117 protein-coding genes and 5 tRNA genes (1 of these 122 cut by a window edge) are annotated in these 113,620 nt (G+C 58.9%); 71 read left to right on the forward strand and 51 right to left on the reverse strand.

What is annotated here, in order from left to right:
- Positions 1 to 120: 120 nt before the first annotated feature.
- Complete coding sequence (locus tag JS82_00005; protein QHK16616.1) at positions 121 to 1,356, forward strand: ORC1-type DNA replication protein; 1,236 nt, start codon at positions 121 to 123, stop codon at positions 1,354 to 1,356.
- Positions 1,357 to 1,628: 272 nt separating this feature from the next.
- On the opposite strand, the gene JS82_00010 is transcribed toward JS82_00005, so the two are convergent.
- A complete protein-coding gene (locus JS82_00010; GenBank protein QHK16617.1) occupies positions 1,629 to 2,768 on the reverse strand; it encodes a transposase in 1,140 nt (379 codons plus the stop codon).
- A gap of 144 nt (positions 2,769 to 2,912) precedes the next feature.
- Positions 2,913 to 3,764 carry a S26 family signal peptidase gene (locus JS82_00015; protein QHK16618.1) on the reverse strand — a complete coding sequence of 284 codons (852 nt, stop codon included), beginning with the start codon at positions 3,762 to 3,764 and terminating at the stop codon, positions 2,913 to 2,915.
- A gap of 87 nt (positions 3,765 to 3,851) precedes the next feature.
- Between JS82_00015 and JS82_00020 the strand changes: the two genes are divergently transcribed.
- The 10 genes from JS82_00020 to JS82_00065 all read left to right on the forward strand — a co-directional run bounded on the left by JS82_00020 (position 3,852) and on the right by JS82_00065 (position 12,759).
- Entirely contained in the window at positions 3,852 to 4,310 is a 459-nt protein-coding gene (locus JS82_00020) for a cytidine deaminase (protein ID QHK16619.1), read from the forward strand.
- Positions 4,311 to 4,422: 112 nt separating this feature from the next.
- On the forward strand, positions 4,423 to 4,755 hold the full coding sequence (locus JS82_00025) for a hypothetical protein (GenBank protein ID QHK16620.1): 333 nt from the start codon (positions 4,423 to 4,425) through the stop codon (positions 4,753 to 4,755).
- Between the two features lie 22 nt (positions 4,756 to 4,777).
- Positions 4,778 to 6,823 carry a V-type ATP synthase subunit I gene (locus JS82_00030; GenBank protein QHK16621.1) on the forward strand — a complete coding sequence of 682 codons (2,046 nt, stop codon included), beginning with the start codon at positions 4,778 to 4,780 and terminating at the stop codon, positions 6,821 to 6,823.
- A 2-nt stretch (positions 6,824 to 6,825) separates the two neighbouring features.
- Entirely contained in the window at positions 6,826 to 7,059 is a 234-nt protein-coding gene (locus JS82_00035) for an ATPase (GenBank protein ID QHK16622.1), read from the forward strand.
- 19 nt (positions 7,060 to 7,078) lie between these two features.
- Complete coding sequence (locus tag JS82_00040) at positions 7,079 to 7,636, forward strand: hypothetical protein (GenBank protein QHK16623.1); 558 nt, start codon at positions 7,079 to 7,081, stop codon at positions 7,634 to 7,636.
- A 5-nt stretch (positions 7,637 to 7,641) separates the two neighbouring features.
- Positions 7,642 to 8,697, forward strand: a complete 1,056-nt coding sequence (ahaC, locus tag JS82_00045; protein QHK16624.1) for an ATP synthase A1 subunit C — start codon at positions 7,642 to 7,644, stop codon at positions 8,695 to 8,697.
- Positions 8,697 to 9,002, forward strand: a complete 306-nt coding sequence (locus JS82_00050) for a V-type ATP synthase subunit F (GenBank protein ID QHK16625.1) — start codon at positions 8,697 to 8,699, stop codon at positions 9,000 to 9,002. Before ahaC ends, JS82_00050 begins: the two co-directional genes overlap by 1 nt.
- A complete protein-coding gene (locus JS82_00055; GenBank protein ID QHK16626.1) occupies positions 9,003 to 10,733 on the forward strand; it encodes a V-type ATP synthase subunit A in 1,731 nt (576 codons plus the stop codon).
- A gap of 5 nt (positions 10,734 to 10,738) precedes the next feature.
- The gene (locus JS82_00060) at positions 10,739 to 12,118 is read left to right on the forward strand and encodes a V-type ATP synthase subunit B (protein QHK16627.1); all 1,380 of its coding nucleotides are present in this window, start codon (positions 10,739 to 10,741) and stop codon (positions 12,116 to 12,118) included.
- On the forward strand, positions 12,115 to 12,759 hold the full coding sequence (locus JS82_00065) for a V-type ATP synthase subunit D (protein ID QHK16628.1): 645 nt from the start codon (positions 12,115 to 12,117) through the stop codon (positions 12,757 to 12,759). Before JS82_00060 ends, JS82_00065 begins: the two co-directional genes overlap by 4 nt.
- A 260-nt stretch (positions 12,760 to 13,019) precedes the next feature.
- Here JS82_00065 and JS82_00070 read toward each other — a convergent pair whose 3' ends face one another.
- The gene (locus JS82_00070) at positions 13,020 to 14,453 is read right to left on the reverse strand and encodes a DNA-directed DNA polymerase II small subunit (GenBank protein ID QHK16629.1); all 1,434 of its coding nucleotides are present in this window, start codon (positions 14,451 to 14,453) and stop codon (positions 13,020 to 13,022) included.
- A gap of 134 nt (positions 14,454 to 14,587) precedes the next feature.
- On the opposite strand from JS82_00070, the gene JS82_00075 reads away from it, so the two are divergent.
- Both JS82_00075 and JS82_00080 read left to right on the forward strand, forming a co-directional pair.
- Positions 14,588 to 14,977: a hypothetical protein gene (locus JS82_00075; protein QHK16630.1), complete on the forward strand. Its 390-nt coding sequence runs from the start codon at positions 14,588 to 14,590 to the stop codon at positions 14,975 to 14,977.
- The gene (locus JS82_00080) at positions 14,974 to 15,732 is read left to right on the forward strand and encodes a TIM barrel protein (GenBank protein QHK16631.1); all 759 of its coding nucleotides are present in this window, start codon (positions 14,974 to 14,976) and stop codon (positions 15,730 to 15,732) included. Before JS82_00075 ends, JS82_00080 begins: the two co-directional genes overlap by 4 nt.
- On the opposite strand, the gene JS82_00085 is transcribed toward JS82_00080, so the two are convergent.
- The 6 genes from JS82_00085 to JS82_00110 form a co-directional block, all read right to left on the reverse strand.
- The gene (locus JS82_00085; GenBank protein QHK16632.1) at positions 15,702 to 16,811 is read right to left on the reverse strand and encodes a CPBP family intramembrane metalloprotease; all 1,110 of its coding nucleotides are present in this window, start codon (positions 16,809 to 16,811) and stop codon (positions 15,702 to 15,704) included. The two genes, JS82_00080 and JS82_00085, sit on opposite strands and share 31 nt — an antisense overlap.
- Before the next feature lie 6 nt (positions 16,812 to 16,817).
- Complete coding sequence (locus JS82_00090) at positions 16,818 to 17,429, reverse strand: hypothetical protein (protein QHK16633.1); 612 nt, start codon at positions 17,427 to 17,429, stop codon at positions 16,818 to 16,820.
- Positions 17,426 to 18,370 carry a transcriptional regulator gene (locus tag JS82_00095; protein QHK16634.1) on the reverse strand — a complete coding sequence of 315 codons (945 nt, stop codon included), beginning with the start codon at positions 18,368 to 18,370 and terminating at the stop codon, positions 17,426 to 17,428. The genes JS82_00090 and JS82_00095 overlap by 4 nt, the downstream gene beginning before the upstream one ends.
- A 100-nt stretch (positions 18,371 to 18,470) precedes the next feature.
- Entirely contained in the window at positions 18,471 to 18,959 is a 489-nt protein-coding gene (locus JS82_00100) for an Hsp20 family protein (GenBank protein QHK16635.1), read from the reverse strand.
- 94 nt (positions 18,960 to 19,053) lie between these two features.
- Complete coding sequence (locus JS82_00105) at positions 19,054 to 21,216, reverse strand: CDC48 family AAA ATPase (GenBank protein QHK16636.1); 2,163 nt, start codon at positions 21,214 to 21,216, stop codon at positions 19,054 to 19,056.
- Positions 21,213 to 21,719: a helix-turn-helix domain-containing protein gene (locus JS82_00110; protein QHK16637.1), complete on the reverse strand. Its 507-nt coding sequence runs from the start codon at positions 21,717 to 21,719 to the stop codon at positions 21,213 to 21,215. Before JS82_00110 ends, JS82_00105 begins: the two co-directional genes overlap by 4 nt.
- Before the next feature lie 207 nt (positions 21,720 to 21,926).
- Here JS82_00110 and JS82_00115 point away from each other — a divergent pair, with 207 nt between their 5' ends.
- Positions 21,927 to 23,258, forward strand: a complete 1,332-nt coding sequence (locus JS82_00115) for a TrpB-like pyridoxal phosphate-dependent enzyme (GenBank protein QHK16638.1) — start codon at positions 21,927 to 21,929, stop codon at positions 23,256 to 23,258.
- Between the two features lie 43 nt (positions 23,259 to 23,301).
- On the opposite strand, the gene JS82_00120 is transcribed toward JS82_00115, so the two are convergent.
- Both JS82_00120 and JS82_00125 read right to left on the reverse strand, forming a co-directional pair.
- Positions 23,302 to 23,961 carry a nitroreductase gene (locus tag JS82_00120; protein ID QHK16639.1) on the reverse strand — a complete coding sequence of 220 codons (660 nt, stop codon included), beginning with the start codon at positions 23,959 to 23,961 and terminating at the stop codon, positions 23,302 to 23,304.
- Between the two features lies 1 nt (position 23,962).
- A complete protein-coding gene (locus JS82_00125; protein ID QHK16640.1) occupies positions 23,963 to 24,334 on the reverse strand; it encodes a metalloregulator ArsR/SmtB family transcription factor in 372 nt (123 codons plus the stop codon).
- A 108-nt stretch (positions 24,335 to 24,442) separates the two neighbouring features.
- Here JS82_00125 and endA point away from each other — a divergent pair, with 108 nt between their 5' ends.
- On the forward strand, positions 24,443 to 25,495 hold the full coding sequence (gene endA / locus JS82_00130) for a tRNA-intron lyase (GenBank protein QHK16641.1): 1,053 nt from the start codon (positions 24,443 to 24,445) through the stop codon (positions 25,493 to 25,495).
- Here endA and JS82_00135 read toward each other — a convergent pair.
- The 3 genes from JS82_00135 to JS82_00145 form a co-directional block, all read right to left on the reverse strand.
- Positions 25,485 to 25,826: a hypothetical protein gene (locus tag JS82_00135; GenBank protein QHK16642.1), complete on the reverse strand. Its 342-nt coding sequence runs from the start codon at positions 25,824 to 25,826 to the stop codon at positions 25,485 to 25,487. The two genes, endA and JS82_00135, sit on opposite strands and share 11 nt — an antisense overlap.
- A 101-nt stretch (positions 25,827 to 25,927) precedes the next feature.
- On the reverse strand, positions 25,928 to 26,860 hold the full coding sequence (locus JS82_00140; GenBank protein ID QHK16643.1) for a transcription initiation factor IIB: 933 nt from the start codon (positions 26,858 to 26,860) through the stop codon (positions 25,928 to 25,930).
- Positions 26,826 to 27,041, reverse strand: coding sequence for an H/ACA RNA-protein complex protein Gar1 (locus JS82_00145; GenBank protein ID QHK18330.1), 216 nt, complete (start codon positions 27,039 to 27,041; stop codon positions 26,826 to 26,828). The genes JS82_00140 and JS82_00145 overlap by 35 nt, the downstream gene beginning before the upstream one ends.
- 442 nt (positions 27,042 to 27,483) lie before the next feature.
- Between JS82_00145 and JS82_00150 the strand changes: the two genes are divergently transcribed.
- From JS82_00150 to guaA (JS82_00165), 4 genes are all read left to right on the forward strand, one after another.
- Positions 27,484 to 27,792 (forward strand): hypothetical protein, encoded by a 309-nt coding sequence (locus JS82_00150; GenBank protein QHK16644.1) that lies wholly within the window; start codon positions 27,484 to 27,486, stop codon positions 27,790 to 27,792.
- Between the two features lie 88 nt (positions 27,793 to 27,880).
- Complete coding sequence (gene purE / locus JS82_00155) at positions 27,881 to 28,360, forward strand: 5-(carboxyamino)imidazole ribonucleotide mutase (GenBank protein QHK16645.1); 480 nt, start codon at positions 27,881 to 27,883, stop codon at positions 28,358 to 28,360.
- Positions 28,347 to 29,294 carry a glutamine-hydrolyzing GMP synthase subunit GuaA gene (guaA, locus tag JS82_00160; GenBank protein QHK16646.1) on the forward strand — a complete coding sequence of 316 codons (948 nt, stop codon included), beginning with the start codon at positions 28,347 to 28,349 and terminating at the stop codon, positions 29,292 to 29,294. Before purE ends, guaA (JS82_00160) begins: the two co-directional genes overlap by 14 nt.
- 92 nt (positions 29,295 to 29,386) lie before the next feature.
- Positions 29,387 to 30,373: a glutamine-hydrolyzing GMP synthase gene (gene guaA, locus JS82_00165; GenBank protein ID QHK16647.1), complete on the forward strand. Its 987-nt coding sequence runs from the start codon at positions 29,387 to 29,389 to the stop codon at positions 30,371 to 30,373.
- A 69-nt stretch (positions 30,374 to 30,442) separates the two neighbouring features.
- On the opposite strand, the gene JS82_00170 is transcribed toward guaA (JS82_00165), so the two are convergent.
- Complete coding sequence (locus JS82_00170; GenBank protein ID QHK16648.1) at positions 30,443 to 30,820, reverse strand: PH domain-containing protein; 378 nt, start codon at positions 30,818 to 30,820, stop codon at positions 30,443 to 30,445.
- Positions 30,821 to 30,927: 107 nt separating this feature from the next.
- Here JS82_00170 and JS82_00175 point away from each other — a divergent pair, with 107 nt between their 5' ends.
- Together JS82_00175 and JS82_00180 are read left to right on the forward strand one after the other, a co-directional pair.
- Positions 30,928 to 32,409, forward strand: coding sequence for an aldehyde dehydrogenase family protein (locus JS82_00175; GenBank protein ID QHK16649.1), 1,482 nt, complete (start codon positions 30,928 to 30,930; stop codon positions 32,407 to 32,409).
- A gap of 72 nt (positions 32,410 to 32,481) precedes the next feature.
- The gene (locus JS82_00180) at positions 32,482 to 33,057 is read left to right on the forward strand and encodes a GMP synthase subunit A (GenBank protein ID QHK16650.1); all 576 of its coding nucleotides are present in this window, start codon (positions 32,482 to 32,484) and stop codon (positions 33,055 to 33,057) included.
- A 38-nt stretch (positions 33,058 to 33,095) separates the two neighbouring features.
- Here JS82_00180 and JS82_00185 read toward each other — a convergent pair whose 3' ends face one another.
- On the reverse strand, positions 33,096 to 33,353 hold the full coding sequence (locus JS82_00185) for a hypothetical protein (GenBank protein QHK16651.1): 258 nt from the start codon (positions 33,351 to 33,353) through the stop codon (positions 33,096 to 33,098).
- Between the two features lie 464 nt (positions 33,354 to 33,817).
- Between JS82_00185 and JS82_00190 the strand changes: the two genes are divergently transcribed.
- From JS82_00190 to JS82_00200, 3 genes are read left to right on the forward strand one after another with little or no spacing between them, the layout of a single operon-like run.
- A complete protein-coding gene (locus JS82_00190) occupies positions 33,818 to 34,042 on the forward strand; it encodes a protein translocase SEC61 complex subunit gamma (GenBank protein ID QHK16652.1) in 225 nt (74 codons plus the stop codon).
- A 12-nt stretch (positions 34,043 to 34,054) separates the two neighbouring features.
- Positions 34,055 to 34,867: a transcription elongation factor Spt5 gene (locus tag JS82_00195; protein ID QHK16653.1), complete on the forward strand. Its 813-nt coding sequence runs from the start codon at positions 34,055 to 34,057 to the stop codon at positions 34,865 to 34,867.
- 3 nt (positions 34,868 to 34,870) lie between these two features.
- Complete coding sequence (locus tag JS82_00200) at positions 34,871 to 35,341, forward strand: 50S ribosomal protein L11 (protein ID QHK16654.1); 471 nt, start codon at positions 34,871 to 34,873, stop codon at positions 35,339 to 35,341.
- A gap of 37 nt (positions 35,342 to 35,378) precedes the next feature.
- On the opposite strand, the gene JS82_00205 is transcribed toward JS82_00200, so the two are convergent.
- The gene (locus tag JS82_00205) at positions 35,379 to 36,242 is read right to left on the reverse strand and encodes a hypothetical protein (protein ID QHK16655.1); all 864 of its coding nucleotides are present in this window, start codon (positions 36,240 to 36,242) and stop codon (positions 35,379 to 35,381) included.
- Positions 36,239 to 36,805 (reverse strand): hypothetical protein, encoded by a 567-nt coding sequence (locus JS82_00210; protein ID QHK16656.1) that lies wholly within the window; start codon positions 36,803 to 36,805, stop codon positions 36,239 to 36,241. The genes JS82_00205 and JS82_00210 overlap by 4 nt, the downstream gene beginning before the upstream one ends.
- A 226-nt stretch (positions 36,806 to 37,031) precedes the next feature.
- Here JS82_00210 and JS82_00215 point away from each other — a divergent pair, with 226 nt between their 5' ends.
- From JS82_00215 to JS82_00235, 5 genes are all read left to right on the forward strand, one after another.
- Complete coding sequence (locus JS82_00215; GenBank protein QHK16657.1) at positions 37,032 to 37,670, forward strand: 50S ribosomal protein L1; 639 nt, start codon at positions 37,032 to 37,034, stop codon at positions 37,668 to 37,670.
- A 12-nt stretch (positions 37,671 to 37,682) separates the two neighbouring features.
- A complete protein-coding gene (locus JS82_00220) occupies positions 37,683 to 38,690 on the forward strand; it encodes a 50S ribosomal protein L10 (GenBank protein QHK16658.1) in 1,008 nt (335 codons plus the stop codon).
- A gap of 19 nt (positions 38,691 to 38,709) precedes the next feature.
- Positions 38,710 to 39,027: a 50S ribosomal protein P1 gene (rpl12p, locus tag JS82_00225; GenBank protein ID QHK16659.1), complete on the forward strand. Its 318-nt coding sequence runs from the start codon at positions 38,710 to 38,712 to the stop codon at positions 39,025 to 39,027.
- Positions 39,028 to 39,100: 73 nt separating this feature from the next.
- On the forward strand, positions 39,101 to 39,400 hold the full coding sequence (locus JS82_00230) for a hypothetical protein (GenBank protein QHK16660.1): 300 nt from the start codon (positions 39,101 to 39,103) through the stop codon (positions 39,398 to 39,400).
- On the forward strand, positions 39,388 to 40,206 hold the full coding sequence (locus JS82_00235) for a hypothetical protein (protein ID QHK16661.1): 819 nt from the start codon (positions 39,388 to 39,390) through the stop codon (positions 40,204 to 40,206). Before JS82_00230 ends, JS82_00235 begins: the two co-directional genes overlap by 13 nt.
- Here the strand turns inward: JS82_00235 and JS82_00240 are convergent.
- On the reverse strand, positions 40,194 to 40,925 hold the full coding sequence (locus JS82_00240) for a TrmJ/YjtD family RNA methyltransferase (protein ID QHK16662.1): 732 nt from the start codon (positions 40,923 to 40,925) through the stop codon (positions 40,194 to 40,196). The genes JS82_00235 and JS82_00240 overlap by 13 nt on opposite strands.
- A gap of 82 nt (positions 40,926 to 41,007) precedes the next feature.
- Here JS82_00240 and JS82_00245 point away from each other — a divergent pair, with 82 nt between their 5' ends.
- From JS82_00245 to JS82_00265, 5 genes are read left to right on the forward strand one after another with little or no spacing between them, the layout of a single operon-like run.
- Positions 41,008 to 41,766 carry a phosphopantothenate/pantothenate synthetase gene (locus tag JS82_00245; protein QHK16663.1) on the forward strand — a complete coding sequence of 253 codons (759 nt, stop codon included), beginning with the start codon at positions 41,008 to 41,010 and terminating at the stop codon, positions 41,764 to 41,766.
- A complete protein-coding gene (locus JS82_00250; GenBank protein QHK16664.1) occupies positions 41,767 to 43,005 on the forward strand; it encodes an adenosylhomocysteinase in 1,239 nt (412 codons plus the stop codon). It begins immediately after the preceding gene.
- Positions 43,002 to 43,922, forward strand: a complete 921-nt coding sequence (locus JS82_00255) for a carbohydrate kinase (GenBank protein QHK18331.1) — start codon at positions 43,002 to 43,004, stop codon at positions 43,920 to 43,922. The genes JS82_00250 and JS82_00255 overlap by 4 nt, the downstream gene beginning before the upstream one ends.
- Entirely contained in the window at positions 43,919 to 44,452 is a 534-nt protein-coding gene (locus JS82_00260; GenBank protein QHK16665.1) for an AAA family ATPase, read from the forward strand. Before JS82_00255 ends, JS82_00260 begins: the two co-directional genes overlap by 4 nt.
- A complete protein-coding gene (locus JS82_00265; protein QHK16666.1) occupies positions 44,443 to 45,117 on the forward strand; it encodes a CDP-alcohol phosphatidyltransferase family protein in 675 nt (224 codons plus the stop codon). Before JS82_00260 ends, JS82_00265 begins: the two co-directional genes overlap by 10 nt.
- Before the next feature lie 69 nt (positions 45,118 to 45,186).
- On the opposite strand, the gene JS82_00270 is transcribed toward JS82_00265, so the two are convergent.
- The gene (locus JS82_00270; GenBank protein ID QHK16667.1) at positions 45,187 to 46,284 is read right to left on the reverse strand and encodes a DNA primase; all 1,098 of its coding nucleotides are present in this window, start codon (positions 46,282 to 46,284) and stop codon (positions 45,187 to 45,189) included.
- A 126-nt stretch (positions 46,285 to 46,410) separates the two neighbouring features.
- Between JS82_00270 and JS82_00275 the strand changes: the two genes are divergently transcribed.
- A complete protein-coding gene (locus JS82_00275; protein ID QHK16668.1) occupies positions 46,411 to 46,893 on the forward strand; it encodes a hypothetical protein in 483 nt (160 codons plus the stop codon).
- Positions 46,890 to 47,459 (forward strand): DUF367 family protein, encoded by a 570-nt coding sequence (locus JS82_00280; protein QHK16669.1) that lies wholly within the window; start codon positions 46,890 to 46,892, stop codon positions 47,457 to 47,459. Before JS82_00275 ends, JS82_00280 begins: the two co-directional genes overlap by 4 nt.
- 55 nt (positions 47,460 to 47,514) lie before the next feature.
- On the opposite strand, the gene JS82_00285 is transcribed toward JS82_00280, so the two are convergent.
- Positions 47,515 to 47,679, reverse strand: a complete 165-nt coding sequence (locus JS82_00285; protein ID QHK16670.1) for a 4Fe-4S dicluster domain-containing protein — start codon at positions 47,677 to 47,679, stop codon at positions 47,515 to 47,517.
- Positions 47,680 to 47,949: 270 nt separating this feature from the next.
- On the opposite strand from JS82_00285, the gene JS82_00290 reads away from it, so the two are divergent.
- The 8 genes from JS82_00290 to JS82_00325 all read left to right on the forward strand — a co-directional run bounded on the left by JS82_00290 (position 47,950) and on the right by JS82_00325 (position 61,926).
- Entirely contained in the window at positions 47,950 to 48,183 is a 234-nt protein-coding gene (locus tag JS82_00290) for a hypothetical protein (GenBank protein ID QHK16671.1), read from the forward strand.
- On the forward strand, positions 48,138 to 50,279 hold the full coding sequence (locus JS82_00295; protein ID QHK16672.1) for an AAA domain-containing protein: 2,142 nt from the start codon (positions 48,138 to 48,140) through the stop codon (positions 50,277 to 50,279). The genes JS82_00290 and JS82_00295 overlap by 46 nt, the downstream gene beginning before the upstream one ends.
- 4 nt (positions 50,280 to 50,283) lie before the next feature.
- On the forward strand, positions 50,284 to 50,574 hold the full coding sequence (locus JS82_00300; protein QHK16673.1) for a DUF424 family protein: 291 nt from the start codon (positions 50,284 to 50,286) through the stop codon (positions 50,572 to 50,574).
- Positions 50,571 to 51,599: a hypothetical protein gene (locus tag JS82_00305; GenBank protein ID QHK16674.1), complete on the forward strand. Its 1,029-nt coding sequence runs from the start codon at positions 50,571 to 50,573 to the stop codon at positions 51,597 to 51,599. The genes JS82_00300 and JS82_00305 overlap by 4 nt, the downstream gene beginning before the upstream one ends.
- 306 nt (positions 51,600 to 51,905) lie before the next feature.
- Positions 51,906 to 60,107 (forward strand): hypothetical protein, encoded by an 8,202-nt coding sequence (locus JS82_00310; GenBank protein QHK16675.1) that lies wholly within the window; start codon positions 51,906 to 51,908, stop codon positions 60,105 to 60,107.
- A complete protein-coding gene (locus JS82_00315; protein ID QHK16676.1) occupies positions 60,104 to 60,406 on the forward strand; it encodes a hypothetical protein in 303 nt (100 codons plus the stop codon). The genes JS82_00310 and JS82_00315 overlap by 4 nt, the downstream gene beginning before the upstream one ends.
- A 78-nt stretch (positions 60,407 to 60,484) precedes the next feature.
- Complete coding sequence (locus JS82_00320; protein ID QHK16677.1) at positions 60,485 to 61,360, forward strand: fumarate hydratase; 876 nt, start codon at positions 60,485 to 60,487, stop codon at positions 61,358 to 61,360.
- Positions 61,357 to 61,926: a fumarate hydratase gene (locus JS82_00325; protein ID QHK16678.1), complete on the forward strand. Its 570-nt coding sequence runs from the start codon at positions 61,357 to 61,359 to the stop codon at positions 61,924 to 61,926. Before JS82_00320 ends, JS82_00325 begins: the two co-directional genes overlap by 4 nt.
- Here JS82_00325 and JS82_00330 read toward each other — a convergent pair.
- A complete protein-coding gene (locus tag JS82_00330; GenBank protein QHK16679.1) occupies positions 61,913 to 62,854 on the reverse strand; it encodes a hypothetical protein in 942 nt (313 codons plus the stop codon). The two genes, JS82_00325 and JS82_00330, sit on opposite strands and share 14 nt — an antisense overlap.
- 132 nt (positions 62,855 to 62,986) lie before the next feature.
- Between JS82_00330 and JS82_00335 the strand changes: the two genes are divergently transcribed.
- The gene (locus JS82_00335) at positions 62,987 to 68,353 is read left to right on the forward strand and encodes an ATP-dependent helicase (protein QHK18332.1); all 5,367 of its coding nucleotides are present in this window, start codon (positions 62,987 to 62,989) and stop codon (positions 68,351 to 68,353) included.
- Between the two features lie 57 nt (positions 68,354 to 68,410).
- Positions 68,411 to 68,794 (forward strand): transcriptional regulator, encoded by a 384-nt coding sequence (locus JS82_00340; protein QHK16680.1) that lies wholly within the window; start codon positions 68,411 to 68,413, stop codon positions 68,792 to 68,794.
- A 2-nt stretch (positions 68,795 to 68,796) separates the two neighbouring features.
- On the opposite strand, the gene JS82_00345 is transcribed toward JS82_00340, so the two are convergent.
- Positions 68,797 to 69,594 carry an 8-oxoguanine DNA glycosylase gene (locus JS82_00345; GenBank protein ID QHK16681.1) on the reverse strand — a complete coding sequence of 266 codons (798 nt, stop codon included), beginning with the start codon at positions 69,592 to 69,594 and terminating at the stop codon, positions 68,797 to 68,799.
- 103 nt (positions 69,595 to 69,697) lie between these two features.
- On the opposite strand from JS82_00345, the gene JS82_00350 reads away from it, so the two are divergent.
- The 3 genes from JS82_00350 to JS82_00360 all read left to right on the forward strand — a co-directional run bounded on the left by JS82_00350 (position 69,698) and on the right by JS82_00360 (position 71,625).
- On the forward strand, positions 69,698 to 70,507 hold the full coding sequence (locus JS82_00350; protein ID QHK16682.1) for a TIM barrel protein: 810 nt from the start codon (positions 69,698 to 69,700) through the stop codon (positions 70,505 to 70,507).
- Positions 70,508 to 70,541: 34 nt separating this feature from the next.
- Positions 70,542 to 71,501, forward strand: coding sequence for a hypothetical protein (locus tag JS82_00355; GenBank protein QHK16683.1), 960 nt, complete (start codon positions 70,542 to 70,544; stop codon positions 71,499 to 71,501).
- A gap of 49 nt (positions 71,502 to 71,550) precedes the next feature.
- Positions 71,551 to 71,625: transfer RNA gene (locus tag JS82_00360), tRNA-Thr, on the forward strand.
- A 25-nt stretch (positions 71,626 to 71,650) separates the two neighbouring features.
- Here the strand turns inward: JS82_00360 and JS82_00365 are convergent.
- The 5 genes from JS82_00365 to thiC form a co-directional block, all read right to left on the reverse strand.
- Positions 71,651 to 72,703 (reverse strand): hypothetical protein, encoded by a 1,053-nt coding sequence (locus JS82_00365; protein ID QHK16684.1) that lies wholly within the window; start codon positions 72,701 to 72,703, stop codon positions 71,651 to 71,653.
- Between the two features lie 3 nt (positions 72,704 to 72,706).
- A complete protein-coding gene (locus JS82_00370; protein QHK16685.1) occupies positions 72,707 to 73,483 on the reverse strand; it encodes an ATP-binding cassette domain-containing protein in 777 nt (258 codons plus the stop codon).
- Positions 73,480 to 74,466 carry an iron chelate uptake ABC transporter family permease subunit gene (locus tag JS82_00375; protein QHK18333.1) on the reverse strand — a complete coding sequence of 329 codons (987 nt, stop codon included), beginning with the start codon at positions 74,464 to 74,466 and terminating at the stop codon, positions 73,480 to 73,482. Before JS82_00375 ends, JS82_00370 begins: the two co-directional genes overlap by 4 nt.
- Before the next feature lie 145 nt (positions 74,467 to 74,611).
- On the reverse strand, positions 74,612 to 75,850 hold the full coding sequence (locus tag JS82_00380; GenBank protein QHK16686.1) for a hypothetical protein: 1,239 nt from the start codon (positions 75,848 to 75,850) through the stop codon (positions 74,612 to 74,614).
- Positions 75,851 to 76,073: 223 nt separating this feature from the next.
- Complete coding sequence (thiC, locus tag JS82_00385; protein QHK16687.1) at positions 76,074 to 77,372, reverse strand: phosphomethylpyrimidine synthase ThiC; 1,299 nt, start codon at positions 77,370 to 77,372, stop codon at positions 76,074 to 76,076.
- 176 nt (positions 77,373 to 77,548) lie between these two features.
- Here thiC and gyrB point away from each other — a divergent pair, with 176 nt between their 5' ends.
- From gyrB to JS82_00410, 5 genes are all read left to right on the forward strand, one after another.
- Complete coding sequence (gene gyrB / locus JS82_00390) at positions 77,549 to 79,444, forward strand: DNA topoisomerase (ATP-hydrolyzing) subunit B (GenBank protein ID QHK18334.1); 1,896 nt, start codon at positions 77,549 to 77,551, stop codon at positions 79,442 to 79,444.
- Positions 79,445 to 79,448: 4 nt separating this feature from the next.
- Positions 79,449 to 81,920, forward strand: coding sequence for a DNA gyrase subunit A (gene gyrA / locus JS82_00395; GenBank protein ID QHK16688.1), 2,472 nt, complete (start codon positions 79,449 to 79,451; stop codon positions 81,918 to 81,920).
- Between the two features lie 70 nt (positions 81,921 to 81,990).
- Positions 81,991 to 82,066 (forward strand) — tRNA-Phe (locus JS82_00400).
- A 35-nt stretch (positions 82,067 to 82,101) separates the two neighbouring features.
- Positions 82,102 to 82,263, forward strand: coding sequence for a hypothetical protein (locus JS82_00405; protein QHK16689.1), 162 nt, complete (start codon positions 82,102 to 82,104; stop codon positions 82,261 to 82,263).
- Positions 82,264 to 82,267: 4 nt separating this feature from the next.
- Positions 82,268 to 82,813, forward strand: a complete 546-nt coding sequence (locus tag JS82_00410) for a DUF531 domain-containing protein (GenBank protein ID QHK16690.1) — start codon at positions 82,268 to 82,270, stop codon at positions 82,811 to 82,813.
- On the opposite strand, the gene JS82_00415 is transcribed toward JS82_00410, so the two are convergent.
- Positions 82,802 to 83,677, reverse strand: a complete 876-nt coding sequence (locus JS82_00415; GenBank protein ID QHK18335.1) for a CtkA family protein — start codon at positions 83,675 to 83,677, stop codon at positions 82,802 to 82,804. The two genes, JS82_00410 and JS82_00415, sit on opposite strands and share 12 nt — an antisense overlap.
- Positions 83,670 to 84,113 carry a helix-turn-helix domain-containing protein gene (locus tag JS82_00420; GenBank protein QHK16691.1) on the reverse strand — a complete coding sequence of 148 codons (444 nt, stop codon included), beginning with the start codon at positions 84,111 to 84,113 and terminating at the stop codon, positions 83,670 to 83,672. Before JS82_00420 ends, JS82_00415 begins: the two co-directional genes overlap by 8 nt.
- A gap of 80 nt (positions 84,114 to 84,193) precedes the next feature.
- On the opposite strand from JS82_00420, the gene JS82_00425 reads away from it, so the two are divergent.
- Positions 84,194 to 84,472, forward strand: coding sequence for a peptidylprolyl isomerase (locus JS82_00425; protein QHK16692.1), 279 nt, complete (start codon positions 84,194 to 84,196; stop codon positions 84,470 to 84,472).
- A 26-nt stretch (positions 84,473 to 84,498) separates the two neighbouring features.
- Here the strand turns inward: JS82_00425 and JS82_00430 are convergent, their stop codons facing one another.
- The 5 genes from JS82_00430 to JS82_00450 are packed head-to-tail and all read right to left on the reverse strand — an operon-like array spanning position 84,499 to position 88,139.
- Positions 84,499 to 85,395 carry a CtkA family protein gene (locus tag JS82_00430; GenBank protein ID QHK16693.1) on the reverse strand — a complete coding sequence of 299 codons (897 nt, stop codon included), beginning with the start codon at positions 85,393 to 85,395 and terminating at the stop codon, positions 84,499 to 84,501.
- Positions 85,358 to 85,645: a hypothetical protein gene (locus JS82_00435; protein ID QHK16694.1), complete on the reverse strand. Its 288-nt coding sequence runs from the start codon at positions 85,643 to 85,645 to the stop codon at positions 85,358 to 85,360. The genes JS82_00430 and JS82_00435 overlap by 38 nt, the downstream gene beginning before the upstream one ends.
- Entirely contained in the window at positions 85,632 to 86,648 is a 1,017-nt protein-coding gene (locus JS82_00440; GenBank protein ID QHK16695.1) for a phosphoribosylformylglycinamidine cyclo-ligase, read from the reverse strand. Before JS82_00440 ends, JS82_00435 begins: the two co-directional genes overlap by 14 nt.
- Positions 86,649 to 86,685: 37 nt before the next feature.
- Positions 86,686 to 87,543 carry a hypothetical protein gene (locus JS82_00445; GenBank protein ID QHK16696.1) on the reverse strand — a complete coding sequence of 286 codons (858 nt, stop codon included), beginning with the start codon at positions 87,541 to 87,543 and terminating at the stop codon, positions 86,686 to 86,688.
- Positions 87,540 to 88,139, reverse strand: a complete 600-nt coding sequence (locus JS82_00450; GenBank protein ID QHK16697.1) for an abortive phage infection protein — start codon at positions 88,137 to 88,139, stop codon at positions 87,540 to 87,542. Before JS82_00450 ends, JS82_00445 begins: the two co-directional genes overlap by 4 nt.
- A gap of 245 nt (positions 88,140 to 88,384) precedes the next feature.
- Between JS82_00450 and JS82_00455 the strand changes: the two genes are divergently transcribed.
- A complete protein-coding gene (locus JS82_00455; protein QHK16698.1) occupies positions 88,385 to 89,218 on the forward strand; it encodes a nucleotidyltransferase domain-containing protein in 834 nt (277 codons plus the stop codon).
- On the opposite strand, the gene JS82_00460 is transcribed toward JS82_00455, so the two are convergent.
- Both JS82_00460 and JS82_00465 read right to left on the reverse strand, forming a co-directional pair.
- A complete protein-coding gene (locus JS82_00460; GenBank protein ID QHK16699.1) occupies positions 89,067 to 90,386 on the reverse strand; it encodes an AAA family ATPase in 1,320 nt (439 codons plus the stop codon). The genes JS82_00455 and JS82_00460 overlap by 152 nt on opposite strands.
- Positions 90,387 to 90,424: 38 nt before the next feature.
- Positions 90,425 to 90,604 carry a hypothetical protein gene (locus JS82_00465; protein QHK16700.1) on the reverse strand — a complete coding sequence of 60 codons (180 nt, stop codon included), beginning with the start codon at positions 90,602 to 90,604 and terminating at the stop codon, positions 90,425 to 90,427.
- A 237-nt stretch (positions 90,605 to 90,841) separates the two neighbouring features.
- On the opposite strand from JS82_00465, the gene JS82_00470 reads away from it, so the two are divergent.
- Complete coding sequence (locus tag JS82_00470) at positions 90,842 to 91,528, forward strand: 23S rRNA (uridine(2552)-2'-O)-methyltransferase (protein ID QHK16701.1); 687 nt, start codon at positions 90,842 to 90,844, stop codon at positions 91,526 to 91,528.
- Here JS82_00470 and JS82_00475 read toward each other — a convergent pair.
- Entirely contained in the window at positions 91,521 to 92,987 is a 1,467-nt protein-coding gene (locus tag JS82_00475; protein QHK16702.1) for an AAA family ATPase, read from the reverse strand. The genes JS82_00470 and JS82_00475 overlap by 8 nt on opposite strands.
- Positions 92,988 to 93,200: 213 nt before the next feature.
- Here JS82_00475 and JS82_00480 point away from each other — a divergent pair, with 213 nt between their 5' ends.
- Complete coding sequence (locus tag JS82_00480) at positions 93,201 to 93,827, forward strand: acylpyruvase (protein QHK16703.1); 627 nt, start codon at positions 93,201 to 93,203, stop codon at positions 93,825 to 93,827.
- A gap of 30 nt (positions 93,828 to 93,857) precedes the next feature.
- Here the strand turns inward: JS82_00480 and JS82_00485 are convergent, their stop codons facing one another.
- Complete coding sequence (locus JS82_00485) at positions 93,858 to 96,602, reverse strand: DEAD/DEAH box helicase (GenBank protein QHK16704.1); 2,745 nt, start codon at positions 96,600 to 96,602, stop codon at positions 93,858 to 93,860.
- 42 nt (positions 96,603 to 96,644) lie between these two features.
- Complete coding sequence (locus tag JS82_00490; protein ID QHK16705.1) at positions 96,645 to 97,865, reverse strand: 4Fe-4S dicluster domain-containing protein; 1,221 nt, start codon at positions 97,863 to 97,865, stop codon at positions 96,645 to 96,647.
- Between the two features lie 168 nt (positions 97,866 to 98,033).
- Between JS82_00490 and JS82_00495 the strand changes: the two genes are divergently transcribed.
- Together JS82_00495 and JS82_00500 are read left to right on the forward strand one after the other, a co-directional pair.
- Positions 98,034 to 99,986, forward strand: coding sequence for a hypothetical protein (locus JS82_00495; protein ID QHK16706.1), 1,953 nt, complete (start codon positions 98,034 to 98,036; stop codon positions 99,984 to 99,986).
- 26 nt (positions 99,987 to 100,012) lie between these two features.
- Complete coding sequence (locus tag JS82_00500) at positions 100,013 to 101,026, forward strand: hypothetical protein (GenBank protein QHK16707.1); 1,014 nt, start codon at positions 100,013 to 100,015, stop codon at positions 101,024 to 101,026.
- 27 nt (positions 101,027 to 101,053) lie between these two features.
- Here the strand turns inward: JS82_00500 and JS82_00505 are convergent.
- The 3 genes from JS82_00505 to JS82_00515 all read right to left on the reverse strand — a co-directional run bounded on the left by JS82_00505 (position 101,054) and on the right by JS82_00515 (position 101,697).
- Positions 101,054 to 101,127 (reverse strand) — tRNA-Ile (locus JS82_00505).
- Between the two features lie 55 nt (positions 101,128 to 101,182).
- A tRNA-Asn gene (locus JS82_00510) sits at positions 101,183 to 101,258 on the reverse strand.
- 94 nt (positions 101,259 to 101,352) lie between these two features.
- On the reverse strand, positions 101,353 to 101,697 hold the full coding sequence (locus JS82_00515) for a hypothetical protein (protein QHK16708.1): 345 nt from the start codon (positions 101,695 to 101,697) through the stop codon (positions 101,353 to 101,355).
- Between the two features lie 151 nt (positions 101,698 to 101,848).
- On the opposite strand from JS82_00515, the gene larA reads away from it, so the two are divergent.
- From larA to folP, 3 genes are read left to right on the forward strand one after another with little or no spacing between them, the layout of a single operon-like run.
- Positions 101,849 to 103,090, forward strand: a complete 1,242-nt coding sequence (gene larA, locus JS82_00520; GenBank protein QHK16709.1) for a nickel-dependent lactate racemase — start codon at positions 101,849 to 101,851, stop codon at positions 103,088 to 103,090.
- Positions 103,087 to 104,187, forward strand: coding sequence for a 4Fe-4S dicluster domain-containing protein (locus tag JS82_00525; GenBank protein ID QHK16710.1), 1,101 nt, complete (start codon positions 103,087 to 103,089; stop codon positions 104,185 to 104,187). Before larA ends, JS82_00525 begins: the two co-directional genes overlap by 4 nt.
- A 56-nt stretch (positions 104,188 to 104,243) precedes the next feature.
- Entirely contained in the window at positions 104,244 to 105,026 is a 783-nt protein-coding gene (gene folP, locus JS82_00530) for a dihydropteroate synthase (protein ID QHK18336.1), read from the forward strand.
- Here folP and JS82_00535 read toward each other — a convergent pair.
- Positions 104,995 to 105,201: a DUF2116 family Zn-ribbon domain-containing protein gene (locus JS82_00535; protein ID QHK16711.1), complete on the reverse strand. Its 207-nt coding sequence runs from the start codon at positions 105,199 to 105,201 to the stop codon at positions 104,995 to 104,997. The two genes, folP and JS82_00535, sit on opposite strands and share 32 nt — an antisense overlap.
- Positions 105,202 to 105,302: 101 nt before the next feature.
- Between JS82_00535 and JS82_00540 the strand changes: the two genes are divergently transcribed.
- The gene (locus JS82_00540; protein ID QHK16712.1) at positions 105,303 to 105,548 is read left to right on the forward strand and encodes a hypothetical protein; all 246 of its coding nucleotides are present in this window, start codon (positions 105,303 to 105,305) and stop codon (positions 105,546 to 105,548) included.
- Positions 105,549 to 105,553: 5 nt separating this feature from the next.
- The gene (locus JS82_00545; protein ID QHK16713.1) at positions 105,554 to 105,901 is read left to right on the forward strand and encodes a hypothetical protein; all 348 of its coding nucleotides are present in this window, start codon (positions 105,554 to 105,556) and stop codon (positions 105,899 to 105,901) included.
- A gap of 1 nt (position 105,902) precedes the next feature.
- Here the strand turns inward: JS82_00545 and JS82_00550 are convergent, their stop codons facing one another.
- Both JS82_00550 and JS82_00555 read right to left on the reverse strand, forming a co-directional pair.
- Positions 105,903 to 106,430, reverse strand: a complete 528-nt coding sequence (locus JS82_00550) for an SIS domain-containing protein (GenBank protein QHK18337.1) — start codon at positions 106,428 to 106,430, stop codon at positions 105,903 to 105,905.
- A gap of 13 nt (positions 106,431 to 106,443) precedes the next feature.
- A complete protein-coding gene (locus tag JS82_00555) occupies positions 106,444 to 107,490 on the reverse strand; it encodes a TIM barrel protein (GenBank protein ID QHK16714.1) in 1,047 nt (348 codons plus the stop codon).
- 272 nt (positions 107,491 to 107,762) lie between these two features.
- Between JS82_00555 and JS82_00560 the strand changes: the two genes are divergently transcribed.
- The 5 genes from JS82_00560 (at position 107,763) to JS82_00580 (ending at position 109,311) form a co-directional block, all read left to right on the forward strand.
- Complete coding sequence (locus tag JS82_00560; GenBank protein QHK16715.1) at positions 107,763 to 108,122, forward strand: 50S ribosomal protein L18e; 360 nt, start codon at positions 107,763 to 107,765, stop codon at positions 108,120 to 108,122.
- A 5-nt stretch (positions 108,123 to 108,127) separates the two neighbouring features.
- Positions 108,128 to 108,553: a 50S ribosomal protein L13 gene (gene rplM, locus JS82_00565; GenBank protein QHK16716.1), complete on the forward strand. Its 426-nt coding sequence runs from the start codon at positions 108,128 to 108,130 to the stop codon at positions 108,551 to 108,553.
- 4 nt (positions 108,554 to 108,557) lie between these two features.
- Positions 108,558 to 108,959, forward strand: a complete 402-nt coding sequence (locus JS82_00570) for a 30S ribosomal protein S9 (protein ID QHK16717.1) — start codon at positions 108,558 to 108,560, stop codon at positions 108,957 to 108,959.
- Positions 108,960 to 108,968: 9 nt separating this feature from the next.
- On the forward strand, positions 108,969 to 109,160 hold the full coding sequence (locus tag JS82_00575) for a DNA-directed RNA polymerase subunit N (GenBank protein QHK16718.1): 192 nt from the start codon (positions 108,969 to 108,971) through the stop codon (positions 109,158 to 109,160).
- A gap of 78 nt (positions 109,161 to 109,238) precedes the next feature.
- Positions 109,239 to 109,311 (forward strand) — tRNA-Pro (locus JS82_00580).
- Between the two features lie 267 nt (positions 109,312 to 109,578).
- On the opposite strand, the gene JS82_00585 is transcribed toward JS82_00580, so the two are convergent.
- From JS82_00585 to JS82_00605, 5 genes are all read right to left on the reverse strand, one after another.
- Positions 109,579 to 109,944, reverse strand: coding sequence for a hypothetical protein (locus JS82_00585; protein QHK16719.1), 366 nt, complete (start codon positions 109,942 to 109,944; stop codon positions 109,579 to 109,581).
- A gap of 40 nt (positions 109,945 to 109,984) precedes the next feature.
- On the reverse strand, positions 109,985 to 110,968 hold the full coding sequence (locus tag JS82_00590; protein ID QHK16720.1) for a tyrosine-type recombinase/integrase: 984 nt from the start codon (positions 110,966 to 110,968) through the stop codon (positions 109,985 to 109,987).
- Positions 110,969 to 111,086: 118 nt separating this feature from the next.
- Positions 111,087 to 112,706, reverse strand: a complete 1,620-nt coding sequence (locus JS82_00595; GenBank protein ID QHK16721.1) for a hypothetical protein — start codon at positions 112,704 to 112,706, stop codon at positions 111,087 to 111,089.
- Between the two features lie 107 nt (positions 112,707 to 112,813).
- The gene (locus JS82_00600) at positions 112,814 to 113,176 is read right to left on the reverse strand and encodes a hypothetical protein (GenBank protein ID QHK16722.1); all 363 of its coding nucleotides are present in this window, start codon (positions 113,174 to 113,176) and stop codon (positions 112,814 to 112,816) included.
- Positions 113,177 to 113,236: 60 nt separating this feature from the next.
- Positions 113,237 to 113,386: a ribbon-helix-helix protein, CopG family gene (locus JS82_00605; GenBank protein QHK16723.1), complete on the reverse strand. Its 150-nt coding sequence runs from the start codon at positions 113,384 to 113,386 to the stop codon at positions 113,237 to 113,239.
- Between the two features lie 100 nt (positions 113,387 to 113,486).
- Between JS82_00605 and JS82_00610 the strand changes: the two genes are divergently transcribed.
- Positions 113,487 to 113,620: the 5' portion of a hypothetical protein gene (locus JS82_00610; protein ID QHK16724.1), read on the forward strand. The gene runs 412 nt beyond the window's last position; only the first 134 of its 546 coding nucleotides appear in the window; its start codon is at positions 113,487 to 113,489; its stop codon lies beyond the right edge, outside the window.

Consider the following 113,620-nt stretch of genomic DNA (forward strand, 5'->3'; position numbering starts at 1 on the left):
AAAGATCAGAAGACAGCGGTATCCGATGGTTCGAGACCTTCTCGAAACACTTATAATCAGGTCCTCGTTACACAGGAAAGAAATTCGGAAAGCGGTATTTTCCGATGAAAAGGGATCGGGATGACGGAGAACAATATCTTCACACAGTACATGCAAAAAAGGAATGTCATAGTGAAGAACAAGAAGATTCTTCAGTCGTCCTACACTCCAGAGAACCTTCCCCACAGGATGGACAAGATCAAGGAGATAGTCGAAATCATAGCGCCTGCCCTGAACAAGGACAAGCCATCCAACATCCTGATCTTCGGGAAGACCGGAACAGGGAAGACCGCGGTCATGAACTTCGTCGGGAAGGAACTGAAGAAAGCCGATGAAGTGCAGCAGAACTGCTGTTTCATCTATGTGAACTGTGAAGTCGTCGACACGACGTACGGGATACTGTACAACATCTCCAATCAAATTATCACGGATCCGAGCAAGAGAATACCCTTCACCGGATGGAGTCTTGACAAGATCCTCGCCGAACTCACGGACTACATCGACAAGCAGGACAAAGTGTTCATAATCGTTCTCGATGAGATCGACAGATCCTTCCAGAAAAACGGGGATGACATATTCTATTACATGACGACAATCAACGAGGTCCTTCAGAACTCGAAGGTCTCCATTGTCGGTATAACAAACAATGCAAACTTCACAGAACTTCTGGGACAGAGAGTGAAGAGCAGACTCGGTGAGGAAAAAATCATATTCCCTCCATACAACGTCGAACAACTGCAGGACATTCTGTATGACAGGGCTAAAAACGCCTTTGACGAAGGTGTCCTCGATGATGATGTGATCCCATACTGCGCCGCACTGTCCGCCCAGGAGATGGGCGATGCGAGAAGGGCTCTGGATCTTCTGAGAATGGCTGCCGATTTTGCAGAGAGGAACGGTGACACAAAGGTCACCGGAGCCCATGTGCGTTATGCCAAGAACAAGATCGAGCTCGATGCCGTCTCCGAAGTCGTGAAGACTCTCACGATTCAGTCCAAGATCGTTCTGATGAGCATAATCAGGAACACGGACGAGGGTATGACCACCATGACGACCGGTGATGTCTACGCGACATACAAGTTCATCTCGGAGGCGATCGGTCAATCCGTTCTCACACAGAGAAGGATCGCTGGTCTAATCTCAGAGCTAGATATGCTGGGTATAATCCACGCCAGGGTGAAATCCTTCGGAAGAGCCGGTCGTACCAAGGAAATTGAGCTTAGCACACCTAAGGAAATAATCTCGATGATCAAGAACGATGAGATCTTCAAGGGATTTGAAGCTGTCAAGCCCAAGAAGCAGACGACTCTGATGTGATTCCATCGTTTTCATAGGAAATCCATCTCGTTTCATTAGGTTCCGTTCGTTCCGAATGGAAACGCATCTGATTCGTTCATTTTTTCATCGATTTTCATCGTTTTTACATGAGGTTTGGGATTTTTTGCGCCCTTTCAGGCATTTTTGACGAGGATGCGGAATGACCCCATACCTTTTTCCCGTTTCCAGTGGAAATGTAGGGGTGGGGGGCTTCATCTTTTGGTTCTTCGGGATTGAGGGTAGATAGCCACCCGATCCCATGTCGTCCGGTGTCACCCGGACGGTTCTGCGGATCCCCGCAGGGTTCCCATGCCGGAACCCAGGATGTTCAGCGCCGCGTTATGGTCGCGGTCCATCTCGAGCCCGCAACGCGGGCACGAGAACACCCTCCGAGTCAGAGGCATTTTCTCACCCACTAGCCCGCAGCACGAGCATGTGCGTGTGGTGTACGCCGGGTCGACCTTGACCAGGGGGATGCAAGCTCTTTCAGCCTTCGCCTCCACCTTCCTCACAAGGATTCCCAGAGCGGCCTCCGTGAACAGTTTCCTTCTCGGAGCGGGACAGTCGTCCCGCTCCATCATCCTCCTAAGCCTGAGGTCCTCCAGGATCACGGCCGAGTGGCCGGACACCATGCGGTTGGCGACCCCATCGAGGTATCCGTCGCGTCTGCGACGGATCCTCTCGTGCAGTGCGGAGAGGCGTCTCTGCTTCTTCCTGCGCTTCGGTCCGTCCTCCATCGACTCGATCTGCCTCTGGAGCCTGGCGATCTCGTTCTCGCACTCGGCGTAGAAGTCGGGGGCCTCGATCTTCTCCCCTTTGGAATCGGTGATGATGTCGCAGAGACCGAGGTCGAAGGCCTCGGGCTGCGCGGGTTCTGACAGGTCGATCTCGCTGCGGTATCTTTTGTCGGCCTCGAAGGTGATGTGCACATACCACCTGCCGCTCCTCCTGCGGACGATCCTGGCAGTCACGACCTTTCCACCCTTCGGCCGGTGGAGCATGCGCCTCCCGTCGAACCTAACGCCCCTCGGATCGATGGCCAGGGAACGGTATCTGGACTCGGACTTGAAGCGGGGGAGCCGCAGCTCCCCCGACCTCGCAGACAGCTTCGCGAACCTCGTCATGGCCGCATGCACTCTCAGGGGCGCGTCCCTGAGGGTGAACACGGCCACCGACCTCAGTTCTTCATCCTGGCCCCTCATAACGGTGATCCCCTTGTTCATCTCCCTCGGGGTCGGGAACCTGCCCCCCTCCATGACGTCGGTGATGCATTCCGCGAGGAGATGGTTGTAAAGGTCGCGGACGACGTCGAGCGTCCTCAGGAGCTCGCGCTCCTGAGCGCCGTTCGGGTATGCAGGGTACACTACTGTGACGTGCCCCTTCTCTGCGGATCCCCCCTCCATTTCTTCCATGATATCCCGACCGACCATCCGGCTTATAAGCCTCACAAGGGGAGGTCTCCGAACAAGGTCCCCTCTCCAGGGACGCCTGGCTATGCCTGTTGAGGGCCGAATACACCTCCGGTATGGGGTCATCTACCCTCAATCCCGAAGAGCTCATCTTTTCCACTGGCCGATCTTGTCCAGTCTTTCCCTGATGCTCCTCTCGTTCCTGAACATGCTGAATGCGTCCACCAGTATCAGGAGACCGAATATCGTGAGGAAGAACATCACGAACGAGGGCAGGCTGTTCGGGACGTACTCGAGGTTGTTCCCGCCATTAACCAGGATTTTCAGCGTTCCGAGCCAGGGTATCTCCATCACCGGGACGGACCTGATGTCTTCATACGAGATCGTATGATCCACGATGTTCGGCTGATCGAAGTTGGGATTGGTCTCGCTGTTGTCACCCATCGTCAGGAACCCGCTGCTCTTCTCGAGAGTGTCCAGGTCTATGCTCACGTCCTTCTGGGATACCGTTATGTCCTCGAAGTAGAGGGTCCCGCGGATGTTGTTGAAATCCGTCTCGTTCCTCACGGGTTGGCCGTTCTCGTCGTAGTATATCGAGTACCATCTGCCGTCGTAGTTCTCGAGACTCGGAGCGCTCCATGTGTCGCTCTCCTCGTTGTATTCCAGCCACACGATCGCGCGGTGAATGACCGGGTTCTGGTTGTCACCCCTGTTGTAGATGATGACGGACCCGTAGTCACCGAATGTGCTGTACCCGTTTTGGGTGCCCTCGACATAGCTCTGGATATCCACCTTGTCGGGTTCCCTGACTATGACGATGTCCCCGGTGTCTATGCTGCCGATGGTGGACTGATCCGGATCGTGCTGCATGCTCTGGGACATGACTATGCTGAACGGGGATGTCATGCCTGTGTAGACGACCAGGCTGGCGTAACCTCCTACGAAAACTATCACGATGACCCCGATGGAGATCAGGAGGTTCCTGTCGGCCTTGTTCACGACCGGGGATGGTCTACTCTATTAAAGTTAATTTCGGGCTTCCTTATGTACGAAGGGTTGAATAATCGGTCATGTATTCGACATGACATGGAAAGACCCAGCACTGACGAGTACTTCATGGAGATGGCACGTCTAGTCTCGACGAGATCCACATGTCTCAGGAGGAGGGTCGGAGCCGTCATCGTCAAGGACAAGAGGGTCCTGTCCACCGGGTACAACGGGTCCCCCCGCGGAACCAGGCACTGCGAGGAGCTCGGATGCATAAGGGAGCAGATGCATGTGCCATCCGGAACCAGGCACGAGCTGTGCAGGGGTGTCCATGCGGAGCAGAACGCGGTGACCCAGGCAGCCTACTTCGGGGTAAGCGTCAACGGTGCCACGATCTACACGACGACGTTCCCGTGCTCGATGTGCGCCAAGATCCTGATCAATGCCGGGATAAAGGAGATCGTGTACGACGAGGGCTATGTGGATGACCTTTCCAAGAGCCTTCTCGACGAAACCGAGATAGTCGTCCGCGAATTCCATCCAGAAAAGGAGTTCTGACTGCGGAATCCAGTGTTCCATCCTATCTATTATTTTAGTTTTCTTTATATACAAAGGCATTAGAGTTAAGTACCACTCCCAGGATACGATAGCAGGGTCGGGGAGTGTTAATTTGAGCCGAACTGACATACTTTCGGAAATAAAGAAAGCGGAGGCGGACGCTGATGCCAAGGTCGCACAGGCCGAGGCAGACAAGAAGGCCGCCATCGCTGAGGCTCGCAGGAATTCTGTGAAGAAGATTCAGGACGCTGAGGCTCAGATGCGCAGCTCTTACGAATCCGCGGTGGCCAAGGAATCCGAGGTCCTCGCTGCCAAGCGTGACGAGATGCTTGCCGAAGGCAAGAAGATCGCCGCCGACATCGAGGCCAGGTCCGAGGCAAGAATGCAGGAAGTTAGAGACTATCTCAACAAAGAAATAGAGAGGACCCTAAATGTCACTTCCTGAGTCGATGAGTAGGATTGTGATCGTGGGTACCAAAACTCACATCGATGAGGCCATCGAGGCAATCTACGATGCGAAGGCTATCCACCTGATCGATCATACCGTCGGCGCGGATGAAGGTTTTACCCTGGGGACTCCCCGTCCGTACTCATCCAAAGCATCCGAGAGGCTGCTGAAGGTGCGTGCGATGACAAAAGGATTGGGAATCACGCCTAAAACGAAATCCAATCCCGTCCCCGAGGATGAAATCAAGAGCCAGATATCATCTGACAGCGTCGAGCTTGTCGAGAAGGAGGTCAACTCCATCTTCGACAAGAGGAATGATCTCAATCAGAGAATCACCGAGTTAAACGCTAAGAAGAAGAATCTTGAGCTTCTATCCGCAATTCCGGTCGACATGGAGATGTACTCCGGTTACAGGACCATCTTCTCCGTCGTCGGAACCGTTGTTGACGACCCGTCGGCTTCCCTCCAGGGAATCGACTGCGAAGTCTTCACCTCCTTCCAGAAGAAGGGGGACAACGTCGTCGCTGTGTTCGCCAAAGTCGCTGACAGGGACAAGGTCTCTTCGGCGCTCGCCGAGCACGGTTTCTCCGAGATCCAGGTGCCTGAGGGCATGACGGGATCCGCAGCCAACGCCCTTGCGGTTGTTGACCGTGAGATCTCCGCCGCTCAGACGGAACTCGAGAGCGCGGACAAAGAAATCGAGCTTCTTTTTGTCAAACACAAGGACTTCCTTGAGGCATCCGAGGAAGAGCTTTCCATCCAGGTCGAGAAGGGAGAGATCCCTGTAAGGATCGCGACCAGCGAGTACACCTTCGTGATCGACGCGTGGGTACCCGAGAAGAAGGCGGAATCGGTCAAAGAAATGATCGAGTCCAAGGTCGAGGGAACCTATGTGGAGATCCAGGAGACACGCAGCAGGTCGCTGGAGGGCTCCGAGGAGATCGAGGCAAGGTTCAGAGAGCCTCCGACAAAGATGAACAACGGAAAGATTGCGAAGGAATTCGAGTACCCCACCAAGCTCGTGGCGGTTCCCAAGTATCAGGAGATTGACCCTTCCGTCCTGATCGCGATTTTCTTCCCTCTCTTCTTCGGATTCATGGTCGGAGACGTGGGATACGCTATCCCGTTCATCATCCTGGGTGCGTACGGACTCAAAGTCACGCACAACAAGGACTGGCGTGCTATCGCCACCGTGTTCTTCTTCGGAGGAATCTGGGCATTCATATTCGGATTCCTGTTCTTCGGAGAGTTCCTGGGTATGCACTTCGTGGGCATGCCCGAAGAGGGAGCGGTCACGCACACATGGCAACAGATGTTCGAGGTCTACTTCGGAATCTCCGGAGCCGGTCTCGAGGAGTTCTTCGGCGGAATCCTGCCTGCAGGACACGGTGTCGGTAAGATCGACGCCGAGTGGATCGGCTTCCTCATGAAGCTGACCGTCTACATCGGTATCGTCCACCTGCTTCTGGGATACATCTGTTCTATCTACAACAAGACAATCCAGCACGGTTTCAAGCACGCGTTCCTGGAGAAGGGCGGATGGCTGTTCGCCTTCCTGGGAATCGTCATCATGTGTTACGGATTGGCCAACTATCTGATCTACGGAATACCCACCGGTGCGGCCATCAGCACTATCGAGATGGCCTGTCTCATCGTGGGTGTGGTCCTGATCGTAGTCGGAACCGTCCTGAACCGTCACGAGGGGGCGCAGGCCATCCTGGAGCTTCCCGGAATTGTCGGAAACGTACTTTCGTATGCCCGTCTGGCAGCTATCGGAATGTCCAAGGCCGGTATGGCTCTGGCGTTCAACTACATCGCCATCGACATGTTCTACGGATCTGTCGGCGGCATCGGAGGAGTCATCCTCGCTATTGTCATGATGGCTTTCGGGCATCTGATGATATGGGTACTTGCCATCATCTCCGCGGGTCTGCACGGACTCAGGTTGCAGTATGTGGAGTTCATGGCCAAGTTCTTCGAGGGAGGCGGAGTCGAATTCGAGCCTCTCAAAATCAAACGCAAGAAAACCATTTCAAATGCAAAAAATGCAACAAGTGAGGTATAAAAATGGCACTTGAAGGAGATGTTGGAGCAGGACTTGTAGCAATCGGAGCTGGACTCGCCGTCGGTCTCGCCGGTATCGGATCCGGTATGGCTGAGAAAGACATCGGAGCTGCCGCCGTCGGAGCTATCACCGAGGACATGTCCCTTTTCGGAAAGGCACTGATGTTCACGGTTCTGCCCGAGACTATCGTCATCTTCGGTCTGGTTATCTCTATCCTCTGTATCTTCGTGATGTGAGCCGTCGAGAGGTATTCTCATGGCACTAGCGAACGTAACTCTGGAGATCCTCAGGGACGCCGACGACAAGGCTGCCGCCCTCAAGGCGGAGGCCGATGCCGAGATCGTCAAGATCAACGCCGACGCGGACGTGAAGATCGCCGAGTTGAAAGAGAAAGAGGAAAAGAGGCTCAAAGAGGCAATTGAGCGTCTCGACCGCCAGGAGATGTCCAGCGCAGAGCTGGAGAGCAAGAAGGTCGTCCTGGCCAAGAAGAAGGAGGTCCTCGCTGAGGCCTTCAACAGTGCACTCGAGGGTCTTGAGAAGGCTCCCAGCGATGTCAAGCTGAGGCAGTACAAGGCCATGGTCGAGAGCGCCAAGAAGATCATCGAGAACCCCACCGCCCTCATGTCCCAGAACGACAAGTTCACCGCTGAGGACCTCGGCGTCAGGGCCGTCAAGACCGACAGCAGGATCTCGTCCGGACTCATCCTCCAGAACGAGGATGGGACCATCGAGGTCGACATGCAGTACGAGACCCTCCTCCAGACCATCTGGGACCGCGACGTGAAGGCTGTGTCCGACATTCTGTTCGGGTGAGACCCATGTTCAACCGCAGCGGAAGAACAGGAAACTACGCGTACACCGTGTCCAGGGTGAAGGCCAAGAAGGCCCAGCTCCTTAAGGAAGAGGACTACAACAAGATGTTGCAGCTGAGCGTCCCCGAGATCTCCCGTTACATCAGTGAGACCGGCTACCAGAAGGAGGTCGTCGATCTCGCCTCGAGGTACGAGGGAATCAACCTCGTGGAGCACGCGACGTATGCCAACATGGCTAAGGTGTTCGGCAGTATCCTTGGGTCATCACAGGGTGAGCTCAAGACGATGGTGGCAGCATATCTCGAGAGATGGGATATCTGGAACCTCAAAGTCATCCTCCGCGGTAAATCCTACGGTCTTGACGTCGAATCCATCAAGGACGACCTCGTCCCTGCTGGAAGTCTCAAGATGGAAGATCTGGATAAGCTGGTCTCCCTCGACTCCAACGAAGACCTGCTCTCGAACTACGCCCGCATGGTCGGTATCCCACAGCATGACATCGTCAATGCTTTCAAGAGCACCGACAACGGCGTCGGAGAGGTTGAGGACTTCCTCGACAAGTACTACTACATCAGGCTACTGTCGAGCATCAACCCCACATCCAGGCCCGGACGTATGTTCCAGGATTATGTCAGGATGGAGATCGATGCGAAGAACCTCGAGACCATCCTCAAGCTGAAGGCTGAGGGGGTCTACGGTGAGATCGTGATGAAGTACATGATCCCCGGAGGCAAAGAGATCGACAAGAGGGTGGCGACACAGCTCGCCAACTCGGAGACTATTGCGGCCGTCGTCAACGATTCGGCCCAGCTGCAGTTCTCGGAATTCGTCAAACCCCTCGTCGAGGACGACAGGGTCCTGATCAGGGACGTCGTCCACGAGATGAAGAAGTACGAGATCGCACAGGCGAAGAAGTTCGCTCACATGTACCCCCTGTCCGTCGTGCCTGTTATCGACTACATGATCCACAAGGAGATTGAGGTCAACAACATCAGGACGGTCGCCCGGGGAATCGAGAGCGGACTGGACAAAGACATCATAAAAGGACTGCTGGTGATCTGATGGAAATCGCAGTGATTGGAAGCGACGAGTTCACGCTCGGGTTCAGGCTAGCCGGAATCAGGCGTGTGTTCGTGGCGAACTCAGAAAACTACCAGGAGAAGATACTGGAAGCACTTTCCCAGTCCACAATTGGTATCCTCGCAGTGGATGCGAAGGATCTCGACAATCTCTCTTACACAGTCAGGAACAGGGTAATGGACTCCATCCAGCCTGTGGTCGTGCCCGTTGGTGGTGACGAGAGCGACCTTCGTGAGAAGGTCAAGAGAGTGATTGGCGTTGACTTATACAAATCAGAGGATGAATAAATGAGCACTGAAGGTGTAATTTACAGGGTCGCCGGACCCGTGGTGACTGCCACCGGTATCTCGCCCAAAATGTACGACGTCGTGCATGTTGGAAACGAGCAGCTGATGGGAGAGGTCATCAAGATCGTCGGCGACTATTCCATCATCCAGGTTTACGAGGACACCTCGGGAATCAAACCCGGGGAGCCGGTCACAAACACCGGTAAGCCTCTCTCCGTTGAGCTCGGACCCGGTCTCCTCACCTCCGTTTACGACGGAATCCAGAGGCCCCTTCCCGTCCTCAGGGAGAAGATGGGAGACTTCATCTACCGCGGAGTCTCCGCGCCTGGACTGGATCACGCGAAGAAATGGGATTTCACCCCCGTAGTCAAAGTGGGGGACACTGTCACCGCAGGACAGGTCCTCGGTACCGTCCAGGAGGGCCCCATGGTCCACAAGATCATGGTCCCCGTCAGCATCGAGAAAGGAAAGGTCGAGTCCATCCTCCCCGGTTCCTTCACAGTCGACGAGACCATCGCCCTGATCGACGGAAAAGAGGTCTCCATGATCCAGTACTGGCCCGTCCGTGTGCCCAGGCCCGTCGCCGAGAAGTACCAGCCCGACGTCCCCCTGATCACCGGACTCAGGGTCCTCGACACCATGTTCCCCCTCGCCAAGGGAGGAGCCGCGGCCATCCCCGGTGCGTTCGGTACCGGAAAGACCGTCACTCAGCAGTCCCTGGCCAAGTTCTCCGATGCGGACATCGTCGTCTACATCGGATGCGGAGAGCGTGGAAACGAGATGACCGAGGTTCTCACAGAGTTCCCCGAGCTGGACGACCCCAGGACCGGAGAGAAGCTCATGAAGAGGACCGTCCTGATCGCCAACACATCCAACATGCCTGTGGCCGCTCGTGAGGCTTCCGTCTACACCGGAATGACCATCGCCGAGTACTTCAGGGACATGGGATACAACGTGGCTCTCATGGCCGACTCCACCTCCAGGTGGGCCGAGGCCATGCGTGAGATCTCCTCCAGGCTCGAAGAGATGCCCGGAGAAGAGGGATACCCCGCGTACCTGGCCGGACGTCTGTCCGAGTTCTACGAGCGTGCCTGCCGTGCCAAAGCGCTGTGCGGCGACGACGGATCCATCTCCGTCATCGGAGCCGTCTCTCCTCCCGGAGGAGACCTGTCCGAGCCCGTCACGCAGAACACCCTCCGTATCGTCCGTGTCTTCTGGGCGCTGGACACCAAGCTGAGGGAGAGGAGGCACTTCCCCACCATCAACTGGCTGACCTCGTACACCATGTACGACAAACAGCTGCTCCAGTGGTACAAGGACAACGTCTCCGAGGACTTCCCCGCACTGAGGGCCTGGGCCATGGGAATCCTGCAGAAGGAGTCCGAGCTCCAGGAGGTCGTGCAGATGGTCGGATCCGACTCCCTGCCCGACGAGCAGAAGGTCACTCTCGAGGTCGCCAAGATGATCCGTGAGATCTTCCTGCAGCAGAACGCGTACGATGAGGTCGATATGTACTGCCCCATCCAGAGGCAGTACGTCATGATGAGCCTCATCAGGAAGTACTCCGACCTGGCCGACAAGGCCCTCGCAGCCGGAGTGCAGGTCGACAAGATCGCCACCCTCCCCGTCAAGACCAGGTTCAACCAGGCCAAGTACGAGAAGACGATCGACGAGGAACTGAAGGCCGTGTCCGAGGACATGGACAAGCAGTTCGCCGAGCTTGGAGTGTGATTCGAATGGCAGACATTACCAAAGAGTACAAGACGATCTCCCAGATCGCCGGACCTCTCGTCTACGTCAAGAACACCGACCCCGTTGGATACAAGGAGATGGTCAACGTCAGGCTGTCCGATGGATCCATCAGGAGGGGACAGGTTCTGGACACATCCGACGACATCGTCGTCATCCAGGTGTTCGAGGGAACCACCGGTATCGACAGGGACGCATCCGTGCGCTTCCTGGGCGACACCATGAAGATGCCCGTCTCCAGGGACATGATCGGAAGGATCCTGTCCGGATCCGGAGAGCCCCTCGACGGAGGAGCCAGGATCGTTCCCGAGAAGGAGCTGGACATCGAGGGAGGAGCCATCAACCCCTGGGCAAGGGACAGTCCTTCCGATTTCATCCAGACCGGAATCTCCACCATCGACGGAATGAACACCCTGGTCAGGGGTCAGAAGCTGCCTATCTTCTCCCAGTCGGGACTTCCCCACAACGAGATGGCTCTTCAGATCGCCAGGCAGGCCAAGGTCCGCGGTGAGAACGAGGAGTTCGCTGTGGTGTTCATCGCCATGGGTATCACCAACGAAGAGAAGCAGATGTTCATGAAGGAGTTCGAGAGGACCGGTGCCCTGAAGAGCGCCGTGGTCTTCCTGAACCTGGCTGACGACCCCGCAGTCGAGAGGACCCTGACTCCCCGTCTCGGTCTGACCACCGCGGAGTACATGGCCTTCGACCTCGGAATGCAGGTGCTGGTCATCATGACCGATGTCACCAACTACTGCGAGGCCCTCCGTCAGATCGGAGCCGCCCGTGATGAGGTGCCCGGAAGGCGTGGATACCCCGGTTACATGTACACCGACCTCGCTCAGCTGTACGAGCGTGCCGGAAGGATCAAGGGCAAGAAGGGTTCCATCACCCAGATCCCCATCCTGACCATGCCCAGCGGTGACATCACCCACCCGATCCCCGACCTCTCCGGTTACATCACCGAGGGTCAGATCGTTCTGTCCATGGAGCTCCACAGGGCCGGAATCTACCCGCCCGTGAACGTCTCCTCGTCCCTCAGCAGGCTGATGGGAGGAGGAACCGGAGCCGGCAAGACCCGTGAGGACCACAAGAACGTGTCCGATCAGCTCTACGCGTCCTACGCCGAGGGTAAGGATCTCCGCGGTCTCGTGGCCATCGTCGGAAAGGACTCCCTCTCCGCCAAGGACAGGAAGCTCCTCGACTTCGCCGACATCTTCGAGGACAGGATCGTCCGTCAGGGAATCGACGAGGACCGTTCCATCGAGGAGACCCTGGACATCGCCTGGGAGATCTTCACCGAGCTCGACCTCGACCAGCTGACAAGGATCAGCCGCAAGTACCTCGAGAAGTACCTGCCCAAGAAGTGATTGCCATGGCTGCACACGATGTCACCCCCAACCGCTCGGTCCTCCTGGACCTGAAGAGAAGGATCAAGCTCACCAAGAGCGGATACAAGATCCTGAAGATGAAGAGAGATGGTCTCATCATCGAGTTCTTCGAGGTCCTGGAGAAGGCCAGGAAGATGCGTGAAGGAGTCTCCGCCGACTACGATGTCGCGATGGAGAAGATCACCATCGCCAGGGCTGTCGAGGGAGAGATCGCCGTGAGAAGCGCGGCATACGCCCTGAAGGCAGACCCGCAGGTGAAGCTCAGCAGCAAGAGCATCATGGGAATGATGGTTCCCAAGGTCGAGGCAGACTGGGTGCACACGAACATGACCGAGAAGGGATACGGAGTCATCTCCACATCCCCCTACATCGAGGGTGCCTCGAACGCGTTCGAGAAGCTCCTCGACACGATCATCCGTGCCGCCGAGGTCGAGACCACGATGAAGAAGCTGCTGGATGAGATCGAGAAGACCAAGAGGCGTGTCAACGCCCTTGAGTACAAGATCATCCCCGAGCTGCAGGAGGCAGAGAGGTTCGTCAAGTTCAGTCTCGAAGAGATGGACAGGGAGAACACCACCCGCCTCAAGCACCTGAAGAGCAAAGGAGCCGCGGAAGAGTGAAATCCATCGAAGAGCGTCTGGAGGAGATACAGGAGGACCCTGTCAAGCTGAAGAGGTCCTTCAACCTAATCTGGATCGTCTCTTACGGGATGCTCTTGCTCGGTGCCTTCATCATCATCGCGGTGCTGATCCAGGATCGTCTCTAAACCCCTTAAGAAACTCCATTTCAACACCGGGCCTTTGGGCCCGGTTACTTTTTTTAAACATTCTGTCGTCGGATCCCGTTCGAGAACAGTGTCAAAATTAGGATTGATTGCAGGTCACTCGTGGAAGTTGTGCATCCTGATCTGGCCGTTGCCAAGGTCGACCACGGGCATGATTCCCGGGTCCGGGTTGAAGTTGTGCTGTCTCTGGTACTCCGTCTGCGACTGCCAGGTGGAGGCGTTGATCATCCTGACTCCGTTGTAGATCTCCTCGCCGACTCCGTGGACGTGTCCGGTGACGAAGATGTCCGGCACGTACTCCATGGCCATGTAGTCCTTCTTCTCAGGGGCCAGGGCGTTCCTCTGACCGTAGATCGGTGCAAGGTGTCTCCTCACGCACATCTGCTTCATGGTGTCGAGGGGGTTCTCGTACGTCAGGTACTGGACGGCCGCGATCCAGTCGTCGAGGCTCTTCCCGTGGTAGGTGAGCACCGTGCGCCCCTCCACGCTGAGGTACACTGGGTTGCCGACCATGATTATGTTCGAGTCGAAGTTCTTGGTGAACCTCAGGTTGAGTGCGGGCTGCGGTTCCGCAAGGCGTGCGGCATCGTGGTTGCCGGGGTGCACGACCATCTTGATGTGATCGGGGATCTCTTTGAGGTTCTCCGCCAGTGTCTCGTACTGCTGGTCGATGTCCTTGATGTTGAGCTCCTTGTCCTGATCGGGGAACACGCCGATCCCGTCTACGACATCGCCCGGGAACACGAGGTAGTTTATGCATTCCGCTTCTGCATTGTGTTTCAGCCACTCGATCATCCTGCGCCAATCGTTTTCAAGGAACGTTGCGCTTCCGACATGCACATCGGAAAGGAAGGCGATTTTGGACGGGGTGTCGGAGACCTCCCACGTGTGGTTGCGGGGGATGTCGGGACGGTATATCTTCTCGGGGATGATCATGGACCTCTGGACGTTCGGCCTTCCGAGGACTCCGATCACCTCGTCGTTGACGAAGGTCTCGGAGCTCAGGGGGGAGTCCTTGGAGATGAACACCTTTGCCGTCCCGGTGTCATCCTCTATGGTGAGCATCGTGTGCCCGTTCTTGGTGGTCGAGCAGTCGTAGACGATGCCTGTGACCTTGACGTCCCTGTCGAGGGTCATCGCCCTGGAGATGTCCATCGCCCTGCCGAAGTCGTTGCGCTTCTCCACGAGCCTCTTGAGCGTGAAGAAGCGGCTCCGGAAGTAGTTGGCGAAGTCGTTGATCTTGCCCTCGCAGGTGGACTCGCCGGTGATGTCGGTCCCCTTCATGACTGTGAGGTCCGAAGTGAACCTGTTCTTCGGCTTGACCTCCTTGGGGGCCTGGAACAGGGTCTTGTCCCCCGCTATGCAGTCCATGATGTCCTGCTTGTTCACGAACATCATGTTCGACGAGAGGTGGGCGAACACCGTGTTGGTGAACGCCATCGGGTCGTTGTTCGAGAGGATCATCTCCATGGCGTCCGGAGAGAAGAAAATCTTTCTCTTCGCAGCTGCAGACAGGATCTCCTCCTTCATGTCCGAAGGGATGTTGCACTAGGCTATATTCGTTTGCGCCCCACTTCGAAACGCGCGGGAACATGCATCCGCATTGGTATTCACACAGGCTCCTCTTATCCAGTTTATATATCATCAGATGTCTAGAGAACCGCATGACCTCTGTTACAATCTCCTGTCCGGTCAATCCGAGCGAGGACCCCGACAAGGTGCGTTCGGCAGTCCTGGCTATATTCCCCGATGCGGAGCTCGAACCGGTCGAAGGCGGTTTCGAGGGCATCGTGCCCTCCCTCGACAGCTTCGGGAAGCTGATCCGCAGGCAGAGGATCCTCGATGCGGCCCGTGCCGTCCTCATCTCCAATATGCGCGGCCACAGGACCAGGATGAGCCTGAACAAGCAGGTGGCGACCGTCGGGAAGATCTCTTTCGCCGACAGGAACCCTGTGCTGGGGGCCATCGAGATCTCAGTCGAGGACGACGACCTCGTCGCATTGATCGACAGGGTGGCACCCATGACGGTCGACGGCGAGGAGGTCAAGCAATGATCGGGATGTCCTGCACCCACTTCAGCAACAGTCCGCTGTCGGACTGGGTCGACCCTGTCTCGGAGACCTTCCGTCACTGGGAGATCTTCTCGGAGATAGACCATTCCGTCATCAACAGGGAGGCGGAGATCGAGGACCTCGTGTCAGCCGCCGGCATATCGTGCTCGGTGCACGCACCGATATGCGATTTGAACGTGGCCTCATTCTCCGACAGGCTCCGGGATGCGTCGGTCGCCGAGACCTGCGCGGTCATAGCCTCGTCGGCGGAGATCGGCGCGAAGACCGTCACCGTCCACCCGGGTCTGGCATCCATGTCGGTCCACGGTACGGCGGAACGCGCCGCCGAGAGGGCTAAGAGGTCCATGCGTGTTTTCGAAATGATGCAGAGGGAGTACGGCGTCCCCGTGGCGATAGAGAACATGCCCGACGTCCCGATATTCCTGGGCATATCCGCCTCCGCTCTGGCCGACATCGTGGACGGCACGGATCTCGGGATATGCTTCGACATCGGTCATGCCAACACGTCGGGACAGATCGATGCGATGATCGACACGTTCGGGGACAGGATCGTCAACATCCACATCCACGACAACAACGGGCAGAGGGACGAGCATCTGACGATCGGCGACGGGAACATAGACTTCCCGAAGGTGCTGTCGCGCCTCTCCCGCTACGGCGGCAACTTCATCATAGAGGCCAAGAGCCTCGAGTCCGCCAGGGCCTCTCAGTCACGCCTGGAGAAGATGCTCTCCTGATCCGGCGGGACGATGTTGGGCATTCCCTTCACAGCCTCCGGGGTACGGAGCAGCTTCCTGGCTATCTCGATGAGCGACGGGATTCCCGATATTATGATGACCATCAGGATAGCGGACACCAGCAGCGCCGTGGAACCGCTTGCGAGGACGGCCATGTAGTCCACGATGAAGTGGAACACTATGGATGCGTGAACCCCGAAGCGGACGTACAGGTACCCCATCGCCAGACCGGAGATTAACGTGGGGACCACCTTCCACAGACCCCATCCGGACAGATGGCCGAACCCGAATATGACGGATGAGATCACGATCAGGACCAACGCCGCACGGCTCATCCCGAATCCCCCGACGAGGTACTTCAGGGCGTCCTTCTTCTTGCACAGCAGTCCGAGCACTGCCATCGGCACACCGATCCACACGATGCGGGTGATGACCTCCTCCCAGACAGCCGCATTGGCGTAGGCGTACAGGGCCTCGGGGATGAATCCGATGTCGGAGTCCGTCGGCAGGTTGACCTCGTCGATCTGTATCACGACGCAGACCACGTTCAGGAACAGCGCAGCTCCGAGCAGCATCGCGACCCAGTACAGCGGGGTCTTCGAGAACTCCTCCGCCACCTTCTCCCTGGGAGTCTTCAGTGCGGGTAGGGTCTGGTAGAGGACGAGGGCCACCGAGGCCACTATGGCCGCCACGATGACTATCCAGAACAGCTGCAGCCCGGTTCCGCCGAGGGCGCCGATCGATACCAGCTTGGGTACGAGCAGCAGGACATCGTAGGATGCGCCCGACGCCCAGTTCCAGACAGCCTCTATGCCCAGGAGCATGGCGCAGAACTCAGCGAGCAGCAGGACGGCCACCAGCACGGAGGTGCCGATGATGACGCTCCTGAGGACGTTCCATTGGGAGGATGTCCGTGGCTCGGCCTGAACCGTATGCAGCGGCCTTCCGCAGGAGGCGCAGTACGCGTACCCCGCCTCCCTGGATTCCTCGCAGTGCGGGCAGGAGTCGAGCGGCTCTCCGCAGTGGATGCAGTAAGTGTATCCGTTCTCGCGGCATTCCTCGCATTTGTCGCATGACATGATGGCTCACCTCAGGAGTCTGGCTATGTTCTCGGCACGTTCGACCTCGATCACGGCGAGCAGGCTCCTCTTGTACCTGGCGACGTCCCTTATCTGGTCGGCTATGTACGCCTCCCTCTTCTCGGAGACCTGCCTGTATCCCTTGACCTCGTGGATGAAGGAGTCCCATTCTACGGCGAACGACGCAGGGTCGGTCGACTTGAATCTGTGTTTCATGCCCTTCTTGGCGAGGCGGTGCTCCTTCACGAAGTCCCATGCCTTCACGGTGTCGCAGTACATCTCCGTGAAGTCCGCGTCGTTCATGTCAAGGGCGATGGCGTTCTTGCCCTCCTTGGAGCAGAGGTCCACCAGCACGCACATGGCGGGGGACGGGATCTCGACCTGCTCCCCCGTGAGCTGCTCCATCCTCTGGGCGTATGCTATGTCGAGTTCGCTCACCTCGAAGTCGTCCTGGAGCTGAACGCGGTTCTTGATGGCCTGGATGCCCTCGATCCCGAGGGAGACGCCGTAGGCCTCGAACCCGCCGTATGCTGCCTCGACCTTCGCGGTCTCGGACAGGATGCCGTTCACGACGGGCAGTATGCAAACCCTGCAGTCTCCGACCGGGAGCTCGATCATTTCCTGGTCCCCCTGGAGGCCACGAGGTCCGTGAGGTCCTCCGGGGCGTCGATCTTCTTCAGCTCGTCGTTGGAGACGACGGCGGTGGAGTCGATGTTGTCGCGGTCGTGCTTGCACTCCACTATCAGGACGGAGAAACGGTCCATGATGCGGGCTATGTCGGAGGCGACGACCGCCTTCTGGATGAGTTTGGCGTCATCCGTGCCGAGTCCGGTGAGCATCAGCGCCTTGCTGTTGTGGCTCACGGCCTCGAACGGGCTCTTGATCACGGGGGTGACGGAGAAGCCGAGGTTGCAGAGCTGGTTGACCGCGAACGTGTCTATCGGCTCGCGTCCCGTGCGCTCCTCCCTGCTGCGCTCCTCGCTCTTGAACTCGAACGGGTCTATCGGCTCTATGACTGGGAGTCCGAGGTACTCCTCGATGCGGAGCGCCGCGTCTATCATGGCGCCCATGCCCGACTCGTACATCTGTATGGTCCTGCGGGAGACCCCAGCGGTCTCCGCCAGGGCGCCGAGGCTGATGCCGCGGTCCTCCCTGATGGACTTCAGGAGGTCGCCGTCCAGCTTGACGTACAGGCCGCCGGGCGCCGCGAAGATGAACGGTGGCGCCTCCTCCAGCAGGAGGTCGGCCAGCGTCTCGTTGGAGACGATGGATATGTTGAATCTGGAGTAGACGATGCCGGGTTCGAGCGCTCCCGAACTGGAACGCTCGCCCACGACCATGGGCGTCGCGCTCAGCGCCTCCGCGAGGACCTTCATCTCCTCGGCGTTCTCCTTGGAGAACGCGTCGATGTTGCTGAGGACCTTGATGATCAGGACCTTCTGGTCCAGCCTCGCGACCACGTCGAAGCACACGCCTCTGATCGTCAGGGCGGAAGACACGTCGAACCCCGCCTTCGCTAGGATGGCTCTGGTGGTGTTGATTAGGTCGTTCCTGCCCATGTTTGACAAAGTGTCAGACCTTCTATATAAAAGGGTGCCAGACTCTCCCAGAATGGTTGGAAGGGCCCGGTGAGGGGGCGGGATCCCGCCCCCGGTGCGATCAGGCGATGCTGATCGTCTTTCCCTCGTGGGACGGCGACACCTTGTTAAGTGTCACCTCCAGGAGGCCGTTGTTGTACTCCGCCTTGGCGGAGTCCACGTCGACGTCGCAGGGCAGGGCGAGGTCCTTCTCGAACCTCCTGCCCGGGGTGTCGACCTTGATGGAGAGCATGTTCCCGGTGCATCTGAGGGTGATGTCCTCTTTGGCGACCCCGGGGATCTCGGCAACCGCCCTGACCACGGAGTCCTCCTCGGTCACGTCGGTGAAGAACTCCCTGGTGTCGCCGGAGCTCAGCGCGTTCAGCCTGCTGCCGGAGTTGCCGAACTCCTTGACGTGCCTCACGCCGTCGGGTCCCTGGTACATGGTGTATCCGTACGTCTTCACGTCGGGACCGGTCATGTCCATCTGCGAGAACATGTCCTCGATCCTTCTGTTCAGGCTCTCGAAACCTCCGAAGAGGTCGTTCCAGATGTCATCTGCTGCGCTCATAGTCAATTCCTCCCTTGTCGATTTTCCTTGATTCCAGTGTTCTGGCTTTTTCTCTTTCTCATGTTTTCGTTAAAGTGTTTGAGGAGGGGAGGGATCACTCCTTCCCGTACTCCTTCAGCTCCTCCCTGGCCTTGGGTCCGAACTTCTCGAGTGCCTTCTCGAAGTCCTCCCTGTCGACCTTGCAGGCGGCGATGTCGTCGTCGCTGGGGTTCGGGTTCGTCGAGACCAGCTTCCTCACCGCGTTCATGACCGCCTCGTTGCAGATGGCGGCGATGTCCGCTCCGGTGCACCCGTCGGTCCTCTCGGAGAGGTCGTCGAGGTCCACGTCGTCCGCCAGCGGGCGGCCCTTGGTGTGGATGCCGAAGATCGACTTCCTGGACTCCTTGTCCGGAGGTCCGATGAAGATCGACTTGTCGAATCTCCCGGGCCTGAGCAGGGCGGGGTCCATGATGTCCGGGCGGTTCGTCGCCGCGATGACCACGACGTTGTTCAGGCTCTCGAGGCCGTCCATCTCGGTCAGCATCTGGGATATGACCCTCTCGGTGACGTTGCTGTCCCCGTTTCCGGATCCCCTCTCCGGTGCGATCGAGTCGATCTCGTCCATGAAGATGACGCAGGGCGATGCCTGCCTCGCCTTCCTGAACGTCTCCCTCACGGCCTTCTCGGACTCTCCGACCCATTTGTTGAGGAACTCCGGGCCCTTGACCGCGATGAAGTTCGCCTCCGACTCTGTCGCCACCGCCTTGGCCAGCATGGTCTTTCCGGTGCCGGGCGGTCCGTAGAGCAGGATCCCCTTTGGGGGCTTGGCGTTCATGTGGTCGAAGACCTTGCCGAACTTCAGGGGCCACTCCACAGCCTCCTTCAGCTCCTGCTTGGCGTCCTCGAGGGCTCCGATGTCCTCCCATCTGACGTTGGGCTTCTCGATCAGGACCTCCCTCATGGTCGAGGGCTGCATGTCCTTCAGGGCGTTCTTGAAGTCGTCCTTCGTGACGCTGATGGAGTTCAGCACCTCCCTGGGGATCTCCTCGGCCTCGAGGTCCACGTCCGGCAGCACCCTCCTGAGCGCGGCCATGGCGGCCTCCTTGGTGAGAGCCGACAGGTCGGCTCCGGAGTATCCGTGGGTCCTGTCCGCGAGCCACTTCAGGTCGACGTCCTCCGCGAGGGGCATGCCCCTGGTGTGGATCTCCAGGATCTCGAGCCTTCCGTCCCTGTCCGGGATTCCGATCTCGATCTCCCTGTCGAACCTGCCGGGCCTCCTAAGTGCCTCGTCGATGGAGTTGGGCCTGTTCGTGGCTCCGATGACCACGACCTTTCCCCTGGAGTTCAGGCCGTCCATCAGCGACAGGAGCTGGGCGACGATACGCCTCTCCTCCTCGCCGTTGACCTCCTCCCTCTTGGGGGCGATCGAGTCGATCTCATCGATGAAGATGATGCTCGGCGCGTTCTCCTCGGCCTCCTTGAAGATCTCCCTCAGCTTGCCCTCGGACTCACCGTAGAACTTGCTGACGATCTCCGGGCCGCCGATGGAGATGAAGTTGCTGCTCGTCTCCCCTGCGACCGCTTTGGCCAGCATGGTCTTCCCTGTTCCTGGTGGTCCGTGGAGCAGCACCCCCTTGGGAGCCTCCACGCCCAGCCTCTTGAAGAGTTCGGGGTGCCTGAGCGGCAGCTCGACCATCTCACGGATCTTCCTGACCGCGTCCCCCAGACCTCCGATGTCGTCGTACGAGACCTTCGGGACGTCGCCGTTGTTCGCGGCGGGCTTGTCGGAGACCTTCACCTCGGTGGTGTTGGCCATCAGCACGGCCTCTCCCGACGGAGCGAAGGACGTGACTACCAGGTCGATCTTGTTGCCCATCACGTTCAGCGTGATGGTGTCGCCTTTGGCGAGGGCCCTTCCCTCGAGGACCTGCCTGAGGTACTCCTCGCCTCCCTGCAGCCTCAGCTGCTCGGTCGGTGCGAACGTTATCTTCTCGGCGTTCTTCGCGGCCACCTTCTTGACCGCGACCCTCTCGTCGAGGGAGACCCCCGCGTTGCGCCTGGTCGATCCGTCGATCCTTATGATCCCGCGGTTCGCGTCCTCGGGAGCGCCCCTGAGGACCTTCGCGACGGTCTTCCTGTTACCGTCTATCTGCACTATGTCGCCGACTTTGATTCCGAGGATGTCCATCAGCTCGGGGTCGAGTCTGGCTATTCCCCTGCCAGTCTCGCCGGGCTTCAACTCGGCGACCTTGATCGCTTTCTCGTTTACCATACTCATACCTCCCTTTCGATTGTCATCTGTTCGATGTTCCCATCCGTGCCCTGTTCCTCCGTCTCGGATTCCGCGAACGCCTCAGCGATCGCGTTCCTCTCCGAGACCAGAGCGGCGCGCTCCTTGTCGAGCTCCTTAATCCTTGAGTCTATCTCTTGGATGCGTTCGGACGCCTCCTCCGCGGTCATTCCGGTCGGGGTGTCGACGATGACTCTCTCGGACCCGATGACCTTGGCGGAGAACATGCTCCTGTGCATCTCCACGACCAGAGTGAACTCCGTGTTTGGGGTGTAGACGATCCTCATGGGACCCATGGAGCTGTCGACGCGGCTGCTGACCACGAGGCCGTTCTGCTCCATCAGTGCCAGATTCTTCATCACGGCCTGCTGGCTCACCCCCAGCTCCTTGGACAGGCGCAGGGGATAGCTCGGCTCGCGTACCAGCGATTCCAGTATGCGTCTCCGGGTGGGGTTCTCCACCATGGAGAGCAGGATGTCGATGTCGTCCATGTTATCCCTCGGTTGTCAACCCTTAGTTCACTACCACAGTATATGCAAGAACTTCTATAAAAAACTATCTTAAATGCATCGATACGGGGCCTTTCACCACTCTGTACGCTGATGAACAATAACATTCGTTCAGAATCAAATATATTGTATAATAAAGTACATTCTCTAACCATTATGTACATATATATCCAATGATTAGCATAACTCATGGCAATACCGAAAGACGCACGCATCACACTCGACCCCGAGGAGATTCCCAAGAGATGGTACAACCTCGCGGCCGACCTTCCCGAGCCTCTGGCTCCGCCACTCAACCCCGTCACCAAGGAGCCCGCCAAGCCTGAGGACTTCGCCGCCATATTCTGCAAGCCCATCATCCAGCAGGAGGGCTCCACCGAGAGGTACATCGACATCCCCGAGGAGGTCCGTGACGCCCTGGTCAATCTGAACAGGCCCTCCCCCCTGCAGAGGGCATACCGCCTGGAGAGGTATCTCAAGACCCCTGCAAAGATCTACTTCAAGAGGGAGGACATGAGCCCTCTCGGAAGCCACAAGGGGAACACGGCTCTGGCACAGGCGTACTACAACGCGGAGTCCGGAATCCACACCCTCACCACAGAGACCGGCGCCGGCCAGTGGGGGACAGCCCTGGCCATGGTGTCGAATCTGTTCGATATCGACACCACCGTGTTCATGGTCAAGGGCAGCTACAACCAGAAGCCCTTCAGGAAGACCCTGATGAACATGTACGGTGCGAAGGTGTACGCCTCCCCGTCCGAGTACACGGAGTTCGGGAAGAAGATCCTCAAGGAGCATCCGGACACGACCGGGTCCCTGGGCATCGCGATCTCCGAGGCATGCGAGCTCGCGGTCAAGGACGAGGGAACATGCTACGCACTCGGCAGTGTCCTGAACCATGTGATGCTGCATCAGACCGTCATCGGGGAGGAAGCCATGCTCCAGATGCAGAAGGCCGAAATCGAACCGGATTACATGGTCGCGTGCGTCGGCGGAGGCTCCAACTTCGCGGGATTCACCTTCCCGATGATGGCGGAGAAGATCAAGGGCAAGAGCGAGACCGAGATCATCGCGGTAGAACCCAAGGCCGCACCGTCCCTCACAGAGGGGGAGTTCAGGTACGATTACGGCGACACGGGCGGAATCACGCCCCTCATCATGATGTACACGCTCGGGTCCGAGTTCGTGCCCAAGAGCATCCACGCAGGAGGCCTCAGGTACCACGGCATGGCGCCGCTGGTCTCCGCCGCCTACGACCAGAACCTGCTGAAGGCGGTGGCATACGACCAGACCGAGACCTTCGAGGCGGGTGTGACCTTCGCCAAGACGGAGGGCATCGTCGCCGCTCCCGAGTCGTGCCATGCCATCAAGGGCGCGATCGACAAGGCCCTGGAGTGCAAGGCAAACAACGAGGAGAAGACCATCGTGTTCTGCCTCTCCGGTCACGGGTTCCTCGACCTGTACGGATACGAGCAGTACATGGAGGGCACCCTCCAGTCGTCCTCCCTCGACAACTACTGAACAGCCAAAAACCCTCCCCGCATCTCGCGGGGAGGGACCGGGCTCACGCCCACCTGAAGTTTTCCTTTCCGGCGCCGATCTCGAAGTGCAGCTTGGCTATTCCGAGGTCGACCGTCGCGTACGGCCCCTTGCCGGTCTCGGCCCTGACGCTTCCGTCGTCGTTGAGGGTGAATCTGAACTTCTGCTGGTTCATGGCGGTCGGTGCCAGCATCGCGGATTCCATCCCGTTCCTGAACCACTCGGGCATCTCCCCCGGGCAGACGCACAGGTCCCCCATGTCCTTGCTCTTGTGCGCCGTCCCCTGGTCGGAGCCGTACCCGAGGGCCAGGACGCAAACGAGCTTCTCATCGTCCTTGATCTGCACGTCGAGCTTCCTCTTCTTGTAAGTGAGTCCCACCCAGCATGTGTTGAGGCCCAGCATCTGCGCCTCGAGGACGACCTTCTCCCCGTAGTAGCCGACCTTCTCGTCGCTGTCCTCCTTCTTCCGGATCAGGGCAACGTAGTTCCCCACGTTGTCGAAGCCTCTGGCCATTATCCCCTCGAAGACTCCGGGGGCGTCCGTCACCAGCTGGAAATGGAGATGGCCCTCCGCGTTGCAGGTGTCGATCATGTTCTGAAGCTCTCTTCTGGTAGGCTCGTCGATCCTTCTGTCGGTGTACTTCCTCACAGAGTTGCGTGTTTTCACTGCCTCAATGATGTCCATGTCATCTCTCCTCGGGTACGATCGGGAATCCGTTGGCTCTGATCCTGTCTATCACCGCGCACACCTCACCGGTTATGTCGTGGAGGCGGTGCCAGACATCGGACTGTATGTCCAGGCAGTACAGGTTCGAGGTCCCTCTGCGGTGCATGGTCACGATCCCCGCCTGCCTCAGCGTCTTCAGATGGTAGGACACTGCCGGTCTCGAGAGGCCGACGCACTCGGTGATCTCCTGGACGCTCAGCCCGTAGCACCTGTTCTCCAGCAGGAGCAGGATTATCCTCTGCCTGTGGGGGTCTCCCAGCACGGTCAGGCTCTCGCAGCTCTTTCTGAAGTCCTCCGTCAGCCTCTCCCGGGCTTCCTCGTACTCGTCCATAATGGTTCATTCGTTTAAACATTTAAACATATTTGCAGGACCTTCCGCCAGGGCCGAAGCGATGGCGCCCCTGCCTCCGTTATATACATGGACAATCTACTCGGCACGATGGCAGGCCAACTAGTCGACGACATCGTTGAGGTCAGGGACCAGAGCGAGGGAAGCAGGCTTTACACCAGGGGCAACTTCGGATACCCGCGCAGCGGGGGCGGGGTCGACCTGGACCTCGTAGAGGCCACGTACCTCGTCGAGTGCAGGAGGCTTGAGGTGGAGGGTCCGGAGGGCCCGATGCCATACGACGATCTGTTCCGCCATTCCGCCAAGGTCGTCGAGGGCTTCGACATCAAGTATCTCGTCTACCGCGATCTCAGGCAGCGCGGTTTCATCGCCAAGTACGAGACCGGCGACTACGACATCTCCGTGTTCCCCAGAGGGAAGACCATGAGTAACTCCAGGCCCGAGTTCCTGGTGCGCGCCGTGTCGGAGAGGAACGCCATCGACGTAGCCACACTGATCAGGGAGACGTCCGAGACCAAGGACAGGAAGAAGAAGCTCCTGTACGGTGTCGTCGACGAGGAGGGGGATCTGACATACTACATCATGTCGATCCGCGACCCCGCGGGAAAGGTCTTCCCGGAGCCCATCGGCAGGAAGCCGGTCGGAAGGCTGATCCGCGACAGGGTCTTCGTCTTCGACAGGGACGACGCCGAGGCGCTGAGGGCCTACGGCTACTACGGGAAGTCCATCGTGGACGCGCTCCAGCTCTCGCTCATCGAGAGCTGTCATCTCGTGGGGAAGGGCAGGCTGACAGTCCTGGACCAGGACGACAACATCCTCTCGTTCGACGACCTGCTGGACTTCGGCAACTCCATGCAGGACGAGTTCCGCGTCAGATACCTCGTGTTCTCGGATCTGCGCGAAAGGGGTCTGGTCGTCAAGACCGGGTTCAAGTACGGCACCCATTTCAGGGTGTACCAGTCGTCGCCCGACGAGTGCCACGCGAGGTACCTGGTCCATGCGATGACCGATGACGGGCTCAGGATGTGGCCCGAGATCTCCAGGACCGTGAGGCTGTCAGGCGGTGTGAAGAAGGAGATTCTCTTCGGACGCGTCAGGAAGAACGACATCACGTATCTGGAGTTCAAGTGGTTCAAGCCTTGATCAGGCTCTCCAGGAAGCGTGCGAGGTCCCTGAACCTGCCGGCGTTGAGGAAGTAGACGTGGTCGGGGCCATCCCTGCGCGACGAGATCAGTCCCGCCTCCTTCATCTTCCTGATGGCCGCGTTCGTCCGGGGGCCGTCCATGCCGAACAGTCCGTCCGGGAACGGGGAGCGCGCCTCCTCTCTCGCCAGCCCTCTGACCAGCGTGAGCACGTCCTTGTCCGCAAGGGCGGACAGCATGTCGAACTCGGGGTCGTCCGAGATGCCGAGTGCGTGCCTGTTGGTCAGGCAGATGTGCTTGCTCGCCTTCTGCACGGGCTGTTCGTCGCTCATGGAGCAGGTTAAGTCACTCCTAAATCTTATAGGTTGTCACATCTGGGTAAATTTGAAAAGAATGGAAACTGGGGCGCCTTCCGGCACCCCGAATCGGTTTGTCAGAGCTGGATCTCGATTCCGAGTTTCTCGGTGAGCTCCTTGTAGCGGTTCCTGATGGTGACCTCGGTCACTCCCGCCACATCGGCCACCTCCCTCTGGGTCCTGCGCTCGTTGCACAGGATCGAGGAGATGTAGATTGCCGCGGCGGCGACGCCGGTGGGTCCCCTTCCGGAGGTGAGCTCCTTCTCGGACGCGTCCTTGAGGATCTCGGCCGCCTTGCTCTGTACCTCTCCGCTCAGCTTCAGCTCGGAGCAGAACCTCTGGACGTAGTCCTGGGGCTTCGTGGGCATGAGCTTGAGCTTCAGCTCACGGGTCATGAACCTGTACGTCCTTCCGATCTCCTTCCTTCCGACGCGGCTGGAGTTGGCGACCTCGTCGAGCGTCCTGGGCACACCGCACTGCCTGCACGCTGCGTAGAGCGACGCTGCCACGACGCCCTCAATGGACCTTCCTCTGATGAGGTTCTTGTTGACGGCCTTCCTGTAGATCATGGCCGCGGTCTCCCTCACGTTTCTGGGGAGTCCCATTGCCGATGCCATCCTGTCGAGCTCCGAGAGTGCGAATGCCAGGTTCCTCTCGGTAGCGTTGGATACACGGATCCTCCTCTGCCACTTCCTCAGCCTGTACAGCTGGGCCCTGTTCCTGGTGGGGATGCTCTTGCCGTAGCTGTCCTTGTTCTTCCAGGAGATCTCGGTGGACAGCCCCTTGTCGTGGATGGTGTACGTCATCGGGGCACCGGTACGGGCGCGCTTCTCGCCCTGCTCCACGTCGAACGCCCTCCACTCGGGCCCCTGGTCGATGAACTGGTCGTCCAGGACGAGTCCGCAGTCCTCGCACAGGAGCTCTCCGCGCTCGTAGTCGCGGACGAGGTGGTGGCTGCCGCACTCAGGACACACCTCAATCTCTTCTGTTCCTTCTCTTACCTTTGGCATTCTGCTTGTTCCCCCTTATGTAAGTTTGAGTGCCGATCCTCGCCGGCCCACCCTCCGGTGTAACGGATGCGTAAGGTCCGTCGACGGGGCCGAAAACCCTGCCGACCGTGCCGAGCTTCTTCTGTTTCTCGTCGAAAACAGGCGTCCCGATGTCGGGAAGTTCGTCACAGCGAACGATCATCCTCCCATCGCAGGTGACTTCTTCAACGATACCCAGAACGTCCATCAGCTCGAATCACTCCAACGTGAAGATGATGTTCACGGAATGACTGTCCCAATATTTAAAAAATTGCATATACTTTATAAACAATGACTGTTCACGCCGTTTTCTAGAATATAAACGGTTCGGCTATGTAACCTATGGATGGATACCATCTCCATCATAGGGGTCGTGACCGTTTCCGATCGCCAGGAGGCGAATCGGGACACATCGCAGGCCCTGGCCGGAACCCCGGGGGAGCGCCCCTGTGTCTGGGGTTGCAGCCCACCCACATGTGCCGTCCCGGGGAGGGGCCTGTCGGGTGGGACAGACGTCCGCACAGCCAGCACAAGATTAAATAATAGTCAAAGGGTTCCTGTGCACAACAGCCCGCACCTGCGGGTATCAAAAACGGAGGCTAAAAATGGATATTACAATCATGTCCTTTCTGACCCTCGTGGTGTTCGCGTTTGCCCTCGTCATGCTCGTGGCGGGCATCTTCGCGGCGTACTTCGGCTCTGGAAAGAGCAAAGCCGCCGGCGGCGCGATGGCCATCATCGGTCTTATCGTGGGAATCGTCTGGGCATATCTCGTCGGATTCAGCGACATCTCGCCCTTCTGTGACGTCAACACATGGGACACAGTCTACGTCGCCATCATCAGCCTGATCGGAATCCTGATCGGTGCTCTTGTCGCCGTGGGCATCTTCCTCGTCGTCGTTCTCAAGAGCTGAACGACAAGGAAAAAACCCCTTCCAAACCCCAACCCCTTCACGCACCTTCTCGATATCCTTTTTAAGAGAATGCACTCTCGTACCATCAATGTCAAGGGTCTCCATCATTTTGGGAAGCAAGAGCGACATGCCCGTGGCCGAGAAGGCCATCACGATCCTGAAGAAGTTCAACATCGAGTACGACATCGCCGTGGCGTCGGCCCACAGGACCCCCGCCAGGGTAGAGGAGCTCGTCACCGGAAGCAAATCCGATGTCTTCATAGCCATCGCGGGACTCTCCGCGGCTCTGCCCGGCTCCGTTGCCGCGCTGACCGTCAAGCCCGTCATCGGCGTGCCCGTGAGCGGTGCCCTCAATCTGGACGCCATCCTGTCCATCGTGCAGCTGCCCCCGGGCATCCCCGTGGCCGCAGTCGGTCTCGACCGCGGAGACAACGCCGCCATCCTGGCCGCAGAGATCCTCGCGGTCACCGATGCCACTGTCAGGGAGGCCCTCCTGAACTACAGGCAGGCGCAGGCCGCCAAGGTGATCGCAGACTCCGAGAAGGTGGTTGCCGATGCTGGGTGTTGAGGACTTCATAGACGAGGCCGTCGAGGACATCAGGCAGAGGATCCCCGGCAAGGCCATCATCGCCTGCTCCGGCGGCGTCGACAGCATGGTCGCCGCCACCCTTGCCAGCAGGGCCATCGGCGACAGGCTTCTCGCCGTGTACGTCGACAACGGGCTCATGAGGAAGGGCGAGACCGAGGAGGTCGAGGGGATGCTCAAGGAGATGGGCATCAACTACAGGATCGCCGATGCGGGCGCCGAGTTCTTCGAGGCGCTCAAGGGGGTCACGGAGCCCGAGCAGAAGAGGAAGATCATCGGCGAGAAGTTCATCCGCGTGTTCGAGAGGATCGCCAGGGAGTTCGGGGCGGAGTGCCTCGTCCAGGGTACAATCGCCCCCGACTGGATCGAGTCCGGGGACGGGGTGAGGGACACGATCAAGTCCCACCACAACGTCGGAGGCCTCCCCAAGGACCTCGGGATGACCCTCGTCGAGCCCCTGAGGGACCTGTACAAGGACGAGGTCCGCGATGTCGCCAGGACACTGGGCGTCAGGGCGTCCGAGAGGCAGCCATTCCCCGGACCCGCGCTCGCGGTCAGGTGCCTGGGCGAGGTCAACCCCGAGAGCATCGCCATCGTCCGCGAGGCCTGCCACATCGTCGAGGACGAGATCCAGAAGGCGGCCGCGGCAGGGAAGATGGAGCTTCCCTGGCAGTACTTCGCGGTCCTGCTGCCGTCCAAGTCCGTCGGCGTGCAGGGAGACAGGAGGGCGTACGGCAGGACCATCGCAATCAGGGCGGTTGCGTCCGTCGACGGCATGACAGCCACCTACGCGAGGATCCCCCTCGAAGTGCTGGACGCCATGTCCACGCGCATCACCAACACCATGAAGGACTCTGTGAACCGCGTGGTCTACGACATCACCAACAAACCCCCGGCGACGATCGAGTGGGAGTGAGCCCTCTCCGACCGTCTTCCAATCCAAACCGGGGTCCGGGGCCTTCTCCCGGACCCCCTCCAGTTAAACGTGATGACCGCGTAACACCATCCATGAACGCTAACGGAAACAAACGTCCGGACGACATGGTGAGGATCACCACCCCCGAGCTCGCCAATGCCTTCATCGACGAGAAGGTCGCGGAGATCAGGGCCCAGGTCGGCGACGGGAAGGTGCTGCTGGCACTCAGCGGAGGGGTGGACTCCTCCGTGGTCGCCGCCCTGCTCATACGCGCCATAGGGAAGAACCTGGTGTGCGTGCACGTCAACCACGGGCTCCTCAGGAAGGGGGAGCCGGAGCAGGTGGTGGAGGTGTTCCGTAACCAGATGGACGCCAACCTCGTGTACGTCGACGCCGTCGACCGCTTCCTCTCGAAGCTGGAGGGCGTCGCCGAGCCCGAGCAGAAGAGGAAGATCATCGGAGCGGAGTTCATCCGCGTGTTCGAGGAGGAGGCCAGGAAACAGGAGGGTGTCGACTTCCTCGCACAGGGGACCATCTACCCCGACATCCTCGAGAGCGGCACCGTGAAGGCTCACCACAACGTCGGAGGCCTCCCGGAGGATCTGAAATTCGAGCTCGTGGAGCCGGTGAAGCTCCTCTTCAAGGATGAGGTCCGTGTGGTCGGGAAGGCCCTCGGTCTGCCCGACTCGATGGTCTACCGCCAGCCGTTCCCCGGCCCCGGACTGGGCGTCCGCTGTCTCGGAGCGATCACCCGCGACAGGCTCGAGATGGTCAGGGAGTCCGATGCGATCCTCCGCGAGGAGTTCGCCGCCAACGGGCTCGAGGGCAAGGTCTGGCAGTACTTCACCATCGTCCCCGACTTCAGGTCCGTCGGTGTCCGCGACGGCAAGCGCACATTCGAGAGGCCGGTCATCATACGCGCGGTCAACACCACCGATGCCATGACGGCGGAGGTCGAGGAGGTCCCGTACCCCCTGCTCAAGAGGATCGCCGCCCGCATCACCGCCGAGGTGCCCGGAGTGAACCGTGTGGTCTACGACCTCACCGCGAAGCCGCCGGGAACCATCGAGTGGGAGTGACAGGAGACAGAAGAAAACGGTCCGGGGGTTTCTCCCCGGACCAATCATTTTGTTCGTTTTTATCCAGAATCAGTCCAGGATGCACTCGCTGATGCACCTGCAGATCTTGCTCACGTCGGTCCTGCACGTGAACTCGAACTTGACCTGACCCATGCCGCTGAACCAGAGGTACAGTTCGCTGTCCAGGTCGATGACGCCGGCGGTCTCCACGGAGAACGCCTGGACCCTGTCGTAGGGGAGGATGGTGATCGTCTTCTTCTTCCCGGTTATGCCCTGTATGTTGATCGCGATCAGGCGCCTGTTGGTGAAGACCAGTCCGTCGCGGACGCTCTTGTACGTGTGGATGATGCTCTCGCCGCTCACCAGGATGCCGTTGATGAGGTCGGCGTACTCGTCGTTGTCCGACTCCTTCAGCTTCAGGTACTCCTTGTTCTCGAAGTCGATCATAAGGCGCGAATGGCGTTCCGTATTTAACATACAATCCGTCCAACCGATTTCGGAGTTCCTTAAAGCTTTATCAACCCAAAACCAGATTCTCAAGCAGGAGGCTTATCTTGGCAATCACACTCGATAAAGAATACGGCCTGTACATCGACGGAAAATGGGTTCCCGCTTCCGACGGCGGGAAGTTCGCGGTCTACGATCCTGCCAACGGAGAGCAGATCGCGGAGTGTGCCGAGGCGACCAAAGAGGACGTGGACGCAGCCGTGAATGCGGCATGGAAGGCGTTCCCGGCATGGAAGGCCGTCGACCCGTCCGTGAGGTCGAAGATCCTTCTGGACATCGCGGACGCCATCGAGGCCAACGCGGAGCGTCTGGCCACCGTGGAGTCTATGGACAACGGGAAGCCCATCCGCGAGACCATGAGCATCGACGTCCCCCTAGCCGTGGACCACTTCCGCTATTTCGCCGGCGTCCTCCGCTCGGAGGAGGGCAGCGCGACCGTGCTCGACGGCGACCTGCTGAGCATCATCCTGCGCGAGCCCATAGGCGTCGTGGGGATGATCGTCCCATGGAACTTCCCGTTCCTGATGGTCGCATGGAAGCTCGCCCCCGCCCTCGCCGCAGGGGACTGCATAGTTCTGAAGAGCTCCTCGTCCACACCTCTGAGCGCGTTCGAGCTCATGAAGGTCATCGGGGACCTCCTGCCGCCCGGAGTCGTCAACATCCTCACGGGAAAGGGCTCCAAGTCCGGACAGTACATGCTGGACCACCCCGGCTTCCGCAAGCTCGCCTTCACCGGATCCACTGAGGTGGGACTCAGCGTCAGCCGCGCCGCCGCGGACAAGCTCATCCCGGCGACCCTCGAGCTCGGAGGGAAGAGCGCCAACATCTACTTCGAGGACTGCCAGTGGGACAAGGCCATCGACGGCCTGCAGCTCGGCATCCTGTTCAACCAGGGACAGGTCTGCTGCGCCGGGTCCCGTGTGTTCGTACAGGACACGATCTACGACAAGTTCGTCGAGGCGGCCGTCGAGGCGTTCAAGAAGGTGAAGGTCGGCGACCCGCTGGACCCCGCCACCCAGATGGGCGCGCTGGTCAACGAGCACCAGCTCAAGATCGTCCAGAGCTACGTGGACATCGGCGTGCAGGAGGGTGCCAAGCTCGCCTGCGGGGGAAAGCGCAAGACCGACGGCGACTGCGCCAAGGGAGTGTTCTACGAGCCCACGCTGCTGGTGGACGTGACGAACGACATGCGTGTGGCGCAGGAGGAGATATTCGGACCCGTCGCGGTGGTCATCAAGTTCCACTCCGAGGAGGAGGTCATCGCCATGGCCAACGACTCCGTGTACGGACTCGGAGGCGCCGTCTGGACCAGGGACATCAACAGGGCCATCCGCGTCGCACGCGGCGTCGAGACCGGGCGCATGTGGGTCAACTGCTACAACCAGCTGCCCGCGGGAATGCCCTTCGGCGGATACAAGCAGTCCGGAATCGGCCGTGAGACCCACAAGGTCATCATGTCCGCGTACACCCAGCAGAAGAACATCGTCATCGACCTCAAGGAGACCCCCTCGGGATTCTACCCCCAGTGACGAACGTCAAAACGGGGGCCTCATCGGCCCCCTTCCCAATGTTTTTATCATGTCGCGGACTACGACCGTCCGATGAAAGTCTACGTCGTTGACAACGGGGGCCAGTGGACCCATCGCGAGTGGCGCGTTCTGAGATACCTCAAAGTGGAGACCAAGATCATTCCCAACACGACCCCGTTCGACGAGATCAAGGACGTCGACGGCCTCATCCTGTCCGGAGGGGCCCCCAGCGTCGCCACGGATGCGGGACGCATGGGCAACAACGGCGAGTACCTGGACAAGGCGGACTTCCCCATCTTCGGAATCTGCGCGGGAATGCAGTTCCTGTGCGAGCACTTCGGCGGCAAGCTCGGCCCTGGCTCCACCCCCGAGTTCGGAGGCGTCACGCTCAGGGTCAACTCCCACGACGATCTGTTCAAGGGGCTCCCCGACGAGTTCCAGGTCTGGGCGTCCCACAACGACGAGGTCAAGACGATCCCCGCCGGATTCGAGGTCACGGCGTCCTCTGAGACCTGCCCCCACGAGGCGGTGAGGTGCATCGACAGGCCGATCTTCGGGGTGCAGTTCCATCCCGAGGTCGAGAACACCGAGCACGGGCCGGAGATATTCCAGAACTTCCTTGACATTGTGGCGGAGCAGCGCCGTTGACCGGCGCCGCTCCTAAAACAGGAAAAAGTGATTATTGATCAGTTCTGCTGGCTGAGGACCTCGAGCTGGCTGATGACGTTCCAGATGATGGTCCTTCCGTGCAGAGGGATGTTGGGGTCGTTGGCGAGGTCGTCGAGGATGACGATGGCGCCGGTGGCGCGGACGTCCATGGCCTCCTTGGTGTCGAGGAGCCTGGCCTTCGCGTCTGTCGCACCCTTCCTGATGTTGCGGGGGATCGAGGTGTCCTCGGCGAGCATGTCGAGGACGTCGGTAATCTGCTTGATCTTGTCTGCCATGGGAATCACTCCGATCAGAGGGTCTCGAACTCTTCCTGAAGATCCTGCACGAGCTGCTCGAGGACCTCCTCGAAGCTGGTGGACCTGTACTCCCTGACTCCGCCCAGGTCGCTCTGGATCTTGATGACAAAATCGTTGTTCTCTTTGACGAGCTCTACGTTGCAAAGCACTTCTTCCATTCTAAATTACCCCCTAAAAGGTTCTATGCAAAACGGTACCCGCATCTCATATAAAGCCGTTCTGTTATGTCGGAAGTTTGACAGCACTGTCGTCCAACACGGTCCGTTCCGCCCGTTGCGGACATAGCCAGACATTCTTCCGGGCGTCTGGCGGCATGTCGCCTTTTTGTCGCGAATCGACGAAAGCTTTAAAATAGGAACATGATTAAGGGGCATTCCCTGCGTTATTATATCAGTGGTAACGAGGGAACTGGTCCGCGGCCCCCGCGGATGGAGAACGATACAATGGCTGAAGAAGAGTCCATGGCCTACGAGCTCCAGGACGAGTTCGAATCCAAGGCCCGCGGTTTCGGAAAGGGAAAGTACGGCAGGATCCTCAAGATGGCACGCACCCCCAGCAGGGAGGAGTACGTGAAGACGCTGTACATCACCGGTCTCGGAATCATCATCATCGGTGCCGCAGGCTTCGTCATCTGGTGGCTTATGACCATTCTCCCCACCTATTTCTGAGGAGGAACAGCGATGAGTCCCAGCATTTCCGGCGAGAACAACCTGCAGAGGGTGCATGCCGGCGGCAAGGTAGAATGGCCGTTCAGCGTCTCCGCTGAAGCGTCTGAGGTGAAGATCTCGTTCTCCATCATCACAGGCCCCGACGCGGACAACGCTCCCGAGTGGAACGTCACACTGTACGACAACGCCAACGGGGAGCTCTGGAGCAACTACCGCAGCAGGACCGAGATCTCTGTCGACCTGCCCGGAAGGAACCCCAAGGAGTTCGTCCTCGAGGTCATCTGCCCCAAGGGTGCCAGGTACGGCGACACCGTCGAGACCGAGGTCATCGCCGACGACGGCACATCGACGAACTCGATGCGCTTCAAGGCCGTTGCAACACAGTCCATTATGGTCCTCAAGACCCAGATCGACCAGGAGAGGAGCGTCGCAGACTCTCTCGCCTCCAAGGCCACTTCCGGTGAGAAGGACATATATGCGATCCTGAGCCCCTCCGGACTCAGGGGATACGTGTTCGTGGAAGGCATGAACACGGACCGTCTCCGTGAGAAGACCCGCGACATCAAGAAAGCGAGGTCCTTCATAGACGGAGAGACCAACATCGATGAGATCGGACCCTACCTCATCCCGATGTCCGCCGTTGTCGGTATCGTCGAGGGCGACATAGTCGAACTCGTCAACGGACCGTTCAAGGGCGAGAAAGCAAGGGTCCAGCAGATAGACCAGGCCAAGGAGGAGATCACAGTCGAACTCATCGAGGCCATGGTCCCCATACCCGTCACCGTCAAAGGAGACAGCGTGAGGGTTATCGAAAAGGAGAGATGAACAATGGTAGATACTGTTGAGGCATTGGTTGATGGAGGCAGGGCCTCCGCAGGTCCGCCCCTTGGACCCGCTCTGGGACCCAAAGGTGTCAACATCGGACAGGTCATCGCTAAGATCAACGAGAAGACAAAGGCGTTCGAGGGAATGAAGGTCCCCGTCAAGGTCCTTATCAACGACGACAAGACCTTCGACATCAAGGTCGGAACCCCTCCGATGTCCGCTCTGATCAAGGGAGAGCTCGGAGTCGAGTCCGGAGCCCACAACGCCAAGACCGAGAAGGTCGGAAACCTGACTCTCGAGCAGGCCAAGAAGATCGCCACCATGAAGCAGGACGATCTCCTCGGAGCCGACCTGAAGGCGAAGGTCCTGGAGGTCGCAGGAAACTGCGTGTCCGTCGGAGTCACCATCGACGGAAAGAACCCCAAGGACTTCACCAAGGCGGTCAAGGCCGGCGAGTACGACGGCCAGTTCTGATCAAACTTCACAGGGGAGGGAAACCTCCCCTTCATTCTCATTTTTCAAGCACTGAAATCCTGTCGGCCAGGGCCTTGAACGGTTCCGGTCCCCACTCACCGAGTTGCGACGGATCGATGAAGTTTATCACATCGCTTTTGGCAGATTCCCAGTCGAGAGTGTCGAATCTCTTCTTCAGTATGGTGACCAGTGTTTCGCGGTCGAGTCCCGTGGTGGGTTCGCACTTCTTGTCCAGTTGGGATTCGAGGCACCTTATGTCGATGGGGATGCCGTGCTCGATGTACCATCTGAAGTCGTAGAAATCCCTGCCCTTCACGCGGTTGCCCCAGTGGCGACAGAGGACCGCCGCCGTCTTCCCCGCGAACAGGACGGGGAGTGGTTCGGTCCGTACGGAATAGCACAGTGGGGAAGTCTTGCTGATAATCTCGCTTCTGGAGTACGGCGCCGGGTCCAGATCCACATCCAGCTTCACGGTCACCAACTCCTGCGAGTGGGCATCTTCGACAACATTTTCAGAGAATCCCGCTGTTCTCAGTGCGTTCCGGAGGTTCATCTTGATCTTGGCGGAGTACACCATCATCTCCCCTTTTGGTGGGCGGGTCTTGTACGACGGTTCGAAACCGAGGTCCTCTAGGTTCGAGCAGGTCCTCTCCAGATGCGGTCCGAAGTCGAAGCCGTAGTCCTTCTGGACAAGAGAGAAATCGAGATCCTCCGAGAATCTGTCAAGGCCGTACAGGATGCGCAGACAGGTTCCCCCGTGGAAGACCGCACAATCCGAGAAACCGCTCTCAGCCAGACCTGACAGGATCAGTTCCTGGAGTCCTTCTCTGAGCAGGTTCACGGCGGTGTCGAGGTCTTTCACACCGACGGGACAAAACAGTTCGGACGTATCTGGCTTCATGAATGCTCCTGTAGGTAATGTCCGAGGGTTCTCAGGGTTGTGCAGTGGTAGAGTGAGGCGTAGTCCAGGATTGTACGTGCATCGAGTTCAAGTATGGCGTCCTCATCGAAGCGGAGGTCCTCGAACATCAGCGCTTCCAATCCTGTGTAGGATCTCGTCGGGGGCATCTTGGACAGCTTGTCGCATACAGCCTTCGCCGCCGATGCAATCGGGTAGCTGCGGTCTCCGTCTCCCCAGTATTCGATGCCGACAGGAAAGGCATTCTCCGGAATGTCGTAGTATACGAAATTGCCGAGTGCGTTACTGTACCTCTTGGTTTTGCGCTTGCCATATGTCGCGCTGGTGATCCAGACCACGCGCTCCGGGATTATGCTGTGTCTCATCAGTGCGTACTCGAACGAGATGTACGATGGCTCGCAGATGTGACTAGCCACAAGGTATGGCGGGGTTTCCGGATCCGTCTCATAAAGGTCGCGTCTCAGTCTGACAACCTCTCCGTTCTCGACCATGCGTCCGAGCTTGCAGGCCGGGCTCGAGTACGAGTCCGACAGTGAGTCGATCATCAATTCCCCTTTGACAATCATAATTGCTCAACACAATTTAATGATTTAAAATTGATGGAGCAATTACACAGGCATAATCACAATCATAGTATTCATGGCAGTGTAGGAACGACGGCCGAGAGCCTCATGGTCGCCGAGGTGTTACCTTTAAATACTACCCCCTTATTAGCCATCCTTACTTGTAGGAGAGTCGCAAGACTCGCATGAACTACGAGGAGGAATTGTATTGGCAGAAAAACCAACCGTAATGGCTGTGCAGAAGGCACTCGAGAGTGCGAAGAAGCGCAATTTTACTGAGACGGTTGAGTTGGCCATCAATCTCAAAGATGTCGATCTGACCATCCCGAAGAACCGTATCACCGAGGACATCATCCTCCCGAGCGGACGCGGGAAGGCAGTGAAGATCTGCGTGATTGGTGGTGGCGAACTAGCCTTGAAAGCCAAAGACGTGGCCGACATCGTGATCACCCCCGAGGAACTCGGAGCGATCGCAGATGACAAGAAACAGGCAAAGAAGATCGCGAACAGCACCGACTACTTCATCGCCGAGGCGCCCCTCATGGCCGTCGTCGGTAAGAGACTCGGTACCGTTCTCGGTCCCCGCGGAAAGATGCCGAAGCCCATCGCCCCCGGAGCAGATCCGGCCGCGATGATCGACAGCCTCCGCAAGTCTGTGACCATCAGGACGAAAGACAGGAAGACCTTCCACGCCCCCGTCGGGACCGTGGATATGACCGCTGAGGAGATCGCCGAGAACGTCGATCTCATCCTCAAGCGTGTCGAGTCCCACCTGGAGAAGGGGAAGCACAACATCGCTTCCGCGTACGTCAAGACCACCATGGGCCCCTCGGAGAGGGTGTTGTAAGGAGGTTAAAAGATGGCACACGTCGCAGCTTGGAAGAAGGACATGGTAAGCGAGCTGGTACAGGACATGCGCGAGTACCCCGTCGTCGCAGTTGTCGACATGGCGGGCATTCCCGGTCAGCAGGTCCAGTCTATGAGGGCCGGACTCAGGGCTCACGCCAAACTCAAGATGACCAAGAACAACCTCATGCTCCTGGCCATCGAGGAGGCGGCGAAAGAGAAACCCGAGATCATCGGACTCAAAGACTCGATTCACGGACAGTGTGCGATTGTCACCACGGACATCGACCCCTTCAAGCTCTTCAAGAAGCTCGAGGCGACGATGACCCCCGCCCCCGCTAAGGAGGGACAGCTCGCACCGTTCGACATCGTCGTACCCAAGGGACCGACCCCGTTCGGACCCGGCCCGATTATCGGTGAACTTCAGAAAATTGGGCTCCCTGCCGCCATCGAGGCAGGGAAGATTGTAGTCAAGAAGGACACGACGCTCGTGAAGGAGGGGGAGCCGATCCCCGGACCCGTCGCAGCGATGCTGCCCAAGCTCGAGATTCTCCCCATGGTCGTAGGAATGGACCTCAGGGCCGCCTACGAGGACGGAGTGATCTACAGCAAGGATGTCCTGGACATCCCGGAGGACTACTACTCTACTATGTTCGCTACGGCCGCATACAACGCTCTGGCACTCGGTGTCTCGATTGCGTTCCCGACTAAGGAGACAATCGTCCCGCTCATCGCCAAGGCGTTCAGGGAGACTATGAACCTCTCTGTTGAGGCCGCGATACCGACCAAAGAGAACATCGACATCCTCCTGGCGAAGGCCGACGCCCAGATGCTGGCCCTCGCATCCGCAAGCGGATACACCAGCGACGAGATCGCGGCGAGGCTCAGCTCCGCCGCCGCTGCAGCCACCGTTGCAGCCCCCGCCGCCGAGGCCGCCCCTGCTCAGGAGACCGTCGAAGAGGAAGAAGAAGAGGTCAGCGAGGAAGAAGCAGCCGCTGGCCTTAGTGCATTATTCGGCTAAATTAAAGGAGTTGAATCAGATGGAGTATATCTACAGCGCTATGGTGCTCTACTCTGCCGGCAAAGACATCACCGAGGACGCTATCAACGCTATCCTCACCGCCGCCGGAGTCGAGGCTGACGCAGCTAAGATCAAAGCACTGGTCGCTTCTCTCGAGGGAGTTGACATCAAGGAGGCCATCGCAAGCGCCGCTATCTCTGCCGCGCCTGCTGCCGCCGCAGCCCCCGCAGCCGCCGCAGCTGCCGCAGACGCCCCTGCCGCAGCCGCCGACGAGCCCGAAGAGGAAGCTGTCAGTGAGGAAGAGGCCGCTGCCGGTCTCTCCGCTCTGTTCGGATGAACGGTTGGTCTTAAGCTGACAACACAAACCTTTTACCCAACCCCTTTCCTTTTCGTGACAGGACGGTTTTCAGATGGATTCGGACCAAAAGGTCATCGTGAGGCTCTCTTCCGAGACCGTGGGCGTTCTCCGCGCACTCGTCGACGAGGGGGAGTTCCGCTCGCTCTCCGACGCTGTCCGCTCCGTCCTGGACGGCTATGCGTCCGAGCGTCTGGCACAGGGTGTGAGGCCCGCGCCGGAGCACGGGGACGACGCGCTCAGCATCGAGGACCTCACCATCGACGGGTCCACGCTGGACGACGCGGTCAGGTCCGCTGCACGCGACTACGTCCGCCAGAGGACGAACCCAGGGGAGCGCCCATGGGGGATGTGACCCTCTTCGTATGCGGAGGCGGCGCGAGGGCGATCCTGTCCGACGCGACCGAGGCCCCCGGCGTCCCGACGGTCTTCATGAACTCCAACAGCAGCAGCACCATATCCATGGTGCCGGAGGACATGCCAGGCGCCTACGGGGACCCGTTCCTGGCCTACAGCCTGACCCTGGACAACAGCGACGAGATCCGCGAGAGGCTGCAGGGTGTCCGCGTCGTGATTCTCTTCTCCATACTCGGCGGCGGTTCCGGCATCGGCATGCCGCTGGGGATATCGGAGATAGCCCACGAGATGGGGTGCAGGGTCGTGTCCGTGATCGGACTCCCCATGGCCTTCGAGCTGGAGCGTCGCAAGAGGGCGATGGCGGTGCTGCCCCAGGTCCTGGACTACTCCGACCGCGTATTCATCCTCGACATGGGGTCCATAAACAGGATCTACCCGGATGTGAAGTTCATCCACATCCTCAGGATGGCCTCACGCTCGATCGTGTTCGCAGTGGACAATCTGGCACATATGATGGAGGGGCCGTTCTTCAGCACCTTCCCCAAGAAGATCTACACGTTCGCCTACACCAACGACCTGGACCCGTCGAAGGCGGTCACCAGGGCGATGGACTCCACGATGTTCGAGACCAGCCCCGACTTCGGGAAGATGATAGTGCTCGTCAGCTCAGGCTTCGGCACCGCGCAGACCGAGTCGATCTACTACACCATCGTGAGTATGACCGGCATCGTCCCGGACATCGTCAAGAGGGATGACAGGGAGGACACGAAGGTCCTGGTCTTCCTGCCGGTTCACGGGCTCTGACCCTTCTTCTCCCAGGGCTTGCCGTACCTCACGATCTTGGCCGCGTCGCCGAAGACCCCCATGATCGTGTTGTACTCGTACTTGGTCGGGAGCGCGCGCCCCATCATGCGCCTGAACATGACGGTGGTCATCTCCCTCCTGTTCGGCGGGTACTCGATGCCGTCCATGAGGTCGCCGAAGAACTCGAACATCAGCTCCTTCTCGTGCCTGTCCGCCGGCTCCGACCTCCTGGGCGTGTGCTCGGCCTGGAAGAACTCGTACATCACTATGTTGGCCGCGTGGGACAGGTTGAGGATTGGGTACTCCTCGCCGGCGGGGATCGTGATGAGGACGTCGCACAGGTTCAGCTCGTCCTGCAGGAGCCCGATGTCCTCGCGTCCGAACAGGATCGCGATCTTCTCGGGGTATCCGCGGCAGTGCTCGGCGAACTCGCGCACGGGCACGGGTATGCGGGTGTAGTTCCTGTCGCCCTTGGTCGTCACGCCGCTGGTCCCGACCACCAGGAAGACGCCTTCCAGCGCCTCCTCCAGCGTGTCGACGATGTGGACGTCGTCAAGGAGCCCGGAGCCGTGCTTGGCTCTGCGGTAGGCGTCGTCACCGAGCTCGCAGGGGTTGACCAGGTAGAGCTCGCTGACGTCGAAGTTGGCCATCGAACGGGCGATGGCGCCCACGTTACCCTCGTATTTCGGACCGACGACGACGATGCGGATGTCAGGCATGCCCATGGCATCGGACTCAACTACTTGGTTCTGTGGGTCAGGATGGCAATCTATTAGGGGAGCGTCCGCAATCGCAGCGGACGTGGACATTCCTAAGAGTCATCCAAGATACAAATCGCTCATGACCAGGGAGCGTCTGGCCGAGATGGTCCAGGCGGGCCTGGTCACCCCGACCGGCCTGATCTCCCACGGCAGGGGCGAGGCCTACGACTACCTGATGGGGGAGAGGAGCACCGAGGCGGCGCTGGAGGCCGAGAGGGCCGCTGCCGCATATCTCCTGAACGCCGAGAACCCGGTCATCTGCGTCAACGGCAACGCCGCCGCACTGGACCCGGAGGGCATAATCGCACTGGCGAAGCAGGTCCCGGCGAAGATCGAGGTCAACCTGTTCCACCGCACACCCGAGCGCATGGAGGGCCTGATATCCTACCTGGAGTCCAAGGGCGCCGAGGGCGTCCTCGGCAGGGACCCCGACAGCAGGATCCAGGGTCTGGAGCACGACCGCGCCCTGTGCACCTCCGAGGGCATCTACGGTAGCGACGTCATCCTGGTCCCGATCGAGGACGGGGACCGCGCCGAGGCCCTGGTCGCCATGGGGAAGAAGGTCATCTCCATAGACCTCAACCCGCTCTCGCGCACATCCAAGGCCGCGACAGTGCCCGTATGCGACGAGATCTCCCGCGCCATAGAGAACATCTCGCGCTTCGTGGAGGAGCTCCGCGGGGACCGTGAAACAATAATTAAGACGTTGGACGACTTCTCCAACCAGGAGAACCGCCGCCGCACCGTCGAGAGGATCTGCAGGTTCCTGATGGACGGGCTGGACGGAGGAGATGATTGAATGGACGAACTTGTCAAGAAAGGGTCCCTGAGGCTGCACTGGGTCGAGACCCACATGCCCGTCCTCATGGACATCCGCAGGCGCTTCATCGACGAGCAGCCCCTCGCCGGGCTGAAGATCGGCATGGCCCTGCACACCGAGGCGAAGACCGGGATGCTGGCGGTCACACTTGCCGACGCCGGCGCCAAGATCCGCCTCGCGAGCTGCAACCCCCTCTCCACCGACGACTCCGTCGCCGCAGCGCTAAGGGAGGAGTACGGGCTCGACGTGTACGCGAAGAAATGGGAGTCATCCCAGGAATACTACAACAACCTCAACACCGTCCTGAACATGGCGCCTGACTTCCTCATCGACGACGGGGCCGACCTCATCGCCATGGCGCACACGTCCAGGAAGGACATCCTGCCCAACATCAAGGCCGCCAACGAGGAGACGACCACCGGTGTCGTCAGGCTCAGGGCCATGGCCAAGGACAAGGCGCTGAAGTTCCCCGTCCTGGACGTCAACGACGCCAAGATGAAGTTCCTGTTCGACAACAGGTACGGGACCGGCCAGTCCGCCTTCGACGGCTGGATGAACGCCACCAACCTGATCGTCGCCGGGAAGAGGCTCGTGGTCGCAGGCTACGGTTGGTGCGGGAAGGGCGTCGCCATGAGGGCCAAGGGTCTGGGCGCGTCCGTCATCGTGACGGAGGTAGACCCCGTCAAGGCCATCGAGGCCAAGATGGACGGGTACGAGGTCATGAGGATGATCGACGCCGTGAAGGTCGCGGACATCATCATCACAGTCACTGGATGCAAGGACATCATCACCGCCGACCATCTGGCCGTGATGAAGGACGGATGCATCATGGGCAACGTCGGTCACTTCGACAACGAGATCAACAAGAACGCCCTGGACGAGATGTCGGACTCCAAGGTCAGGGTCCGCGACTTCATCGACGAGTACAGGATGAAGGACGGCAGGTCCCTGTATCTCATCGCGGAGGGCAGGCTGATGAACCTGGCCGCCGGTCAGGGGCACCCCGCGGAGATCATGGACATGAGCTTCGCCACCCAGGCGCTGGGAATCGTCCACATGACCCGCAACTACGACAGGATGGACAACGAGGTCTACGCCGTCCCGGCGGAGATCGACATGCAGATCGCCACCCTCAAGCTGAAGTCCATGGGCGTCACCATCGACACCCTGACGGACGAGCAGGTAAAGTACGTCACCGGCTGGGAGGAAGGCACCTGAGCGACCCCTTTCTGTCGGTCTACGGCCACGTGACCGTCGACCAGATCCTGTCCATCGACAGGTTCCTGGACCCGGGGATCACCGCCGACGCGCTGTCCAAGAAGACGACGCTCGGCGGCACCGGCCCCAACATCGCCGTCTCGGCGGCGAGGCTGGGGTGCCCCACTGCGCTCTGCGCTTTCGTGGGCCCGGACTTCCCCGCCAAGTACATGGAGTTCATGGAGTCCTCGGGGCTCATCATGGACGAGGTCGTCACCCTCGACGGCGAGGAGACCTCGACCTGCGTCATCATCAACGACCGCGACCTGGTCACCAGGGTCTTCTTCTACCAGGGACCCCAGGGCCACGCGGACAGGACCGGCGTGAGGCTGGACCGGATGGCCAGGGCCTCCGCCAACGTGCACTTCTGCACGGGCCAGCCCTCCTACTACATCTCCCTGATGGAGGATCTGAGGGGCGGCAGGAGGATCGCCCTGGATCCGGCGCAGGAGGTCCACCGCGTGTGGAACGCGGATCTCGTGGGGCAGGCGCTCCCTCTGTCGGACGCGCTCTTCTGCAACGACCTCGAGGCGGCGACGATCTGCAGGTACCTTCAGCTCGACGACGTCATGGAGGTCGACCTGCCGCTGGTCGTCCGCACCGAGGGGGACAAGGGCAGCACGGCCAAGGTCGGCGACGAGGTCATGCACATACCGGCCGTGAAGGCGGACAGGGTCGTTGACGTCACCGGCGCCGGCGACAACTACCGTGCGGGCTTCTACGCTGCGACCTACAGGGGCGTGGACGTGCCCGAGGCGCTGGTCATCGCATCGGCGGTCTCGTCCTTCGCGGTCGAGGAGGTCGGGGCCCTCAACAACATCCCGACTTGGGACGCCGTCCTGGAGAGGGCCGAGCCCTATCTCGGGATGATCTCATGACGCTCTACGCGCTGACCGGCACACCCGGCACAGGGAAGTCCTCCGTGTCGGAGGAGCTCCGCACCCGCGGATACGACGTCGTCGACGGGAAGCGCTTCATAATCGAGCACGGCCTGATGGGCGAGCTGGACGAGGAGAGGGACACCCACGAGGTGGATCTGGACCTCCTGAACGACGCGCTGGAGCCCTTCAGGGCCTCGGAGGGGCTGGTCATACTGGACAGCCACCTGTCGCACTTCATGGACTCCCATGGGATAATCGTCCTCCGCTGCGCGCCGGACGTCCTCGCCGGACGTCTGGAAGCCAGGGGCTACGGCCCGGAGAAGGTGAGGGAGAACGTGCAGGCTGAGGTCCTGGACGTGATTCTCTGCGAGGCCACGGAATCCGACATCCCGGTGTACGAGGTGGACTGCACATCGTGCACCGTGTCCGAGTCCGCGGACGCCGTGGAGAAAATCGTAAAAGGGGATGGTGCGGATTACCTCCCCGGAAAGACCGACTGGTCAGGGGAGATGGACAGATGGTTCTAGACGGACAGAGAGCGAGGGTCGATTTCGCGCTGACCCCGGTCGCGAGAAAGCTGATAAACGTGAATCCCAACACGATCTCCTGGATCGGGCTGATCCTGGCGCTTGTGTGCGGTGCGATCTTCTACTTCAGCGGCTACGAAGGATACGACTGGCTCCTGATAGTCGGGGCCGTGATGGTCATCGTGTCGGGCTACTTCGACGCCCTCGACGGGAAGGTGGCCAAGCTGTCCGGCAAGGCGGGCCCCAAGGGCGACTACCTGGACCACGTCTTCGACAGGTACGCCGACGTCTTCATGATCGGCGGGATCGCGTTCTGCGCCACCTGGTGCAACCCGTACCTCGGCATGCTCGCCCTCGTCGGTGTCTTGCTCACTTCCTACATGGGCACACAGGCCCAGGCCATCGGCGCCCCGCGCCTCTACGCCGGGCTCCTCGGGAGGGCCGACAGGGTCGTCCTGTCCACGCTGTTCCCAATCATCCAGTACGTCATGATCCAGGTCGGCTACGGGTCGTTCCAGGTCGGCGGTATCGACATCTGCTGGATGGAGATCATGATGCTGTGGTTCGCCGTCGTCGGCAACGCCACCGCCATCCAGAGGGCGATCATCACCTGGAGGAACCTGGGCAAGATGTACCCCGAATCCGACGAGGGGAAGGAGGACTGAGGTCCCCTCCCCCTTTCAAATCATTTTCACACTCTGGCACTTTCGACCGTTGGCCTTTTTTGGACGGTTTCATTGGTCGTTTTTCGGCCGGTTTCCGGACTGCCCCTGTGGCTGCGCCTGCTGCTGGGCGGCCTGCCCGCTCCTCTTCTCGGCGTCGCGCATCTTGACCCTGTAGTACGAGAGGGGATGGTTCATCCACTCCTGCTGGCACAGAGTGTCCGGGTTGTGGCAGAGGCCGTTCGTCTTCATGGTCTTGCACTCCGGCGGGCTGTACCCCTCCGTCCCGCTGAGCTCCCCGGTGATGTGCTTGATCTGGTATCCGGCGATCTCCTCGTTGAAGTCCGGGGACTCGGAGAAAACCCTGATGATCCCGTCGTAGTCGAGGCCGAGGGCGTGCAGGAACGTGACCAGGGCGAACCTGGCGCTGTGGGGCAGGTTCATGCCGCGTCTGGACATGTCCAGGATGTGCACTAGGCACGGCGGGAGGAACTCGTTCTTCATCCCCTCGCCCCCCGTGGGGCTGTACCTGGCCTTGGCCTCCTCGAGGGCCATGGACACCTTGTCGACCGCGCCGCGGAGATACCTCCTGTACTCCTCGGGGGTCATCAGCGGGAGCTCCGACTCGATCTTGTCCTGCAGGGCGTTCTGCATCAGACGGCTGAACTTCTCCTGCGGAAGGTACACCAGGCCGGAGTGGATGTCGCAGTTGATCAGCTTCCAGTCGACGCTCTTGAGCCTGTTGGCCAGCCTGAGGTAGTCGGGGAACCCCATGCGGATGATGCCGTCCGCGTCCACCGTCGATGTCACGCCGAGCTCCTCCGAGACCACCAGGAGGGTCTCCCTGTCCTCCCCCGTGAGGATCTTGTTCATCCTGACGGCCTCCGCCAGGGCGTACCTCTTGGTCAGGAAGCGGTCCCCGACCATCGACACGATCATCCTGGCGTACGGGTAGGACATGACCTCGATGAGCCTGTCGTAGTCGTTCATCAGGGGCTTGTAGGTAACCTCTGAGTTCTCCAGGGCGTCCATCACCCTGGCGACACCGCGCTCGCGGGCGGGCTCGAAGGACGGCGACGTTATCAGGGCCTCCAGGTCTGCGTTGTTCTGCTCCGCGAACTCTGCGGACTCCTTCAGAAACGGGAACTTGGCCGCGCGTCCTGTGTCCATGTCCCACCGTAGGGCGCGGGGATTGAAAAAGAAGAGGTTAAGGTCGCAACACCTCAGGCTTCCCGGGGAATCCGGTAATCGATAGTATATACGTGGGGGTCATCCCCTCACTCAAGAGGTCCGAACATGTCCGTTTTCAAGAAGAAGGAGAACAGGGTCCGCGTGCTGTTCGTGGACGAGAAGAACGACTTCGCCTCACAGATGGCCGAGTACTTCACGATGAAGTTCTACCCGGACCAGTACGAGGCGTTCAGCGCCGGTCCGGAGCCCGACATCATCGACTGCGAGCTCATCTCCGCGATGTACCAGAACGGGGAGGACATGAGGAGGCAGGTCTCCAAGAACTTCGAGAACGAGGACTACCTGCCCAAGGACAAGACCTATGATTACGTGGTCTACACCGAGAAGGACGTCTTCGACAGGCTCTCGGGCAATCCCGAGTGGAAGGGGAAGCAGATCCTGGCCCCCATGAGGTCCAGGCTGGACTACGCCGCCACCGACGACCTGGAGCTCTACCAGGAGTACGTCCGTTCGATGGAGGAGGTCAGGGAGTGGGTGAAGGAGAACATGGCCGACCCCTCCAAGCTGGCCTCGATGGTATCCGCATGATCCCGGTCATCATCTACGACAAGTGCCAGTGCGACCCGAAGAAGTGCACCGCCAAGCGGATGCTGAAGTTCGGTCTCGGCAGGGAGGCCAAGACCCTGGGCGCGATCCCGTCCGGGTCCATCGTCCTCTCCCCCTTCTCGGACAGGGCTCTGTCGCCGGCCGACATCGGCCACGCGCACAAGGGTTTGGTCGTGATGGACCTGACCTGGACCAACATCGACGAGTTCCCAAGGCTCAGGAGGGTGGAGGAGAGGGCGCTGCCCTACCTCCTGGCGTCGAACCCCATCAACTGGGGCAGGCCGATGGAGCTGAACAGCGCCGAGGCCGTCATGGCCGCCCTGATCATCCTCGGTCAGAGGGAGCAGGCCGAGACGTTCATGGGCAGGTTCAACTGGGCTCCGGAGTTCATGAGGCTCAACGGCGCGATGCTCGACGACTACTCGAAGGCGAAGGACAGCACCGAGGTCGTCAGGATCCAGAACGAGTACATCGAGTCCGTGACCGGCGGGAACAGCGGATCGGACGACAGTAGCGATCGAGAATCGCGTCAGAGCAGCAGTTCTTGAGAAAATCAAAAGGGAAATGGTTTCCAGGCCGTCTTCCGACGGCTCAGGGACGGCATCACTCGGTGATGGCGCTGGAGGGGCACTCGTCGATGCAGGCGCCGCAGTCGATGCATTTGCCGGCATCGATGACCGCGATGTCCTCGCAGGTGATAGCGCCCTCGGGGCAGACGTCCACGCATGCACCGCATGCGACACACTCGGAAGCGTTGACTGTAACCATCTTGATTACCTCTGAGGGGGAAAACCCGCAAAGGTGTATAAAAAGGTGAGTAAACAGCGTTTAGGAGTGGTTAAAAATTAGTGTCCGCAATTCGGCGCGCCTCACAATCCGCAACCCCAGGTTTCGGACATCTGGCACTGTCGTCTCCCTTCGGTTCCGCACCCGGTTCGGTCCTCATCGGCATGGAGGAGGTCCTAAACAGGGGCGCACTCCGACGCACGCGTGCGCGCAGGCACGATGTTTAAATCATGGTCGGCGATGGTCGGGGCGATGACCTCAGACGACCTTCTTCCGATGATATGGGACGCGCTAGGCGCCGACCGCCTCACCACGCTCGAGGCGACAGACAGGCTGGAGGACCTCTTCAAGTACAGGTGCCCCGACGACCTGGCGAAGACCCTGATGAAGTTCAGGAAGGCCGGACTGATCAAGGGGGAGATCTCCATGGACCGCGGCGGATGGGTCTGGTGGGTCGACGACGAGTGCCGCTCGAAGGGGGTCTGACATTGGCGGTGAACTTCCAGGACAGCGAGATCCAGGCCGCCTGGAACGACGTGTTCTCCAGGGACAAGTACCGCATCATGATCTCGTGCATCGCGGACAACTTCCCCCAGAAGAAGAGCCTCATGGTGGACTACGCCGACATCAACACCTACAACGTGGACTTCGCCATGTACGTCCTCGACAACCCGGACAAGTGCTTCGAGATCGCCAGGAAGACCGTCATGTCCCTGGTGCCCAACATCAGCCGTCCGGGGGAGAACATCAACGTCAGGATATTCAACCTCCCGAGGGATGCGAAGGTGGACATCCGCAACCTGCGCGCCGACCACCTCAGGAGGCTCATCGCGGTGGAGGGCCTGGCCAGGAAGGTCACCACCGTCAAGCCCCGCATGACCGTGGCGCTTTTCAGGTGCGCCAGGTGCGGCACCGAGATGTGGGTGGACCAGCCCGGGATGATCCTCAAGGAGCCGATGATGTGCTCCAACCCCGAGGGCAGCTGCAACAAGCAGGCCACCCGCTTCATCCTGGACGACAAGGCGTCCGTCTTCATCGACACGCAGAAGATCGAGATCCAGGAGAGCCCCGAGGGGCTCAGGGGAGGCGCACAGCCGGAGAGGCTCACCGGATACGTGGAGGACGACATCGCCGGTGAGGTCACCGCGGGCAACAGGATCACCCTGAACGGGGTGCTCAGGTCCGTGGAGAAGTCCGACAGGGACAAGTCGACGGTGTTCGAGACCTTCCTCGACGTCATCTCCGTGGAGTTCGAGCAGCACGAGTACGACGAGATCCAGATCACCGAGGAGGACGAGAAGGAGATCCTCCGCATGTCCAAGGACCCGGACCTCTTCGACAACATCGTCAAGTCGATATCGCCGTCCATCTACGGGCTGGACTCCGTGAAGAAGGCCATCGCCCTGCAGCTGTTCGGCGGTTGCCACAAGGAGATGGACGACGGGACCGTGATGAGGGGCGACATGCACATCCTGCTGATGGGAGACCCCGGAGTCGCGAAGTCGCAGCTCCTGAGGTACATGAGCATGCTGGCGCCCAGAGGGATATACGCCTCCGGGAAGTCCGCGTCGGCGGCGGGACTGACCGCCGCGGCGGTGAGGGACGACTTCGGGGACGGCAGGTGGACCCTGGAGGCCGGGGCACTGGTCCTGGCGGACAAGGGTCTGGCCTGCATCGACGAGCTGGACAAGATGACGGACCAGGACAGGTCCTCGCTGCACGAGGCGATGGAGTCCCAGAGGATCTCCGTCGCCAAGGCTGGCATAACCGCCACGCTGCAGTGCAGGTGCTCGATGCTGGCCGCCGCGAACCCCAAGTACGGGAGGTTCGAGGAGGACACGCCCATCGCGGACCAGATCGACCTGCCCCCGGCGCTCATGTCCCGTTTCGATCTCATATTCGTGCTGACGGACAAGCCCGAGAAGAGGAAGGACACGGCGATCACCGAGCACATCCTCAAGGCACACCAGCGCGGGCAGGTCAGGATGATGCCCGAGGGGACGCACATAGACGGCGTGGACCCCAAGAGGATCCTGGAGAACACCGACAACATCCGCCCGGTCTACGACGTGGAGATCCTCAGGAAGTACGTGGCGTACTCCAAGAGGATGACCCCGGTCATGACCGAGGAGGCCAAGAGCATCATCGAGAGGAGCTACCTGAGGATCAGGGCCATGGGCGGGGACGGGAGCTCCGTACCGATCACGGCCAGGCAGCTGGAGGCGTTCGTGCGCCTGTCCGAGGCGTCGGCGAAGATGTGCCTGAGCTCCGTCGTGACCGACGTGGACGCCAACCGCGCCGTGGACCTGGTGGAGGACTACCTCAGGAGGATCGCCGGCTCCGACGACGGCGGGTTCGACATCGACAAGATCGCCACCGGAATCAGCTCCAAGGACAGGAACAAGATGGACGTGGTCAGGGAGATCATGAGGGACTTCGGCGGCGACGGCCTCACCGAGGACGAGTTCGTCCAGCACGGCGAGTCCCAGGGCATCCCCGAGTCCGAGGTCCGCAGGGCGCTCAAGCAGCTGCACGACGCCGGAGAGTTCTACAAGGCCGGAAACCTTTACAAGAGGGTGTGAGGACATGTTCGTAAGGATACACACGCACGGGAACGAGGTCATCCTCGCGGCATGCGACGAGGACCTCATCGGAAGGACCTTCGAGGGCGGGGGCGCCAGGCTGAGGGTCAGCGAGACGTTCTACAGGGGGGAGTCGATTCCCGCCGAGGCGTTCATCGAGAGGATGAAGTCGGTCACCATCATGAACCTGGTCGGAGAGGAGGTCGTGTCCATCGCCATAGCGGAGGGCAAGGTGTCGCCGGACAACGTCATGGAGATCGGCGGCGTGAAGCACGCCCAGGTGGTGCTGCTGTGAGCTTCTGCGTCAAATGCGGCAGGGACTGCGAGGAGTCTCTGGACGGCCTGTGCATAGACTGCTGGCTGGACGGCAGGAAGCTGACGTCCCTCCCCCACCACGTGGACCTGAGGGTCTGCACGAACTGCGGCGAGTACGAGTTCGGGGACAGGTGGCTCAGGAGGGAGAAGGCCGTCGCAGTGCAGGACGCGGCGGCGGACGCGCTGGCGGTGATCAGGGACGCCGTGCCGGTGTCCGTCTCGACGCAGGCCGTGGAGCAGGACCCGCACGTGTACTCCGTGACCGTCCGCACCACGTGCGACGTCATGGGCTACGAGGCCGAGGACGAGGCCACGACCATCGTGAGGATCAAGAACACCGTCTGCAGGAGGTGCTCCAGGCAGCTGGGGAGCTACTACGAGGCGATTCTGCAGATCAGGACGGGCTCCGGCAGGCTGTCCGAGGAGGACAGGGAGGAGACCCTGGTCATGGTGGAGAACTCCGTGGCCAGGCAGGCGGCCACCAACAGGTCGCTGTTCATCACGAAGATGGAGCTCGTGACAGGCGGGGTGGACGTGTACCTCTCGTCGATGTCCCTGGGGAAGAGCCTGGCAAGGGAGCTGGCGGACTTCTACTGCGCGGAGACCAAGGAGTCCCCGAAGCTGGTTGGACAGACCACCGACGGCCAGGACATGTACAGGATCACGTACCTGGTCAGGCTGCCCGAGTACCATGTGGGCGACGTGGTCCTGTTCCAGGGCCACCACTGCAAGCTCACCAGGGTCAACGGCAACGGCGGGAGGCTCATGGACCTGATGGATTTCAGGGAGAGGGCGGTTCGCAGGGCGGACATGTCCGACATCAGGGTCTACGAGAAGGCGGAGGATCTGAGGGAGGCGACGGTCGTCAGCAGGTCCGGGTCGGAGATCCAGGTGCTGCATCCGGACAACTACTCCACGGTGGACCTGAGGGTGCCGGAGGACGCGGACATAGGGGATTCGGTGAGGGTCGTGGCCATAGACGATGTCCTCTACTTCGTGCCGTGACGTGCGGTATCTGGAGTTAACACCTCTACACGCAAAAACAACGTTTCGTTGACTAAATATCCAGTAGTATTTATAACTTGTATACACTGGAGCGCGTCCAATTTTTCATTCCCTAATCGGGGATCTCAACATAGCCAGACTGTGAAGAATTCATCTGCCTTCGGGCATGTTGGATGCATAGTCGGATACTGTGTGGCTGGTTACTGTAAATTTATATGATTGATAGTTCTAAGAATATTACTATCAAAAACTTAAATACATGATTTAAGAATATTATATTCATAGAATAAGGAGGAATCCGTAGCTATGTGGAGAAAAGCAATTGTGGTCATAGCTCTGGTTGCAATCGGAGCGATGCTACTGGTAACAGCATCGCCCGCCGCAGATGCAGAAAATGACATTTTGTATGAGGATGAAGAAATAACAATTACTCTCGTTGATGTTGATGGCAGTAAAATTTTGTACGACACAGACGGTGAGAACAAAATAAAACAACATCTGCATGTTGCCTATAATTCGGGATCTGTTATAACAGATTACGATCTCACAGGTGCATTTACAGCTGTGGGGGAACAGACTTTCTCAGTTGTTATAGACAACAAGGTGTACCCTATCGAACTGACCATAGTTGAAAATAAAATCGAGTCATTGAAAAAGACTGAGGACTTTCCTACAAAAACATATCATTCTGGCGATTCTCTTGCGAGTGTGAGTCTGGACGTCAGAGATTATCTAATCGCAGTATTCTCTGATGGTAGTGAAAAAAGACTGGACGCATCTTACGATCTGTATGTTCAGGGTAGTCTCTACTCAGGCTCTGATGGTAGTAGAGATGATGCCGTGTTATCGGCATACATCAGATCCAACATTAACCATACAGTGAGTGATAATTTTATTCCTCTAGAATTCACAGTAAATATAACTCCTATGTACCCACATGGGATAACAGATGCTGATGCACCCAGTACATTCTATAGTGGGGATTTATTCAACGTAACTAGTTTGACAGTGTTGTTCTCATCTGATAAAGATGACATATATGCAGATATGTCCACACTAGATATTACACAATATGAAAATTACCTTAGTACGCTCTCATTCACATATTATGATGAGAATGGAGAGGTGGTTAGCCTCGATGAGGGCAATCATCTCACAGTAGACGTCACAAAAGTGGAAGTAACCTACAAAGAAAACAATGTGACAACAAAACCTCGCGAATTCACTGTGGATGTGCTTCCGATAGAGGTTGATGTACCAATTCTTTACAACAATTCTGAAACCTACAATAGCACCTACCATTCCACAACGGTATCCGGGTTCAACCCTGATTACATGGATATTACAAGCACTAACCTTTATTCTGATGAAAACGGCACCATTTTGACTGATGCCCTGTTATCTGACAAAGAGACCTTTGAAGTCTATGCCAAGAATGCAGGCGATTACTTTATAACATTCGAATTAACTAATAACAACTACGTGTGGAAGGGTCTAGCAGAAACAGAACGTGAAGCAATCACAGATACATGGACGATTTTGAAAGCAACTTTCACAGGAGCATCGATAGAACTCAAAGGCTGGGAGTATTCTGATGCTGGCCCTCACAATCCGATCATAAAGGGAGTTCCAGACGATGCTTTTACCGACGACTCCACCTTCGAACCCGTGTACTATTATTGGGGTCAAGCCAACGATGGAACAACAATACCTGAGACAGATGCTACAGATACACAGCCATCTTTAGCCGGAGAATGGTACGTGAAGATTACCATCGAGTCTGTCAACTACATAGGAGTTACACTCTCCGATTCTTTTACGATTATCAAAAAAGAAATTCCTGCTGAAGATTATAATTTCAGTTTTGATTATACTGGATCAGTAATAGACCTGAGTACAATTGTACAATCAAAGCCATTTTCCGTATCCACAGATGACGGGTACGTCTACAAGGCAGAAAACAAAGGCGAATACAAGGCACTTCTATCGCTGACAGATACAAACAATTACTGTTGGGTGCGTGGTGCGGAAACAGTCGATAAAGAAATCACATGGCATATAAACACGGCTCAAAACGAAGTAATTTCAAATACCATTTCCATAGGCGACTGGACCTATCTCGACGAAAAGCTGAGCAAAGATGAATTACTGGATCTTCTCAAATCAAAAATCAAAGTCGAGTCAAAGTTCGATACAACATCTGAAATCAAATTGTATGAAGATTCTTACTTCAGCCAGGAGGCGAACATCAACGGAGACGGGCAGTATGATGCTGGCACATACTGGATCAAGATCGTATTTGACGCTGATAGATCAGGCAATGATAATTTCAGTGAATTGGAATGGAAATTCGAGAATTCTATAACTGTAAGCCCATGCCCTGTAGAGGCTCTTGACGATGTGGATGCCGGTTCTAAACCCTATACTGGTAAACCTCAACAATCGGATCTTTCCAGCGGCAGGTACTATACGGTAAAGCAGGAGCATCATGTGGATGCGGACAGCTATCCCGTATACGTCACAATCAATCATAATTTCACATGGGATATGTCCAATCCGCCCGTCGACGGTACTCTCACTCTGTATTTTACAATCACCAAGATAGATAGTTCGTACGATGTCATATGGGATGAGTGGACACCGCCCTCGGATTTAGTATACGGGAATACAGATTCTCTGACAGCCCCAACAGCGAATTCCGAATATGGAACTGTTGTGATTAAATTCTGGACTGTCGAGAATCCAGCTTCTTCATGGGACGGTACAATTCCACAAGATGCAAAAACATGGGACTCTGTGACACAACCCCATGATGCCGGAAACTACCGCGTAGTGGCGTATGTCGAAGAAACGAAGAATTACATCGCTGCATGCACATCGGATTTCAAGTCATTTACAATTTCTAAGAAGCCTGTAAACGTTCCCGTTTTCGATGAAGAATTCAACCCAGAGTACAACGGAACCGAAATCAAAATCACATCGGATGATTTCCAATCATGGAAGGAATTTTTCCAAATAATATCTGGAGACGAGTATGTAGATCACTCATCAACAGGATATGTTTTGAAAGTAAGGATTACTGACTCAAACTATCGTTGGTCGGAAGGCGAGGCCGATGTAGAAATCGAAGATGATGTTGCGAGCATCCCCTGGAACATATCCAAGCGCATAATCACACTTTCTACGAACGATGTGAGAAATGTAGTCATATCTTCATCACAACCATATCCGACTCTGACTCTGGTCAACAACACTACCAGTCGTGAAACTTTGACATTCGGTGATGGGATCACCGTCAAATGGAGTTCAGATAGTCCTGAAGTTGGCAAAGAAGTCTATGCAGTATTAACAATTGAGGATAGATTCACCAATAATTTTGAATGGGGCTTGACCGAACTAGACTCTGATGATGAAAGAGACTACATCGAGGGCTATACACTGTATGCCAAGTATCTCTTCGTAAAAGACGATTTTACCATCACCGTGGAATGGAGTAGCACAACTGAAACAACACTCCAATTCACATATGATAGTGAGGAACACAAATTCGTAAAGGATACAGATTTCAAAGTAACCGTGAACGATGGTAAGGGAACAATACCTGAAATAGGGACCAATGTTGACAAGATATCGTATACCAGCTATTATAGAAACAGTGATGGTTCTTGGAGTGAAGCTGCAATCAAAAATGCAGGAGTATACTCTATACGTTTCCAAACTGCCTCTAGTGAAAATTATGGAAGTGCAGAATACACTCTGTATGTATCGGTTGAGAAGAGGCAGATCGGTTCCTCAATAACCGACAATCTTGAGGAAACCTATGATGGGAAAGACCAGCTGGAGACATTTGTCAATGGAATGGTCTCCAATGTATGTGATGGAGATCAAAATAAGGTGGAATGGAAATTCACTGACGTCGAAGGCAATCCTATCGAGTATCTTTCAGATGTTGTCGATAATAAGGCAATCAACTATACCATATCTGCAGGAGACAACTATCTTCCCTTCACAGGCGATTTCAGTGCAACTATCAATCCGTTTGAATTGGAGGTTTCAGCTGAAGATCCAAAACAACTGTCATCCGACTACGATGGGAATACACCAGACTTGTCAGACGTAAAACTGATTTATACTGAGGGTAAGAATCCACGTGGTGATGATGAACCTCAGATAACAATATGCCTAGAACCCATCGATGGCAACACACATGATGCACGCAAATATGTTATTGTGGCTAGTACTGACGACCCCAACTATACGGTCGTTTTCAATTCAAAACAGACGTATGTAATTAAAACAGATACAATTGATGATAGCTGGGTCACTGTCAGCCCTGTCTTGAACCTGACATATAATGGATCCGGTCAGAGTGTCATCAGTTCTTATTCCATCGATACAGGCAGGACTAATGATGCTGCTTCGGAATTTGCCTGGTATGTTTGCGAAGGCGATGGCCAGTATGTCCCCATCGATAGCTTCTCAATTACTGATGCGGGACAGCACAGCATAAAAGTCAAATTGATATCTGACAACTACAACGAATGGATTCACGAATACAAAGATTTCATTTATATCGACTATAGAGACCTGACTATTACAGCAAAAGACTACTCCATATACTATGGCGACTCTGAATTCTCTTATTCGGCGGAAGAATTCATCGAGTTCTCGATTCAAGGATTCGATTTCGACGAAGAAATTCCAGGTACGCTAGAAGTATCGGATGATTATGACTACAATGACCCCATATCGTCTGAAGGCGTCAGCTACAGTGTTACCCCTTCTGTTTCTGGAGATTCAACCAATCGCATCATTGGAAATTACGAAGTTGAGTTCGTTAGTGGGGATCTGACTGTTAGTCCACGCCCTATTGTTCTGACATTCGATTATAGCTCGTTCTCAAGTGTTTATAGCGATATGTCGTATGCAGAGATAATCTCCAGTCTGTTCCAAGAATCAGAAGTAGTTTCCGGTATTTCCGGCTCTTCGGACATCTATGCTTTCGAACAATCCGAACAAGACGTTCTGAAGATATCTCTTGACTATGATTCAAACTACAGCACAGACGGTGAAGGCAATATTTGGTTGGACGCGGGCAACTACCATGTGTCTGTGAGTGTTGATTCGAACTATGATCTAGACATCAATGTTAAAATCAAAAGCTTGGATTCAGAAGTGATTGTAGAATTTGATTCGGATCAACACATGTACGTCGTGACGCCAAAGGCCCTTCCGGCCAGTGTCAATTCATCAGACATGGTGTACAACGGAGAGGATCACGAGGTCACTATCACAATAGCAGATGGCCCAGACGTTAGCTATTCGATTCAGTATCGTTATTACAATGATCAATATTGGGATGAAATAGAAGATGAGGATCTGGGCAATCTCACTGAATCAAAATGGGGTTCCTGGTCTATCGACAAACCAAATAATGCTGGAATATATCAGGCTAGGGCGGTTGTGGATGAGAACAGTAACTACAGTATCACGGTTTCCAATGCTCAATTTAAAGTGACAAAGGCCACATTTGAAGGATTGACGGGTATCGAATATGATTTGGAAAGGCAATACGATCCCGATTCTAATTCTGGAGTAGAAATATCTGGTCAGATCATTCTTGCAGTAGATACAGATGGGGACCAATACAAAGACAAGGGTGATGTGAATACATATCTCAAGCCAATCATCACATATCGGCAGAACGGGGAATTGACGACTCCCAGTGATGTCGGCACATATGATGTCACAATCACCTTTTCTTCACTTGACCAGAACTATAATGATCCAACAGATGTAATAACGAAAACGTTTGTAATCAAGCCATGTGAAGTGAAGGCAATCTGGGCCCATGATGGTTCTTGGACGAAACCATACGATGGGAACGCATTATCGCCATCAACTCTCATATCATATGTTCTTGGGCCGAGCGATTTACGTCTCCCCGAAGACGCTTACCAAGTTTCCAAGTTAAACTACGAAGAAATACGTGACTCTCAGGAATATACCGTCAAAGTAGAGTTGGTCGATAGCGAGAGTGGCAACTATTCCAAGAACTATACCATTGTCAACCCCGAATTTACTTTCTCGATTACGCCTGTGGAAATCGCTATTCAGGCGAATCAGGTGGACTCCAAATTTGGTGATGTGGTTTATGGTAAGGATAACTTACTGAATTATGGTTACTCATTCACAGACGGAACCGATAAGGGCATTCGCGACCTGTTTGACAATGAACTAAAATCTGGCAAGGGTAACCTAAGCTATGCACTCGATCCCACGGTGCTGGAAGGGCATACTACATTCAATGACTATGTGAATGCGAACGGCTATGGTGAAGTCTATTCTGATGCAATATTGGTTTCATACACTGGAAAGAACTTCAAGGTAACGTCGATTCCTGGTGACCTTTACATCAAGCCTCTTAGTGTCAAAATAGATCTGGAAGATCAGACATGTGCTTTGGATGAACTGGACGATAAGAGCGTCAGTAGCGACAAGATGTTTTATAGTGTTGATTTAGAAGACCGTTTGTCTTCGTATTTGGACGTTAGAATCAGTCTTTTGAAGACAGACGATATAAACGGTATTGATGATATCAAGCATGCCGGTCGGTATGAATTGACCGCAACCTGTGCTAATCCCAACTACACACTGTATGTTGGTGAGAAGGGAGTGCTGGTTGTTACTTCTGCAACTAATGACTGGGATATAGATGCAGGATTCCCGCAAGTCAACGGTTGGACGTATCTCGGATTCACCGATGAGAAGATCAAATGGCCAGTTTCGCTATACGGAACCGTCACCGCATCGATTCAGGACACGGACATAACCTTTACAAAGGATACTCAATCCGATGTTCTAATAGAACTTCCCGCAGGGGATTACACTTTGATGTTTTCTGTTGCTGCAGAGGGGATGGAGGATGGTTACTGTGACTATACCGGAATTACAGGTGTAACTCCGTTCAATTTTACTGTGGATAAGAAGCCTTTGTTGCCTAGCTGGGATGAGGATTACTTCGAATTCGACGAGAACTCTCACAAAGTGACATTGGAAAATTACGATTCCGATCTGATGTACTATGCAGCATTGGATGAAAACGTCGTCCCTATCGAAACAGATGAGGGCATAGTGATGGAAGCTATACTTGGGGGCACATATGGAATCGAGCTCTTCCTTAAGGATTCGGACAACTATTGTTGGGGCAGTCCTTTGGCAGAGGGGGAGGTTCTCAGGTTGGAGTGGAGTATCGGAGGTCAAATCGAGCTCACATGGGATGAGCAGAACATGCCGAGTATTTCATCCACATGGGTGTTCGGAGATAATCCCGAATTCAATCCAGGATCTCTTGCAGGTGACTATGATCTGGAAATAAGATATGAGTACTATAAAACCGAGGGGGACATCTATTGCGGAATTGAAGTGCCAGCAGATGTCGGTACATATTACATGAAAGCGTTTGTCGAGGAGACTGACAGCTATAAGGGACTTGAGTTGAAGGTTGATTTTGAGATAACGACTCGTTATATTGATAGGCCCGTAGTGGACAGCACGCCATACCTGACCTTTGAAGAGGGTAAGGACGAATACGATCTTACAGAAGAGGAATGGTTTGTCAACTGGTATGAGGATGTGGAGAATTACGTAAGCTACGCAGGTAACATCGCTTCGGGGCCTGGAAATTACACGATGTTGCTGTACATCAATGATTACGATAACTGCCAGTGGAGCCCTCTTACAAAATCTGCGGATGCTCCTGAAGTAATAAGCATACCTTGGGTCGTTTCGACAGGAGGGCCGTTATCGAAAGATATGTTCTCTGTTGATGTGTCAGACGAAATCTATACAGGACATCCGATTGTTAAGGAAGTGTCTTCGTCGCTGGTCGAAGGCAAAGACTATGTCGTATCGTATTCGGACAATTCTGATGTAGGGCCTGTACTCATAACTATTACTGGGATAAATTCTTATGATTCACAACTCAACTACGAGTTCACAATCATCCCAGCGACAGAGCAGCCGGAGTTCTACAACGAGCAGCTCAAGATGTACGTCGAGGACAGCTCGTTTTACAACGCGTTGCAGTTGCCCTCGTACATCGACGAGAGTCTGCTCACCTACTCGAGCTCAGACCCGGCCATTGCCACCGTCGATCCCCAGACCGGGGCCATCACCATGAACGCCACGGGATCGGTCACCATCACTGCGTCCTATCCCGGAACAGCGAACTACTCCGCGGGCTCGGCCACATACGAGCTCACGGTCTCCGACACCCCGGTGGAGGTCGTCGACCACGTCGTCTACATCAGGGTCCCGGTCACGGATCCCGACGACCCGGACGACCCCACCGACGACAAGCCCGAGGAACCGGCCATCGTGTACAAGAACGACAACACGCTGTACATCATCCTGCTGCTGGTGCTGGCGGCGGTCTGCGTCTGCTTCGCCGCGTACATCATGTACACCCACAGGAAGCAGGAGGACCAGGGAGGCGGGCAGATATGATCTCCCGTACCCAGTCCGTAGACGACGTCGGTGCCGACATCCTGGAGTCCAGCCACATGGTCTCCATAATGCTGTACCTGTACGGCTGCGGGGAGAGCCGCAAGAGCGACATCTACGACGCGGTCGGCAGGGGCAACAGGATGCCGGACAAGCTCGACTCGCTGAGGCAGCTCGGGCTGGTGGACTACGGCGGGACGTCAGACGCTCGCCCCACCATCGGGCTGACCGAGCTGGGGGCCGAGGTGGCCTCCATGCTCCACGCCATAGATCTGGCCATCAGGAACCGCGACACGGTCTGACGGCCTCTCCAAACCCCTTACCCAAACCACTTCCGTTCCTTCTAAACATCCAAATATCCTTGCGTCGGTGACGTCGCAATGACCGTGATCAAGCTCTCCGAACCCGTCGAGGACATCGTAGTGAACCTCCTGCGCCTGGCGAACACCAAGCTCCCAGCCGACGTCGGCTGGGCCCTGGAGGCCGCCGCGGGATGGGAGACCGGCGAGGTCGCGTACACCCAGCTGGGAGCGATCATGGAGAACGTCAAGAAGGCGGAGCACCTCGGGCTCCCGATGTGCCAGGACACGGGGATCCCCGTGTTCTACGTCAGGGGGAGGTTCGACTCCACCATCGCGAAGGGCATCGCCGACGGGGTGGCGAGGGCGACGAGGCAGATCCCGCTCAGGCCGAACACCGTCGACCCGATCACCAGGGAGAACTACGGCGACAACCTCGGGGAGGGCATGCCCCTCATCCACTACATCCCGACCGACGACGACTTCACCGAGATCACCGTCCTGCCCAAGGGCGCCGGCTCGGAGAACATGACGCGCCTCGTCATGCTCAACCCCGCCGACGGGGTCGAGGGCATCAGGAGGTTCGTCGTCGATGTCGTCCTGGACGCCGGCGGCCGCCCCTGCCCGCCGTCCATAGTCGGCGTGGGCATCGGCGGCACCTCCGACAGGTGCGTGGAGATGGCCAAGGAGGCCCTCCTCACGCCTCTGGACGAGGAGAACTCCGACCCGACATTGAGGAAGATGGAGGAGGACCTCTTCGTAGCGCTCAACGGCTCCGGACTGGGGCCGATGGGCTTGGGCGGAGCGACCACCGTCCTCGGCGTGAGGATCAGGAAGTGCGCCTGTCACACCGCCAGCCTGCCCGTGGCAGTCAACATCGGCTGCTGGGCCACCCGCCGCGCCTCCGCGAGGATCACCGATCACGGCGTGGAGTACTCCCAGGGGGTGAGGCTTTGAGGAACCTCAGGACGCCCCTGACGGAGGAGGACGTCAGGTCGCTGAAGCTGGGGGAGACCGTCTACCTCTCCGGACCCATCGTCACCGGCCGCGACGAGATGCACATCCGCGCTCTCGAGTACGCCGAGCAGGGGAAGGACGTCCCAGAGTGCCTGAACGGCGCGGCGATCTTCCACTGCGGACCCATAATGAAGCAGAGGGACGACGGCACATGGGCGGTCGTCGCCGCCGGGCCCACCACCTCCGCGAGGATGAACAAGCTCGAGCCGGAGATGATCCCCACCTACAACGTCCGCGCGATCATCGGCAAGGGCGGGATGTCCCGCGAGACGGCCGACGCCATGAGGGAGTACGGCTGCGTCTACCTCGCCGCCACCGGCGGCGCCGCGGCGTCGCTGGCCGAGGGCCTCGACAGGTGCGTCGGGTGCGAGTGGGAGGACCTTGGGATGGCCGAGGCGATGTGGAGGTTCGAGGCGAGCAGGCTCGGGCCGCTCATAGTCGCGATAGACGCCAACGGCGAGAGCCTCTACGACAGGGTCAACGCATCCCTGGTCAGGGACGCCTGACCTCGTCCTCATCCTGCTGCTGCGTAAGGTCCTCGAGGTCGTTCATGAGGATCGGCTCGTCGCCGCGTCCCCTCCCCCTGACGTGCATCGCGGTGACCCCCACGATTATCAGTGCCAGCATCACCAGTCCGATGACCATTATGGAGTGGGTGATGTCCAGCCCGAGGACGAACTCGGAGGTGTTCTGGACCAGCGTCACCGAGTACGCCGAGCCGTGACCCGACTCGACGGCTATCGCCTCGGAGCTCTGGAACCCGGTGCAGCTGACCGTCATGGTGTACCTGCCGGACGGGCAGTCTATGGAGAAGTATCCGTTGGCCCCGGTGGACGCGGAGTAGCTCATCCCGTCCTCGGACACTATGGTGACGGTGGCGCCGGAGAGGGCGAACGTCTCCCCGCCGGACTCTCCCTGGACGGTCCCGTAGACCGAGCCGGTTGTGACGGCCATGACGATCGCGTGGAGTCCGCCGGACTCCCCGGACAGGGCGTAGTCGCCCTCGCTGTCGACGGCGGTCTCGGCGGGGTCGAAGCTGACGAAGCCCTCGGAGTCCATGTCCATGCTGTCGGGCAGGGACCTGACCGTGTATCCGGGGTACTCGAACGTCATGTAGTACGTGTCGCCCTCGGTGTGCATGAACGTGAACTCGAAGCGTCCGTTCGCGTCGGTCTTCACGGGGTTGGTCCCGGACGTGACCTGCACGACGTTCTTGTCGGAGTCATACAGGGTGACCTGCACCCCCTGGAGCGGCGTGTTCTCCTCCTGGTCGGACAGGTTGGCTATGAACCCGTATGCTGTCACCTCCGACGTGACGGGCTCCACGGGGTCCTCCCCCGAGGGCGGCGCCCATGCGGACTGCGACACCAGTGGGATCGACAGCATTACCGCCAGTGCCAGAACGAGTGCGAGCTTCCCGCCGGAGGTTCTCATGCGTCTGGAATCCCGCCCAAGGCTTATAATGCCTTCCAGCGGACGCGCGGCACGTGTGGATGAGCCGTCCCACACTCTTTCTCGCAACCCTTAAATCGGACCCTATCATGGGACCTCCGATTGGTGGTCGAGATGCTGGAGAGAGTTGACAAGACATACACCAAGGACGAGGTAATGGGCCTGATGGAGCCCCTCATATCCACCTGGTTCAACGAGAGGTTCGACGACCTGACGATCCCGCAGGCCAAGGCTATCCCCGTCATCCACCAGAGGAGGAACGTCCTCGTGTCGTCCCCGACCGGGTCGGGGAAGACTTTGACCGCGTTCACCAGCATCATCAACGAGCTCACCCGCTACTCCCGCGAGGGCACCCTGGAGGAGAGGGTATACTGCATCTACGTCTCCCCGCTCAAGGCCCTGGCGAACGACGTCAACCGCAACCTCAACACGCCGCTCGCCGAGATGAGGGAGGTCGCGGCCGCCCACGGCATGGACGTCCCGGACATCAGGGTCGCCGTCCGCTCCGGGGACACCCCCCAGAACGAGAGGCAGAGGATGGTCCGCCATCCCCCGCACATCCTCATCACCACCCCCGAGAGCCTGGCGCTGATCCTGGCCGCCCCCAAGTTCAGGGAGGCGTTCAAGAAGGTCGAGTGGGTGATCCTGGACGAGATCCACGACATCTGCGACTCCAAGAGGGGCGCGTTCCTGTCGCTCACCCTGGAGCGCCTCAGGCATCACTGCGAGACGGACTTCGTGAGGATCGGATTGTCCGCCACCCTGGCGCCCATAGAGGCCATAGCCGGGTATCTGGTCGGATGCGAGCCGGACGGGCAGGTGCGCGACGTGGTGCTCATTGAGTCGGGCTCCAAGAAGCAGCTCGACCTGAAGGTCATCTGTCCGACGGACGACATGACGACGCTGTCCTCGGACATAGTCAACTCGATGATGTACGACACCCTGAAGGACCTGATCGACCAGCACGAGACCACGCTGGTCTTCACCAACACCAGGTCCGGTGCCGAGAGCGTCGTCTACAAGCTGAAGGAGCGCGGGCTGGAGAACATAGAGGTCCACCACAGCTCCCTGGGGAAGGAGATCAGGCTGGACGTGGAGGAGCGCCTCAAGAGGGGCGAGATCAAGTGCGTTGTGTCCTCCACATCCCTGGAGCTGGGCATCGACATCGGATCCGTCGACCTGGTGTGCCAGATCGGCTCCCCGAAGTCCGTAGCCAAGGGCCTGCAGAGGATCGGCCGCAGCGGCCACAGCTTCGGGAAGGTCGCCAAGGGGAGGCTGCTGGTCTTCGACCCCGACGACCTGGTGGAGTGCGCCGTCATGTGCAGGGCCGCCCACCGCGGGGACATCGACAGGGTCGGCATCCCCGAGAACTGCCTCGACGTGCTCTCGCAGACGGTCGTCGGCATGAGCCTCGACAGCAGATGGGACGTGAAGGAGGCCTATGCCCTGGTGAAGGGCTCCTACTGCTACCGCAACCTGTCCGAGGAGAGCTTCCTCGACGTTCTCAGGTACCTCGGGAGCAAGGACGACTTCGAGGGTGTGTATTCCAAGATATGGTACGACGAGGAGGACGGGCAGTTCGGCAAGAAGAAGGGCTCCCGCATGATCTACTTCATGAACCTCGGAACGATCCCCGAGGAGGCGAACTACCGCGTGGTCACGAACCACGGGTCCACCGCGGGGGAGCTGTCCGAGAAGTTCGTGGAGAGGCTGTCACCCAGGGACGTCTTCGTCCTCGGGGGCAGGTCGTTCGAGTTCGTCCGCTCCAAGGGCATGACCGCCTACGTCAAGGAGGCCAACGGCAGGAAGCCCACCGTCCCGTCCTGGGCGGGGGAGATGCTGCCCAGGAGCTTCGACCTGTCCATGGACATCGCCGTCTTCAGGAAGGAGATGGCATCAAGGATCGCCGAGCCGGACGCGCAGGCGATCTCCGAGCTCGTCAGCGACTTCGACGTGGACGAGGGGTCCGCCAGGAGCATACTCTCGTACTTCAGGGAGCAGGAGGCCGTCGCCGGTTTCATCCCGGACTGCGACCGCCTCGCCGTCGAGGAGTACATCGACCCCTCCGGCAACCAGAAGCTCGTCTTCCACTTCCCCTTCGGGCGCAGGGTCAACGACGCCCTCTCCAGGGCGTACGCCTACAGGATGACCGGCATGATCGGTGCCAACGTATCTGTGACCATCTCGGACGACAGCTTCATGCTGGGATGCCCCAGGAAGTTCGACCTCTCGCTGATTCCCGGTCTGATCAAGGCGGGGGAGCTGGAGCAGGTCCTCCGCAGGTCCATCAAGGACTCGGAGATATTCAAGCTCAGGTTCAGGCACACCGCCGCCCGCAGCTTCATGATCCTCAGGAACTACATGGGGAGGCCGATCTCCGTCAACAGGCAGCAGATCCGCTCCACCTACCTGCTGGAGATGCTGGGCGACATGGAGAGGGTGCCCGTCATCGAGGAGACCTACCGCGAGGTCCTGGAGGACGACATGGACATCAAGAACGCCAAGCTGGTCCTGGACACCATAGACTCCGGCAGGATGGGCGTGGAGCTCATCCACTACACCGGGACGCCCTCCCCGTTCGCGCACTCGGCGATCCTCTCCGGCTTCTCGGACATCGTCCTGATGGAGGACAGGTCCGCGCTGCTGAGGGAGCTGCACAGGAAGGTCCTGTACAGGGCGCTCGGGGACTCGGTCAGCGAGTTCGAGTTCACCGAGGACCAGGTCGTCCCGTACTTCGCCCAGAAGCCCCCGAGGGTCATGTCCAAGTCCGACATCCCGAAGCTGCTCTCCGTCACGGGGCCGCTGCAGGCCATGCGCGAGAGGGGCAGGAACATCTACTCCTACTCCGACGAGGACAAGAAGACCATCGACGGCTGGGTCAGGGAGCTCATCAGGGAGGGGGTCATCGGGACGGTCTTCCTGGACGAGACCCACATCATGAACATCGAGGAGGTCCCCTACTACGCTGCGGCCACCCGCAGGGAGAGGGAGCTCACCGACACGGACAGGGCCGTCTACGACCGCATCGGGCAGAACACTGCAATGAGCGACATCACGAACGAGCTCGAAATCTCCGAGGACGTCACGTTCAGGTCCGTCAGGAAGCTGGAGTCGATGTACCTTGTCACGAGGACCGACGTCACCGGCAACAACAGGTGGTTCTTCTCCAGGGTCAGGTATCCGGACGTGGACAGGAGGAGGGCGGTCGACCGCATCGTCCTGCGCTACCTGGAGTGCTTCGCCCCGGCGACGGTGCAGGAGGTCGCGTTCGCGCTGTCGATATCCGACGAGGACGCCAGGACTTCCCTGGAGTCGCTGGTCGCCGCCGAGGAGGTGTCCAGGGGCAGGTTCCTGATCTCCGAGGACGACCAGTACATGCTGAAGATCGACCACATGAGGCTCAAGGCCGGCAGGGACAACGTTTATGACTACGAGACGGTGGAGCGCTACCGCCTGACCAAGGGCGAGAGCTTCGACAGCATCCGCGACTTCTTCGAGTTCTACGGGTCCGCGGGCAGCGAGCTCGACGTGTACTCAAGGGTGAAGGGGTTCGACCTCTCCGAGTGGTACGCCATGAGGGCGTCCGGGGAGATCCTCCTGGGCAGATTCGTCAGGGGCAGGGTCAGGTTCGTCCTCAGGGATGAGGGCGACCGCTACGCCGCCCTGAGGCACGAGGAGGTCACCGACACCGACAGGAAGGTCCTGAACATGATCGACGGCATGGGCCGCGCCACCATGCGGCAGCTCGTCGCAGCCACCGGCATGGAGAAGGACGACGTCAAGCAATCCGTGATGCGCCTGGACCGCTCGCTGCTGGTCATCCGCGACTTCGACGAGAGGGAGGACTGGGGGACAGAGAACACCTACGCCGTCTACGAGCCCGGCGTCCCGGAGGGCGAGCCCGCCAGGGACCTGGTGCGCAGGGCGGTAAGGGCGTACGGCCCGGTGCCCGTGAGCGCCATGAGGTACCTGGTGGACATCCCGCTGGACGAGATCGAGAGGCTGGCGGCCGAGGAGGGCGCCGTGACCATATCCGTCGGCGAGGGCCAGGTGCCGATGCTCGTCATGAAGGACGAGCTCCCGGCGCTGGAGAGAGTGCCGGAGCAGGAGTTCCCGGTCAGGGTGCTGTCCCTGTACGACCCCGACCTCGGCTCCAAGTGGGCCGAGATATCGTCGCGCTACGGCGACAAGTGGATCTACCCGCTCGTCCGCGGAGACACCGTCGTGGGTGCCCTGGAGCTGTGGGAGATGTCCGGCTGCATAGAGGTCCGCGCCATGGACCTCGACTCCCCTGACCTGCTGCCGGAGGCGCTCGACGCGATAGACTCGATGATGGGATTCTACAGGATGAAGGGCACGGACATCGTGCGCATCCGCGAGATCCTCAACACCGACGCCGAGAAGCTGGAGGGTCCGATGGTGGAGGCGCTGACATCCAGGGACTACCACCTGGTCAACGGCTTCTACGCCAGGGGCAGGTTCGAGCCGTGGACCATGTCCGAGCAGGAGATGCTGAGCTACGTGTTCGGGAAGCAGCGCATCACCAGGAACGGGAGGTACCAGACTGTCGCCGAGGCGATGGAGCACCGCGGCTATATCCGCGGGGACCAGGAGCTCATGGTCCGCGTCGCCGAGAGGACCACCATGAAGAGGCAGATGGAGCGCGGGGGGATCCTCAAGATGGCGCTCTCCCCCGCCTACATCGGCTACACCACGATGGAGATGGCCCAGGTGTACAGGGCGGAGAAGGGCTTCGAGCCCGACAGGCACGCCAGGGACCTGCTAAAGCTGATATCCAGGAAGCAGCCGGCGACCAAGAAGGAGATCGTCGCGGACTCGGCGTTCTCGCCCGAGAGGACGTCCGAGGTGCTGTCCGAGCTCTCGAAGAACTCCGTGCTCTACCAGGACGGCGACGGGCGCTACAACATCGTGCCGGACAACGGCATGGACAGGCACGAGGCCCAGAAGGAGATCGTACGCAGGCACTTCAGGGACTTCGGCATGTTCTCGGCGGAGACGCTGTCGCAGTTCGTAGGCGGCAGGATGGTCGTCACCAGGACGATACTGAGGGAGCTGGAGGACGAGGGGTTCCTGAGGAAGGGGTTCCTCGTCAGGGACGACCCGACCCTGTACTGGATCCTCTCGGAGGACGTGGGTGTGAAGCCTGCCAGGGTCCTGGACAACTTCGTGCTGAACTCCCAGGACAACCTGCACATCTACCTCCGCGGCATGATCAAGGCGGAGACCGGCGCCGGCGCAAACTCGGTGATATTCAGCGGGACCCGCATCGTGGGCAGCTTCAAGGGCAAGGTGTGCGCCTCGGGTGCCAAGGTGGAGGAGTTCCAGGGCTCTGACAGGGCCGCCAGGATCCTCAAGGAGGCGGCCCAGTCCGTGGGCGTCAGCCTCGAGACCCAGAGGCAGCGCGACGACGATGACTGGGACGTCTCGGAGTTCTACCTGAAGGTCAACACCGGGGCTTGAGCGCTCTCATCCCGTGAAGACAACGGCGTTAAATAGTAGGATTGTCTAGCACGGTGCATGAAGATACCGTGCGAGATAGTGGTCTGGTACGTTCTGCCCATGATACGCAGAGAGGTCTCCAAGGAGCTCGTCTACACCCATGGGATGACCCAGGCCGAGGTCGCCCGCAGGTTCGGCGTGACCGACGCCGCGATCTCGCAGTATCTCAAGAAGAAGAGGGGAGGCAACTCCCTGGTCGACGACAGCCCCCTGTACCCCCAGTTCCAGGAGGAGGTCAGGGTCTCCGCAGCGAAGATAGCGGAGGAGAAGAGCGACTTCTCGACCGAGATGTGCAGGCTCTGCTGCGTCGTCAAGAAGACCGGCCTGCTGGCGCTGATCTACAAGGCCCAGACCGGCAGCTTCCCGCCTGTGTGCGGTGGCGATGCCGCCGACGAGGCGTGACCTCATTCTATGAATCCGCGGTGGTACAGGAACTCCTGCGCGTACCCGGCGTACCTTCCGAACCTCTCGCGGCCATACTGTGACACGACCTTGTACGAGCCTGTGACGCCGTAGAGCTCCTCCATGGACTTCTGTATCCTCGCGTCGACGGGGAACGCCTCAAGGTGTCCGTAGGCGAAGAGGGCGACGCAGTCCGCCACCTTCGGTCCCACGCCCTTTATCCCGATGAGCTCCCCCACGCACCTCTCGTAGTCCAGCTCCGCGATGGCGTCCGGGTCGACCTCTCCGTCTTCCACGCGCTGTGCCAGCTCCAGGAACCTCTGCTCCCTGAAGCCCAGCCTGCACTCGCCTATGCGGTCGGCGCCGTCGAGGATCTGCGACGGCTCGGGGAACGCGTGCCTGGGGCCCAGGTCGTCCCCGAACAGCTCGCAGACGGACTCGACCATCTTCCCGATGCGGGCCACGTTGGCGTTCGTCGCCAGGAGGTACGTCGCGAGGCACTCCCAGTGCGGCTGGTGGAGGATGCGGAGCCCGGGGCAGTGCGCAGAGAGCGATGCCACGTACTCGTCCCTGGACGAAATGTCCTCGACGATCCCGGCGAGGTCGTCCTCCGCTCTGAAGTAGTTCCTCAGGCGCGCCATGTCCGAGCAGCCCTGGACCTCGGCGCCGTAGTCGGTCTGCCTCATCCTGACGACGTCCCTTCCGATGACGCCCGTCCAGACGTCGCCGTCCTTCCTCCAGCGGTGTGCCTGCCCGCATCCGAGGGTCGGGTCCAGGGAGACATCGAGTTCCAGCCTCATGCACCGACGATGCGCGCTCTCGGTATTATATTCATTCGCGGGAGGGCATCGCCCGGGGACGGTCTCACAACACTTAACATCGTGAACCATCTACGGGGCACCCATGAGATTCGGCCCAGCTGGTTACCCCTCCGCGGGCAAGACGCCGGAGGGTTCTTTGGAGTACACGAGGGGTCTCGGACTGGACGCCCTCGAGGTGGAGTTCGTCCGCGGCGCGAGGATAAAGCCCGAGAGGGCCCAGGAGGTCGGGGCGAAGGCGAAGGCCCTGGACATCAGGCTCAGCTGCCACGCGCCGTACTTCATCAGCTTCAACTCGGACTCCGACGAGACCAGGGAGAAGAGCATCGGATGGGTCATGGACACCGCCCGGGCAGCCCACAACCTCGGTGCGTACATCATCGTCATACACGCGGCGTCCTACGGCAAGTCCCCGGAGACCGCCCTCCCCAACGTCATCGCGGGGCTCTCGAAGTGCAAGGACATGCTGGACGACGAGGGGATCAGGGACGTCATCCTGGGTGTGGAGACCATGGGCAAGCTCGGGCAGTTCGGGACGCTGGACGAGATCGGCAGGGTCATGGAGAGCGTCGACGGCGTCCGTCCGGTGCTGGACGTGGCCCACGTCCACGCGAGGGGCCACGGCTTCCTGAAGACCGAGCAGGACATGAGGGAGCTCACGGACCAGTTCTTCTCCCTCGCTGGCGACATCGCCCACTTCCACATCAGCTGCATAAAGTACGGGGACAAGGGCGAGATCTCCCACCTCCCCCTCGAGACGAAGGACCCGGACCTGCAGCTCCTGGCAAACGTCCTGCAGGACTCCAAGCAGGAGTGCACGTTCATCTGCGAGTCCCCGCTCATCGAGAAGGATGCGGTGGTCTTCAGGGACATGTTCCCCCAGTACCGCGCATGAATCCCGATATATCCTGAATCGCGATACACCTCCCATGAATCCGAAAAACGTCAGGACGATGGCCGTCGCGGCGGTCGTCATCGTGATCTGCCTGCTGTTCTCATGGGTGCAGTACGGCGGGTCGCCGTCAGAGGAGCAGGACGGCGGCTTCGACGGCACATGGTATCCCGTGTACAGCTACAACTCGGGGATACCCGCCGAGGTGACCGTCCCAGAGAGCCTCACAGCATCATCGGACGATTACAGCGTCACCCTGTCCGACGGGGCGTCCGAGCTGACCTTCACCAAGCTCTCCGACACGGAGGCGGTGTCCGATTCCACCGGACGCGGGTACCAGATCTACCTCGAGGGCGGCACCCTGTACCTCGTCACCGTGTACGACGACGCGGAGATCAACGGGATCATCTACATCGCGATGTCCAGGGACTCCACCGCGACGCTCCCCAGCGACAGGGTGGACCTTACGGGCACAAGCCTGGAGACATCCGTCTCGATGTCCGACGGCGAGTCGTTCACCGCCATGCCGTCGGCGATCCTCACGATAGAGAGTCACTCGTTCCACATCGCGAAGGGGACCGTCGCATCCGAGGGCGGCTCCTACGACTTCACGGGATTCATGAAGAGCGACGGCACCAGGTCGGTGATCGTCGGCTGCTACGTCGCTTCGGACGAATCCGTCGGCATGTTCGACGCCGTCATCGACGGCGGCGAGGGCGCGTTCGCCCTGGAGGGGATCAACGTCATCGTCGGCCAGACGTCCGGGATGACCTCGGGTCTCCCCGACGGATCGATCGAGATCGAGACGCACTTCGACACCATGGTGTTCGATGTGGACGTCGAAGGCTGTCTGGCGAACGTGGTGGGAGATGTGATATGCTTCCCCGCATCCGTCATGTGGACCCTGGGCGACGACTATCTCCTGTTCGGCACCGGCTCGATCGCGGCCGCAGACGGCTCGGAGTACTTCCTCGTCGTCAACAACCTGGTCGCCTGAGCCTTCGGGTCAACCTATTAAATATGGGGATTCTTTCCCCACTTTCAATGCCACTGTGGCTCAGCGGTAGAGCGGCGGTTTCGTAAACCGTAGGCCGGGGGTTCGATCCCCTCCAGTGGCTCCATACCTTCTCACACACTATGCGATGATCAGTCCGTCCTCCCCATGCCGGCGTCTCCGCGTCTCATGATCACGAGTTCGGACCCGTCGTCCAGGTCCTCGCGTGACAGCATCGTCATGCCGAGTCCCGCCATCACATCCAGGTACTCCTCGGACGTGGGAAGCCAGGAGCCTCCGAACCTGACCTTCCCCTTCTCCTCCGGGTCGTTCACGCGCAGGTTCCACTCCATCACCCTGAGCGGGTCGGTGTCTCCGCGCCTCACATGCCGCCTGAGTATCAGAATGCCTCCCGGTCTCACCGCGGAGAACACGATGTCGCACATCCTCGAATCCGACACGGAGTGGTTGAACGACGAGAAGACCACGTCGTACGGCCCTCCCAGATCGTCGGTGTAGAAGTCCCCGTCGATCGTCACGGCGTCGCAGCCGTAGTCATCGAACATCCGTCTCGCCACCGAGGTCATCCCGGGTCTGTCGAACAGGAAGCACCTCAGCCCGGGGTATCTCCGCGAGAACGCAACGGTGTAGAGGCCGTGCCCCCCGCCCAGGTCCAGGAACGTGCCGTCGGACGGTATGCTGACTGTCCTGCCGACCTCGGAGAGGACCCTCGCGATGCCTCCTCCCATCGAGGACTCCGCTATGGCCTCTATCCATCCCCTCCCGTACACCTCGCCGGACATGTCCGTCCTCGGACCGTCGCGCACGATCCCCTCCAGGTCCATCCAGTCGTCCGTGCGGCGGAACATGTTGGACAGCACCGTGCCCTGGTAGCGCGGCGATTCCGGGTCCAGGTACAATGAAGCCGCATCGGAGCTGACGTAGATTCCATTCTCCGACGTCAGCAGTCCCATGGACGCGAGGCAGTCGCAGAGCATGTGCAGCATCACGGGGTCGCACCCCATGTCCTCCGCCAGGCGCTCCGCGGACACGGGCCCGCGGGTGTGCGCGAACAGGGACAGTCCGATGGCGGCCCTCAGAACCGCCATCCGTCTGAATCCGTCCATGTATCCTCCGATGATGCCGTCGAACAATTCGTCCGACCGGACGGCCGGCATCTCGGTGATCAGATCAGGGTTCTTCATGTGTCATCCTCTGAAGTATCTGGGGGAGTCCTTCGGGACTACCATAGGCACACCGCGGTGCTCCAGGACGTCGACCTCCATTCCGTAGACGTCCCGAATGAGGTCCTCGGTTATGATCTCGGGTCCCCCGTAGGCCGCCACGCGTCCGTCCCTGAAGAACAGGAACCTGTCGGAGTAGTGGGCTGCTAGGTTGATGTCGTGCATCGTCATCATCGTGCACATCCCCCTGGACCTCACGGCGTCCATGATCATGGACATCGTCCTGTGCTGGTTGGAGATGTCCAGGTTGTTCGTGGGCTCGTCGAGGATCAGCACCGACGGCTCCTGGACGATCGCCCTCGCGATCTGCACCTTCTGGAACTCACCGCCGCTGATCTCGTCGAGGTACTTCAGCGAGAGGTCGGACATGCCCAGGGCGTCTATGACGTCCGAGACCTTGGACAGGTCCTCATCGGAGGCGAACCAGTCCATGTACGGCTTCCTGCCGACGAGGACCGCGTCGAAGATGCTCATCCTCGAGACGGGAGTGGACTGCGGCACGAACCCGATCCTCTTGGCAAGCTCCCTCCCCCTGAGCTCCGAGACGTCCGTCCCGTCGACAGTGATGGTCCCGGACGTGGGGCGCAGGAGTCCGCAGATGCACTTCAGGAAGGTGGTCTTCCCAGTCCCGTTCGGACCCAGTATGGATATGACCGTGTTCTTCTCGGACCGGAAGGAGATCCCCTTCAGGACCTCCGGCCCCCTGCCGTAGGCGAACCTGATGTCTTCCACGTCGATCATCTCCTCACGCGCCCCCTTATCAGGATCCAGATGAACAGCGGCCCTCCCACGGCAGACGTGATGATGCCCACCGGGATTACCTCCTCTCCGAATCCGAAAGTCCCCACGATGTAGGCCAGAAGGAGCACTAGCGCCCCCACTGCCATCGATCCCGGCAGGACGTAGCGGTTGTCGTTCCCAACAAGCCTCTTGACCATGTGCGGGCCGACCAGGCCTATGAAGCCGATGACCCCCATGAACGAGACGACGATCGCCGTGAGCACGGCCGCCAGGGCCAGACCCAGGTAGCGGGTCAGGCGGACGTTCACACCGAGGCCCCTGGCGACGTCCTCCCCCGCTTCCATGGCGTTGTAGTCCCAGCGCTTGTGAAGGAAGTACAGCGACACCGGGACGAGGACTGCCAGGATGATGGCCAGCTGCTCGAAGCTGCATTTGCTGAGGGTCCCGAACTGCCAGTAGACGATGGCGGACAGGGAGTTGTCGTCGGCAGTGTACTGGAGGAACGCCAGCCCCGCCGAGAAGATCGAGCTCAGTGCGGTTCCGGCCAGCACTATGGTCTCTGGCGTGCATCCGGTGACCCTGACCAGCAGTAACATTACGCCGGTGGCCAGCATCGCGAATGCGAAGGCGCACAGCGTGATCACGAAAGGGTTGCTGCCGTCCACGAAGGCGGATGCGGACCCCATTATGGAGCTCCCGTTGCCGGCCAGAATGGCCACGGCCGCCCCGAACGCGGCCGCGTTGGAAAGCCCGAGGGTGAAGGGAGATGCGAGGGGGTTGCGTAGTATGCTCTGCATCACGGCTCCGGCGATCCCCAGCGCCGCTCCCGCCAGTATCGCCGCCGCGATCATCCTGAAGCGGAGCTCCCATACCGCGGTCGCGTTCCAGGACCCGTCCGGGAAGAACAGGTACCTCAGGATCTCCGAGTAGCTAAGGTCCGTGTCGCCGAGGCCCAGTGTGAACAGGGAGAGGAACACCAGCAGGGCGACGCATCCGGCGATGAACAGCACCTTCATCCTGGAGTACCTGAGGTACCCCTGCATCGTGTCCCCCGGGTCGGACGGGCCCGCAGACCTCTGGAAGCGCATCAGACGCCCTCCGTGGAAGTCACCGTGACATCACCGTCTTTCAGGCCGCGGCGAAGCGGTACTCGCCTGCTGAAGCGTCGTACTCGATGACGACCTCCTGCAACAGCGGCATCTCCTGTCCGTTCGCCGAGGACTTCCCATCGAAGAACTCCCTCATGTCGTCGAACACGCCCGAGCCGTGCTCCTCGCCGTAGAAGACCTCGAAGATGTGCACGATCCTGTCCTCGACCTCCTGGTCGGTCAGGCATCCATGGACGAGGTGGGCGACGTAGTACGAGCTGGCCAGGGCGCAGTCGTAGTTGACGCTGTCCCACACGATGGGCACCGTGATGTAGATCGGGATGTCGTTTGACGGGTCCGAGTCGCTGTTGAGACGGTACACGTACTCCATCAGATACTGACTGTCGGCCTCGCCCACCTTGTCGGATGACGACGGGTCCACGATCATCATGTCTATGTCCATGGTCGTGAAGGCCTCGACCCTCAGGACGACCTTGTTCTCCGTGGAGCCATGGTACGCGTTGGAGGTGCCGGTGAGGTCGAACGGTATGTACACGGGGAACGTTGTGTTCAGAGTGTTGCTCCCGCTGATGGTGACCCCGGCGATGTAGACGTTCTGGTCCGAGGTCCCAGATATGCTTCTCAGGTCGGAGAGTATCTCCTCGATCCCGGAGATTATCTCGCTGGCTCTGTCCTCCTTCTTCAGAACCTGTCCCAGGAGGTCAACGTTGAACTCGAAGTAGTCCGCCAGGCCTCCGTCCCCATCCGTCATGTACTGCATCTGCTGATCCTTCAGGACGACGACGGTGCACTGCCCTGCGAGGATCCCGAAGTTCACGGAGTAGTTCTTCCACACGCTCTCAGTGGTGATGACGAGGCTGGGGCCCTTCTTGACCAAGGACTCCACGGTGGAGCTGTCCAGGGCGTTGTCGGGATGGGACTGGGTGGACGGGTCGAGGCTGTCGTACGCGAACGCGTAGGAGTACCCCCTCCCGTTCTTGGAATCCGTGATGTCTCCCCTGTCCACCTCGATTATGTGGTCGAACACGTCGAACATCGACGCGAATCTGAGAGGCCCTGTGCTGCCTATGGTCACGATTCCGTTGTCCAGGTTGTCAGGGATGGCCACGGTCCTGCCGAGGGCGTCCGTGACGGTGTCTTCAGTCTGGTCGGTGTTCCCGCCGTCATATCCGTGTCCTGATGTCCAGACCACGGCGATCGCGGCGATTATGACGACCGCGGCGAGCACGACCGCAGTTATGGTTGCCTTGGAGCTCATTGTGCGTAATACGAATTTCAAATTAATAATACCCTACGATTAACAAAAATAAATTGGTGCTACTGATGCCCGATGTCCACGGATTGGATGCAAAAGCAGAGGGGGTGGACCGCACAGTAAAGGTGGAACCGGAGGCCAGGTAGCGGTCGGCATGGATTATATGAAGATGTGTCCAGAAACAAGGTGTTTGAATCGGGGGCGGTGCTGCCGGCCCCCGGCGGGATCAGCAGTCGTGCCTGCCGTCGTCACCCTTCCTCATGTAGGTGTTGACGATCTTGATGGCGCAGACGTCGCCGCACATGGAGCATCCCTCGCTCTCCTCGGTGCATCCTCTGCACCTGTACCTGCGGGCCTTCTCCTCGTCTATGCACGTGTCGAACATGGTCTCCCAGTCCAGGGCCTTCCTGGCCTTGGCCATTCTGGTGTCGCGCTCCCTGCCGATGCCTCTGCAGAGGTCTCCGACGTGTGCTGCGATCTTCGATGCGATGACGCCCTCTCTAACATCATCCACGTCCGGCAGGGAGAGATGCTCCGCGGGTGTCAGATAGCACAGGAAGTCGGCCCCGTTCTGCGCGGCGACGGCTCCTCCGATGGCTCCGACGATGTGGTCGTATCCGGGGGCGATGTCGGTGACGAGAGGTCCCAGGACGTAGAAGGGTGCATGGTCGCACATGCGCTTCTGGATCTGCATGTTCATGGGGACCTGGTCCAGAGGGACGTGCCCGGGGCCCTCGACCATGCTCTGGACGCCGGCCTCGCGCGCCCTCCTGACGAGATGCCCGAGTGTCATGAGCTCCGTGATCTGGGCCTGGTCGGAGGCGTCGTCAATGCAACCGGGCCTGAAGCCGTCCCCGAGCGACAGCGTGAACTCGTACTTCCTCGCCATCTCTAGGAGGTAGTCGAAGTTCTTGTAGAGGGGGTTCTCCTCCCCGTTGTGGAGGATCCAGGCCGTCAGGAACGATCCTCCCCTGGAGACGACGTCCGTGATCCTCTGGCACTTCTCCAGCCAGCCGACGCTCTCCTTAGTGATCCCGCAGTGGACGGTCATGAAGTCCATCCCGTCCTTGGCGTGCTTCTCGATCCCGTTGAAGATGTCGTCCTCGGTCATCTCGACTACCGCGTTCCTCCTGGCGGCGGTGAGGCCGGTCTGGTAAATCGGCACGGAACCCATCATGACGGGGCACTCCTTCAGGAGTCTGGCTCTTATGGCGTCGATGTCTCCTCCGGTGCTGAGGTCCATCACAGCGTCGGCCCCGTACCTCAGGGCCACCTGGAGCTTCTGGAGCTCGGCGTCGAGGTCCACGATGTCCCTGGAGGTGCCCAGGTTGACGTTGATCTTCACCGAGAGTCCCTCGCCGATGGCCGCCGGTTCGGGGTCGTGGGCTGGATTGCAGGGGGCGCAGATGCGTCCCGAGGCAATTCCGTTGCGGATGAACTCCGGGCTGACGTTCTCCTTCTCGGCGATCTTCTTCATCATGGGGGTGATCTCACCCCTGCGGGCCGTCTCCATTATGGTGCTCATTGCGGATCGCTTCCGTATCGTTTCATCATTGTTAATAAAGTGTTCTCATTCCCGGCGCGCTTCTTTCCGCACCGTCCCGGCGTCGTCTGACGACTGATAACGCGCGTGTACGCGCGCGTGTACGCGTGTATATATAATATGATGCGATAAGTCATCCGATTATCATGGATGGGAACATGAAGCACGCCGAGGAGGAGTACGATGCGGACAGCATCGTGGCCCTCAAAGGTCTGGAGGCCGTCAGGAAGAGGCCCGGGATGTACATCGGGTCCACCGATTCCCGCGGACTGCACCACATGGTCTACGAGGTCGTCGACAACGGAATCGACGAGGTCATGGCGGGATTCGCCACCGAGGTCGACGTCACCATCAACGAGGACGGGTCCATAACCGTCGTGGACGACGGAAGGGGTATCCCCACGGGGATCAACCACGAGGAGGGCAAGTCCGCGCTGGAGATGTGCCTCACCGACCTCCACGCCGGAGGGAAGTTCAACCAGAACAGCTACAAGGTGTCAGGCGGACTCCACGGGGTGGGTGTGTCCGTGGTCAACGCCCTTTCCGAGAGGCTGGTCGCCACGGTCTACAGGGAGGACAAGATCTGGAGGCAGTCGTATCACATCGGAGTCCCCGACGGGCCGGTCGAGATCATAGGCGACACAGACCGCCACGGTACGGAGATCACGTTCTGGCCGGACGGCGAGATGTTCGAGACCGTCGAGTTCGACTACACCACCCTTCAGAACAGATTCCGCAACCAGGCGTTCCTCAACAAGGAGGCGACCATAAACTTCGAGGACAGGCGCACCGGCAGGAAGGAGAGGTTCCACTACGACGGCGGCGTATCCGAGTTCGTCCAGTACCTGAACAGGTCCAAGACGCCCATCCATCCCACGCCGATCCACTTCTCGGGCGAGAGGAACGGGGTGATGATCGACATAGCCATGCAGTGGACCGACGGGTACAACGAGGAGATCGACTCCTTCGTCAACACGATCTTCACGCCCGAGGGAGGGACCCACCTGACCGGTTTCAGGACAGCCCTCACCAAGACCATCAACGACTACGGGAAGGCCAACAACCTCCTCAAGGACACCACCCTCGAGGGGAGCGACGTCCGCGAGGGCCTGACCGCGATCATCAGCATCAAGATGTCCGAGCCCCAGTTCGAGGGCCAGACCAAGGCCAAGCTGGGCAGCAGCGTCGCGCAGGGTGCCGTCTCCGGTCTGATGAACGACAAGCTCGCGGAGTTCCTCCTGGAGAACCCGTCGGTGGCCCAGACCATCGTCAGGAAGGCGATCTCCGCGTTCGAGGGCCGCGAGGCCGCCAGGAAGGCCAGGGACGCCACCAGGAGGAAGAGCGCCCTGGAGAGCACCAGCCTGCCCGGCAAGCTGGCCGACTGCTCGGAGAAGGACCCGTCCAAGTGCGAGCTGTACATCGTCGAGGGGGAGTCCGCAGGCGGAAGCGCCAAGCAGGGCAGGGACCGCGCGTTCCAGGCCATCCTCCCGCTGAGGGGTAAGATCCTCAACGTGGAGAAGGCCAGGCCCGACAAGCTCCTGGACCACGAGGAGATCAAGAACCTCGCCATCGCGATCGGAGGGGGCATCGGAAAGGAGTTCGACGTCACCAAGATACGCTACCACAACATCGTGATCATGACCGATGCAGATGTGGACGGTGCGCACATAGGGACGCTGCTCCTCACGCTGTTCTACAGGCAGATGAAGCCCCTGATAGAGGCGGGGCACGTCTACATCGCCATGCCGCCTCTCTACAGGGTCTACAAGGGCAAGAAGCAGATCTACGCCTACAACGAGGAGGAGATGGCCGCAGCGGTCGCCGAGATCGGTCAGGGCGCCAACGTCTCCAGGTACAAGGGTCTGGGAGAGATGAACCCGCAGCAGCTGTGGGAGACCACCATGAACCCTGAGACCAGGATTATGAAGAAGGTGACCATCGAGGACGGGATGATCGCGGACCAGCTGTTCTCGGTCCTCATGGGGGACGATGTGGAGCCCCGCAGGGAGTACATAATCGAGCACGCCCACGAGGTCGTCAACCTGGATGTGTGATATCATGGACGGAGAGAGGAAGCTCATCATCCAGCCCATAGAGAGGGAGATGCACCGCTCGTACATCGACTACTCCATGAGCGTCATCGTCGGGAGGGCGCTCCCGGACGTCAGGGACGGTCTCAAGCCCGTCCACAGGAAGATCATGTACGCCATGTCCGAGCTCGGTCTGGCGTACAACAGGCCCCACAAGAAGTCCGCGACCGTGGTCGGAGAGGTCCTGGGAAAGTACCATCCGCACGGCGACACCGCTGCGTACGACGCCATGGTCAGGATGGCCCAGCCGTTCTCGCTCAGATACCCGCTGGTGGACGGACAGGGTAATTTCGGTTCAGTGGACGGCGATCCGCCGGCCGCGATGCGTTACACCGAGGCCCGTCTCTCGAAGGTGGCCAGCGACCTGCTGGCTGACCTGGACAAGGACACCGTCGACATGATGGACAACTACGACGGGTCCCTCAAGGAGCCCACGGTCCTGCCGTCGAAGTTCCCCAATCTGCTGGTCAACGGCTCGGATGGAATCGCCGTCGGAATGGCCACGAAGATGCCCCCGCACAACCTCAGGGAGGTCTGCGACGCCATCGTCTACACCGTGGACCATCCGGACGCCACCCTGGAGGAGCTCATGCAGTTCGTCAAGGGACCCGACTTCCCCACAGGGGGCACCATATACGGCATCGGAGGCATCAGGGCGGCGTACGAGACCGGCCGCGGAAGGCTCAAGGTCAGGTCCAACACGCACATCGAGGAGATGGAGAATGGTAAGGAGAGGATCATCGTCGACGAGATCCCCTACCAGGTGAACAAGGCCCAGCTCATCGCCCAAATCGCCGACCGTGTGAAGGACAAGGAGATCGAGGGGATCACGGACCTGCGCGACGAGTCCGACAGGCACGGGATGCGCATCGTGATCGAGCTGCACAGGGACGCCCTGTCCAGCGTGGTCCTCGAGAACCTGTTCAAGAAGACCAACATGGAGGTCACGTACGGGATCATCAACATCGCGCTGGTGGACAACAGGCCCACCACCCTCAGCCTGAAGGCGCTCATCACCCACTACATCGCCCACAGGAAGGATGTCGTGGTCCGCAGGACCAAGTACGACCTGGCCCAGGCCGAGAAGAGGTTCCACATCCTGGAGGGTCTGATGAAGGCCATCAACATGCTGGACGAGACCATCGCCCTCATCCGCGCGTCCAAGACCGGGGAGGAGGCTAACGAGGGGCTCAGGGACCTGCTCGGAATCGACGAGGAGCAGGCCAAGGCGATTCTGGACATGAGGCTCCAGAGGCTGACCGGCCTGGAGCTGAACTCCATCAGGGACGAGTACGACCAGCTCAAGGTGCAGATGGACGATCTCAGGGACATCCTGGCCAACGAGTCCAGGGTGCTCGCGATCATCAAGTCCGAGACCGAGGAGATGAAGGAGACCTACGGCGACGACCGCAGGACCGTCATCGACCCCAACGCCATCGACACCGACGAGGAGGACCTCATCCCCAGGGAGCAGGTGGTCATCACAATCTCGGCTGACAACTACATCAAGAGGATCCCGCTGAGCACATACAGGCAGCAGTCCCGCGGCGGCGTCGGCCTCACCGCGATGCAGACCAAGGAGGAGGACCATGTGGCGTCCATGTTCGTCACGTCATCCCACGACTACGTGATGTTCATCACCAACCACGGCCGCCTGCACTGGCTCAAGGGCTACAGGATCCCGGAGGGGAGCAGGCAGTCCAAGGGCAAGCCCATCGTCAACCTCCTGGCGGACCTGGAGGAGGGCGAGAAGGTCGTGAACACCGTGTGCGCATCCGGGTTCCCCGAGGACAGGTACCTGGTCTTCTGCACGAGGAACGGCCTGTTCAAGAAGACCGCCCTCTCCGCCTACGGGAACGTCAGGGCGAAGGGCATCAAGGCCATAAAGCTGGACGACGGCGACGAGCTGATCGAGACCGGCATCACAGACGGGTCCGACCAGATTATCATCGCCTCGGCGGACGGCCAGGCCGTGAGGTTCGACGAGTCCGACGCTAGGCCCACCGGGAGGGACACGATGGGAGTGAAGGGCATGACCCTCAACGAGGGCGACCGCGTGGTCTCCATGGCGGTCGTCAAGCCCGGGGACAGGCTCCTGACGGTGTCCGAGAACGGATACGGCAAGATCTCCGACGTGGACGACTACCGCAAGACGAGGCGCGGCGGCAAGGGCGTCATCACCATCAAGACCGACGAGAGGAACGGCCAGGTGGTGAGCGTCAGGAAGGTCAACAACGGGGACCAGCTCATGCTCACTTCCGCATCGGGGAAGATCATCCGCATAGACACGGACGAGATCCGCGAGACCGGACGCAACGCGAAGGGCGTCAGGGTCATGGACATGCGCAACGGTGACAAGGTCGTCGCCGTCGAGCCCGTGATGACGGAGGAGCAGGAAGAGGAGATCGAGGAGGCCGCCCCGGAGGAGCCTCAGGAATGACCCAGACGGGCCGGCTTCGGCCGGCCTCGTCACAAACTTTATAATGGGGACTTTCATAGGGGGGAATTACGCCGTGGTAACTCAGTTGGGAGAGTGCAAGACTGAAGATCTTGAAGTCGCTGGTTCGAGCCCGGCTCACGGCACCATCTCTTCTCCTATCTACTCATCGGGATGACCCTCCATGGAGCCAGACCGCGTTTTCATCGACATACGCACATGCGACCTCACCCTCTCGCAGGTCATGAACGAGATCGCCAAGCTTCAGTCCGAGTACCCCGAGTATGAGATATTCATGGACGGCGACTCCTACGCGATAGTGGGGCGCCGCAGGAACCAGAGGTGACGTCATGGGACGCGGAAGGATCACGATAGGACTCTACAACTCGTACGACCAGAACTTCAGGGAGCCCCACAGGAGGGTCATAGCCCGCGCAGGGGACCTGGCGAGGGCCTATGACATGAGTCTCGCTCTCTTCGGATTCCCGATCCCGGAGGACGCCCGCACGCCGAAGGAGATCGCAGAGTGGGTTGCCGGCACCACCAGCATCGGCGGACACGGGAAGAACTTCCTCGAGATGGCTGAGACAGGGAGGTTCCAGTGCTTCCCGTACCCGGGCAAGGGGTTCCCGCCCCAGCTGGGGGAGGTCATCCTGACGACGAGCAAGCCCGATCCCAAGAAGCAGATCCCACTGTCCGAGGCGGTGTCCATGGTGGAGCACGGTCAGAGCATCACTCTGCTGTTCGGCATCGGCCCCCACGGGGTCCCGAAGGCAGTCGCATCGATCCCGAAGTACAACCTGGACATTACCCCCGGCTGCTTCTCCCTCGAGACGGCGACGGCTCTGGGCGCTGTGTGCGGGGCTTTTGCCGCCAGGATGGATTTAATCCAGTGATTCGAGTTTCTCGAACGAGTAGTCCAGGATGCGCTCCTTGCGCTCAATTAGCATTGTCGTGTAGAACTCCTTCTGGATATCCAAGAGATCCTCGTCGTCGTTTATAACGCTCCATATGCGATCTTGGTCAATTCTCGGATAAATGCGTCTTAGAGCTTCGTTGCAATCCTGATTAGATAGGGAGCTGATGAATTCGAAGTAGTTCACCTTCTTGTTATTGACCTTTATCGATGAGTTCGGCCAGTTGTAGACCCTTGCTCTTATTTCAGAAAGGTCGTCAAGGACTTTCCTATAATCATCGATTCTCAGTTGCGGGAATAGACTGGATGCGCAATCGAAGATGGGCGCAATCCTCGCAGAGTTCTTGTTCTCATCAATCAGGAATCCCCAGTTCCCGTTGTGGCGGTCAAAATTTCCTATGAGGGAATCGCAAATGAACATATCCCAGAAGAACGAGGACAGGGCCTCGGTGTCCACCCATTTCTGTTCTTTGATTGCCAATTCAATCTCTGTAAGTTCGGTCCCATATCCGTTCTCTGAAGACGAGTAGCAGGTATTTTTTAGAGTACCGAAATCTGCGAATTTATAGCCACCCTCTGTGAAATCTCTGCAAGCAACGACTATCTTTTCATGATATGTTCCGAGAATGGTATTTTGAACATCCATGCCTATTGTGTCAAGAACGCCGCAACACACATGCTCCGAGAAGCAGTTGTTGGCATATGATCTATCTGTTCTGTTTTTGGCAAGGGATGGGAATTTGAGGACATAGTCATGTCCCTTGTATACTATGGATAGCTTGGATCCGTTAGCTCCATTGAACGAACGGAAAACGTTGACTTCGCAGTCGCTGAAGTCAATCATCGTGCTCACCATAAAGGTACTTCGAACGGAGGTATTCGGCCTGCTCCTCTGTTATCAGTCCCGCTGATATATTCATGTTAATGGACCCGTAGATTTCATCCAGATAGCAATCCAGATGGAGACAGTTCGAATCGCACGCTAGGTACTCGTCTATGGATCTCTGTAGGTCGGATGGCAGGTTCCTTTCCAGATAGTCCTTGTTCACAGGCCTTCCGTTCTTATCGGTAATGATTCCGGTCTCCAGATCCAGGGTTTCTTCAATGGTCAGGTCTAGTGCATTCGCGAGCTTCTTGATGGTCCCCACGGTGCACTTCTCGAAATCCGTCTTCCCAGTGCAGATGTTGGACAGCGTGGACCACGGAATTCCACTAATCTTAGACAGTTGGTACCTCGTCAGGCCCTTGCGTTCCATCACGGATTCCAATGTGTCGCCCATACACATGTATCGTTGTACCGATATATCAGTATACCGATGCATTCCCAAAACGATAAAAGCGCGATTCCGATGCGACCTCCATGGTTAGACAGGCACGTTGCTCCCACATCCTCGTGGATACATACGACCAGGCCCTCGACCTCCAGAGGAGGGTCTACGCCGGCGAGAACTTCGCTCAGCTGGCCGCCCAGTACTCAAAATGCCCCTCCGGAAGGAACGGCGGGGACCTCGGATGGTTCGGCCGCGGACAGATGGTGAAGCCCTTCGAGGACGCCGCGTTCTCGTACAACCCCGGTGACATGACCATCGTCCAGACCCAGTTCGGCTGGCATCTGATCTACGTCTACGGTCAGAGATGAAACCCAGGCGGGGATGCACCCCGCCGTCAGCTTCTGTGCTCCATCCTTTCGAAGGCCACGTCCAGGATGCCCTCCTTGCGGGCTCTGATGATCGTCATGTAGAACCTGTGCTGGAGCGGTGTCAGGCCCGGCGTCTCGTCCAGGATCCCCTCGATCCTGTCGAGATCGATGTGGTTGTAGAGGCGTGCGACGGCCGCATCGCAGTCTATGTCCTCCAGCGATGTGATGAACTCGAAGTAGTTGATCCTGGCGCGGTTGATCATGAGGGTCGACTTGGGGAACATGTGGACCCTGTCGTCGATCTCGGTCGGTTTGCTGAGGACCCTCTCCATCCCCTTGTCGTCGAGCTGGGGGAACAGGCAGGATCCGCAGTCGTAGACGGGAGCCAGGTCGGCATGCCTTACGCGCTCGTTGACCAGTATGCCCCAGTTCCCGTTGTGGCGGTCGAAGTTTGCCAGAAGGGCGTCGCCGATGAACTGGTTCCAGAAGAACGTCCTAAGCCTGTCCGGGATGATGAGGCGCTGCTCGTCGATGGCCCTCATGATCGAGGCCAGGTCGGTGTTGTATCCGTCCAGGTCGCTGTCCAGGCACGTGTTCTTCAGATGGGCGAACTCGACCAGCGTCTTGTTCCCCTCCGCGAAGTCCTTGCATGCCACCACGTTCCTGACGTTCCCGTGGGAGTCCTTGAACGTCCCCAGGAGGGTCTCCTGTGCCGCGATGCCCATGGACTGGAACACGTGGCATGCGATGTACTCCGTGGTGCACGAGTTGACGTAGCTGAGGTCGGATATCGGCCCGGGCTTGGGAGGGAACTTCAGCATGTAGCCGTGTCCCTCGTAGATGATGTTGATCTTGTTGCCGCTCGCGCCTCCGTACGCGCGGAACTCATTTCTCTCGCATTCGCTGAAGTCGATCAGTTCCATTCTCGTCACCGTAGTTGAAAAGATATCTTCTGCGCAGGCGGTCGGCGAACTCCGCCGTTATGATCCCAGACCACTGGTTCGCGTTTATGGCTCCGTAGAGCTCCCCCCAGAGGCAGTCCAGGAGGGGCGAGTGCGAGCGCACCCCCTCCTCGAACTCCTCGATGGCTTTGGAGATGTCCGGAGGGAGCCTGTCCCCCTCAAGCATCTCGAACTCCCGGATGTCGCGCTCCCCGCGATCAGTAATGGTCATACAGTATGTTGCCAGGCTCCAGGAGGACTCCGTCGCCCTTCTCCACCCTGCCGACTATGTCGGCGTTGGGGTATCTGGAGGCGATCTCCTCAGCGTCCTCTTCCGGAGCTATTATCGTGAATCCCATGCTCATGTTGAGGGTCTGGTAGATCTCCCTGTCCTCGATCTCTCCGAGCTCCTGGAGCTTCTGGAAGATGGGGGCGGGCTTGACGGGGTCGCTGATGACGTATCTCAGGCCCTTCCTCATCCTGAGGATGTTCCTCAGTCCGCCGCCGGTGATGTCCACCAGGCCGTGGACGGTGTTCTGGGACGTGATCTCCAGGACCTGTCTCACATAGATCTCTGTGGGGGTGAGGAGCTCCTCGCCGATGCTCTTCGAGAGCCCGGACACCTTGTCCGTCATGGCGATGTTGCTGGCCTCGATGACCTTCCTGGCCAGGGTGAGTCCGTTGGAGTGTATGCCGGAGGACCTGAGCGAGACGATGAGGTCGCCCTCCTCGCACTTGTCGCCGGTGATGATTCTGTCCTTCGCCACGTATCCGAGGCATGTCCCGGACAGGTCGACCCCGTTGATGATTTCCGGCAGGACCGCGATCTCCCCTCCCACGATCTCCATGTTGGAGAGCTCAGCGCCTTTCTGCAGGCCCTTGCCGATCTCCTCCGTGATTTCGGGGTTGGGCTTGTCGATGGCGATGTAGTCCACGAAGGAGGTGGGCTCCGCGTTGACGCAGATCGTGTCGTTGACGTTCATCGCGATGCAGTCTATGCCCACGGTGTCCCACTTGTTCAGTTCCTCGGCGATGAGCAGTTTCGATCCCACACCGTCGGTGGCCATGGTGATGTATCTGTCGCCGAAATCGATGAGGCTGGCGAAGAGGCCCGGCATGCGCACTGCCTGTCCGATGCCCTGTCTCTTGTAGCTTACTTCGCTGACGAGTGCCTCGATGGCCTCGGATTTCTGGTCAATGTTCACTCCGGATTTGGCGTAGGTCCAACCGCTCATCTTGATCCTCAGGTCACTCTAATTGAGTGAGGGGATATTAGAGTTCCCCTGGAGTGTCGGCAGTGATCATGGTCAGAAGGCGTTCAGCGCTGTCGCAGGCATCTTCGAAGGTGATCTCCCCTGCATAGACATGTCCCTGTTGGTATCTTGTCCAAAGGGATTGCATGACCGGACTTCCACGGACAGATTGAAGTATCTGCATCCAGTCCTCCAGATTTTGGACGGTGCCACGTTCTTCGAATATGTGTCTAGTCGCAGATGCAACAGCCATGTCATCATATTCATGTTCGTGTTCCAGTATGTAGAAGTCGTAGTAATCTCTCATGCGTGTGTTCTCATCGCCCCTGGTCAACATAGCGTGGAGTTTCTCAGCTATCACAGTCTCTATGCGATAGGCTCTAATGGATATGGGAACTCCGCCGAACAGCGGCATGATGAAGTGGTCAACCTCTTCTGGAACAATCTCCAAGGAGGGTACGACATCTATGTAGAATCTCTCGGTCAGCTTCTCGTATTTGGCGTCGATGAAGAAACGTATGCCAGGGTGGTCTAGCATCTCCGCCACAGGAGTGGTGCGTATCACCTCCATCGCAAACACATCATCCGCATCGATGGCGCAGATTTCCTGTATTACGGGCAGGATCTCCTCTTTTTCGAGTGTCAGGGTCTTAGATGTGAGATCCAGGTCCTCTGTAGTCCTTCTGGACATACCCTTCTTGCTGTAAAGTAGGTATCCGCCCTTCAGGACGAACCTTTCACGGTAATCGGACCGAGACAGGCGATCCAAGAAACGCTCCATTACGTACATGTGAAGAGTTACGTTCCCCGCAATCCCAAATTCTTTCGATTTGTTCTTGATAAGGGCTTTCAGCTGACTGGGGCTGCTCATTTTCACAGCAGAACCTCCATGAATCTGTGGATTTTGGGCCTGACGTTGAGAGCATCGGCGTACTCCATCAGCTTGGGTATGTTCGGGCGATCAGACACATACCCTTTCATCGCCTGTTTCACGATATCCATGTCGGCGCCTGTGCCGCGAACTATGTCGCACAGCGTGCGTTCACGGTCGTAGGTCTGCACGGTGTTCCCATACGGTGTTTCTACCTTTGTCAATCCGATTCCGTACAGCTTTGGAATCACGAATTTAGGGGTAATCCTGTAGTCATTGTTTTCACTGATGCTTTTAGCATTGTATCCGTGTGGGAAAGTCATGTGGAACTCAGTGGGGATGTAATCCGTCATGTTGTGCAGATACAGCGCGGTATATCCGCTGTATATCCCCTTCTTATAGCGCATCTGCAGAAGCAACCATTCATCATCCATGGCCTCCTTGGTGATGTATATCCCGCGCTGTAAGCGGATCAATGTCCCATCTTCCACATATTTTCTAATCCTGCTGAACGGAACGCCTGAACTGAGGAGCTGTTCAGTCGTCATCATTCCGTCGAATTCGCCGATAAAGACGTCCTGGCTTGTGAATATCTTTACCATTGCATCACCGTCATTCAATTGTCAATTGAATATATAAAATGACGTGTATATTTTTTATCAGCACTTAAACACGTCATATAATAGTAAAATGACGTGTATAATTTTCAAATCAGAACTTTAACTAAGGCGTTGGAACAAGAACAACGCGATCTGAACGGCCACACGGTCATACAGCTGTGTTGAATCCGGGAATCTGTTGTCGGGATACGGACAACTATTTAATTGGGTCACCGATGGTCGTTTCCATGGATCAATCCGAGACGGGCCCATGGATGTCTCTTCTCCGCGAGCGTCTGATGGAGACCTTCGGGGACAGAATCATTTTCATTGGCCTTCAGGGAAGCCGTGCTAGGGGAGAGGCGACAGAGAACAGCGATGTGGATGCCGTCGTCATCCTGGATCGTGTGTCCCATGAGGATGTCGTATCCTACAGGTGCATTCTTGACTCCATGCCCTACAGGGAACTCGCATGCGGATTCCTGTCTGGTGTCGGGGAACTGTCCGGATGGATGGCGGGTGATTTGTTCCAGTTCAGGCATGATACCATCCCGATTAGTGGCAGTCTCGATGCGGTGTTGCCTCCAGAGGGGATCGGCGATGCAGCTGAAGCGGCCCTTGCAGGTGCCTGTACCATCTACCACATGTGCGTGCACAACATGGTTCACGAAAGGTCGTCGGAGATACTGGACGGCTTGTCCAAACAGTGTCGTTTCACCCTGTCCGCAGCGGTTTTTGCCAGGACAGGTGCGTATTACGGATCCATTAGCGATCTGAGGGAGGCTGCTGGTGAGGAATCCAGAATCCTTGATCTGCGGGACTCCGTACAGGGGGCTGAGTGGGATAGTCGTATGGATGGGATCTCATCCGAGATTATCGAATGGACATCGTCCTTAATATCCGAATTCGGATCGGACCGTCGAACAGGCATCAGTACTTGCCAATCCTCTTCAGCCAGGCCTTCATGCCCTTCTCGTACCCGTTGTCGGACATCTCGTAGAACCTCCTGCCGACCAGCTCGTCCGGGAGGTACTGCTGGTCCACGTAGTGGTTGGGGTAGTTGTGCGGGTACTTGTACGTGAGGCCCCTGCCCAGCTCCTTCGCCCCGCCGTAGTGGGCGTCCTTCAGGTACGCGGGGATGCCGCCTGTGGGCTCCTCTTTCACGGATTTCATCGCGGAGAATATGGCGTTGCAGGCGGAGTTGCTCTTGGGTGCGCATGCGACGTATGTCGCCGCCTGGGACAGGATGATCTGCGACTCGGGCATGCCGATGCGCTCCACTGCCTCGGCTGCCGACACGGCGACGACGAGGGCCTGGGGATCCGCGTTGCCGACGTCCTCGGACGCGCAGATCATGATCCTCCTGGCAATGAACTTCACATCCTCACCCGCGTACAGCATCCTCGCCAGATAGTACACTGCCGCGTCGGGGTCGGAGCCGCGCATGCTCTTGATGAACGCCGAGATGGTGTCGTAGTGGTTGTCGCCGTCCCTGTCGTAGTTCAGGACCCTGCGCTGTATGCATTCGGAGGCGACGTCCAGGCTGATGCGGATCCTGCCGTCCGGACCCGGGGGCGTGGTCAGCGCTCCGAGCTCGAGGGCGTTCAGCGCCGCCCTGGCGTCTCCGTTGGAGATGTCCGCGAGGAAGTCGGCGGCATCGTCGTCCAGGTCGACGTCCATCCTGCCCAGTCCCCTCTCCCTGTCGGAGACCGCCCTCTCGAGTAGCATCCTCACGCTCTCCTTGGAAAGCGGCCTGAGCTCGAAGATCCTCGACCTGGACACCAGCGCCCTGTTGACCTCGAAGTACGGGTTCTCTGTCGTGGCCCCGATCAGGATCACGGTCCCGTCCTCCACGAACGGGAGGAGGTAGTCCTGCTGGGCCTTGTTGAAGCGGTGGATCTCGTCGACGAAGAGGATCGTCCTCCTCTCCTCCATGCCGAGGGCGTCCTTCGCCTTCTGGATGGCCTCCTCCATGTCCTTCTTTCCCGCCGTCGTGGCGTTGATCTGGACGAATCTGGCGTGGGTGGTGTTCGCTATGACCTGTGCCAGCGTGGTCTTCCCTGTTCCGGGTGGACCATAGAAGATGAGGGACCCAAGCCTGTCCGCGCGTATCGCCCTGGAGAGGAGCTTGTCCTCTCCTATAATGTGCTCCTGGCCCACGACCTCGTCGAGGGTCCTGGGGCGCATGCGGCTCGCCAGCGGGGCGTCCTTCTCGAGGATGCCCTTGCGCGTGTACTCGAACAGGTCCATGTCCCGGGCATCGGGCAGCCGCCTTTTATGCTATCCGTTCAGAGGGCCCTCCAGACGCCACTCTTCCTGGAACCCTCTCTGACTATCAGATTCTTCTCTCTGAGGGAATCCAGTGCACGTATGACGGTTCTCTCCGAGACTCCGAGGGCATTCGAAGCACTGTCGACGTTTCCGAATGTACCGTTGCGTATCATTGATCCTCTGACGATTCTAGCCATGACATGAGGTCGGACATCAGATCGGGAACGAGTTCCGGTGGAGGTGCGGAACGAATCAGGTTTTTTTCCAGCGAAGACGTCTGCGCGGACGCGCATCGTCTGTACTTGCCGGCCTTCACCGCCACCGTCATAGCGATGACACAGTGGCATCGAACCGGAGGATTCCCCATGCCGGCCCCTCGGATGACGAATGTCGTTTGCGACATCAATTTATAAGCGATGCCGATAGCAAACCTCATGGCAGACCTGCACGACCGCTGGGTCGCGGAGCGGAGGAACGAGCACTACTACAAGCTCGCCAAGAAGCTGAACTACCGTTCCAGGGCATCCTTCAAGCTGATCCAGATCGACGAGCGCTTCGGCATCTTCAAGCCCGGCGACTCGGTCGTCGACCTGGGGGCGTGCCCGGGCGGTTGGTGTCAGGTCGCGCAGGAGCGCACGTGGCCCAACGGCAAGGTCATCGGTGTGGACCTCAGGTACATCAAGCCCATCGAGGGGGTCGAGACCTTCATGGGCGACATAACCCACGACTCCACCATGATCGAGCTCATGGACAGGTTCGGCGGCAAGGCCGACGTCGTCCTCTCGGACATGGCGCCCAACATCGCCGGCCATTACTCCATGGACCACGCCAGGTCGATCAACCTCTGCATGTACGCGGTGGACGTCTGCGACCGCATCCTGAAGAAGGAGGGCAAGCTGGTCATGAAGGTGTTCATGGGCGACATGTTCGATTCGCTCATGGACGAGCTGAAGAAGCGCTTCCAGTCGGTGAAGGTCCACTCGCCCGACGCCTCCAGGGACACGTCCTCGGAGGTCTACGTGATCTGTCAGGGGTACTACGGCAAGTCCGGAATAACCCTGAAGAAGCCCGAGGTCGAGGAGAAGAAGCCGGAGTTCACCGTCAAGGGCGGGTTCATCTGACGGCCTTTCTGCGACATATCCTCTGACGGCTGTCGTTCGGTTTGTCCGGGAACAGGTACTCCAGTTCTCCCTGGTCGATCAGCTCGTTTATGCACCTCCTCAGGACAGGTGTCACCGAGGTGTATCCCAGCTCCCGGGCAATGGACTTGGACGGCAGGCATCCCTCCCTGTCCAGGATCCCGATGATGCCCGACCTTATGTCCTCGGATGAGCGTCTCTTCTGCTCTGTCCGGGCTGCTGGTCCGATGGGGTCTTCCTCGAAGTCTGGATGCACGGGGATCGTGACACTCAGATACGTCCTGTTGCTGTCTGTCTCGTAGACGGGAGTTCCGGAGCCGTTGCGCTCCAGAGCATCGACAATCATGGTCAGCCCCGTGTTGCGTCCTTCCGTGAGATGGAGTTCTTTCAGGAAATCGCCCAGACGTTTGTTTCTGTAGAATCTGCCCCTCATTCTGAGGTTGCGTACATCCTCATCCGGGATGCCCGGATCCGGGCCCGGAAGGCTCGTGATCTCGATGCGGTCTCCATAGATGTACACCTTGACAGGTTCGGGAATCTCGTAGCTCCTATGGTAGAGGGCGTTCACCAGCACCTCTCTTATCGCTTCCAGCGGGTAGTTGAAGAATCTGAGTGCCTCAGCCTGACCTGGCACTTTCCGGATCCTCTCGACGATCACCCTGTCTCTGATGAATTCCATTGCTCTGACAATCTGCATGTTCACAGGGCCGTTGAATATGGCCTCATCGATCAGCCTTCCAGCCGGATCATGGATGATGGCCACCTCCGTCCTGGAGTAGGGGAAATGGATCTCCGGTCTGGGGGAGAACATCATGAGTGCCGCGTTGATCGGTCTGAGGTCCTCCTTCGGCCCACTTGTGAGTCTCATCATGTTGTAGAGCTCCGTGTCTGGGATCCCCTGCCCGGCGAGGTTGCTTCCGACGCTGTCCAAGTATTCCTCGACCAGGCTGCGTTTAACATCCGACAGAGTCCCTGTGGACGAAGCCCTCTCGTCGAAAGAGACTCTCCTGGACAGCTCCATGAGACGGACCTCTTCATCCCTGCCGGCTCTCACAGTGTGGGATCCGTGTCTTATATAGTACGCCTTTTCGATGTCGTGTTTCTTCCCAGATCCCAGGGAGACAGGACATTTGAACGGACGTCTGTCATCACTGGCGGCCCATATAACCACAATCTTTTTCCCTTCAGTCTCCTCCACAGACATCTCCGGCATGTACTTCGGCTCTATGGTGTTGCATACTCTGATTAGCTCACGGTCTATGTCCACTACATCCCTGTCTGTAAGGCCGACGGTATTTCCCCTGCAACCGTCGTCATCCTCCACGCCGATCACGACATATCCTCCACCCATGTCTTCATAATCATTGGCGAACGCACAAACCGTATGCAGAATGCGTTCGGGATTCCAGCTCCTCTTGTACTCCACTCTGCTGCTTTCCACGGTGCGACCGCTAATGATGGCTGAAACATTGACCGGCAGCCCCATTCAGCATCCCGTCCTTGCACTCATACTCATACTCATACTCATACTCATACTCATACTCATACTCATACTCATACTCATACTCATACTCATACTCTTCCAGTCGGACCTCTTGTCGTCGAGCCGTCCCTCGTCGACAGATGTAAATCATCCAGTGTCTAATCGCAGGTCATGGCGCCTGGAAAAATCGTCTGCATCGGCTGGAACTATCGCTCCCATGTGAAGGAGCTCGAGTCAGAGCTCCCCAAGGTGCCGACGGTGTTCCTCAAACCGTCAAGTTGTCTCATCGGTGACGGCGATGACATCGTCATTCCCGCAGGGGTCACCAACGTCCAGCACGAGGTGGAGCTCGCGGTGGTCTTCGACCGGAGGTGCAAGGACGCCACCGAGGATGACGCTCTCGACTACGTGTCCCATGTCGCCGTCTTCAACGACGTATCCGCCAGGGACATGCAGACCGAGGCCCGCAGGTCAGGGAACACATGGGACCTCAGCAAGGGGATGGACACATTCGGGCCCATGTCCGATCCGGTTCCCCTGGACGCGGTCGCCGACATACAGGACCTCGAGCTGACCCTGACCGTCAACGGTGAGGTCAGGCAGTACGGGAACACGCGCGACATGATCTTCCCCGTCGCCAGGCTGATCGCCTATGTGACCAGGTTCATGACGATGGAGCCGGGAGACATCCTGATAACGGGTACCCCCGAGGGGGTGTCGGAGATCCGTCCGGGGGACACGGTCCGTGCCGAGATAGCCGGTGTGGGAACCGTCACCAACAGGGTCGTCGGATTCTGACGGCAAACGTCCGGGTCGTCGAGGCATCGTTCAGTCCCAGAACCTCTTGTTCTTGGCGTAGAGGATCTCCGCGTTCATGATGTCGCGGTAGAAGTCGTCCTCGTCCACGTGCATGCTGCGCAGGATCCTCGAGGCGGCGTCCGGGCCTATGCCCCTTCCTGCCAATGCGATCACGGCGCGCTTCCCGTGCTCGTTGACCAGATTGGCGTTCCTGGAGAGGCGCAGGCGGTCCTTCTTCTCCTGGGCGGACATTTCCGTAAGCTTCACGAGGCGTATGTTCTCCCTCTCGTAGCCCTTCAGGACCGCGATCATCACGCCGCCGCACTGCGGGCACTTGAACCTCTTCGGCGCATCGCCGACCCTGAACCTCCACTGGGACCCGCAGTTCATGCACGATGCGAACATGACCTCGTCCTCCAGCCTCTTCTTCAGGGCCATCAGGATCGAGTGGTCGGCGCGGACAGGCTGCATCAGCTCCTTGGACCTGACGATGCCCTCGAGGCCGATCGCGGAGATCCCTCCCAGCTCCACCTTGATGTCGCCGTCGGCGATCATCTTCACGACCCTCTCTGTGTTGGGGATGTCCAGGTCCTCCCACAGGACCTTGTTGACGGCCTCCTTGTAGGCGGGGGTCCCCTGGTGCATCTCGAAGAGCCTGCCGAAGTTCATGAAGCGGTGGTCCGCGTTCTTCTCGATGATCCCGAACTTCTTCGCGACGAAGACGAACCTCCACCTGAGGAACGACGAGTTCAGTATCGTGAGCCTGGAGAGCGCCTCGACGGTGCCGGGTTTCACGGACATGACGGTCTGCATTATGTCGTCGCGCTTCATGTTGCGGGGCAGCTCCAGGATCATCCTGTATGGGTCGGCTGTCATCCCCACGCTCTCTCCGAGACGGGCGGTCAGAAGCGCGGCGTAGATCTTGCCCAGCGTCTCGTTGACCCTGCTGCCGAAGCACCCGTTCACGATGACCAGCCTGTCCCCGACCTCGACGGTGACCAGCTTGTCCGTGGGCATTCTGAACCTCTCGTCCTGGTCGGCGAAGTACTTCTCCAGGACCCTCCTGCACCCCTCGTCCCCGGGGTAGTCCTCCAGGTTCCTGAGGCGGCGCATCCTGCCCACCTCCATGGCGACCTCGAACGGGACGGGGATGTCGGATCCCACCCAGTTGGGGACCGACCCCACTTCGCGGGCCTCCTCCACGAGGATCTCGTCCTCGCGCATCTCCACGATCCTCCATGTCCTGCCCTTGGCGATGAACATGGCGTACTCTTCCGCGAAGGACGCCACGAAGCTCTCGTCCAGGGTGCCGATGACTGCACGGGTGCCGATGTCCCTGATCATGTACGAGCGCTCGTCGGGGATCATCGAAATGTTCTCGTAGAAGTAGTTCATCCCCTTGCGGGACCTGCGGAAGGCGTCGCCGTCGTCGAACAGCATCTTGATGGACTTGAGCTGCTCGAGGACGTCCTCGATGTCCTGCCTGGTGATGTCTCTGAACGGGTACGCGCCGGAGAACACCTTGTACGCGGTCTCCCTGTCCACGCCGCCCGACATCGTCATGGCGATGAGCTGGTTGGCGACGACGGAGAGCGGACACGGCCTACCCTCCCAGAACTCCAGCTCCTTGGAGTCGCACCTCCTGGCGATGACCAGGGCCTCGGCGACCTCGTCCGGGGCGGTCGCGATGATCTTCGCCCGTATGTGCTCGCCGATCCTGTGTCCGGCGCGTCCAGCCCTCTGGATCATGCGCGACACCTGCCTGGGCGAGTTGTACTGGATGACCATGTCGGTGGAACCGACGTCTATGCCCAGCTCCAGGGAGGATGTGCATATGAGGGCCCTGATCTCGCCCCTCTTGAAGCGGTCCTCCATGTCCATGCGGTTCTCCTTGGACAGCGAACCGTGGTGCACATCGATGGATATCGACTCGTCCCAGAGATGGTAGCGGGCGGCGAGCCATTCGGCGGTCTCCCTGGTGTTGACGAAGAACAGCGTCGACCTCCCGGACTCGACGATCTCCCTCGCCCTCTTCATCACGGCCAGGATGTCCGGGTCGCTCTGCAGCTTGTCCAGCAGGACGGGGTCCTCGTCCGGGGCGGGGCTCTCGACGTCGATGTCGAAGTCGCGGTGGGTGTCGTGCTTGCGCACGGTGACGTCGCGCCTGGGTCCCACGAGGAACCTCGCGACGCTGTCCACGTTCCCCACGGTGGCGGAGAGTCCGATCCTCTGGTACTCCCCCGCGATGAGGCTGAGCCTCTCCAGGGCGACGCTGAGCTGAGCGCCCCTCTCGGTGTTGGACAGCTCGTGGATCTCATCGACGACGACCCACTGCACGCCCTTCAGGTGCTGGAGAAGGCGCTTCCCAGTGAACATGACCTGCAGGGTCTCGGGGGTGGTGATCAGGATCTCCGGAGGGTTCTGCGACTGGTGGTTCCTCTCCGCCTGGGACGTGTCCCCGTGCCTGACCCCCACGGTGATGTGGAGGGCGTTTCCATACTCCTCCATCCTGCGGAGCATGTCCCTGTTCAGGGCGCGGAGGGGGGTGATGTAGAGGCATCTGAACCCGGACCTGCTGCCCTTCGTGCGGAAGATGGTGTCGAATATCGGCAGCATCGCGGCCTCGGTCTTGCCGATCCCGGTGGGCGCCACCAGGAGGATGTTCCCACCCTTCAGTATCCTGGGGATGACGTCCGCCTGCGGCGGCGTGGGGTCGGTGATGCCCCTCTTGGCGAGTGCCTGCACGAGCTCGGGGCTCAGTTCGGGAAAAGGCATGGAAAAATGGTAAGGTGCCGGGGCGGACCCCGGCGGTTAGAATCACTCGGAAGCGGGCTCTTCCTTCTTGGGTGCGGTGACCTCGAGGAGAACCTGGGACAGGTCCATCACCTTGATCTTGGACCCGATCTTCTTGGCTCCCTGGGTCAGGTTGAGCACGCAGAAGGGGCAGCAGGTGATCAGGATCTCGGCACCGGTGGCCTCGGCGTCCCTGATCCTCTCGGCCGCGACGTTGGTGGCGAAGTCGTTGAACTGGGACTTGTAGCCTCCTCCGGCTCCGCAGCACCTGGAGTTCTCCCTGGACCTCTCCATCTCGACGAACTCGACTCCCTTGATCTTCTTGATGACGTTCCTGGGAGCGTCGAAGACTCCGGAGTGCCTTCCGAGGTGGCAGGGGTCGTGGTAGGTGACCTTGTGCTTGAACTCGTTGTTGAGGGGCAGCTTCCTGTCGTTGATCAGCTGCTCGACGTACTGGGAGAAGTGGTAGACGTTCTGTCCGACCTTGGCGTAGTACTTGCCGAAGTCGGTGGAGACGGTCTTGTAGCATCCGGAGCAGGTCATGACCATGTCCTTTCCTCCGATTCCGTCGGCCTTCTCGACGACGGTCTCGGCGCAGCCCAGGGACTCGGTCTTGGTACCGGTCCTCAGCAGGGGCGAGGAGCAGCACCACTCCTTCTCTCCGAGGCAGTTCATCTTGACGCCGGCCCTGGAGAGCACGATGACTCCGGCCTGGGCGATGTTCTGCATCCTGTAGGATCCGGTGCATCCGGCGAAGAAGATGACGTCGGCGGGGACGTGCCTCTCGACCTCCGCGGGCCACCAGGCGTCCCTCTTGGAGGGGGGCTCGCCGTAGGGGTTGTGGCACTCGGCGACCTTGGCGGCCATTCCCTTGTGGGCGGAGAGGGGTCCGGCGCCGTTCTCGACGATCCAGGCCCTCATGTCCTCCCAGAAGTCCACCAGGTGGATCTGGGCGTGGCACACGACCTCGCAGTTCCCGCAGCCGGTGCACTTGTACATGGCGTCGACGAACTCGGGGCTCAGGCTGACCTCTCTTCCCAGCAGGCCGTCCAGCGCTCCGGTTCCGGCCTTGTCGAGCTGGTTGACGTAGTAGATCTTTCCTCTGGGGGTGACGGACTCCCAGGGGGTCTGGTTGTGCGCCTCGCAGACGTCGATGCAGTATCCGCACTGCAGGCATGCGGTCAGCACCTTCTGCACGCGGGGGAGTTTGATGAACTCGGGTTTCTTGATGTTGATCTCTACCATGTTGCCGATCCTCCGGACATGTACGGCGGCCTTCCGACGGGTCGCCCGTTTCTGCTTCATCCAAAGTCACGGGATATTTAACCATTATAGGAGGGTGCTCTTGCCCGGCGCCCGGGGGCCCCTTGGAAAATGAGATTGAATGAGATAACGTCCATCAGCGGATGACACATGATATACGTCCGTGGCACCATCCAGCAGACCGGAGGGATCGGCTTGGACATAACGCGCAGGGTCTTCGGAGGGAGGGCTGTGACGGTGTACTCATTGGGCGTCGATCGCGCCCCGACGGTGTACGTCAGCATGTACGAGGAGGCGGGCGCCGCCGTGGTCTCCCGCTGCACGGAGCTCGGATGCCCGGCGTTCAATCTCGTCTCGGTCTCCGGCCTGGACTGGAACAGGGATCTCTCGCCCTGGCCGGCCGACCCGGTCATGAACGGCGGGGAGGGGTTCTCCGGCGGCGCCGATGATTACATGGGGTTCCTCGTCGGGGACGTGGTCCCCTACGCGGAAGGCATCCTGGGCGGAGGCGACAGAGTCATCGCGGGCTACTCGATGGGCGGGCTTTTCGCCGTGTACGCGCCATTTGTCACCGATGCCTTCTCCGCCTGCGTGTCCGCATCCGGGTCGCTCTGGTACCCCGGTTTCGCCGAGTTCGCGGAGTCGCATCCGTTCAGGTCGAGGCCGAGGTCGGTGTACCTGTCCGTGGGGAGCAGGGAGCACCGCACGCCGAACCCAGTCATGCGCACGGTCAACGACTGCACGTCCCGCATCCTCGACCGCTGCGTGTCCGAGGGCATTGAGGCGGTGTTCGAGACCAATCCCGGCAATCACTTCAGGGACGGGGACCTGAGGCTCGCCAGGGGCATAGCATGGACGCTCTCCAGGCGAGGGCCCCATTATGTAGAGGCACGCCGATGCGGGACCATGAGTGCCCCTAGGCTTTACGAGGACTGGACCGGCAACATCGTCAACGGAGCCGACATCAGAAGTCTCGACCCGGGGGCGGTCAGGGCCGCAAGGGCGGCGTTCTGCGAGAGGTTCCCCGACCGCGCCGAGGAGAGCGCGCAGTGGGACGACGTCACGTTCCTGTCGAGGGCAGGGGTCTTCAAGAGGGGCAAGGTCACCGTCGCGGCGCTGATTCTGCTCGGGAAGCCGGGCGAGCGCATGATTCCGTCGTCTGTCTGCATCAGGTGGAGGCTCCTGGATCCGGACGGTTCCGTCATCGACTCCAGGACGTTCGAGGGTCCGGCCGTGCTCACGTCCACCCACGCGGTGTCCATGATCAGGAACTGGTCGTGCAGGGTCGGACCGGAGGGTTCCGAGTCCGTCGTGAGCGCCTACCGCACCGCGACGCTCCTGGAGGCTGTCAGGAACGCCGTCGTGCACCAGGACTACGGTCTCGGGGGCACGGTGGAGATCGTCGAGCGGGAGAACGAGTCCGTCACCGTGATCAGCATGGGCTCTTTCCCCGACCGCAGCCCGGAGTCCTTCGTCACCGGTCCGCCTCCGGGTGCGCCTCGCAGGAACGCCTTCCTGTACAACGCCATGGCCGGTCTGGGGATCATCCCGGCCGCCGGCAGCGGCATCAGGTCCATGTACCTCTCCCAGGCGCATCGCCGCTTCCCGATGCCGGACTTCGACATCCTCGGGGAGAGGGTCGCCGTGAGGCTCTCGGGTCTGAGGGGAGGGTCATACGCGAGGGTCATGGACCTGCGCGGGGATCTGGACCTGAAGTCCGTCATGGACCTTGACCGCGTGGCTAAGAACCGCTATGTGCCAGACAGGCGTCTCAAGGCGCTCGTGAGGAGGGGGCTGGTGGAGATGATCGGCGACCTGCCGTGCATAGCCTCCGGAGCCGGCCAGGAGGTAGCATCGGCGTACACGTCCGGAACCGACCAGGACGCTGTGATGGGGCTCATCCGTTCGAAGGGCTACGTCACACGTTCGGACGTGGCGGAGGTCCTGGCGTCCAGGGACGGGAAGGGGCTCACCGAGGAGCAGCTCAGGGTGAAGGCCACGAACCTCCTCCAGACCATGAGGAAGGCGGGGATGGTCCGCAAGGCGGACGGAAGCACAAGGTCCGCGAGGTACATAGCCTCGGACCCCTCTCGCAGTGATTAAAAGGGTCCAGGTCGGTTACGGCATCCATGAACACCAAGGACGAGATCGTGGATGTTTTCGATGACCAGCCCGGAGACGGCTGCCCACCTCCCGCCGTGTTCACGCAGACCGGGACTGCCGGACAGATGATGGCGTGCGGCGCGTACTGGCCGGACGCCAACTTCGACGCCAGGGGAATGGAGGCCCTGGCACTCCAGTTCTCAAGGCAGTTCGGTTTCGCCACAGCCAGGGTCCCGTACTGCCTCACCGTGGAGGCCGAGAGGCTGGGGGCGACCGTGTCCCCCGGCAGGGACAACTCCCAGCCGAGCGTCGTCGACTCGCCCTTCAGGACAGGGGACATGGTGCCGGGGCCTGTGCCCGACGACCTGATCACGCCGGACGAGTTCGTCTCGGGAGGCCGCTGCGCCATGGTGGCCGAGGTCGCTGGCAGGATCATGAGGGATCACGAGGACCTGTTCGTCACCGCTGGCATGCAGGACCCCTCATGCGTTGCCGGCCAGATCCTCGGGGCGGAGAACATGATGATGGGATACATGCTGGATCCCGACGCCGTGAGGGCATGGGTTGACGCGATGGTTCCCTACACCTGCGCCTACGGGAAGCTTCTGTCGGAGAACGCTGACAACGTCACGGTCATCGCGGCGGCGAACACAGACCTCTACTCCCCGGAGATGTACGCCGACCTCACCGAGTCCCAGCTCAGGAGGACGCTGTCGTCCATCTCATGCTTCAGCACGATTCATTCATGCGGTCGTTCGTTCGATTTCATCGACAGCCTGGTCACCCTGGGGGCCGACGGCCTCAGTCTGGAAGCTTCCCACGAGACGGACAAGTACATGGAGCGGGTGGCGGGCCGCTGCAAGATGTTCGGGACGGTGAATCCTGTGCAGACACTGCTTATGGGGACTCCTGAGGACGTCGTCGCAGAGGCCAGAAGGTCCGCGGTCGCCGGTTTCGACATCATCACGCCGGAGTGCGGGGTTCCGCCGATGACCCCGGACGCGAATCTGCTTGCACTGTCGCAGTATCGCGAGCGCTGATGAACGGGAAGTGCGGAGAAGGGTGAGTGGGCCCTGCCGGATTTGAACCGACGGCCATCTGGTTATGAGCCAGACGCTCTACCTAGCTAAGCTAAGAGCCCGTTGAGGCACCTCTATAGGGGTGACCGATAAAAATGTATCGAAGGTTAGAAGGGATGGCGCCGCCGCACGGATTTGAACCGAGGACCTTGTGATTAACAGTCACACGCTCTACCTACTGAGCTACAGCGGCTTGTTGTAAGAGTGCGAATGAAGGACCTGTATAAAAAACTTAGCATGACAGGGATGAAGGTGCGGGGGTCCGTCCCCCGCGATTGTGGGTGGTATCAGGACTTGGAGCGCTTCTTGGACTTCTTCTCCGACTTCTCGGACGCGGTCCCCTCCTCGAAGTCCAGGTTCCCGTAGTAGATCTCGCGGCACTCGGACATGCGCTTCCCGATGGCCTTGCCCTTGGGTGTGAGCTCGTAGATCTTCATCAGGCGCCTGCCCGCCTCGAGGTGCATGGTCATGAGGCCCATGTCGACGAGCTGGTCGGCCGTTTTGATCACGGTCTTGTAGTTCTTGGCGATCCTGAGCATGTCGGTGGCCATGATCTTCTCGTTCTCGTACACAAGCGCCAGGATGTCGACAGCGTAACGGCTGGACAGGGGCGACTGGTAATCCGTCATCATGTTTCTAAGTAGCACTTGATGCTATATAGGCGTAAGGGGTGGAACTTCCACCATCGATGCGGCTGTGCGACATACTTACACGCGCGTGTAGGGAAGGCACGCGCGAGCGCACGAATTTATATTTCAGTCGGTTATGCGTCCCACGGTCCACATGATCGTTGATGTGAAGTACGGCAAGGACGGGATCCAGAAGGTTGAGATCCCCGACCAGAACTATATCGGCACGTTCTACCCCAAGGACGTCGAGTGCGGTGACCCGGACGAGGTCATCGGCGAGTCCATCGACAACCCCATCGGCTACGAGTCGATGGAGGATTTCCTGAAAGGAGGGGAGGACGTGGTGTTCATCGTCAACGACGGAACCCGCCCCACACCCACCGCGAAGGTCCTGGACGCTCTCTCCAAGAGGATGGACCTCAGGTCCGCCAGGTACCTCATCGCCACCGGGACCCACAGGGACATGACCCCCGAGGAGTACGACTTCGTCTTCGGGTCGCACTACGAGGAGCTCAAGGACCGCATCATCTGCCACGACGCCAAGAACTCCGAGTGCGTCTACCTCGGGGCGTCGAAGAACGGCACCCCGATGGAGGTCAACAAGGTGGCCGTCGACGCGGACAGGCTCATCATCATCACGTCCGTCGAGCCCCACTACTTCGCAGGGTACACCGGTGGGAGGAAGTCCTTCCTGCCCGGTGTGGCATCCTACAGGACCATCGAGGCCAACCACAAGCTCGCCATGAGCATGGAGGCCCAGTCCCTGGCCCTCAAGGGGAACCCTGTCCACGAGGACATGATGGACGCACTGGAGGTCGTGAAGGACAAGGCGATCTTCTCCATCCAGATGGTCCTCGACAGGCATCAGAACATCTACAAGGTGGCCTCCGGAGCCCTCAACCCCGCCTTCGAGAAGGCAGTCGGATGGGCGAACGAGGTATTCTCCGTGCCCATCCCCGAGAAGGCGGATGTCGTCATATCCGTGGCGCCGTACCCCATGGACGTCGACCTCTACCAGTCGCAGAAGGCTCTGGACAACGGGAAGTGGGCCCTCAAGGAGGGCGGGAAGATCATCATGGTCTCCAAGTGCAGGGAGGGGATCGGCCACGCCACGTTCCTCACCCAGCTGTCGAGCTCCAAGGACCCCAAGCAGGTCCTGGAGAACCTCAGGGCCGAGTACAAGCTCGGATACCACAAGGCCGCCAAGATGGCGGAGATCGCGACCTGGGCCTCGATCTGGGCGGTCACCGACCTGGACCCGGAGCTCCTCAGGAATGCGAACATCACCCCGTTCCCGACCGTCGCCGACGCGATGGCTGAGGCGTTCAGGGAGAACCCCGACGCCAGGGTGATGGTGCTCATGGACGGTAGCGTCACAATACCGAGGTTGGAATGAACATGTCGGAATTCAAGGTAGACAAACTCGAGGAGGTTAGGAAGGCGGTCAACTGCTGCACAATGTGCGGCTTCTGCAAGAGCGTCTGCCCCTCCTTCAAATCGATCGGATGGGACTCGGCCCTCTCCAGGGGACGCATCGTGCTGACCTACGGTCTCCTCACCGGAGACCTCCAGCCGGACGAGTCCCTCGTCAGGAACATGTACACCTGCACCACCTGCGCGGACTGCGTCCGCAGGTGCCCCTCCAAGGTGGAGATCGTAGACATCATCGAGATGTGTCGCGCCGACCTCGTCAAGGCCGGATGCATCCTGCCCAAGCACAAGGCGATGTGCGAGAACATCCTCGCCGACGGCAACCCGTTCGGAGAGAAGCAGTCCAGGGAGGAGGCCCTCGGCAAGAAGCCGCACGCGGCGAAGGTCGGGTACTTCGCCGGATGCACCGCCACCTACAGGTCCACGGAGACCGCAAGGGCCACGATGTCCATCCTGGACAAGCTCGGCGTCGACTACACCACCCTGGACGAGACCTGCTGCGGCTCCGTCATGCAGAGGGTAGGATGGCCCCAGGAGGACGTCACGAAGCTGATGCAGAAGAACGTCGAGGCCATCAAGGCGATGGGCGTCGAGACGCTCGTGCTCTCCTGCGCCGGATGCTACAGAATGTTCAAGATCGAGTACCCCAAGTACGTCGACGTCCCCTTCGAGGTCCTCCACATCACCGAGTACCTCGCGAGGATGGACCTCAAGCTGAAGCCCATGTCCGGCGTCGTGACGTACCACGACCCCTGCCACCTGGGCAGGCACTGCGGCGTGTACGAGCCTCCGAGAGAGGTCATCGCCAAGATCCCGGGGATCGAATTCAAGGAGATGGACTTCAACAGGAAGACCAGCCACTGCTGCGGAGGCGGCGGAGGCGTGAGGTCCGCCTACCCCGAGGAGTCCATGGACATCGCATCCACCAGGCTGGACGAGGCCTCGTTCGCGGACGTCATCATCACCACCTGCCCCTTCTGCGTCAACAACCTCGACGCCGCCAAGGGGGACAGGAAGATCCAGGTGAGGGACCTCGTCGAGATCATCGACGAGCTCCTCTGAAACCCATTGAAATGACATTCCTTCCGAGGAGGTCCCCCTCCGGGGGCCCCCTCATCATGGGGATACTCAACGTAACCCCAGACTCATTCTCCGACGGCGGCATGTGGACGGATGTCGACGTCGCCGTCTCGCATGCGCTGGACATGGTCGACCAGGGCGCATCCATAATCGACGTTGGGGCGGAGTCCACCCGTCCCGGCTCCAGCCCAGTGGGCGCGGACGAGGAGATGCGCAGGCTGAGGCCCGTCCTGGAGGCGCTGCTTCCGGTCGTCGACGTGCCGGTTTCCGTGGACACGATGAAGACCGAGGTGGCCGAGATGTGCGTCGCCATGGGTGCGGACATCGTCAACGACGTCAACGGGCTCCGTGCCCCCGGCATGGCGGAGTTGTGTGCATCTGCGGGTGTCTGCGCGATAATCATGCACATGCCCGTGCCCGAGGACATGGGCGCGGTCCACTCCTCAGAGATGGGCGACGGCTTCGCCGAGGACATCCGCGGTGAGCTCAGGTCCCTGACGGAATCGGCCGTGGAGCGTGGGATGGACCGCGACATGATAGTCCTCGATCCCGGGATAGGCTTCGGGAAGACCCCGGAGCAGAACATGTGGCTCCTCTCGCACAGCTCATACTTCTCAGACGGCCTGCCGGTGCTGTCCGCGTCGTCCCGCAAGAGGTTCCTCTCCGTGATGTATCCGGGAATGGACAGGGACGAGGCCTCGGCGAGGGCCGCGCTGGTCGCGGCGGAGTCAGGCGCCGACATCGTGAGGGTCCACAACGTCGCGGCAACCGCGGAGATGCTGAGGGGACTCAATAGGCGATCAGGCCGGCAACGACGATGACGATGATGGCCACTCCGGCGCTTGCGTAGAACATGAGATCCCTGCGCCTCTCCTTCGCGACGCGTTCGGCCTCTCCTCTCCTGCACTCATCGTCACAGTACTCTTCGCCGAACGGGGTGGGGTCCCCACAGAACTTGCAGTGCGAGTGTTCCGGCAATCTGATGCCTGCTGCCATGCCGTCCTCATTAACCTCGCTAGTTATTAAAGCGTAGCTAGTCTGCTTTTATCCCGACGGAACATCATGACTGTGCCGCACACGTGCGGCGGGTGGATGAGATGGTAAGATTCACATTGTCGTGCAGGGGCCGCGGTTCCAACATGAGGATGGAGTTCTCCGGGGACGACGCGGTATGGGAGATAGACGAGGCGGTCAGGGAGACGTTGGGATGCGACGGGTTCATCCTCCGCAACGGGTACAGCCTTCTCGACCCGGGATTGAACGTCGGAGACTCGATATCCGAAGGCGACACCGTCGAGGTGATCCCGGACCCCGAAGCGTATTTCACGGAGATGTCGCTCTGATGCGTATGAGCGGTCTCAGAGCGGGAGCGGATATAGTGATGACGCCTGTCGCGGTGGAGGGGATTGTATCCGCCGCGGAGGACGGGCTGAGGTCCCTGTGGATCCTGGGGGAGAGGGTCGACGACGACTCTGGCACATACTACAAAGTAACAGGAGCGGGCGATGCCAGGATAGGCTTGGCGGCGGTACCCGAAGATGGTGGTACGGAGCCCGACGACGGGATCCTGTCCATATTCTCGGAGTCGTTCTCCGATGGGGTCCTGATGGTGGTGGACCCGTATGCAGGCGAGTTCGCGCTCTACGTCTCGGAGGACGGGGAACTCAGGCACGCGTCCGCCGTGATGTCGGAATGATTCAGACCCAGATTGCGTGCCTGTTCCTCATGTCCTCCTCGCTGTTGCCGGTGCGGCGCATGAGTTCGCTGACGACGCAGTCGAAGAAGAGGAGTGTTGCATCCTCGAAAATGGTTCCGAGGGGGGCTACCCTGCGGACCTCATCTCCTTGAGGGACGTCCAGGACGACGGACACGTCCGAGACGCTGGTGAGCGGGCTTCCCGGGGTTCCGGTCACGCAGATTATGCGGGAGCCTATCCTCTTGGCGATCTGGGCGGTCTGGACCACAGACGACGTCCTTCCCGTGTAGGAGATCAGGACGGTGAGGTCCTCCTTCCCGATGATCGGGGTGGTCATCTCGCCGACGAAGTGGACATCTAGCCCCAGCTGGACCAGACGGACGGCGAACAGCTGTCCGACCAGTCCGGACCTTCCGGAGCCGTATATGAACACCTTGCGGCTTTTCTGGATGCCGTCTATGAGGTCGTCGCGACAGGAAGTGCTGACGGACCCCACGGCGGAACGGCAGCTGACGAGGATCTGCTCCAGCGTCGTGTTCAACTCACTCACCGGTGGCGGCCGCGGCGCTGGCCTCGGCCTTCCTCTTCTCCTTGAGGTCCTTGGCGACCTTCTTGCTCAGGACCCTCTCGTGGATGACCCTCATGTAGACGGCGTCGTGCTCCAAGAGCGGGGACGTGGAGATGACGGTGCAGTTGGGCTTCATCTCGATCAGAGCCTCCGCGAAGGGCTCGAACTTGAGGTCCCCTTTCTTGATCGGGGTGAGCCTCCTCTCGTTGCCGTCGAGGTAGTCCACGCCGGCGAACGCGGTGTGGATCCTGCCGTCGCTCATGGGCTCGACCATCTCCAGGACGTTCAGGAAGTCGTCCATCTCGATGAGGGAGCCGTTGGTGCGGGAGTGCAGATGGGAGAAGTTGATGACGGGTGTGAGGCCGTCGATCTGCTCGCAGATGTCCAGGACCTGGTCCAGGGATCCGAAGACATCCTGCTGCCCGGTGATCTCGATGCCGAGCCTGGGCTTGAGGCCGTTGCCGTGCCACCAGTCCATGAGGTCGGCCACGTTGCCGTAGATGTGGTCCTCGATGTCCTCGGGGTCGCGCTTGCCGTCGTACAGGCCGAGGCTGGTCACGACGATGTCGCCGTCGAGGGCGTTCATGATGAGGCCGGCGTACCTGATGCTGTTCATGCACTCCATGCAGAGCTCGTCGTCCGATCCCAGGTCCATGTAGTACGGGGTGTGGATGGACATGTTCACGTCCAGCCTCTTGGCCATCTCCCCGATGGGGTACAGGTCCCCGAACGTGGACGCCACTCCGGACGGCATGTACACGAGGTCGTCGTCCTCCTCGATGGGCTCGTCGGGGTCGCAGACGGACTCCCCGTCCCTGAGGATCTCGATCACGAAGTCCTCCTCGATGTCCTTGATGGTCATCCCGACCTCCTCGTCCTCAGGGGGCCTGGTGTAGGCGCCGGCGCGGACGAGCTGGATCTCCAGCGCTCCGAGGCTGAGGTTGTGGACGTCTTCGATGCCGTCCTCGAGGGTACGACCTTTGCATGACAGAGGGATTCCTGCGGGACCGAACCTTATCATATAAATCAAGCCGAGGAAACGCACCCACCTATTAAATCATAGTGGGGGCGCGCACACGTGCGCAAGGCCTCCGCGGACCCTGCCCGGGAGGCGCATCGGACAGATCTGGCACATGTCACGTCAGGGGCAGCACGGACGTCCCGCGGGGGTGCGGGGCGCGCTCTCACGCCCTTCTTTGTATAAAGGGAGGGCTTAGCATACCTTTATAAACGAGTCCCGTATAGCGAGCCCTTACCCAAACCGTTTACCGAAATGTCGGGAGAGTCAGAAATATGAAGAGCTGCAAGACAAATCCCCAGCTCATCGCCACCATCGACACGCTGAAGGCGAAGACTAGGGAGACAGAAGCTGCCATCTGGCGAGACATCGCGCTTAGGCTCGAGAAACCCAAGAGGAACTGGGCCGAAGCGAATCTCAGCAAACTGGAGAGGTACGCACAGGACGGGGAGACCATCGTCGTCCCCGGGAAAGTCCTCGCCGCAGGCAACATCAGCAAGAAGATCACAGTCGCCGCGTACGACTTCTCGGACGCTGCCGCCAAGGCCATCGTCGCCGCAGGCGGAAAGACGCTCACACTCGAGGAGCTGGCTGAGTCCAACCCCAAGGGAACCGGCGTCAGGATCATGAGGTGATTTGGATGGTTACTGTTATCGACGGAAGGAACCTGATCCACGGAAGGCTGGCCAGCGTGGTCGCCGAGAGGATCATGGATGGAGAGGAGATCGTTGTCCTCAACGCCGAGGCCATCGTCATCACCGGTGTCAAGGAGCAGGTCTTCGCCGACTTCAAGGCGAAGGTCGACCGCGGAGACACCACCAAGAGGAAGGGACCCTTCTACCCCCGCAGGGCGGACCTCCTGTTCAAGAGGTGCGTCAGGGGAATGATCCCTTGGACCACCACCTCCGGAAGGGACGCCTACAGGAGACTCCACGTCTTCGTCGGCACCCCCAAGCAGTTCCAGGACTGCGAGAAGGAGAGGCCCGAGGAGGCCTGCAGGAAGATCACCGGCAAATACACGACCCTGGGAGCCGTATCCAAATTCCTGGGTTCCAACGTGAGATGATCCCATGGTTGAGTGCGTGAACACAAGCGGAAAGAGGAAGACCGCCATCGCCAGAGCCACCGTCAAAGAGGGCTCCGGAAGGGTGACCATCAACAAGGTCCCCATCGAGGTCTTCACACCCGAGCTGGCTAGGCTCAAGATCGAGGAGCCTCTGGGACTCGTTCCCGAGAAGGCCGAGAAGGTCGACATCGCCGTCACCGTCAACGGCGGAGGCGTCATGGGACAGGCTGCTGCCGCCAGGACCGCCATCGCCAGGGGACTCGTGGAGTTCTACAAGGACGAGGAGCTCGAGGCCATCTTCAGGGCCTACGACAGGACCCTCATCATCAACGATGACAGGCGCAAGCTCCCCAAGAACCCGCTCGGACCCGGTGCCCGTGCCAAGAAGCAGAAGTCCTACCGTTGAGGTGCTGGTATGATAATTCCTGTGAGATGCTTCACTTGCGGAAGGGTCGTCGGTTCGGCGTATCCCGAGTATGTGAAACGCGTGAGCATGGGCGAGGATCCTAAAGCGGTTCTCGACGACCTCGGATTCGAGAGGTACTGCTGCCGCAGGATGATCGTTTCCCACGCCGACCTCATCGGAGAGATTGCTCCGCTCGGATGAAACTCCAGCTGGGGCGGGACCATGGTCCCTGTCCCAGCGTCAACTTTTTATCTGAAAACCTGTTCCCCCGTTTCACACGGGCCCGTGGGGTAGCTTGGTATCCTTCGTGCTTGGGGTGCACGTAACTCCAGTTCAAATCTGGGCGGGCCCACTTCTCACCCCTCTGTCTTCGAACGCTTTCCCCGCCGTCTCTTTATAAACATCCGGCCGTCGGACCGGATGGAAAGTTAACTCCGGCACGGACATTTCCCTTCAGGGGTGGCCAGACGTCGGATTTTTTCAAGAATGGGCGGTAATGGTCGACAGCGGGAATCCCGCCGTCGGCGAGTTTGTGCCGGCGGTCCTCAGACCGTCGGCGGAGGGATCGGATCTGTCAGCCCTCGGCCTGTGCGGTCGGTCGAACGGGGCCTGGGCACGCTCATGCCCTTCCCTCCCTCAAAAGGTAGATGCCCCATGCCATGTCCGCCTGCTCGTTCTCCGTCATCCCGTCATCGAACATATCTGGGTACTTCCCGCGCATCCTCCCTATCATGGCGCGGTCCTCCGCTGTGACCTCCGGTTCAGGTCCATGGTCCTTCCGGTCCCTGTATTCGAGCCGCAGGATCTCCAGGCACTGGCGGTCCGACACATCCTTTCCGAACATCTGCGGGAACCTGTGGCGAGCCATCTCCACCGCACGACGTTCCTCCTCGGTCAGCGGGACGTCGTACAGGTCGTAGTAGTCCCTGGCGAATTTGCTGGCCTCCTCGAAGTCCAGCTTGCCTTTGATGATGAGTCCGCTCATGATCCCGCCTCCCCGGACATTCCTGCGACGTAAAGCGGGTTCATAGGTGCCCCCTCCATGTGCGTCTGTGGGCCATGCTGCGGTTCCGGCTCACGTCTATTGCGGCGGAGTATTTGGTCAGGGTCTTCCCGCTGGACGCCTTCCTGACCCTGGCATAGAACATGTCCGTGGTCTTGGCGCACTTGTGGCGGAGCTCGTCCGAGACGTTCTGGAGCAGGTCGCTGTCGTATTCGCAGAACCATGTGGCGACGGTGGCGCGCCAGGTCTTGAGGGTGAACTGGATTCCGGTGGCCTCACTGACCTTGCGCATCTTCGCGTTGACCGATTTGAGCGTGTATGTCCCCACATCGCCTTTGTAGAGCCTGGGGAACAGCCAGTCGCTCTCGATGTTGTTTCTCCTGAGATACCTCTCCCTTTCCTCAAGGTAGCGGATCAGCGTGTCCACTGATCCCTCGAAGAGCAGCTGGACCCATTCGCTGTCCGCGTATCTTCCGTTGCCCTTGGGGTTCGTGATGCGGAAACGTCTGCCGTAGATGTCCAGGTCGTTCACCTTGGCGAGCCTGATCTCCGACGGCCTGGCCATCGTCTGGTACGCGAGGTATATCATCCCGCGGACGATGGATCCGTTCCATCCGGGCAGGCCGTCGATGTAGTTCATGACGGTGAGCGCTTCCTCCTTGCTCAGGTGTTCGATACCCTTCAGCGGAACGGAGAGGCCGGCGTTGCTCCTGACGCGCATGGCCGAGTAGTTCTCGAAATGCTGGAGGTACTGGTCGACCAGTTGTAGGTACTTCTTCATGGTGGATGTCTCCAGACGACTGTCCCTCATGGACTTGAGAAACTCCTGGATGTCCCTCCTGGTCATCTTGTCGGCTTCCAGTGTGCTGATCTTGCCGTCGGAGTGCAGCTTCTCCATTCTCGTCGCTATGGTGCCCAGTTTGCATCTGCGCTCCTCTGATGTGGCCTCGTTCCAGAAGCCGGTCTGGGCATCGATAAACCCATCGATCCCGTCTCTGAAGTTCATCTCGTCCAGCCTCCCGAGACGGGTGATGATGTTCCGGATCCGTTAACTACGTTCACTTTCAGGGATGTCCAGGCATTGTGTGAACGCCCAGTTACCGATGTGGTCCGTTCACCAGAAGTCATTCCGCATCCACCTCCCTGCATGAGGGTTCGGACTTTCTAGTGGGGGATTCTATCTTGCCAAAGAACATGAGGTTGTCGTAATCCCCGAATGTTTCGATGGCAGTCAGGAAGTTCCTGTCGAAGGACTTCGCATCGGTGTTTATCCGCCTGTGGTTTCCGTACGCCTGTTTGAGATCGAACCCGAGGGATACAAGTCTTGTCGTCAGGGTAGTTGCGGAGTAGGGTACGGAATGGCCCAGGTCCCTCTCCCTGTCGGTGTATTCGTCTCTAATGTCTTTCGTCGTTATTCTGTTAAGCAGTTCCTTGCAGTCTCTCAAAGACACCTCCGTTTTCTTCACGTCGAGGGGGTGTGAATCCATGTATCCTCTCTGTATGAGCCTGAGCATGGCGTTGAACATGCCCCCTTCGACCGAGTCTATGTTTCTAAGGCGGATGCCATCGATGCTCTGCTGGATCAATGAGAGCATCTCCCGCTCCGATTTCGTTGTGCACCCGATGGTTGCGAACAGCAATGCACGGTCCATGTCGCGCCCCATTATCGGAACGGACGGCAAATCGTGCACGTATGCATACTTGTATTTCCCCAACTCGGGTATGGTCCTGGTCAGCTGATCCTTTATTATGTTCCTGAACCGTTTGAACCAGATTCCACCCAGTTCAAGGTTCTCGTATTCGGTTCCCCTGTGTGATTCGGTCAATAGTTTCAGGCAATGCAGGTCCTCCAGGATCATCTCAGGGTCGTCCTCAGGATATTCCCAAGGCACATCCTCAAGGTAATTGACCGAGTAGACCATGCTGTCGTTTCCAAGTCTTCCCAATTCGATCGGCAGCCCGCGGTTGCAAATGTCCTCTGGGACGGAATCCCCACGTGTGGCGTAAACCACAGGGGTGTATGCTTTGCAGACTTCGATTTTGCGTGTGTCGTTGATGAAGCGTATGGTTCCGCCTTCTTTGCTGCACACGTCCAGGAGGAATTGGTACAGGTCGCCGCCACGTGACTTGCTCTCCATGTTGCGACCCATCTCGTCCAATGCGAGGGATACGTCGTAGTCATGGACCAACCGGGTAAGTGCCGCCGAACTGTAGTTGGTCCGGTACACCCCCCTGTACATCACTTTGCTGATGGCCATTAGCAGCGTGCTCTTACCAGATCCAGTAAAGCTGTTCACCACCAAGTGTGGGATCACTGCGAACTGGTCTTTGAAATAGCTCCCTATTACGTAGTTGGCTGAGGCGACGGCCTGGTTGTCATCGGCGAAGCATACCAGTTTCTGGAGGTACCTGGTCAGTCTCTCGGCGATTCCAGACATTATCCTGATCGTACGTTCTTCGATAATGTCCGCGGCCTCCGACTCACTCGATCCAAGCGGCCCTCCGAGTTCGGATTTCCAATGTTCAAGGCGTGTGAATGTCGGAAGTTTCCAACAGATGGAAGCTTCCAGATCCCTGAGCATCTTGATTTCCGACTCACTGAGATTCTGGCACCATTCGGAGTACGGCATCATCTCTATGCCGCCTCCTTCGTGGATGACCGCCATGCCCTTCGATCCGGACTTATCCTTGTAGGGTTCGATCAATATGGCATCATTAATTGTAGCCATGGTAGCTAGCTCCATCATCGAACAGGACGATTGTGCCTAGTCTGCGCCCGCCATGTCTATCTATGGCTCTGAAGCGAACGTCTTCTGACAGGAATGCGTCCAGTTGTGTCTGGTAGGTCTGCTTAGCAACCCTGTTCAAGGCGATCGACCCCAGGAATCCTCTGGTTGGGAGAAGGCCGGAATTCCGGTATTCCTGCGGTCAAGTCCAAGGCGTAGTGGTCTTTGCAATCCAGGTTTTTGGTCAATAGGAGGAATGCTGGGCGGTCCAGTGACTCTGCGAAAGATGACATCAGGGCCACGGATTTGTTGATGAGTTCGCTCTTTCCGATGTAGAAGATCGATCTCATCTGGTTTATGGAAGTCACGGTGTTGGGGCTGAGCGAGTATGTGTGTCTGGTAAACGTAACGTCTTCCAGTGGTTTCGGTTTAGTATCAAGTCTGATGCAAAGATTAACGTCTATATATTCAGCATCGTATTTGTCCATTCACACCTCCATCATCTGCCCCTGGCAATCCCCAGGGGCGATTTTTGTATTCATTTCCTCTCACTCCTTTTTGTGGTTGGCGATGTAGTCGCGGATAGCACAGCGGACGAGGTCCGATCTGCTCCTCGCATACCCCTCCTCCACGAGCCTGTCGATCTCTGCGAGGTCCATAGGGCTCGGGTTTGTTGTTATACGGATGACTTTGGTCATCACCCTAGAATAAACTTTCACATATTTGATACTATTTAGCATCAGATAATCGCTAAGTACGAGTGAAACTGTCTATAATCGAGAGGATTACGATTAAATCATGTTGGACTGGTATAAGGGTGTGGTCGGAGTCGAAACAAGAAGGATATTGATCGCGGTGCCTGTGGAACTGCACAGCGATTTGCTCAAGCTCTACCCTAATTCCAGTCCGTTATTTTCCAACATGTCGGATGT

The sequence above is a fragment of the Methanomassiliicoccaceae archaeon DOK genome (genome assembly GCA_009911715.1).
Taxonomy (GTDB): Archaea; Thermoplasmatota; Thermoplasmata; order Methanomassiliicoccales; family Methanomethylophilaceae; genus Methanoprimaticola.

Coding starts and splice junctions, on each gene's coding strand:
- thiC (QHK16687.1), bottom strand. CDS start 77,372: ATGAGCACCATAATGGAGACGGCCCGCAGGGGTGAGATCACCCCCATG.
- JS82_00450 (QHK16697.1), bottom strand. CDS start 88,139: ATGGTAAAGATATTCACAAGCCAGGACGTCTTTATCGGCGAATTCGAC.
- JS82_00425 (QHK16692.1), top strand. CDS start 84,194: ATGGTTAGACAGGCACGTTGCTCCCACATCCTCGTGGATACATACGAC.
- JS82_00490 (QHK16705.1), bottom strand. CDS start 97,865: ATGGTAGAGATCAACATCAAGAAACCCGAGTTCATCAAACTCCCCCGC.
- JS82_00300 (QHK16673.1), top strand. CDS start 50,284: ATGTTCGTAAGGATACACACGCACGGGAACGAGGTCATCCTCGCGGCA.
- JS82_00330 (QHK16679.1), bottom strand. CDS start 62,854: ATGAGAACCTCCGGCGGGAAGCTCGCACTCGTTCTGGCACTGGCGGTA.
- JS82_00315 (QHK16676.1), top strand. CDS start 60,104: ATGATCTCCCGTACCCAGTCCGTAGACGACGTCGGTGCCGACATCCTG.
- JS82_00250 (QHK16664.1), top strand. CDS start 41,767: ATGGACGAACTTGTCAAGAAAGGGTCCCTGAGGCTGCACTGGGTCGAG.
- JS82_00430 (QHK16693.1), bottom strand. CDS start 85,395: ATGGAACTGATCGACTTCAGCGAATGCGAGAGAAATGAGTTCCGCGCG.
- JS82_00570 (QHK16717.1), top strand. CDS start 108,558: ATGGTTGAGTGCGTGAACACAAGCGGAAAGAGGAAGACCGCCATCGCC.
- JS82_00335 (QHK18332.1), top strand. CDS start 62,987: ATGCTGGAGAGAGTTGACAAGACATACACCAAGGACGAGGTAATGGGC.
- larA (QHK16709.1), top strand. CDS start 101,849: ATGATCGTTGATGTGAAGTACGGCAAGGACGGGATCCAGAAGGTTGAG.
- JS82_00080 (QHK16631.1), top strand. CDS start 14,974: ATGATCGGGATGTCCTGCACCCACTTCAGCAACAGTCCGCTGTCGGAC.
- JS82_00340 (QHK16680.1), top strand. CDS start 68,411: ATGAAGATACCGTGCGAGATAGTGGTCTGGTACGTTCTGCCCATGATA.
- JS82_00595 (QHK16721.1), bottom strand. CDS start 112,706: ATGGAGCTAGCTACCATGGCTACAATTAATGATGCCATATTGATCGAA.
- JS82_00135 (QHK16642.1), bottom strand. CDS start 25,826: ATGAGCGACGAACAGCCCGTGCAGAAGGCGAGCAAGCACATCTGCCTG.
- JS82_00295 (QHK16672.1), top strand. CDS start 48,138: ATGGGTCTGGTGGGTCGACGACGAGTGCCGCTCGAAGGGGGTCTGACA.
- JS82_00230 (QHK16660.1), top strand. CDS start 39,101: ATGGATTCGGACCAAAAGGTCATCGTGAGGCTCTCTTCCGAGACCGTG.
- gyrA (QHK16688.1), top strand. CDS start 79,449: ATGGACGGAGAGAGGAAGCTCATCATCCAGCCCATAGAGAGGGAGATG.
- JS82_00070 (QHK16629.1), bottom strand. CDS start 14,453: ATGAAGGAGGAGATCCTGTCTGCAGCTGCGAAGAGAAAGATTTTCTTC.
- JS82_00190 (QHK16652.1), top strand. CDS start 33,818: ATGGCTGAAGAAGAGTCCATGGCCTACGAGCTCCAGGACGAGTTCGAA.
- JS82_00535 (QHK16711.1), bottom strand. CDS start 105,201: ATGGCAGCAGGCATCAGATTGCCGGAACACTCGCACTGCAAGTTCTGT.
- JS82_00460 (QHK16699.1), bottom strand. CDS start 90,386: ATGGACCTGTTCGAGTACACGCGCAAGGGCATCCTCGAGAAGGACGCC.
- JS82_00090 (QHK16633.1), bottom strand. CDS start 17,429: ATGATCGAGCTCCCGGTCGGAGACTGCAGGGTTTGCATACTGCCCGTC.
- JS82_00060 (QHK16627.1), top strand. CDS start 10,739: ATGGCAGACATTACCAAAGAGTACAAGACGATCTCCCAGATCGCCGGA.
- JS82_00240 (QHK16662.1), bottom strand. CDS start 40,925: ATGCCTGACATCCGCATCGTCGTCGTCGGTCCGAAATACGAGGGTAAC.
- JS82_00405 (QHK16689.1), top strand. CDS start 82,102: ATGGAGCCAGACCGCGTTTTCATCGACATACGCACATGCGACCTCACC.
- JS82_00055 (QHK16626.1), top strand. CDS start 9,003: ATGAGCACTGAAGGTGTAATTTACAGGGTCGCCGGACCCGTGGTGACT.
- JS82_00140 (QHK16643.1), bottom strand. CDS start 26,860: ATGCCAAAGGTAAGAGAAGGAACAGAAGAGATTGAGGTGTGTCCTGAG.
- JS82_00600 (QHK16722.1), bottom strand. CDS start 113,176: ATGGACAAATACGATGCTGAATATATAGACGTTAATCTTTGCATCAGA.
- ahaC (QHK16624.1), top strand. CDS start 7,642: ATGTTCAACCGCAGCGGAAGAACAGGAAACTACGCGTACACCGTGTCC.
- JS82_00235 (QHK16661.1), top strand. CDS start 39,388: ATGGGGGATGTGACCCTCTTCGTATGCGGAGGCGGCGCGAGGGCGATC.
- JS82_00200 (QHK16654.1), top strand. CDS start 34,871: ATGGTAGATACTGTTGAGGCATTGGTTGATGGAGGCAGGGCCTCCGCA.
- JS82_00120 (QHK16639.1), bottom strand. CDS start 23,961: ATGGACATCATTGAGGCAGTGAAAACACGCAACTCTGTGAGGAAGTAC.
- JS82_00345 (QHK16681.1), bottom strand. CDS start 69,594: ATGAGGCTGGAACTCGATGTCTCCCTGGACCCGACCCTCGGATGCGGG.
- JS82_00010 (QHK16617.1), bottom strand. CDS start 2,768: ATGGAAGAAATGGAGGGGGGATCCGCAGAGAAGGGGCACGTCACAGTA.
- JS82_00150 (QHK16644.1), top strand. CDS start 27,484: ATGGATATTACAATCATGTCCTTTCTGACCCTCGTGGTGTTCGCGTTT.
- JS82_00515 (QHK16708.1), bottom strand. CDS start 101,697: ATGATGACGGATTACCAGTCGCCCCTGTCCAGCCGTTACGCTGTCGAC.
- purE (QHK16645.1), top strand. CDS start 27,881: ATGTCAAGGGTCTCCATCATTTTGGGAAGCAAGAGCGACATGCCCGTG.
- JS82_00020 (QHK16619.1), top strand. CDS start 3,852: ATGGAAAGACCCAGCACTGACGAGTACTTCATGGAGATGGCACGTCTA.
- JS82_00480 (QHK16703.1), top strand. CDS start 93,201: ATGGCGCCTGGAAAAATCGTCTGCATCGGCTGGAACTATCGCTCCCAT.
- JS82_00310 (QHK16675.1), top strand. CDS start 51,906: ATGTGGAGAAAAGCAATTGTGGTCATAGCTCTGGTTGCAATCGGAGCG.
- JS82_00280 (QHK16669.1), top strand. CDS start 46,890: ATGATCCCGGTCATCATCTACGACAAGTGCCAGTGCGACCCGAAGAAG.
- JS82_00465 (QHK16700.1), bottom strand. CDS start 90,604: ATGGCTAGAATCGTCAGAGGATCAATGATACGCAACGGTACATTCGGA.
- JS82_00370 (QHK16685.1), bottom strand. CDS start 73,483: ATGATCGACGTGGAAGACATCAGGTTCGCCTACGGCAGGGGGCCGGAG.
- JS82_00145 (QHK18330.1), bottom strand. CDS start 27,041: ATGATCGTTCGCTGTGACGAACTTCCCGACATCGGGACGCCTGTTTTC.
- JS82_00195 (QHK16653.1), top strand. CDS start 34,055: ATGAGTCCCAGCATTTCCGGCGAGAACAACCTGCAGAGGGTGCATGCC.
- folP (QHK18336.1), top strand. CDS start 104,244: ATGGGGATACTCAACGTAACCCCAGACTCATTCTCCGACGGCGGCATG.
- JS82_00540 (QHK16712.1), top strand. CDS start 105,303: ATGGTAAGATTCACATTGTCGTGCAGGGGCCGCGGTTCCAACATGAGG.
- JS82_00575 (QHK16718.1), top strand. CDS start 108,969: ATGATAATTCCTGTGAGATGCTTCACTTGCGGAAGGGTCGTCGGTTCG.
- JS82_00585 (QHK16719.1), bottom strand. CDS start 109,944: ATGAGCGGACTCATCATCAAAGGCAAGCTGGACTTCGAGGAGGCCAGC.
- JS82_00115 (QHK16638.1), top strand. CDS start 21,927: ATGGCAATACCGAAAGACGCACGCATCACACTCGACCCCGAGGAGATT.
- rpl12p (QHK16659.1), top strand. CDS start 38,710: ATGGAGTATATCTACAGCGCTATGGTGCTCTACTCTGCCGGCAAAGAC.
- JS82_00495 (QHK16706.1), top strand. CDS start 98,034: ATGATATACGTCCGTGGCACCATCCAGCAGACCGGAGGGATCGGCTTG.
- gyrB (QHK18334.1), top strand. CDS start 77,549: ATGAAGCACGCCGAGGAGGAGTACGATGCGGACAGCATCGTGGCCCTC.
- JS82_00125 (QHK16640.1), bottom strand. CDS start 24,334: ATGGACGAGTACGAGGAAGCCCGGGAGAGGCTGACGGAGGACTTCAGA.
- JS82_00365 (QHK16684.1), bottom strand. CDS start 72,703: ATGAAGAACCCTGATCTGATCACCGAGATGCCGGCCGTCCGGTCGGAC.
- rplM (QHK16716.1), top strand. CDS start 108,128: ATGGTTACTGTTATCGACGGAAGGAACCTGATCCACGGAAGGCTGGCC.
- JS82_00210 (QHK16656.1), bottom strand. CDS start 36,805: ATGATCGACTCACTGTCGGACTCGTACTCGAGCCCGGCCTGCAAGCTC.
- JS82_00470 (QHK16701.1), top strand. CDS start 90,842: ATGGCAGACCTGCACGACCGCTGGGTCGCGGAGCGGAGGAACGAGCAC.
- JS82_00435 (QHK16694.1), bottom strand. CDS start 85,645: ATGACCATTACTGATCGCGGGGAGCGCGACATCCGGGAGTTCGAGATG.
- JS82_00555 (QHK16714.1), bottom strand. CDS start 107,490: ATGATAAGGTTCGGTCCCGCAGGAATCCCTCTGTCATGCAAAGGTCGT.
- JS82_00590 (QHK16720.1), bottom strand. CDS start 110,968: ATGAACTTCAGAGACGGGATCGATGGGTTTATCGATGCCCAGACCGGC.
- JS82_00275 (QHK16668.1), top strand. CDS start 46,411: ATGTCCGTTTTCAAGAAGAAGGAGAACAGGGTCCGCGTGCTGTTCGTG.
- guaA (QHK16646.1), top strand. CDS start 28,347: ATGCTGGGTGTTGAGGACTTCATAGACGAGGCCGTCGAGGACATCAGG.
- JS82_00500 (QHK16707.1), top strand. CDS start 100,013: ATGAACACCAAGGACGAGATCGTGGATGTTTTCGATGACCAGCCCGGA.
- JS82_00415 (QHK18335.1), bottom strand. CDS start 83,677: ATGATTGACTTCAGCGACTGCGAAGTCAACGTTTTCCGTTCGTTCAAT.
- JS82_00050 (QHK16625.1), top strand. CDS start 8,697: ATGGAAATCGCAGTGATTGGAAGCGACGAGTTCACGCTCGGGTTCAGG.
- JS82_00545 (QHK16713.1), top strand. CDS start 105,554: ATGAGCGGTCTCAGAGCGGGAGCGGATATAGTGATGACGCCTGTCGCG.
- JS82_00180 (QHK16650.1), top strand. CDS start 32,482: ATGAAAGTCTACGTCGTTGACAACGGGGGCCAGTGGACCCATCGCGAG.
- JS82_00380 (QHK16686.1), bottom strand. CDS start 75,850: ATGAGCTCCAAGGCAACCATAACTGCGGTCGTGCTCGCCGCGGTCGTC.
- JS82_00525 (QHK16710.1), top strand. CDS start 103,087: ATGAACATGTCGGAATTCAAGGTAGACAAACTCGAGGAGGTTAGGAAG.
- JS82_00410 (QHK16690.1), top strand. CDS start 82,268: ATGGGACGCGGAAGGATCACGATAGGACTCTACAACTCGTACGACCAG.
- JS82_00350 (QHK16682.1), top strand. CDS start 69,698: ATGAGATTCGGCCCAGCTGGTTACCCCTCCGCGGGCAAGACGCCGGAG.
- JS82_00440 (QHK16695.1), bottom strand. CDS start 86,648: ATGAGCGGTTGGACCTACGCCAAATCCGGAGTGAACATTGACCAGAAA.
- JS82_00170 (QHK16648.1), bottom strand. CDS start 30,820: ATGATCGACTTCGAGAACAAGGAGTACCTGAAGCTGAAGGAGTCGGAC.
- JS82_00105 (QHK16636.1), bottom strand. CDS start 21,216: ATGAGTATGGTAAACGAGAAAGCGATCAAGGTCGCCGAGTTGAAGCCC.
- JS82_00420 (QHK16691.1), bottom strand. CDS start 84,113: ATGGGCGACACATTGGAATCCGTGATGGAACGCAAGGGCCTGACGAGG.
- JS82_00040 (QHK16623.1), top strand. CDS start 7,079: ATGGCACTAGCGAACGTAACTCTGGAGATCCTCAGGGACGCCGACGAC.
- JS82_00355 (QHK16683.1), top strand. CDS start 70,542: ATGAATCCGAAAAACGTCAGGACGATGGCCGTCGCGGCGGTCGTCATC.
- JS82_00185 (QHK16651.1), bottom strand. CDS start 33,353: ATGGCAGACAAGATCAAGCAGATTACCGACGTCCTCGACATGCTCGCC.
- JS82_00285 (QHK16670.1), bottom strand. CDS start 47,679: ATGGTTACAGTCAACGCTTCCGAGTGTGTCGCATGCGGTGCATGCGTG.
- JS82_00265 (QHK16666.1), top strand. CDS start 44,443: ATGGTTCTAGACGGACAGAGAGCGAGGGTCGATTTCGCGCTGACCCCG.
- endA (QHK16641.1), top strand. CDS start 24,443: ATGGCAGGCCAACTAGTCGACGACATCGTTGAGGTCAGGGACCAGAGC.
- JS82_00005 (QHK16616.1), top strand. CDS start 121: ATGACGGAGAACAATATCTTCACACAGTACATGCAAAAAAGGAATGTC.
- JS82_00560 (QHK16715.1), top strand. CDS start 107,763: ATGAAGAGCTGCAAGACAAATCCCCAGCTCATCGCCACCATCGACACG.
- JS82_00085 (QHK16632.1), bottom strand. CDS start 16,811: ATGTCATGCGACAAATGCGAGGAATGCCGCGAGAACGGATACACTTAC.
- JS82_00290 (QHK16671.1), top strand. CDS start 47,950: ATGACCTCAGACGACCTTCTTCCGATGATATGGGACGCGCTAGGCGCC.
- JS82_00075 (QHK16630.1), top strand. CDS start 14,588: ATGACCTCTGTTACAATCTCCTGTCCGGTCAATCCGAGCGAGGACCCC.
- JS82_00485 (QHK16704.1), bottom strand. CDS start 96,602: ATGCCTTTTCCCGAACTGAGCCCCGAGCTCGTGCAGGCACTCGCCAAG.
- JS82_00035 (QHK16622.1), top strand. CDS start 6,826: ATGGCACTTGAAGGAGATGTTGGAGCAGGACTTGTAGCAATCGGAGCT.
- guaA (QHK16647.1), top strand. CDS start 29,387: ATGAACGCTAACGGAAACAAACGTCCGGACGACATGGTGAGGATCACC.
- JS82_00095 (QHK16634.1), bottom strand. CDS start 18,370: ATGGGCAGGAACGACCTAATCAACACCACCAGAGCCATCCTAGCGAAG.
- JS82_00320 (QHK16677.1), top strand. CDS start 60,485: ATGACCGTGATCAAGCTCTCCGAACCCGTCGAGGACATCGTAGTGAAC.
- JS82_00605 (QHK16723.1), bottom strand. CDS start 113,386: ATGACCAAAGTCATCCGTATAACAACAAACCCGAGCCCTATGGACCTC.
- JS82_00270 (QHK16667.1), bottom strand. CDS start 46,284: ATGGACACAGGACGCGCGGCCAAGTTCCCGTTTCTGAAGGAGTCCGCA.
- JS82_00220 (QHK16658.1), top strand. CDS start 37,683: ATGGCACACGTCGCAGCTTGGAAGAAGGACATGGTAAGCGAGCTGGTA.
- JS82_00205 (QHK16655.1), bottom strand. CDS start 36,242: ATGAAGCCAGATACGTCCGAACTGTTTTGTCCCGTCGGTGTGAAAGAC.
- JS82_00100 (QHK16635.1), bottom strand. CDS start 18,959: ATGAGCGCAGCAGATGACATCTGGAACGACCTCTTCGGAGGTTTCGAG.
- JS82_00260 (QHK16665.1), top strand. CDS start 43,919: ATGACGCTCTACGCGCTGACCGGCACACCCGGCACAGGGAAGTCCTCC.
- JS82_00110 (QHK16637.1), bottom strand. CDS start 21,719: ATGGACGACATCGACATCCTGCTCTCCATGGTGGAGAACCCCACCCGG.
- JS82_00455 (QHK16698.1), top strand. CDS start 88,385: ATGGATCAATCCGAGACGGGCCCATGGATGTCTCTTCTCCGCGAGCGT.